Consider the following 115343-nt stretch of genomic DNA (forward strand, 5'->3'; position numbering starts at 1 on the left):
GGCCCGGTGGACACCACTGTCAGCATCGGCGTCGCGGGCGGTCCGGCCGGTACCGAGCTGGAGGTGCTGCTGGCCTCGGCCGACACCGCGCTCTACCAGGCCAAGCGCGGCGGCCGTAACCGTGTCGAGGCGGCGGAGGAACTGCCACTGTCGCTGGAGAACTGGCGCCGCCAGAGCGCCGCGCGAACCGGTCCATCGCAGGCGCGTCCGGCCACCGCCTGAACGGCGGCGTCTTGCGGTAATCCTCTGTTTACCGTTCGATCCCATATCATTCCGGTATGGAATCGATCCGCCGACGGAATCCGCAAGTCACCCTGATGTCGCTCGAAGCCGCTGCGGCCTCGGCACGCGGCGGTTTCGCCTGTCTGTTCTCGACCGCGGATGAATACGAGAAGGCGCTGATCACCGAACGCCGCGCGCAGGGCCGCTACGCGCACAGGCGCAGCTACTGGCCGCTCGCGCTGTTCGTCGGTTGTGCACTGATCGTCGCGGGCACGGTCCTGCTGTTCGCCCGATAGGCCTGCATTTCCAGGCCGGGCGGGGCGCCGTTTCGGCGCCTTTTTCTTTGTCGCTGTCTGCGGTAGACACGGCCATCAACAAAAGGGTGGAAACCGATGATCACCGAGATCGCGCAAATCGACGTCAAGCCGGGCAGCGAAAAGGACTTTGAGGCGGCCGTCGCCAAGGCCAAGGCCGCCTTCGGCCGCGCCAAGGGCTTTCACGGTTTCGAGCTGCACAAGTCGATGGAGAAGCCGCAGCGCTACCGGCTGATGGTAAAATGGGCGACGCTGGAGAACCACACCGTCGATTTCCGCGGCTCGGAGAATTTCACCGAATGGCGCGGCCTGGTCGGGCAGTATTTTGCCGCAGCCCCGGAGGTCGAGCACACCGAGACCGTGCTCACCACGTAAAGCGGGTCAGGCTGCCTCCGCCAGGGGCGGCGCCTCATACGTCTTGAAATGGTCGATCATGACCTTGGCGATCGCGACCAGCGGCAGCGCCAGCGCGAGGCCCCAGATGCCGAACACGACGCCGAGCAGGATCTGGAACGCGAACAGCGTAGCCGGCGGGATGTCCAGCGCCTGCCGCTGCAGGATCGGTGTCAGCACGTAGCTTTCCATGGCATGCACGCCCATGAAGAGGAGGAAGGCCGATAGTGCCGGAATCCAGCCCGAGGCGAGGCTTGCCAGCACCACGACGACGCCGGCGATGATGGCGCCGACGGTGGGGATGAAGGCGAGCAGGCCCGCCTGGATTCCCAGGATGAACGCGCCGGGGATGCCGATGACGGCAAGGCCGATCCAGGTCACGACACCGACCGCAATCATGACGACGATCTGGGCGATCAGCCAGCGCTCCAGCGTCTCAGCTATGCGGTCGATGATCAGAGCGACGCGCGTGCGGTGCCTCGCCGGCGCCAGGAACAGCAGGCCGTCATGATAGACGCTGGGCTGGGCGGCGAAGGCAAGGCCCAGGAACAGCACGATGAAGATGTTGCCCACGCCGTGAATGGTGCCGAGCAGCAGCTTGAGGGTCTGGCTCACGATCGCCCCGCCACTGGAAGCGAGCGCGCCGGCGCCGGGCAAGGGCCCACGCGAGGGCGCCGCCGGCGCGGGTGTCGCGTCCGACGATGGGGTGGCCGAGGCGTCCGAGGCGGTGCTGCCGAGATCGAAGAAGCTGGTGTCGATGCCGTGGTTCTCGAGGAACGACCTGACATTGGTGATCTGCGACTTGATGGTCTTGCTCAGCACCGAGGCCTGTTCGGCAATCGTGGCGCCGCCGAGATAGGCGATGCCTGCGAGGAGCAAAGCGAGCGCGACACAGACGATGGCAAGTCGGAACGTGTGAGGGAGGTTGACCCGGCGGCCGAGCGCATTGACCAGCGCGTTGAGGCCGAGGCCGAGCAGCATGCCGGTGAAGATCAGCAGCAGGGTGGCCGCAAAATACCAGGTGAAGGCGAGCAGGGCGGTGAACAGTACGACGCCGATGCCTCCGACGGAAATCGCCCAGGCCTGATCCCGAGCCAGGTCGCTGCGGGCACGCGGGCGGTCATCTCTGGGAATCGTCACATCAGATCCTTTTCGAGCGAGGCGGCGCCAGCGCACTCTTTCGCGAAATCCTGCCGGGGATCAAGCGGCGTGCGCCGGCTTGGCGCGCCTCGTCGTTGCTGCGGGCCTCTGGCCCTCTTCGCGAGCGATCGGAGTAGCCGTCGCCCGGCCTGCCCAGGGCTCGCCGGGCCGGCCATTTGCGCGAAAATAGCATTGCCGTCCCGCGATCCCTTCTGTTGAATTTGTTCCATCCGGAGGGCATGTTTGGAGAATCTTCTTACCAGGAGGCGCGGAACGACAGATGAGAAAGCCGGTCGTCGGCGTGATCGGGAATTCCTATCGCGTCGAAAATCGATTTCAGGTCCAGATGGTCGGCGAGCGAAACCTGCGCGCCGTGGCCGAAGTCTCCGGTGGCTTGCCGCTGATGTTCGCGGGCTCCCCTGACATCACCGATATCGTGGCGCTGCTCGATACCGTGGACGGCATCATCCTCACCGGCGCCCGCGCCAACGTGCACCCGACCCGATTCAACGTTGATCCGTGCGAGAAGCACGAGCCCTATGACATCCACCGCGACGAGGTCGCGCTAGCCCTTTCGGTCGCCTGTGTCGCCCGCGGCATCCCGCTGTTCGGCATCTGTCGCGGCCTGCAGGAGATGAACGTCGCCTTCGGCGGGTCGCTGCACCCCGAGATCCGCGAGCTCCCCGGCCGGATGAACCACCGCATGCCCCGGCTCGAGAACGGCGAGATCCATCCCGATCCCACCGTGGTGTTCGCCGACCGTCACGACGTCGATCTGACGCCCGGCGGCGCCTTCGCAAAAATTCTCGGTTGCGAGAGGATCAGGGTCAATTCGCTGCACGGCCAGGGCATCCTCGATCCCGGCAAGCGCGTGCTGATCGAGGGCGTCGCCGAGGACGGCACCATCGAGGCGATCCGCATTGCCGAGGCCCCGACCTTTGCGCTCGGCGTGCAATGGCATGCGGAGTACGACCCGCAGCACAACCCGATCAACCGCAAGCTATTCGAGGCCTTTGGCGAAGCGCTGGTGACGCGGCAGAAGGCGGCGGCGTAGCTCACGCTCCCGATCAATAGCGGGCGGTCACGGCCCCGGGCAGCGGATTGAAGTGATAGTTCACGCCCAACTTGAACAGATGCAGATCCTGCGTGATCCAGCTGTTGGCGGCGGCCCCTGCCGCGGGGAAGCCGGTTTGATTGAAACTGCCGCTCTGGCTCGTATGCTGGTTGATCATGCGGATGAAGTCGTACTCGCCCTTGAGCGACCAGTTGCCGGCAAGCGCGTATTCGAGTCCCGCGCCGATCACGCCGCCTGAGTGCACTATCTTCCCCTGAACCGCCATGCTCTGGCTGACGGCCCCGAAGGATGCCGCACCATTGAACGCGTGGCTCTCATTGGCGATGGCGACACCCGCCTTGCCATAGACGAGCAGGCGATCGCCGACGACGAAGCCGGCACGGCCGCTGGCGATGGCAAGCCAGTCGATCGAGGTGCTCAGATCATTCGTGGCCGCGGCGCCGAACAGCGGAAACGCAGAGGACCGGCTGCCCTGGATGCCGGTCCACATCCATTCACCTTCGACGCCGAAGACCAGCGCGCCGGACTGCACGTTGACGCCGCCATCAAAACCGGCGAGCCACCCGCTTGTATCGAAGCTGCCACTGCCCGGCAGAGGCGAGGGGTCCTGATGGCGCGACTCGCGACCAAGACCATAACCGGCCTGCACGCCGACAAAGCCGCCGGTCCAGTTCGTGCCGGATGCCGTCTTGACCGGCGGATATTTGGGATCGGCCGCGACCTCACCAAGTCGGTAATTCGCCCCCAGCTTGATCAGGTGGATGGAATCCTGCGCAATCGGGACATCTCCCGCGACCGGAGTCGTCACGCCGGCAGACGTGGTGCTGCCGCTCATGCCAACCTGCCGGGTGCCGAAATGCAGGTAATCGTATTCAGCCTTGACCGACCAGTTTCCTCCCAACGCGTATTCCGCTCCAAATCCGATCAGCGGCGCCCAGCGATACTCTCGTCCGCTGAGGCTGGTGGAAAATGCACCGAAGCCGAAATCGCCCGCGGCGTTGCTGGTGTGCGTTTCCCAGGCACCGGCAAGTCCGAACTTGGTGAAGGCGAACCAGCGATCGGCGGCGAGCCCCGCGCGACCGGCGACCGTGGTCAACGCGTCAATCCTCGAGGTGGTGGTGCTGGTCACGTCGCCGAAGAACGGGAAGCCGAGCCGCAGCCTCTGCGATCCGCGGATGTTCGCCCATGAGCCGTCCAGTTCAAGGCCAAAAACGAAATTTGCAATCTGCTTGTTGATGCCGATTTGAGCGCCGGCGAGCACGCCCTTCGCAGCATAATCGACGGTCGGTTCGCGGGGGTCGTTAATCCACCAATCGTTCATGCCGCCGCCATAGCCGACATGCACGCCGACATAGACGCCGCTCCAATCGACGATTGGAGGCGGAAGCGCAGCCGCTTTGACAGGAAGGTCTGCGGCGGATGCCGCCTGCGTCAATGCCAGACCAAGTGTAGCAGCCGAAATGATTTTTTCCGTGATTGCCATTGAGCCCTCTGCAACCGGCGCGCAATTTCGAGCAACATCAGGGAGCTATAGCGGGAGTGCGGCGCGTTCGGCTTGGGGCACGCGCTACACCGACTTGGACTGATCGACACAAGTCTGACGATTGCCATCCAGTGTGATCGCCTTGCCACATCGGCAGGCGCGTCGGTCCGGAGCCCGCGTCGCATCATGCAGCGCCAGCGCATCCGAATTGGAGGCTGCATGAAAGTCCTTTGAACGCTGCGCCATTTCCTGCGACAAAAGGACCGCCGGGCGATCTTGCTGTTAGATCTTGCTGTTACGGAGCGGTGCGTTGGATAGTGGCGACGAATTGATCGTATTGGAGCTGTCGAGCTCCGCCTTTGCCGAGCGCGACAGGATCGAAGCCTTTCATCAGATCTACGGCCGTGAAATTCTCAAGCTGGAGATCGAGCCGTTGCCCGACGCGGCGCTTCAGATCGACATGAAGCTGCGGGCGTTGCCTGGGATGTCCGTCGCGGCCGCGACCGTTTCTCCGATTTTCTGTCGCCACACCGAAGCGATGATCGACAACGACGATCCCGTGATTGTGTTCAACCTCGATGGTGCGGCCATCCACAATCAAAATGGCCACGAGACGCATCTCGGTCCGGGGGAGGCGGCCCTGACCACGAATGGATTGCCGGGAACCGCGACCAACTACACGACGAGGCGCGTGGTCACTTGGCGGATCAGCCGCGCGCTGATTGCGCCCCTGGTCAGCAACTTCGATGACGCCATCGGCAGACCGCTCGACAAACAGAATCCAGCGCTGTCGCTCTTTCTGGATTATCTCGGCATCGTCAATGAGAGACAGACGCTCGCGAACGCCGCAATGCGGCGGGCCGTCGTGAACCACATGCTCGATCTCGGCGCCCTGTTGCTGGGCGCCACGCCGGATGCCGCCGAGATGGCGCACACGCGCGGCCTTGCAGCCGCCAGAATGCGGAGCATCAAAGCCCACATCCGCGCGCAGTCCGGCAATCCCGGGCTGAGTCTGGACTCTGTGGCTGCCAAGCAGGGCATTTCGAAATCCTATGTCCGACGGCTGTTCGAGACCGAAGGTACGAGCTTTACCGAGTTTGTCCTCAACCAGCGGCTCGCCTCTGCCTACAAGTTGCTGACGGATGTCGGCCTCGCAGGCCGCTCGATCAGCGACATCGCGCACCGGTCCGGCTTCAACGACATCTCATATTTCAATCGGACCTTTCGTCGTGTCTACGGCGCGTCCCCGTCGGAGATCCGTGCCTGCAAGTAAGCTACGGACGGATCGGCCGCTTGCTCCACCAGGATTTCCAAACTGGAATTGCATCCCGATGATGGGCAACACGGTCGCTGCCGAAGACCAGCTCCGCCGCGCTTGCGACGGCAAGGCCGGCGACGATTGCGCCATCTGTCCAATGCGCAATCGAAATCTCGCACGGAATAAACCAATCAGTAGGAATTGCTCCGTCCCGATTTTCACGGCTCTGATTTGTTCTTTGAGAACGAATTGGAGTCAGATGCAGAACGAAGGCTGACGGGCGGGCGCAAGCTCTATGTTTGAGCGCGGTAGTCGCGCCTGACGCGGGGCGGATCCAACTGTGACCTGGTCCGCGGCTTCCTCTACTCAGCCGATCACATCGACATTCTGCGTGACGATTTGCATTGCGTTGCACAATCGTGACGTTGGCCTCCACGCGCAGCATTGAGGTTCCCGAGAGGACCACCATATGGTCTGCAAGGGAGCCCTTGCCGTGCAGACCATGAAGGCGGCCCTCGTTGCGGCGATCACCGCCGTGGCTTTGACCTGTTGCCTCCTTCCCAGCTCAGCGGAGGAGAGCAGCGGTGTTGCCCTGGTCGTTTCGATCGACGGGGCAATTGGCCCGGCGTCGGCCAGCTATGTGCGGCAGGCTTTGGCCAAGGCGGGCGAACGGCGTGCCGAGGTCGTGCTTCTGAGAATGAATACGCCCGGCGGTCTCAATTCCAGCATGCGCGAGATTATCGCGGATGTGCTCGCCTCGCCCGTCCCCGTCATCGGCTACGTCGCCCCGTCCGGCGCCCACGCGGCGAGTGCCGGGACCTATATCCTTTATGCGACCCACATCGCGGCGATGGCGCCCGGCACCAATATCGGCGCGGCGACGCCGGTCCAGATTGGCGGGCCACTGCCGGGCCTGCCGAGCGGTACGCCGGAGAAGGACGGCAAAGACAAGAAGGATGAGCCGAAGGACGCGATGACGGCGAAGGCCACGAACGACGCCGTCGCCTTCATCCGCAGCCTCGCCGAGCTGCGCAACCGCAATGCGGACTGGGCGGAGAAGGCGGTCCGTGAGGCTGCGACACTCTCTGCCAACGGCGCGCTCGAGGCACATGCCATCGATCTCGTCGCGCGCGATCAGGCCGAATTGCTGCGGCAGGTCGATGGCCGCGTGGCGGAGCTTGCAGGCGGCAAGACACAACGCCTCGCGACGAAAGATGCTGTCGTCGAAGCCATCGAGCCCGGACGGATATCCCGCTTCCTGGCGGTCATCACCGATCCCAACGTCGCTTTCATTCTCCTGATGGTTGGCATCTACGGTCTGATCTTCGAGTTCATGTCGCCCGGCGCCGTCGCTCCCGGAGTCATCGGCGCGATCTGCCTGCTGATCGGTCTCTATGCACTCAATTTGCTGCCGATCAACTATGCCGGTCTCGCCCTGATGCTGGTCGGACTGGTGCTTCTCACCATCGAAGCCTTCAATCCGACGGTGGTGATCGGTCTCGGGGGGATCATCGCCTTCGTGCTCGGCGCGCTGATGCTGTTCAGGGTCGAGGCGCCCGGCTATCGCTTGTCGTGGTGGGTGATCGGCATCACTGCAGCTGTGTTCGCCGGCGTTGCTCTGGTCGTGCTTGGTTCGCTTCGGCGTGTCCGCAAAGCTCCTGCACGGGTCGGTGCGCAGGCGATGCGAGGCTTGCCTGCCGAGATTCTCGACTGGAACGGGGACGAAGGTCATGTGTTCGCCCATGGTGAGCGCTGGCGCGCGCGCGGCGCCGAAACGTTCAAGCCTGGAGACATCGTCGAAATCGCCAACGTCATCGACCTGACGCTGCTGATACGGCGCACGCCCGCCCCAAGAGGCGAGGGAGGTACATCATGATGCTGGAATATTTGACCTATGCGGCGCTCGCGCTGCTGGTCGTCATATTTCTATCTCAGGCCATTCGAATCCTGCGCGAATACGAGCGCGGCGTCGTCTTCACGCTCGGCCGCTTCACCGGGGTGAAGGGGCCCGGCCTCATCATCCTCGTCCCGATCGTGCAGCAACTCGTCAAGGTCGATCTCAGGGTGATGGTGCAGGTCGTTCCGCCGCAGGACGTGATTTCGCGGGACAACGTGTCGGTCAAGGTCAACGCCGTATTGTACTTTCGAATCGTCGACCCCGAGCGCGCCATCATCAAGGTCGGCGATTACATGGCCGCGACCAGCCAGCTCGCCCAGACCACGTTGCGTTCGGTGCTCGGCAAGCACGAGCTCGACGAGATGCTTGCCGAACGCGACAGGCTGAATGCCGACATCCAGGAGATACTCGACAAACAGACTGACGTCTGGGGCATCAAGGTCACCGGCATCGAGATCAAGGACGTCGATATCAACGAAACCATGGTTCGCGCGATTGCCAAACAGGCAGAGGCGGAGCGCTTGCGGCGGGCCAAGGTGATCAATGCGATGGGCGAGGAGCAAGCCGCCGAAAAGCTCGTCGAAGCCGGGCGGATCCTCGCGCAGGAGCCTCAGGCCATGCAGCTGCGCTATTTCGCGGCTCTGCACGACATCGCCGGTGAACGGTCGTCGACCGTCGTGTTTCCGCTGCCGGCCGGCTTGCTCGACCATCTCATGCCGCGGCCCAACAACCCGTAGGGGTAACGCCGCGGACGACCCAGCTTCGTCCAAATGGTTGCTGGGCGTAACCCACCAACTTCGTCGCACATTTGCTGAAGCATGGTGGGTTACGCCAGTGGGGCCAACCCAGCCTGCAGGCCCAACGGCGCAAACGAAAAGGCGCCCCTTTCGGAAGCGCCTTTTGCATCTCTTGTCCGGTTCGGGCGATTTACCCCGAATAGTACATGTCGAACTCGACCGGATGCGGGGTCATCTCGAAGCGCTCGACTTCGGTCATCTTCAGCTCGATATAGGCGTCGATGAAGTCGTCGTCGAACACGCCGCCGGCCTTCAGGAAGGCGCGGTCCTTGTCGAGGTTCTCGAGCGCCTCGCGAAGCGAGCCGCACACCGTCGGGATCTGCTTCAGCTCTTCCTTCGGCAAGTCGTAGAGATCCTTGTCCATTGCCGGGCCCGGATCGATCTTGTTCTTGATGCCGTCGAGGCCGGCCATCAGCATCGCGGCGAAGCCGAGATAGGGGTTGGCGAGCGGATCGGGGAAGCGCACCTCGACACGCTTGGCCTTCGGCGAGGCGGTGTAGGGGATGCGGCAGGAGGCCGAGCGGTTGCGCGCCGAGTAGGCGAGCAGCACGGGCGCCTCATAGCCCGGGACCAGACGCTTGTAGGAGTTGGTCGAGGGGTTGGTGAAGGCGTTGATCGCCTTGGCGTGCTTGATGATGCCGCCGATATAGTGGAGGCAGGTCTCCGACAGGTCAGCGTATTTGTTGCCGGCGAACACCGGCTTGCCATCCTTCCAGATCGACTGGTGCACGTGCATGCCCGAGCCGTTGTCGCCGTAGACCGGCTTCGGCATGAAGGTCGCGGTCTTGCCGTAGATGTGCGCGACCTGGTGGATGCAATACTTGTAGATCTGGATGTGGTCGGCCATCAGCGTCAGCGTGTCGAACTTCATGCCGAGCTCGTGCTGGGCGGAAGCGACCTCGTGGTGATGCTTCTCGACCTTGACGCCCATCTTGGCCATGGCCCCGAGCATTTCCGAGCGCATGTCCTGCACGGAGTCCTGCGGCGGAACCGGGAAATAGCCGCCCTTGGTGCGGACGCGGTGGCCGAGATTGCCGCCTTCATATTCGGTGTCGGAGTTGGTCGGCAGCTCCGAGGAGTCGAGACGGAAACCGGTGTTGTAGGGGGTGGCGGAGAAGCGCACGTCATCAAACACGAAGAACTCGGCTTCCGGGCCGACGAACACGGTGTCGCCCACGCCCATCGACTTCACCATCGCCTCCGCCTTCTTGGCGATGCCGCGGGGATCGCGGTTGTAAGGCTCGCCGGTGGTCGGCTCGAGCACGTCGCAGGTGATGACCATGGTCGTCTCGGCGAAGAACGGATCGATCGTCGCGGTCACCGGATCGGGCATCAGGCACATGTCGGACTCGTTGATCGCCTTCCAGCCGGCGATCGAGGAGCCGTCGAACATCGTGCCTTCGGCGAAGATGTCTTCATCGATCATGCTGACGTCGAACGTGACGTGCTGCCACTTGCCGCGCGGATCGGTGAAGCGCAGGTCGACGTATTTGACGTCGTTGTCCTTGATCGATTTCAGGACGTCTTTGGCGGTCTTCATGCATACCCCTTATGGCTCTGCGGGTCGGTTTCCAGGTGAGCAAGATTATTCTCGCTTTTGGCGAGTTCGCGCGCGACCGCACAAACGAAATCAGGCCGCCGAAGCAGCCTTATTTCTTGTCGGAGTGACGCAAAATGCGGGATAGCACCCGGCTCAGATAGCGTCCAGCCCGGATTCGCCGGTTCGGATGCGGATCGCCTCTTCGATGTTGGAGACGAAAATCTTGCCGTCGCCGATGCGGCCGGTCTGCGCGGCACGGCGGATCGCATCGATGGCGCGCTCGACCAGATCGTCGCCGATCACGATCTCGATTTTGACCTTCGGCAGGAAGTCGACGATGTATTCTGCGCCGCGGTAAAGTTCGGCGTGACCCTTCTGCCGGCCAAAGCCCTTGGCTTCGGTGACGGTGATGCCCTGGAGGCCGACTTCCTGAAGCGCTTCCTTCACCTCGTCGAGCTTGAATGGCTTGATGATGGCTTCAATTTTCTTCACTGCGCGACTCCCGGCCTTTCGATCAAATAGCAACGTCTTCGTCAGGATGCGCATTTCTCAACGCACGATCTTGTCTTCTCTATGCCGGGATCCCTGACCAGTCCGGCAACAACGGCCGGTCACCCCCTGTAAGATGCCAGTGAGCACGACAAACCGAAGCGGCTTCCTCGAAAGCAGGGTCTATGCCAAGTTGCAAATGCCCTGGTTATTGGAGCGTTATCAGTCTTTTAACGAGCATCTCTGGATGAGGCGCCGACCTGCACAAAATACCGAAGACTACGAAATAGGCAAACGGTTCAATATATGTGCAAGTCGACGTCCCTGCCGTCGGATCGGCAAGGATGATGCCTGTTGAAGAGGCGTTTGTACTAGGAAGTGGCATGGAAGTTTTGACCAACGCCGAGATGCAGCGGGCCGACCAACTCGCCATTGCGGCCGGCACGCCCGGTTTCAAGCTGATGCTGAGCGCGGGCCAGGCGGTCGCCGAGGCCGCCCATGCGCTGGTGGAGGAGGGGCCGATCCTGATCGTCGCCGGTCCCGGCAACAATGGCGGCGACGGTTTCGTCGCAGCCGCCGAACTCGCCGCCCAGGGGCGCGAGGTCTCGGTGATCCTGATGTGCGAGCGCGACCAGCTCCAGGGCGATGCGGCCTCCGCCGCGCGGGGCTGGAAGCATCCGGTACTGCCGTTCAATCCACAGGCGATCGGAAGGCCGGCGCTGATCATTGATGCGCTGTTCGGCGCCGGCCTCAGCCGCAGCGTGGACGGCGAGGCGCGTGAAATGATCGAGGCGATCAACGGCAACGGTGCCCCGGTGCTCGCAGTCGACCTGCCGAGCGGCATCAACGGCACCAGCGCGGCCGTGATGGGCGTGGCGGTGAACGCCACCGAGACCATCACCTTCTTCCGCAAGAAGCCGGCGCATCTGCTGCTGCCCGGCCGCATGCATTGCGGCCGCGTGCGGCTCGCCGATATCGGCATCGGCGCCGAAGTACTGGACGAGATCCGGCCACAGATCTTCGAGAACGATCCGCAAGTCTGGGGTGCCGCCTTTCCGGTGCCGCGTATCGACGGCCACAAATACGCGCGCGGCCATGTGCTGGCGGTCTCCGGCGATGCCGCCGCGACGGGGGCGGCAAGGCTCGCCGCGCGCGGCGCCCTGCGCGCTGGCGCCGGCCTTGTGACTCTGGCGACCCCACGCGCTGCGCTCGCGATCAATGCCAGCGCGCTGACGGCGGTGATGGTCCGCCCCGTCGACACCGCGGTCGAGTTCGGCGAGCTGCTCGGTGACAAGCGCTACAACACCTGCATGATCGGCCCCGGCGCCGGCGTCGGCGAACGCACCTGCGACATGGTCCACACCGGATTGTCGGCGCAGCGGCATCTGGTGCTCGACGCCGATGCGCTGACGAGCTTTGCGGCGAAACCCGAGCGCCTGTTCGAGTGGATCAAGTCGTCGGGGGACAGTGCAGTGGTGCTGACCCCGCACGAAGGCGAGTTTCCGCGCCTGTTCTCCGATCTCAGCAACAAGCATCCCGGCCGTTCCAAGCTCGAGCGCGTCCGCACCGCCGCCGAGCGCTCCGGCGCGGTCGTGCTCCTGAAGGGCCCGGACACAACCGTCGCGGCCCCCGATGGCCGCGCCGCCATCGCCGCCAACGCGCCGCCCTGGCTCGCCACGGCCGGTGCCGGCGACGTGCTGTCCGGCATTATCGCAGGCCTGTTGGCCCAAGGCGTGCCGGCGTTCGAGGCCGCGAGCATCGGCGTCTGGATGCATGGCGAAGCGGCAAGCGAAGCCGGGCCGGGCCTGATCGCGGAGGACCTCACCGAGACGCTGCCGGCCGTGCACCGGCGGATCTATGATGCGCTGGGCATCGAATACTGACCGCTCACTCCACCCCATACCAGCGCACCAAGCGCGGCGCTGCCCAATCGGTCGCCACGGATTCGAGCAGCCAGCGCCCGGGTGAGGTCGCCGCGAAGGCGATGCGCTGGGTCTGGCCGGGCTCGATCGCGAGCGTGTCGAGCCAGTAGGGCTTCCAGCCGTCGTCGAGCTTGTCGAGCAGGCGGAAGGGGTGGCCGTGCAGGTGGAACACGGTGCTGGTCGGGGCAGGGTTCTTGAGGGCCAGCACGACGGTGCGACCGGTCTTGGCGCGGAAGGCGGGGGCAGAGGCGGTGGAGAAGTTCGCGGGCCGTGTCCAACCGGCGTCCGGCGCACCGAGCGCGACATCGAACCGCAGGGCGCCTCCCAGATCGAGCTTTTCGGGGAGGTCGTTCGAAGGGAGCGGTTGCGGCGGCAACAGCGGTGCGCGCTCCAGCGTCCCAGTGATGGCGAGGCTTCCGACCCGGCGCACCTCCTTGCCGTCATGGAGCAGGAATGGGGCCGATGTGACCGTATCCACGAACGCGTCGGCTCGCGCGCCCGGGGCCAGCACCACCGCGCCGTTGCGCGCGGGGAACGGCTCGGCTGGTTGTCCGTCCAGGGCCATCACGCGGACCTCGTGGCTCTCCAATTTGATTGCCAGAACAGTACGTTGGGAGCCGTTGATGAAGCGCAGCCGAAGCCGCTCGCCGGCCGAAGCTGAGAGATCGAATGAAGTTCGGCCATTGACGGTATAGAGCGGCGTCGTGTCCTTTGGGTCCTGGCCTGGCGGGACCGCGGTGCCATCCGGCCGGAGGCGCCATTCCTCGATCAGCAGGATTTCGTCGCGGTCCACGGCGACGCGGTTGGTCTCGGTCGCGATGATCGGGAGCGGGCGCGCCGGCTGCTTCAGGCTGCCCTCGAAGAGACGGAAGTCAGCCAGCAGGGTTCCCGCGCTTGGTATTGAAATGATTGATGTTTCGGTCGTGTCTGGCGCGGCGGGCGCACGCCCCCGCAGCGGGTCGGTCGCGGTCGCGCCATTGAGGCCGTACCAGACCGGCGCAAGTGGTACAGGCAGGTCGTTCCGAAACACCACCTCGCAGCGGTCGCCGCGCTTGAGACGAACGTCCCTGAGATGACTTACCGCGGCCAGCTCCCAGATCGGTGTAGCCGGCTGATCGGGTTTCAGAGCGAGCGTTGCCGGCCTCGCCTGAAGCGCGAGCTGGGTCGTCACGGATGGGCCCGCGCCGCCGCCGATCAGCCCGGCTGCCGAGGCTCCGAGGCCTGCCAAAACCTGGCGCCGATGTGGGGCAAAAATCCGCGTTGTCATGGCGTGATCCCGACCACGCGGCGCTGGATAAGTCCAGCCATCGTGCCTACTTGAAGCCTGCCTCCATCAGGCCATTTTTTTGCTGCGAACAGTCAGGCACATGCTATAAGCCCGGCCGCCCGCGGCATCGCGGCCGGTCTTGATGCAAATTCACGCGGGCGTGGCGGAACTGGTAGACGCGCTGGATTTAGGTTCCAGTGACGAAAGTTGTGGGGGTTCGAGTCCCTCCGCCCGCACCAAGCGCTTATCGCGTTTGCACGGATTACGAGACCTGCTTCCGCGCGGATGATCGTCCGCCTTGAAGCCGGTCCGATGAACCACCGGCGTGGAGGCGTTTGCCTCGCGCCGGATCGATTAATGACAGCGTCCCGACGCGCGACGTGCCGGGGCCGAACGAAAAGAAGATTGGACGCCATGCAGGTCACAGAAACCCTCTCGGAAGGTCTGAAGCACGAGTTCAAGATCAGCGTTCCCGCGTCTGATCTTGATGCCAAGGCCGGTGCCAAGCTCGTCGACCTCAAGGACAAGGTCCGCATCAACGGCTTTCGTCCGGGCAAGGTGCCGGTCTCGCACCTGAAGAAGGTTTACGGCCGCTCGGTCATGGCCGAGACCATCGATCAGACCATCCGCGACACCAACACACAGCTGTTCTCCGAGCGCGGCTTCCGTCTCGCGACCGAGCCGAAGATCACCATGCCGACGGAGCAGAAGGACGTCGAGGAGCTGCTGAGCGGCAAGACCGATCTGACCTACACGGTTGCGATCGAGGTGGTGCCGGCGATCGCGCTCGCCGACTTCAAGACCTTCCAGGTCGAGAAGCCCGTTGCCGATGTCTCCGACGCCGACATCGACGAGGCGATCAAGCGCATTGCCGATTCCAACCGCACCTATGCCGACAAGGGTGATGGCGCCAAGGCCGCCTCCGGCGATCGCGTCACCATCAACTTCAAGGGCAGCATCAACGGCGAAGTCTTCGAGGGTGGCACCGGCGAGGGCATCCAGGTCGTGATCGGCTCCAACACCTTCATCCCGGGCTTCGAGGAGCAGCTCATCGGCATCGGCGCCAATGAGACCCGCACGCTGAAGGTGACGTTCCCCAAGAACTACATGAACGACAAGCTGGCCGGCCAGCCCGCCGAGTTCGAGACCACTGCGACCCTGATCGAGGCGCCGCAGGACCTTGCGATCGACGACGAGTTCGCCAAGTCGCTCGGCCTGGAATCGCTGGACAAGCTCAAGGAAGCCGCGCGCGAGCGCCTGACCGCCGAGTTCGCCACCGCGACTCGCCAGCGCGTCAAGCGCGCGCTGCTCGACCGCCTCGACGAGGCGCATCGCTTCGAAGCGCCGCCCTCGCTCGTCGACGAGGAGTTCAATCTGATGTGGAATTCGGTCAAGGCCGAGATGGATTCGGCCGGCAAGACCTTTGCCGACGAGGACACCACCGAGGACAAGGCGAAGGAAGAGTACCGCAAGATCGCCGATCGCCGCGTGCGGCTTGGCCTCGTGCTCTCCGAGATCGGCGAGAAGAACAAGATCACCGTGACCGACGACGAAGTCGGCCGCGCCGTGATCGAGCGCGCGCGCTCGATGCCCGGCCGCGAGAAGGAGGTCTGGGACTATTACCGCAACAACGCCCAGGCGCTGGCCCAGCTTCGTGCGCCGATCTACGAGGACAAGGTCGTCGATTTCATCCTCGAGCTCGCCAACGTGACCGAGAAGAAGGTCTCGCGCGAGGACCTCTACAAGGACGACGATGCGGAAAAGACCGCAGCCTGAAGGCTCCACAGCGTTTTCGAGCGAAGTGGATACCGCTTCGCGCGAAGAAAACGCGTCGAAAATAGAAGCTAGAACCCCTTTCCGATTCCATCGGAAAGGAGCTCCGGGACAGTCCTCTGTTAAGGATGATCAGGAAAGAGGCCCAGCTAGCCAGATGGCCGGCTGGGCCTCATTCTACGAATCAGCTTCAACTGCCTCACGGATTAAGCCTTAATGCGCTCCGCACTTGTCAGGCGCGAATTGGGCTATATCTGTCGCTACGCGTTCTACCTCTACCAAGTTCCTGCATCACGGGACGTCCATCCGCCCCTCCGGCGCATCCAGCCAAACTGGCAGCCAGGCCCGGCGATGTCCGTCTCCGAAAACCCTAGGTGACTCATGCGCGATCCGGTTGAAACTTACATGAACCTCGTGCCCATGGTGGTCGAGCAGACCAACCGTGGCGAGCGCGCCTACGACATTTTCTCGCGCCTGTTGAAGGAGCGCATCATCTTCGTGACCGGCCCGGTCGAGGACGGCATGTCGACGCTGATCGTCGCGCAGCTCCTGTTCCTCGAGGCGGAAAATCCGAAGAAGGAAATCTCGATGTACATCAACTCGCCGGGCGGCGTGGTGACATCGGGCCTTGCGATCTACGACACCATGCAGTTCATCCGCCCGCCGGTCTCGACGCTGTGCACGGGGCAGGCGGCCTCGATGGGCTCGCTGCTGCTCGCCGCCGGCGAGAAGGACATGCGCTTCTCGCTGCCGAACGCGCGCATCATGGTGCACCAGCCCTCCGGCGGCTTCCAGGGACAGGCCACCGACATCATGCTGCATGCTCAGGAAATCCTGAACCTGAAGAAGCGGCTCAACGAGATCTACGTGAAGCACACCGGCCAGACCTACAAGTCGATCGAGGATGCGCTGGAACGCGACAAATTCCTCACCGCGAATGACGCCAAGGAGTTCGGTCTCGTCGACAAGGTCATCGACAAGCGCGCCGAGGAGCCCGCGCCGGCGAAAGCCCCGTAGCATTACTGGGGCGTCACGGCGATCCCGGGGGTCGGCGGGTGCGCGTCGCAAAACGCGGTTTTGCGCGCTGCGACAAGCGGGAAGTTCCGCTTTCGTGCTTGTTTTTCGTGGCAATCCCGCAACGCCGGGGTGATTTTCGATCACTTTGGCCCGTGCCAAGTCCGGAAATCACGGTATTGTCACGGGTAGCCGGCGACCCCCGATTAGCGAATTCTTGATAGTCGGGTGACAGCATGGTTGGCTACGATTGATCGGCTATGATCGCGGGGAATCGAGTGACCGTGATTCGCACTGGATGTAATGCGTAGGGTCTTTTTTGGTACGGAATTTGCTCTACTTAAGCTTCATACCGGCCGTCGTGTCGGAATGGAGCGATCGAGCGGAACGGGATCGAACCGCGGACGGAGACATGAATGAGTAAGGTCGGCACGAGCGACTCCAAGAACACGCTATATTGCTCGTTCTGCGGCAAGAGCCAGCACGAAGTCCGCAAACTGATCGCGGGTCCCACGGTCTTCATCTGCGACGAGTGCGTCGAGCTCTGCATGGACATCATCCGCGAGGAGAACAAGTCCTCGCTGGTCAAGTCGCGCGACGGCATTCCGACGCCGAAAGAAATCTGCAAGGTGCTGGACGATTACGTGATCGGCCAGAGCCATGCGAAGAAGGTCCTCTCGGTCGCGGTGCACAACCACTACAAGCGCCTCAACCACCAGACCAAGCACAACGACGTCGAGCTCGCGAAGTCGAACATTCTGCTGATCGGTCCGACCGGCTCGGGCAAGACGCTGCTCGCGCAGACGCTCGCCCGCATCCTGGACGTGCCGTTCACGATGGCAGATGCGACGACGCTGACCGAAGCCGGCTATGTCGGCGAGGACGTCGAGAACATTATCCTGAAGCTGCTCCAGGCCGCCGACTACAATGTCGAGCGCGCCCAGCGCGGCATCGTCTACATCGACGAAATCGACAAGATCAGCCGCAAGTCCGACAACCCCTCGATCACGCGTGACGTGTCGGGTGAGGGCGTGCAGCAGGCGCTGCTGAAGATCATGGAAGGTACCGTGGCTTCGGTTCCGCCGCAGGGCGGCCGCAAGCATCCGCAGCAGGAGTTCCTGCAGGTGGATACCACCAACATCCTGTTCATCTGCGGCGGCGCTTTCGCCGGCCTCGAGAAGATCATCTCGGCACGCGGACGGTCGACCTCGATCGGCTTCGGCGCCCAGGTGCTTGCGCCGGAGGATCGCCGTACCGGTGAAATCTTCCGTCACGTCGAGCCTGAGGACCTCCTGAAGTACGGCCTCATCCCCGAGTTCGTCGGCCGTCTGCCCGTCGTGGCGACGCTCGAGGATCTCGATGAGACCTCGCTGAAGAAGATCCTCACCGAGCCGAAGAACGCGCTGGTGAAACAGTACCAGCGGCTGTTCGAGATGGAGAACATCGAGCTGACCTTCGCCGACGAGGCGCTTGGCGCGGTCGCCCGCAAGGCGATCGAGCGCAAGACCGGCGCGCGGGGCCTGCGTTCGATCCTCGAGGCGATCCTGCTCGAGACCATGTTCGACCTGCCGGGTCTGGAAGGTGTGGAAGAAGTCGTGATTTCCCGAGAAGTGGTGGAAGGAACGGCGCGTCCGCTCTACATCTACGCCGATCGATCCGATCGCGCCGTCGAGAACGCCAGCGCCTGATCTGGCGGCGCTGGAACGCTCCAATTGTCTCGCCGAGGTGGGCTGCGGAACTGGTATTTCCGCAGTCGGTGGTGCGTCGCTTAGTGCGTGCGTAAGCGCCTGATGGCGCGCGTTTTTCAGTGACTTGACACCCCCCGGGTCGATAGCCACCTAATGTTGGCGGCGAGCGAAAATTCTCTTCAAGATTCGCCTCAGTTCCGATCCGACAAGCCGGTCCAACTCGCAAAAGGACCGACCGGTCTTGCGGATCACCTCGGCACCTTGTGGTGGTTGCGCATGATCAGCGGGCTGCGTGCAAGGGGGCAAAGCAAAAGGAAAAGGCCATGACTAATCCCAAACCCCGGCCAACCATCGTCCATGGCGAAGCGCACGCCTATCCGGTGCTGCCGCTGCGCGACATCGTCGTCTTCCCGCACATGATCGTTCCGCTTTTCGTCGGCCGCGAGAAGTCGATCCGCGCGCTCGAAGAGGTGATGAAGAACGACGCGCTGATCATGCTCGCGACGCAGAAGAACGCGTCCGACGATGATCCGGCGCCCGATGCCATTTACGAGACCGGGACGCTCGCCAGCGTGCTCCAGCTCTTGAAGCTTCCCGACGGCACCGTGAAGGTGCTGGTCGAGGGCCTCGAGCGTGCGCGCGTGTCCAAATACACCGATCGCGCCGATTATTACGAGGCGACTGCCGTTGCGCTCGCCGATACCGATGCGAAGTCGGTCGAGGCGGAGGCGCTGGCGCGCTCGGTCGTCTCCGATTTCGAGAGCTATGTGAAGCTCAACAAGAAGATCTCGGCCGAGGTCGTCGGCGTCGTGCAGGCGATCACCGATTTCGCCAAGCTCGCCGACACGGTTGCCTCGCATCTCGCCGTGAAGATCGCGGATCGCCAGGGCATCCTGGAGACGCTGTCCGTCACCACGCGCCTGGAGAAGGTGCTGGGCCTGATGGAGAGCGAGATCTCGGTGCTGCAGGTCGAGAAGCGCATCCGCTCGCGCGTCAAGCGCCAGATGGAGAAGACCCAGCGCGAGTACTATCTCAACGAGCAGATGAAGGCGATCCAGAAGGAACTCGGCGACGACGATGGTCGCGACGAGCTCGCCGACCTCGAAGAGAAGATCTCCAAGACCAAGCTCTCCAAGGAAGCGCGCGAGAAGGCGCAGCATGAATTGAAGAAGCTGCGCCAGATGTCGCCGATGTCAGCGGAAGCGACCGTCGTGCGCAACTATCTGGATTGGCTCTTGTCGATCCCGTGGAACAAGAAGTCCAAGGTGAAGAAGGACCTGGAGCAGGCGCAAGCCATCCTGGACTCCGATCACTACGGGCTCGAGAAGGTCAAGGAACGCATCGTCGAGTATCTCGCGGTGCAGTCGCGCGCCAACAAGCTGACCGGGCCGATCCTGTGCCTCGTCGGACCTCCCGGCGTCGGCAAGACCTCGCTCGGCAAGTCGATCGCGAAGGCGACGGGGCGCGAATTCGTGCGCGTCTCGCTCGGCGGCGTGCGCGATGAAGCCGAGATCCGCGGTCACCGCCGCACCTATATCGGCTCGATGCCCGGCAAGATCATCCAGTCGATGCGCAAGGCGAAGTCGTCCAATCCACTGTTTCTGCTGGACGAGATCGACAAGATGGGCGCCGATTTCCGCGGCGATCCGTCGTCGGCTCTGCTCGAGGTCCTCGATCCCGAGCAGAACGGAACGTTCAACGACCACTATCTCGAGGTCGACTACGATCTGTCCAACGTGATGTTCATCACGACCGCGAATACGCTCAATATTCCGGGCCCGCTGATGGACCGCATGGAGATCATCCGGATCGCGGGCTACACCGAGAACGAGAAGGTCGAGATCGCGCGCAAGCATCTGATCCCCAACGCGGTGTCCAAGCACGGCCTGGACTCCAAGGAGTTCTCGATCGACGACGACGCGCTGCTGCTTCTGATCCGCCGCTACACCCGCGAAGCGGGCGTGCGCAACCTGGAGCGTGAGCTCTCGACACTCGCCCGCAAGGCGGTGAAGGAGCTGATGATCTCCAAGAAGAAGGCGGTCAAGGTCACCGAGAAGACTCTGGAAGAGCTGCTCGGCGTGCCGAAGTACCGCTTCGGCGAGATCGAGAGCGAGCCGCAGGTCGGCATCGTCACCGGCCTTGCCTGGACCGATGTCGGCGGCGAGTTGCTGACGATCGAAGGCGTCATGATGCCCGGCAAGGGCAAGATGACGGTCACCGGAAACTTGCGCGACGTCATGAAGGAATCGATCTCGGCGGCGGCGTCCTATGTCCGCTCGCGCGCGATCAACTATGGCGTCGAGCCGCCGCTGTTCGACCGGCGCGACATCCACGTGCACGTGCCGGAAGGCGCGACGCCGAAGGACGGTCCGTCCGCGGGCGTGGCGATGGCCACCGCGATCATCTCGGTCATGACCGGCATCCCGGTCCGCCACGATGTCGCGATGACCGGCGAGATCACGCTGCGCGGTCGCGTGCTGCCGATCGGCGGCCTCAAGGAGAAGCTGCTGGCCGCGGCCCGCGGCGGCATCAAGACGGTGCTGATCCCCGAGGACAACGCCAAGGATCTCACGGAGATTTCCGATGCGATCAAGGGCGGCATGGAGATCATCCCGGTCTCCCGCCTCGACGACGTCGTCGCGAAAGCGCTGGTGAAGAAGCCGGTGCCGATCGTCTGGGAAGAGGACACCAAAGTGACGGTGAAGCCGGACGGCGACGAAGCCGCCGGCGGTCTGACCGCTCACTAAGGCTCATTGATAGATGATAAAACGGCGCCTCCGGGCGCCGTTTTTGTTTGTGGCGAGGAGAGGAGGCAATGCAGGTCGACGGGCAATGCCATTGCGGCAAGATCACCTACGAGGCCGAGATCGACCCAGAGGCGGTCTCGGTGTGCCACTGCACCGATTGCCAGACGCTGACGGGTTCGCCGTTCCGGGTGACCGCGATCTGCGCCAAGTCCGATGTCCGCCTGACCGCCGGCGCGCCAAAGCTCTACGGCAAGCGCGGCGACAACGGCCGGATGCGCTTCCAGCACTTCTGTGCCGACTGCGGTTCCCCGCTGTTCACCAGCGGCGAGGGCGACCAGGCCGACGATTGGGGCATCCGCTGGGGCAGCATCCGCCAGCGCGACCAATTACGGCCCTCCAGGCAGATATGGTGCCAGTCGGCGGCGGTGTGGATCGACGCCGTGCCGCTGTTGCCGGGGCGGCCGCAGGATTGAGGTCCAGGAAATGAAGTTCCGCGCTTGCCCGTCCAGGGCCTGTGAGGCTAAAGAGGCGGCCGGGGGCGGTTAGCTCAGCTGGTTAGAGCATCTCGTTTACACCGAGAGGGTCCGCGGTTCGAATCCGTGACCGCCCACCAGTCTTCGCTTTGCGGGGCCAAGCAGGCTGCCATGCCGGGCGACCAATTGGAGCATGGCATCAGCGCAAAGCCTCCATTCGTTGCGGCTGGCTAGTTCGTTCGAAAGGCTGCAAACCTCGGTCGGACGTGCCAACGGCCCCGTGGAGCGGTCACGTGCCCCACAGTGGCGCGTCGTCATTCCCGATGGAAATGTCAGGCCGTCTTGGTAAATAGTGTCAGGACACCTTCGGCAATGTTGATCGCAACGACCTGCGACGAAGTCAGCCCCTTCGCCTTCAGCGCGGACGCCGCCTGGGGCGTTGCATCAATCGTTTTCCGGAGCGACTGAATATCGTCATCGCTTGTCTGTGCGACGATTTCATCGACCTTCGAGCGCACGGCTGGTTGCAGGTCCTTGATGTCGATGACCTGGATCTGACGGATGACGGTGCTCTGAGCGGGCGATGATTCTGTTCCCGGTTGCGACGATGTTCCTTGCGCCTGCACGAAGGTCGGCGTCCCGAAGGAGAGGGTTGCGATGATGAGGGGGCCCATGATGCTGCGCATGGTCATGCCTTTCCAAGGTGAGCAACCTGAAAATGCTATCCACGAAATCTGGTTGTCGTCTGCTTCTGATGGGGCCATTCGGTGAAAGCTATGCGACCAAAATGCGAGCACTTCCTGCCGGAAAGCGCGGCCAATTCTCGACAGCAGCGACTGTGTGGTCCTTGCAGAAAATTGCGCTACGATCCGGGCGGGGATCCGACCAGGTGACCCCCCGCAATTGCGGGACGGGCGGATCGACAATGCTAGGGATCAAAGACCTGATGGAACAGCCGAGCGGACACGAGCAGAACGCCGACCAGATCGCCTATTGGAACGGCCCGAGCGGGCAGCGCTGGGCCGATCGCCACGCGGTGCAGGAGAAGCTGCTCGGGCCGATTGCCGATGTGCTGATCGACCGCGCCAAGCCGAAGCCGGGCGAGCGTGTCATCGACGTCGGCTGCGGCTCCGGTGCGACGACGGTGGCATTCGCGAAGGTAGTGGCGCCTGACGGCTTCGCGCTCGGCCTCGACGTGTCCGAGCCGATGCTGTCGCAGGCGCGGGCTCTTGCGCCAAAGGGCCTGCCGCTCGAGTTCGTGCTGGCGGATGCGACGGTGCATCCGTTCGAGCCGGCGAGCTTCGATCTGCTGGCGTCGCGCTTCGGCGTAATGTTCTTTGCCGACCCTATTGCGTCCTTCATCAATTTGCGTCGCGCGCTGAGGCCGACAGGGCGGCTTGCTTTCGTCTGCTGGCGCGAGCCGAAGGAAAATCCCTGGATGATGGCGCCGCTGATGGCGGTCTACAAGCATGTGCCGAAGATGCCGCCGGTCGGGCCGGAGGAGCCGGGCCCGTTCGCCTTTGCGTCAGAGGAGCGCGTGACGCGCATCCTGAAGGGTGCAGGCTTCGCGGATGTGGCAATGGAGCCGCATGATCTCGCGATGGACATTGCGATCGGCGGCGGTCTCGATGCCGCCGTCGACGGCTCGCTGCAGATCGGTCCGGCCAGCCGCGCGCTGCAGGGCCATCCGGCCGAGACCTATGAAGCGGCCAAAGCCTCGATCCGCGAAACGCTCGCGCCATTCCTGAAGGGGCAAAGCGTGGTGCTGCAGGGCGCGATCTGGATCGTGACGGCGAGGGCTGCGTAGGCCCGTTTTCTCCACACCCGTCGTTGCGAGGAGCCCGCGACAAGATTGCGAAGCAATTTGCGCTGGCGACGAAGCAATCCTGGATCTTCCCGCGGCGGCAGCCTGGATTGCTTTCGCTGCGCTCGCAATGACGACGTGGATGGTTCCTCACACCACATCATCCGGCGCGAGCGCGCAGCCATTGTCGGGATGCGTCTCGACCTGAAGCGTGGTGTGGCCGATGCGGAAGGATGACTTGAGGAGTTGCGCCGTCTGCATCAGGAATGCGTCGTCCGTGCCGGCGGGCATGACGAGGTGGCAGGTCAGCGCCGTCTCGGTGGTCGAGATCGGCCAGACGTGGAGATCGTGAATCCCTGAGACGCCCGGCCGCGCCAGCAGGAACGCCCTGATTGCCGCCACGTCGATGGCTCTTGGCGCCGCCGCCATGGACATGTCGATCGAGCCGCGCAAGAGGCTCGTCGTGCTCCAGAGGATGGTGGCGCAGATCACGAGGCTGGTGACGGGATCGAGCCAAAGCCAACCCGTCCAGACGATCAGTGCCGCCGAGACGACCACGCCGAGCGAGACCCCGGCGTCTGCGGCCATGTGCAGGTACGCGCCTTCGATGTTGATGTCGTCCTTGCGCCCGCGCGCGAAGAGCATGGCGCTAAAACCGTTGATGAGGATGCCGATGCCGGCGACCACCATCACCGTCACGCCGGCAACCGGCTCCGGCTGGCGCAGGCGCAGGATCGCCTCCCAGCCGATCGCGCCGGTTGCGACCAGCAGGAACACCGCATTGGCAAGTGCCGCGAGGATGGTGGAGGCGCGCAGGCCATAAGTGAAGCGGCCGCTCGGAGCGCGGCGTGCTGCAATCGAGGCGCCCCAGGCCACCACCAGGCCGAGCACGTCGGAAAGGTTATGGCCGGCGTCGGCCAGCAGGGCGGTGGAGTTGCCGAGATAGCCGTAGGTCGCTTCGGCCACGACCAGTGCTGTGTTGAGCGAGATGCCGATCGCGAACGCCTTGCCGAAATTGGCGGGGGCATGAACATGGCCGTGGCTGTGACCACGATCATGGCCATGCCCGGCATGGTCATGATGGTGATGCCCGTGATGATCGTGGCCGGCCACCTCTAGCGCTCCGCGGATGCAGTCAAATCAGGCGCCATTGTAGGCGCTTCGGGCGTCACGTCACGACGGAAGAGGACGTAGAGCGCCGGCAGCACCAAGAGCGTGAGCACCGTGGAGGAGATGATGCCGCCGATCACGACGGTCGCAAGCGGCCGCTGCACCTCGGCGCCGGCGCCGGTGGCGAGCGCCATCGGCACGAAACCGAGCGAGGCGACGAGGGCCGTCATCAGCACCGGGCGCAGCCGCGTCAGCGCGCCCTCGCGTACGGCAGCCACGACGGATCGCCCCTCGCTGCGCAGCCGCTCGATGAAGGCGATGATGACGAGCCCGTTGAGCACGGCAACGCCCGATAGCGCGATGAAGCCGACGCCGGCGCTGATGGACAGGGGAATGTCGCGCAGCAGCAGCGCCGCGACACCACCGGTCAGCGCCAGCGGCACGCCGGAGAACACCAGCGCCGCATCCGCCGCCGATCCCATGCCCATGAACAGCAGCAGGAACACCAGAAGCAGCGCCACCGGCACCACGATCGTCAGCCGTTTGGTGGCGGACACCAGCTGCTCGAACTGTCCGCCCCAGCCGATGAAGTAACCCGGCGGCAGCTTGACCTTCTCGGCGACGGCGGCTTGCGCCTCGGCAACGAAAGAGCGCAGATCGCGCCCGCGGACATTGGCCATGACCACGACGCGGCGCTTGCCGTTCTCGCGGCTGATCTGGTTGGGGCCCGGCGCGATCTCGATTGCCGCAACGGAGGAGAGCGGCACATAGCGTGGCGTCGTCCCGGATGCCCCCGGCCAGGCGGTTTTCGTGACGGCCGCGATATCCTCGCCCGGCGGCAGCGGGATCGGCAGCGACTTGATCGTATCGGGATCGGCCCGCAGGCTTTCCGGCAGCCGCACCACGATGTCGAAGCGCCGATCGCCCTCGAACAGCTTGCCGACCGGCTTGCCGCCGATCGCGATCTCGACGAGGTTTTGCACCTCGCTGAGGCTGAGGCCGTAGCGCGACAGCGCCTGGCGGTCGAGCTTGACGGTGAGGATCGGCAGGCCCGCGATCTGCTCGGTCTTGATGTCGGCGGCGCCCTCGATGCCGCGAACCACGCCGTTGACCTGCTGGGCGATGCCGGCGAGCACGTCGAGATCGTCGCCGAAGATCTTGACGCCGACGTCGCTGCGGATGCCGGCGATGAGCTCGTTGAAGCGCATCTGGATCGGCTGGGTCATGCCATAGGCACTACCGGGCAAGGTGTTGGCGGCGCGTTCGAGCTCGGCCACCACCTCGTCCTTCGGCTTGGCCGGGTCGGGCCATTCCTCGCGCGGCTTCAGCGTGACATAGGTGTCGGCGACATTCGGCGGCATCGGGTCGTTGGCGATCTCGGCGGTGCCGATCTTGGAGAAGATGGTCGCGACCTCCGGCACCTGCTTGATCGCCTTTTCCAGGCGGAGCTGCATGTCGACGCTCTGGGTCAGGCTGGTGCCGGGAATCCGGATGGTCTCGATGGTGATGTCGCCTTCATCGAGGTTCGGAATGAACTCGCCGCCCATGCGCGTTGCGGCGAAGATGCTGCCGGCGACGATCAGCAGGGCGCCGAGCGCGACACTGCCGCGATAACGGATCGCGCGGTCGAGCAGGGGCAGATAGAGCCGCTTGGCGGCCCGCATGAAGACGTTCTCCGTCTCCGCGACCTTGCCGGTGACGACAATCGCAACCGCGGCGGGGACGAACGTGACCGACAGCAGCGCCGCGCCCGCAAGCGCCATCAGCACGGTCAGCGCCATCGGCGTGAACATCTTGCCCTCGGTCCCGGACAGGGTGAGGACCGGAAGATAGACCACGGCGATGATGAGCGTGCCGAACAGGCTCGGCTTGATCACCTCGCCGCTTCCCATGCGGATGGTCTGGAGGCGTTCGTCCAGCGTCAGCAGCCGGCCGCGGCGGTGCTGCTCGGCGGCAAGCAGCCGCAGGCAGTTCTCGACGATGATGACCGCGCCGTCGACGATGATGCCGAAATCGATCGCGCCCAGACTCATCAGATTGGCGCTGACCTTGCTCTCGACCATGCCCGTGATCGTGAACAGCATGGAGAGGGGGATGACGCAGGCCGTGATCAGCGCGGCGCGGATGTTGCCGAGGATCAGGAACAGCACCGCGATCACCAGCGCCGCACCCTCGACGAGGTTCTTCTCGACGGTCTGGATGGTGGCTTCCACCAGATGCGTGCGGTCGTAGACGGCGCGCGCGATCACGCCGTCGGGGAGCGATTTGGCGATCTCCGCGAGCCTGGCCTTCACGCGCTGGGCCACGGTGCGGCTGTTCTCGCCGATCAGCAGCATGGCGGTGCCGAGCACCGTCTCGCCGCCGTTCGCCGTCGCAGCACCGGTGCGCAGGTCCTTGCCTTCGCTGACCTCGGCGACATCGCGGATGCGCACCGGCACGCCGCCGCGCGAGCCGATCACGATGCCCCTGATGTCCTCGATATTGGCGACCTGGCCGGGAGCGCGGACGAGATATTGCTCGCCGTTGCGCTCGATATAGCCGGCGCCGACATTGGCATTGTTGGCGGCCAGCGCCGTCATGATGTCGCGGAAGCCGAGCTTGTAGGCCATCAGCTGACCCGGAATCGGCAGCACATGGAATTGCCGCTCATAGCCGCCGATCGAGTTGACCTCGATCACGCCGGGAATGGTGCGCAGCTGCGGCTTGATGATCCAGTCCTGGATGGTGCGCAGCTCCGTCGGCGTGAACTCGGCACCCGCCGGCGACTTTGCGCCGGCCTTTGCCTCGACCGAGTAGACGTAGATCTCACCGAGCCCGGTCGAGATCGGTCCCATCGCGACCTCCGTGCCTGCAGGCAATTGGTCCTTCGCCTGCTGGATGCGTTCGTTCACGAGCTGGCGCGCGAAATAGATGTCGGTGCCGTCCTGGAACACGACGGTGACCTGGCTCAGGCCGTAGCGCGAGATCGAGCGGGTGTAGTCGAGCCTGGGCAAGCCGCCCATTGCAGTCTCGAGCGGAAAGGTGATGCGCTGCTCGGCCTCGAGCGGCGACAGCCCCGGCGCGTGCGTGTTGATCTGGACCTGGACGTTGGTCACGTCAGGCACGGCATCGATCGGCAGGCGCGTGAAATTCCAGGCGCCAAGGGCACCGGCGGCGAGGGCGAGCAGGACCACGAGCCAGCGCTGGCGGACCGAGAAGGCGAGGAGGGCGTCAATCATGATCGGCGTCTCCCTTGCCCATCTCCGCCTTGACCACAAAACTGTTCTCGGCGACGTAGCGCTCGCCGGCCGAAAGGCCCGCGCGGATCTCCACGAATTTCGGATCGGAGTCGCCAAGCTCCACCGGGCGCGCCTCGATCTTGTCGCCATCCTCGCGGACGAACACGATTGTCTTGTTCTCCAGCGTCTGGATCGCGCTTCGGCGCACGGCAACCGCGACATTGCGCGCGGCGAGGATCAGCCGCGCCGTGACGAACAGGCCGGGACGAAGCCGGCCGTCGGGGTTGGCCAGCACCACCCGCGCCAGCGCGGTCTGGGTCTCGCTCGAACCGATCGGCGCCATGTAGGAGATGGTGCCCTTGATCTCGCCGCGGCCGTCGTCGGGATCGATCAGCACCTCGTCGTTGATGCGGACGCGCCTGAGGTCCTGCCGGTAGATCGACAGATCGACCCAGATGGTCGAGAGATCGGCGACCACGAAGGCCGGTTTCTGCTCGGAGGCGTATTCGCCGAGCGAGATCTGCCGCTCGATGATGGTGCCGGCGATCGGCGCCTTGAGCTCGTAGACGGTGAGGCTCTGGTTGCTCTCGATCGCGGCGAGCAGATCGTCCTTGCCGACCTTCTCGCCGATGCGCTTCAGGATGGATTTGACGACGCCCGGAAAGCGCGGCGTCACCTGCACCACCGTTTCCTGATTGGCACGCAGGATGCCATTGAAGGACAGCGTGTCGGTCAGTGTGGCGCTTGCGGCCTCCGCCAGGCTCACGCCGGCGGCTGCCAGCTTGACGTCGGAGATGCGGATGCGGTCGGCGCCGTGCTCGTCCTGCTCGACATGGTTGTTCGGCTTCTTCTGTTCGGAATGCTCGGTATGCTCGGTGTGTGCGAGCTTGGCCGGGGCGAGCCGGGAATAGCCGTAGGCGCCGAGCGCTGCGGCAACGATGGCGATGAGAATGGTGGAGGAGGTCCTCATCGTGCGCTCTCCCGCGCCAGCGTGAAGGGGTTGCCGACGAGGCCTTCGATGGTCGCGACCCCGGCATGGAAATTCTGCAGCGCCTCCTGCTCGCGCAGCCGCGCCTGGGTGACGCTCGCCTGGGCATCGAGCACCTCGAGCAGAGTGAAGCGGCCCTGTCCGTAGCCCTGCGAGATCGCCTCGGACGCTTCGACGGCCTTCGGGATCGCGACCTCGCGCAGCACCGCGAGCTCGCGCAGTGAGCCCTGCAGCGAGTCGTAGGCGCGCCCGGCGATCACGACCAGCGCGTTGCGGTTGGTCTCGCGCTCGGCGCGCGTCTTGGCGAGGCTCTCCTGCGCCGAAAGGATATTGCCCTGGTTCTGGTCGAAGACGGGGATCGGCACCGAGAGAGTGAGGCGCACGGCATCGTCATTGGTCTCGTTGAAATGGCGCCAGCCGGCGGCGATCCGCACGTCTGGATAGGGCTTGAGCCGCGCCAGCAGCAGCTCGGCATTGCGCTGCGCGTAAACGGCGGTCCAGCGCACCAGTTGCGGATTGGCATCGATGGCGGCGACCACCGACTGGAAGGTCGGCGGCTTGCCCGTGGTGTCGAGCCGGCCGGAGACTTCGCCGAATTTCGCGGCGGGATCGCCCATCAGCACCGCGAGCTCGCGCCGGGCACTCGCCAGCGTCGCCTTGAAGCGCTCGCGGTCGGCCTTCACCAGCGCCGAGGCGACCTCGGCGCGGCCGGTCTCGGCCGGTGAGGAGGCGCCGGCCTCGACGCGGCGGCGGAGCAGCGGCGTCAGGCGGTCGATCGCCGCGATCTGCTCGTCGAGGATCTGGATGCGCCGCTGTGCGCCGAGCACGCTGAGGAAGGCGATCGCGGTCTCCGACAGCACCTCCAGCCTGACGGCCTTGCGCTGGATCGCCGCGACCTCGACCCCAGCCGCCCCGGCTGCAATCCGCGCGTCGCGCTTGCCGAACAGCTCGAAGGCCTGGCTGATCTGCAGCGTGGTCTCCGCCGATCGCGTCCCGCGATATTTGCCGGAGCCGAATGAATCGTCCTGTTCGTAGGACAGTTCCGGATTGAGCAGCGCGCCCGCCTGGATGCGCTGGCCCGTGGCGATGCCGACGTCGCGCTCCGCCGCCGTCAGCCGCGGGCTCGCCGCCAGCGCGCGCGACAACGCGCTGCGCATCGTCAAAGTCTGGGCGTGAGACGGAGCTAGCGCCACTTCGGCAATCAGACACGCCGCCGCGCACGCGAGGCGCGCAGCCATTCCCCTGCGAAACATGAAACCGACCTGTGAAGGATGAACCTAACGGGCGCGGGCCGCCCGACCAATCCGTTCAGGCAGTATGTTTGGGAGGCGGGGAGTCGGTATCCAGGACAATTCCGGCGAGCCTGGGTGCACGTTGCGGGCTCGCTGCGGACACGAGCATGACCGATGCGGTCAATGGCGCCGGCTGCGTCACCGTCAGCGAGAAGCAGCCATGGCAGTGATGGCTGCCGATGACCTTAGGGTGGTCGCCGTGGCCCGGGGGGCCATCAAGGACCGTAGCGATCTCCGAGCCGCCGCCGGGCGTGGTCACGTCGATGTCGTGCGAGCCGTGCAGCGTGCTCGCGAGCAGGTAGACCACCGCGATCAGCACGGACAGCAGCCCGCGCCAGTTGCGCGAGCGGCACGATCCCGAGGGCTGGCGGTTTGCGAGCACGACGTTACTCTGGTTGCGGTCTGTGCTCGGCCTAGCATGGGCGCGGGAACAGTGTCGACCCGCAACATTGTTACGTCCTTGGAACAATTGCCGCACCGGTGGATACGTCGCCAGCGCCTATCACTGGCGGATAATGACGCGCCGATGCGGGGCCATGGCTGCGACCGTGGGGGCCGGCTCCGGAGCGTCGCTGCCGTCGTCAGCCTCCATGGTGATGACGGCGTGACAGCTCGCTTCCATCGCCTGTTCCAGCCATTTGATGGCTTCGTCAATCCATTGGTCGTGGTGCTCGGGATCGGCGAGGGCCTTCTCCCGAAATGCATTCGCCTGATGCAGGCATGCCGTTCTGCGATCCACGCGCCTCTCCTGACCTGGAGGTTCCGCCCCGTCGCATCATCAATGATCCCGGCCCTTGCGTCGTTAACATGGGACAGGGACAGCCAAAGCTGGCCGCAACGCGGAAAGGCCCCAGCCGGACGAACCGGCTGAGGCCTCATGTGCTCACATTCTCTATCCTTGGGACTTGAGCGGATAACCCGCATCTTCCACGTTCGTTCCAGGCGATCCGTCCAATTTGGAACGTTCCTCATACCTCGCGATTAGCGAGCAGGAGAGACTGAGGAGGACGGACAATGGACGGACTGATTTATCTGATCGGCTTGATCGTCGTCATCATGGCGATCCTGTCGTTCTTCGGCTTGCGCTGAGAGCACCGCAATGACGGTTGAAACTCTCATGCGGGAAGAGGTCATGGAAGGCGGCATGGCGGGCGAGGCTCCTCGAACCATACAGTGGAGTTCCGTGTTCGCAGGCGCGCTTGCGGCGGGCGCAATGTCGTTCATCCTGGTGAGCTTTGGTGTTGCCATCGGCCTTGGCGTCAGTTCGGCTTCGCCGACATGGCGCGATGCCTCGGCAGCGCTGGCGCTGCTCTCGGGGCTGTATCTGATCATCCAGGCCATCATCAGCTTCGGCTTCGGCGGTTATATCGCCGGCCGGACAACGCGACCGGCGCCGGCGCCGGCCAAGATCGAGGACGATGACGAGCGGCGCGACGGCTTGCATGGCCTGACGTCCTGGGCTCTCGCTGTGCTCCTGGGCGCAGCTCTGCTGGCTCTTCTTGGCGCTGCTGCGATCGATCGTTCGCCGATGCGCAGCTCGGCGAGCAACACGTCCGCGGCCGAGCCGCTGTTGAGCTATGAGCTCGACAAGCTGTTCCGCGCGCCGCGCCGCCCGCCGAACACCGATCTGAGGGAAGGACGCGCGGAAGCGGGACGGATCCTGATGACGTCGTCCAGCCACAGCGGTGTCAGCACGGACGACCGGACCTACCTCGTGCAACAGGTCGCGGCTGTGACGGGCCTTGCGGCACCTGACGCCGAACGGCGGGTCGACACCCTGATCGCAGAGTCAAAGACGGCCATCAACCGTGCCAGGCGCAACTCGATCATCGTGGCGTTCTCGGTCGCAGCCGCGACCCTGGTCGGCGCCGCGGTGGCATGGGCTGCCGCCGTCGCCGGTGGACGGCATCGGGATGGAGAGCCGTTGCCGAACTGGATGGCGAGCGCCAACCGCTTCCATCGCAATCCACGCGCGATGCCGGTGCCGTAGGATCGCTCGCACAAGATCGTGTCGGCCGCTCTCGTTCGTGGAGGCGACCGACTTCCCCGGCTAATCACAGGGTGGGTGGTGGCGCTTGCGTTCGCCGCGCCAGAGCAAAGACCGGCACCGCCAATAGCTGCATCGCAATCGAAAACGCGATCAGCGCCGTCATCGAGCGGTCGTACAGCAGGCCGGTGACGATGCTTCCGGCCAGCCACCCAACCCCATAACCTGCATAGTACAGGCCGAACGCCAGGTTGCGCTTTCCCTCGGGAAGCACCTCGGCGACGAGCGCCTTGAGCAGGGTGTCCTGCGTCGCGTAGCCGACGCCCCACAACAGCATGCCGACGAGCACCAGCTGAAAGTCGCCGAGGAACACGAGCGGTGAGAACGGGGCGGAGAGGCACACCGCGCCGATCACCACGGGGAGACCGAGGTGATCGTAGAGCCTGCCCAGGGCGAGACTTGCGAGCACGCCGAACGCCGTCGAGGCCGCCAGCAAGACCGGAATCCACTGCTCGGATGCGATCTTCGATTTTGACAGATGGTACGAGATCAGCTCGAAGCTCATGAGCCCGGCGGCAAACAAGGCGCCCGCCAGCATGTACAGCCAGTACGGACGAGCGAAGCTTCGCGCCGGCGCCGTTTGGCCTTGCTCGAGCCGCGACGGCAATGGGAAATTCACGCGTGCGACGGCCAGCGCGAGGAGCGCGGACACGGCGGATATCAGCAGAAGCGCATAACCGGTCCGATAATCTCCTTTCAGGAGCAGGACCAGGGCGATCAGAAGCGGGCCAAGGGTGGCCCCGATCTCGTCCAGCGCGGTGTTGACGGCGTAGACCCATCCCTTGCCGAGCTCGCCCGTCGTGTAGGAGAGCATCGCCTCGACCGTCGGCTTGCGCAACGCGCGTCCGATTCTCTCAGCTAGAATGAATGCGGCTGCCGTCTGCCAATTCCAGGCAAGCGCCATGGCTGGGACGGCAAACAGGTTGATGACGTAACCAGCGAAAGTGATGAGCCAATAGCGACCGGTGCGGTCTGCGAGATAACCAGCACCGAGCCGCAGCGAATAGCCGAGAAACTCACCCGCGCCGGCTGTGATGCTGACGGCCGCCGCGCTGGCGCCGAGCGAAGCCATGAAGGGACCATTGATGCTCGCGCCGCCCTCGTAAGTGACGTCGCCGAACAGATTGACCACGCCCATTGTCAGCACGAAAGTGAAAGCGGGCGAGGCGTGCGCGGAAACTTTTTTCATAGCCCTGATCCTGCCGGGCTGGGGAGCCGCCGCTTACTGCGGCGTGAACTGCGCGAGGTCACGGATGCCCATCGTCTGCTCGAGTTCTGCGACGCGCGTGCTCCTCCGGTGAGGTCGGGGACCCCGCCTGGTCGGGCCATGGCGTCACAGCGGCGCTCTATCGGGGCATTCCGAGGCGGACGGGCGGTAACGGCCGGCGCATCGGCCGGTTCCTAGGCTCGGCCGCACCGGCGCGTTGTCGGGATGGGCGCAGCGGGAAGCCACCGTTCGCTCGGCCGCGCGCGGTGGCCGGGCCTGGTCGGTATGAGACCTAGGCCCGTTCCTCCCAGATCATGGCCAGATGCACGATCGTCTGCACGGCCTTTTCCATGTCCTGCCGGCTCACCCATTCGAGCCGCGAATGAAACGCGTGCTCGCCGGCGAAGATGTTGGGGCAGGGCAGGCCCATGAAGGACAGGCGCGAGCCGTCGGTGCCGCCGCGGATCGCGGTGCGCATCGGACGCAGACCGGCACGGCGGATGGCTTCGATGGCGTATTCGAGAACGTGCGGGTGACGATCGATCACCTGCTTCATGTTGCGATACTGCTCGCGCACCTCGAACTTGTAGGTCGAGCGCGGATAGTCCTTCATCACGTCCTTGACGATGGTCTCGAGCAGGACCTCCTTCTCCTTCAGCCCTTCCTCGGTGAAGTCGCGGACGATGAAGGAGAGGGTCGCCTGCTCCAGCGCGCCCTCGATGCCGATCGGATGTAGAAAGCCCTGCTTGCCCGAGGTCGTCTCCGGCGAGCAGCCTTCCTTCGGCAGGCGCTCGATGATGGCGGCGGCGATCTTGATTGCGTGCTCCATCTTGCCCTTGGCGTAGCCGGGATGGGCGCTGACGCCATTGATGGTGATGGTGGCGCCGTCGGCCGAGAACGTCTCGTCCTCGACGCAGCCGGCGCTCTCGCCGTCCATGGTGTAACCGAAATCGGCGCCCAGCTTCTTCAGGTCGACATTGTCGACGCCGCGGCCGATCTCCTCGTCCGGCGTGAACAGGATCTTGATGGTGCCGTGCTTCACGTCGGGGTTGGTGAGGAAGAAATGCGCGGCATCCATGATCTCGGCGACGCCGGCCTTGTTGTCGGCCCCCAATAGCGTGGTGCCGTCGGTGGTGATGATGTCGTTGCCGATCTGGCTCTTCAGCGCGGGGTGCTCGGCGAAGCGGATCACCTGGCTGGTGTCGCCCGGCAGCACGATATCGCCGCCGCGATAGTTCTTCACGACCTGCGGCTTGACGTCCTTGCCGGTGACATCGGGCGAGGTGTCCATGTGCGAGCAGAAGCAGATCACCGGCACCTTCTTTTCGGTGTTGGCCGGGATGGTGCCGTAGACATAGCCGAAATCGTCGAGATGCGCGTCCTCGACGCCCATCGCCTTCAGTTCGGCGGCGAGCACGCGGCCAAGATCCTTCTGCTTCTCGGTCGAGGGCGAACTGGGGGATTCCGGATCGGACTGGGTATCGATGGTGACGTAGCGCAGGAAGCGCTCGGTCACGGTATGCGAAAAGGAGAGGGAGGACATTTCTGGTCAAACCGCCGGGTCTTGGGGAGCAGGTCTTGGGAAGCAGGCGGTATATCAGAAAAGCGGATCATGATGCGGCGAGAACGAGATCCGGTCAGGCCTAATGAATCGTACGTGCTAGATCGCCTCTTTCAGTTCCTTTACCGGGCGGAACGCGACCTTCCTGCTGGCCTTGATGTGAATCGCCTCGCCGGTGCCAGGATTGCGGCCGGTGCGGGCGGCGCGCTTGCGGACCTGGAGGATGCCAAGGCCCACGATACGGACACGGTCGCCCTTCTTGAGGTGCTTGGCGATCAGGTCGACCATGTCGGTCAGAACGGCCTCGGCGTGCTTTTTTGACAGGTCCTGGCGCTCCGCAATATCGGCGGCGAGGTGCTTGAGCGTGATCGTGGCGGGAGCGGCTGCCTTCTTCGCCGAATCCTTCTTCGCGGAATCCTTCTTAGCCATGAATGGCCTCCTCGGGTTATCCACCGACGGGGGAACCCCTGGAAGAGCCGAGAATGCGGGGATCCCTCTAAGTCCTTTCAGGCGTAGACGATTCGGGCGCGGGCTGACTATGCCGAGAGTTCCCGGTGGACCCACCGGCCGGGCAGATTACGTGGACTACGTGCAATGCCCACTTGAGTGCCTAGAAGTTGTGCCGTTCCATACCCGCCGAACGGATCTTCGGCGGGGAGGGATTGTTGTCTGAGGAATTTCAGCGGTTTGTCATTTTGAACCGAAGCGGGTCGCGATGCCGATGAGGGCGACGAGGATCGGATCAAGCGCGGAAAGAGGCCGCCGACACCGACGGCCTTTTGGGCGACTAGTGAGGAGAAACGATTGCGGCCACACTGAACGCCACCACGCAGGCAACGGCAAGTGACCAGAGCGCTATTGCGATCTCTCTAGGCATAGAGACGCAACACCACTTGATATCGGGGGTTCCTATACGGCGCGGCGGTACTTAAGCGCGCCTCTTACTGAGGCCAATACCGTCTTTCTGATAATTCGGCTACTCGTTTGAAGCTTGCAGCGCAGCTTCTAATTCCGCGACGATGTCGTGCAGGAGCCCGAGCGCGAGCGGATCGGTGACGTCGCGCTCCATCATGCGGTAGCGCATGATCTGATCTTCAAGCTCTTGCTGTTCCTCGCCGTCGTCGTCCATCGCGAAGTCTCCGCAATCAAGCATGACGCCGAACGAGGGCGATGGTTGCGGGGGATCTTGAAATATTTGAGCCGAAACTAAGGCATCCGGCACCCGCTATCCTGAGCGGGATGGGCGTTCCATTCAGAACATTCCGATCAGGATGAAAAGGCCGATCTCGACCACGAACGTCACGGCCATGATTGCGACCGTGAGGAACACATCGCCCACCGGGAGAGGGGTCATGGCGCGCCTCGCATGTTGCGAAGCCCCGAAGCCCAATAACCAACCTCCTGATCTCGGGAATGTTTCAGTTTCAAGCGGTCGGGATCGCCTACCGCAATTCGAGTTGCGTGATCGCCTGCGCTGAAATCTGTGCAGGGTCTTTGAGCCCTGTTTGGGCGATCTTTATGATTGTTTTCGCCACCAGTTCCGTGAGGGGATCGTCGCGATCTTTAACACATAGAGCACGCAAGGTTTGCTCGTAAGCCTTTGTAATACAAGCAATCTCTCTCGGTGCCATACCGTGGGTTTGCAAATGTAGGTAGATCCCCATGTCTCGCCCTTCAGCACGCCTACGAGGGACAATACCATGGAACCGTAGCTTCACCGAAAAAAATTGGAACCTATTAACGTATTTAAATTTATTTAATTCGTGCTAGTTTAATATTGGATCGCCCTAAAATAGAGGATTGGCCGCTATGCCCGCTGAAGACGACGACCGGCGTGAGTTTCTGAAGACTTGCGGAAAGTTCGCGGCGGTGACTCCGCCAACCATAACTATGCTGCTTTCGACCTCCCTCACGTCAAACGCTATTGCGCATTCCGGAGGTGGAGGCGTCCGGCACGAGCACCACGAACACCATCACCATCACCATCACGACCGCGATTAGGCGGGCAAGGACGATCAGAGACGATCGAGGCCGCCCGTGGAGGCGGCCTTAGTTCCTTGTAAGAGGCTTTCGCGGTTCTTCCGCCATCGCATCGATTTCACCAGGGGCAAGCTCCCCAGTGCGGTCCTTTAGATCGGCCGCCCGCTGGATCAATCCCGACGCAACCTGCGGGTCCTTTGTTGTTTTTGCCATTCGCAGCAGCGTTGCTGCGGCCTCTCGGGCGAAGGAGGTGTAACGCGGCACGTTTTCATCCCATCGAAGGCCCCGTGGGATGAGTCAGAAACCCGGACTGCGTTCCGCAGCTTTGTACAAAAATGTACACAGGCAACAAAATGCCTCAGCTCCGGGGCTGACACCGAGCTGAGGCCTTGTGTCGGCATCACGTTTTCGAGGCGTGATCCGCAAGACCAACTTTGCTCCCGCTCCTCGGTTCCCAGTGCTTGCAAAGCAGGTCCCAATAATTACGGCCGAGTTCTCGCGCAGCTGCCTTCGCGATCTCGTGCGGTTCATGAGTGCCGACGCTGTCGCGAACGAGCGCCCGATTTGGCTGTTCAGCGTCCGCGCGAGCTGGCTTTCTCCGGGGCAGTCCAGCCGAGAGGCTTGCCTTCGGTTGCCATCAGCCGACGCCGCGCAGGGGCAGCGCGAGCTGCACGTCAAGGCGCCGTCTCGCGTTGGCTTTGATGAAGTCCTGCAGCGCTGGCCTGATCTCGGCGTCCGTGTTGGCGACGCGCTCGGCTAGCGCGTCGGCGACGTCGGGGGTCGCATCCCGTGACCAGCCCTCGACGGCATTGAAGCAGACGATCCTGACCGGGTAGGCGTATTGGCCGGAGATGATGTCCTGCAGCACGGTCTCGAGATCCGTGTCGCCCTCGTCGGTCTCGCGCCAGGCGCTGCCGGCGCATGCGCCGAAATCCTCGAGCACCAGGTAGATGTCGCGGTCGAGACGATCCGCCGGCACAATCGACGGCGAGGAACGCATACGCATACTCCGAAACTGTCGCTTCGGCGGAGAGTCGGCCCCGGCTTCGGGGCGTGGTGTGGGGGTAGGCCGGGGCCGCTCCACCAGCTCAAGCGGCGAGCCGGCGAGACTCTTAATCTGATCCCGTGACCTTCGTTCCCCGCGATCGGTCCTGCTCGGCGCGGTATCGGAACATCCGAAGCAGATTTGCTTTAGCTTGCTTCCTGAGTTCGCTGACGAGCATCACCATGCTTCGCATCGGTTCTTCATCGCCTCATCCCCCGGGAGCAGGGTAGGGGAATCGCATATGGTGCTGGCAGGGTGTTGCCAAGCGGTTGGAACTGGATTCTTTGGGTGTCTCTCGATTCCAGAGGGAGACCTGAATGCGCAAGCTCAAGCGCCTGTTTCGACCGCTCAAGGACCCGCGCGCCAGCAACACCCGACATGATCTTGTGGAGATCCTCGTCATCGCCTTGGCGGCGACGCTGGCTGGCGCCAAGACCTGCACCGAGTTCGAGTTCTTTGGCCAAGGCCGCGAGGAGCTGTTGCGGCGCTTCCTGGAGCTCAGGCACGGCATTCCGAGCCACGATACGTTCAGCAACGTCTTCCGTGCGCTGGATCCGAAGGGGCTGGAAGCGGTTTTGCGCAAATTCAGCAAGAGCTTCGGCATCAAGGGGTGGTCAGCATCGACGGCAAGGCGCTGCGCGGGGCCTACACGCGGGGCCGGCAGGCCACGCCGCTGCATATGGTCAATGTCTGGGCCGCAGGCACTCGCATGGCGCTGGCCCAGAGAAAGGCTCCCAACCGCAACGAGGTTGCCGGGGCTCTCGAAGTCCTCGCCCTGCTCGATCTGGACGGGGCTCTTGTCACCGCCGATGCCTTGCATTGCCGGCCTGACACCGCGCAGGCCATCCGCGACCGGAAGGGGCACTACGTGTTGGCCATCAAGAGCAACCGTGGCCGGCTCTTCAAGGCCGCCAAGACGCTGGTCGACACAGTCCGAAAGCCCGCGCGAGCGAGTCAACGAAGAGCCACCGCCCACGGCCGCGTCGAACACCGACAGGCCATCGTCGCGCCGGCTCCTCAGTTGGCGAAACAATACGACTTCCCCGCTATCGCCGCAGTCGGTCGCATCGACAGTTGGCGCGCCAACTCTGGCAAGGCTGTCAAACACACGGTCCGATACTTCCTCGCCTCGCGCTTGCTGTCGGCCAAAAAGCTGCTCGAGGTCGTGCGTGCCCACTGGAGCATCGAGAACAACCTGCACTGGGTCCTCGACGTCCTGTTCGACGAGGATGCCTGCCGCAGCCGCAAGGATCACGCCGCCGAAAATCTCGCCCTCATCCGCAAGCTGGCCATCAATACCCTGCAGGCAACGCCCGGTCCTGCCCGCATCAGCCACAAAATGCTCCAAGCCAGATGGAATAATGACTTCCTTCTCTCCGCCCTCGCCCATATGCGATAGCCCTAGGGAGCAGGGGGAGACCAATTCCGTACCTGCCCGCACTGCAACGGCCGATTGAGCCGGGTGGAACGTCTCCTTAATACCCGCAATGACAAGCCTGTGCGCATCTACAAGTGCGCCGATTGCCAGAAGCTCACTTGGGACGATTAGACCGGTGGCGTCAGCCCGTGCCCATGCGTGGCGGCTGAAAATCCGGCCGGACTTCGGCGCCGCGGTGACCGCATTTGCTGCACGTGAATTGCGGCTTTCGCCGAGGCTGATCTTGGGGCCCGGTGTCACGGCCCTCTTGTCGCACGTGTACGCAGCGAGAACAAAGGGGCCGCGGACTATTGGGCATCAGCGGCTTGGGCCGTGTGTGATTTTCGGCGCGCGAGCGCTCCGCGGCGGATTCGCACCGGTACGAACGAAGCCGGACCAAAAGTGTCAGGGCGCCGGCCATCCTGACACTCGAGTGTCGAAAGGTCCGTATCGGCCAAATCTAAGTGATTGATCTTCCGCCATTGAATGGCGCGAGAGACGGGGCTCGAACCCGCGACCTCCGGCGTGACAGGCCGGCGCTCTAACCAACTGAGCTACTCCCGCGTGGTTCGCTGGACGCGCGCGGAACGAGGGGGGACTTAAAGGGGGGACATGGTGAAGTCAAGGACGTTGCGCTTCCCCAGAGCGTCCCGGCTAAGCATTGCTCTGGAAAACGAAAAAGGCCGCCCCGGGGGCGGCCATTGGCCGGCTCGGAAGAGGCCGTATCAGCGAATCTCCGACGTCCCTGCGCTCGTTACCACCACCGGCTTGCCGGCCTTGATCACATGGCTCGACTGGGCGGTCTGGCTGTAATCGGCATGGGTGCGGGCTGCGATCCCGAAGCCGGCCACGACGATGCCAGCCACCAGCGCCACCACCACGATCTTCAGGTGGGTCGCACGATCAGCGGAGTGAATAGAGTGGTTCATCTGAGCCTCCCGACGGGCTTTACCGCCGTCTATGGCTCTTCTTCTAAGGACCATCTGTTTCCGGATGGTTTCGCGGGTTCCGCAAAATGGTTTCATTAAAGCATGATCCGGAAAAGTGCGAAGCGGTTTTCCGGAAAGATCATGCGTAAACAACAAGCTAAAGCGCGATGACGATTCATCCAAATCTCATCGCGCTTTAATACGCCCGCTTGGTTTCGCCGGGGTTGGCCGGAAGGGGCGTCAGGCGGGCGCCCGGCCGATGCCATCCCGGATCGCGCGGGCGGCCGAGATGAACAGCAGGGCGCCGAGCGTGGTCGTGACTGCGGCCGGGAGCGGGGAGTAGCGCACGGCGCGCCATAACGCCTTTAGAATGACGTTGACCCTGCCCACCCACCACGGGCGAGGCCGAGGTGGTCGCGCGGCCCACAATTTCGAGTGGTCCTCGCCGCGGCTTAGTTGCGCCCGCAGCGGCCCGGGCTTGGCACGCCCCGGCTTTCTTGGCAGAGGTGGAATCATGGGCCAGACCGAGAGCAGGGGCGGGTCGACGTCATCGAAAACGGACGAGAGCGAGCCGGCGGCGCCGATCACCGCGATGCTGTCGTCGCGGCTGATGGTGCTTGCCAATTTGCTCAAACGCGGCGCCATCCTGCGCTACAAGCGGCTGACTGGATTGAACTCGGTCGAGTTCGGTCTCGTCGCCTCGCTCGGACGGCGGCCGCCGATGAGTGTGGCGCGGCTCGCCGAAGCCGTCGGCCAGGACAAGGGACAGATCAGCCGTGCACTCGCAAATCTGCTGTCGCGCAAGCTGATCGCAAAAGCGGCCAATCCGAAGGACAGCCGCGAGGTGCTGATCTCGCTCACCGTGACGGGTCTCGCTGCGCATGATGCGATCGTCGATGGCGCGCAGGAGCGCAACCGCCGTCTGCTGGAGCATCTGAGCGAAGCCGAACTGCATGCACTGCTGCGGCAGGTCGATCAGCTCACGGCGATCGCCGCCGAGATGCTCGAGGCCGAGAAGAATTTGCGCTGATCTCGCTGCGGCACGCGGAACTATTGAAGCACTTCTAAGAGACTTTCTAAGAAGCTTTCAATTAGGGAAATCGCGCGCCCTCACATAAGTCGCCGCAAGCGCATGCCGTTCCGGGACAGGCGGCATGATGCATCGAACATGCAGCTTTGGGGTGGCGCGTTGAACAGTCTTGGAATGCTGCGGTCGGCCGTGTTGGCGACGGCATCCGCTTGGATCTTGATGCCGCAGGCATCGCTCGCACAGTCTTCGGCGCCGAGCGGCGCGCAGAATCTGCCGTCGGTGACCGTCACCGCGCCGGAAACCCGGAGACGTGCTGCTGCGACCCCACAGCGCCGTGCGACGCGATCGTCGGTGCAGACCGCCGACAGGAGCAAGCCCCAGCCGCAGCGCAATCTCGGCTTCGTCGAGACACCGCTTGGCCCGGTGAACGGTTTTGTCGCGGGTCGCAGCTCGTCCGGCACCAAGACCAACACGCCGATCATCGAGACACCGCAATCGGTCTCGGTGATCGGCGCCGAGCAGATCCGTGGCCAGAAGCCGAACAAGCTCGACGAGGTGCTGCGCTACACCGCTGGCGTTCGGGCAGGGACCTTCGGTGCGGACACCCGCAACGATTGGTGGTTGATCCGCGGCTTCAAGTCCGACGACGTCGGACTGTTCCTCGACGGTATGCAGTTGTTCTACACCTCCTATGCGAGCTGGCGTCTGCCGCCATCCAACATGGAGCGCGTCGAGGTGCTGCGCGGTCCTTCCGCCGTGCTCTATGGTGGTTCGAGCCCGAGCGGCATCGTCAACGTCATCAGCAAGATGCCGCCGGCCGAACCGATCCGCTACATCGAGACCGGCGTCAACAATTTCGGCAACGCCTATGTCGGCTTCGACGTCGGCGGGCCGATCGCAACCCAGCCCCAAGATGGCAAGCTGTTCTACCGCGTCGTCGGCGAGGTCAGGAACGGTGGCACGCAGGTCGCCTTCACGCCGGACAACAACTACTTCATCGCACCGTCATTCACCTGGAAGCCCGATGCCGACACAACCTTCACGGTTCTCGCATCGGCGTCGAAGACGGACACCCGCGGCATCAACTTCCTCCCGTACCAGGGCACGGTGACCGATGCGCCGTTCGGCAAGATTCCGACCAGCTTCTTCGTCGGCGATCCCAGTGTCGACAAGTTCACGCGCGAGCAGGAGATGCTCGGCTATCGGTTCGAGCGCAATCTCACTGACGACCTCACCTTTCGGCAGAACGCGCGGTTTGCGCATATCGACCTGACTTATCGCGGCTACATCGGCAACGGTTGGGAGAACATCAATACGGCCGTGATGGGCCGCTACAATTGGTACGCAAAGGACACCGCGAACCAGGCCAATCTCGACAACCAGCTGGAGTATCGCTTCAACACGGGACCGGTGCGGCACACGATGCTGTTCGGAGTGGATCTCAGGGGCTATCAGATCGACGACTACCAGAACTTCAATTTCGGCACCGTCCCTTCGATCAACGTCTTCAATCCCGTCTACGGTCTCGACATTCCGCTCACGGGCGCGCCGTTCCGCAACTTCCTCATCACGCAGAAGCAGGCGGGCACTTATCTCCAGGATCAGATGAAGCTCGGCAACTTCACACTGGTGGTGAGTGGTCGCAACGACTGGGTGGAGACGACGCAGGCGGGCCGCGACACCGGAGCCACGGTCGCAAGCCACGACGACAGCAAGTTCAGCGGGCGAGCCGGGCTGATCTACAATTTCGAGAACGGCATCGCGCCCTACGTCTCCTATGCGACGAGCTACAACCCGGTCATCGGTCTCAACGCCAGCAACCAGCTGTTCCTGCCGGAGACCGGACAACAGGCCGAGATCGGCGTGAAGGTCGCGCCGAGGGGGTTCGACGGTTACTTCACGGCTTCGGTGTTCGACCTGAAGCGTCAGAACGTGGCGACGACCGCGGGCACGCCGATCTTGCTGAACCAGACCGGCGAGGTGACCTCTCGCGGCATCGAGCTCGAAGCGGTGGCCAATGCCACGAAGGAACTCAAGCTGATCGGCGCCTTCACCGCCTATCACCTCTTCAACAGCAGGGATCTCGATCCGTCGCTGGTCGGCAAGACGCCGACCAACACGCCTCAGCTTCTGGTCTCGGCGTGGGCCGACTACACCTTCAAGATAGGTCCGCTCGAAGGATTCGGTTTTGGCGGCGGCGTCCGTTACGTCGGCTCCTCCTGGGCCGACCCCGCCAACACGCTCGAGGTTCCCGCGGTGGTGCTTGGCGATCTCGCCCTTCATTACGAATGGCAGAACTGGCGCACGGCCATCAACGTGATCAACGTGACCGACAAGATCTACGTCGCGAGCTGTTCGTTCCCGACGTCCTGCTTCTATGGCGACCGTCGGCGCGTCACCGCGAGCGTCTCCTACAAATGGTGAGGACAGGCGAGGGCGGGGCCGTGGCGGCAGGCTGTGGGACTTGGACCGACGGGTCGTGAACGTCCTTCGGCTCCGCCTGGAGACAGCTGATCTGGCGTCACGATGAGCTCACGGGCCATGCCCCCCGGCCCGGAGCTCATCCGAGCGCGGCGCGAGCGACCAGCAAGTCGCCGCTGCCGCGCTCGTGGTCAGGTCCGGAGCTGACCGCCGACGCATTCGCCAGACGAGCCCCGGCCCTTTCGTGGCGCATGGCTCTCTGATCGTCCGCAGCTGTGGATAGGTGTCCTATGTTGCATCTGTCCCGATCGCGGCAGCGCCCTCAATGGCTCCTTGGCTGCACCGCTCGGGGGGACCCCCTGGAAAAAGGACCCTCGGCAAAATATGTCAAGGCGGCGGCCGGCTGTTGCCTGGGCTGCACGTGTCGTCAGAAAAAGTGTACATTTGGTCGGTCAAAGCGCGGGCGATAGCTGCCTTGACCCCTGCGCCGCAATCTCGGAACTGCGGGCCAGCGAAACCGTCACCGCTCTTGCTGGGGCCGGCGATCTGCTCCATACCAGCCGCGGGGTGATTCCGGGATTTTCGCCGCGCTGGGAGCGGCAAAGGGCCTGAAACGAGCGTGTCTTGCGCCCATTGGTGCACTGCGCTAAGGCTCAGAATAATTCCAAATCGGACGAATCCGTGGCTCTCCCGAGGCTGCGGGAAAAAGGGCTCGTCAATGAGCGGCATTCTTCAGAACTATCTTCCACTCGTGGTCTTTATAGGCGTTGCGGGCCTCATCGGTCTCGTGCTGCTGATCGCGCCCTTCATCGTGGCGTTCCAGCAGCCGGACCCGGAAAAGCTCTCGGCCTATGAGTGCGGTTTCAACGCCTTCGACGACGCCCGCATGAAGTTCGACGTCCGCTTCTATCTGGTCGCCATCCTCTTCATCATCTTCGACCTCGAGGTGGCGTTCCTGTTTCCCTGGGCTGTGGCGTTCGGCAAGCTTGGCGCGACCGGCTTCTGGTCCATGGTGGTGTTCCTCGCCGTGCTGACGGTCGGGTTCGCCTACGAATGGAAAAAGGGAGCACTGGAATGGGATTGAACCCCGCATCGTCCACCGGTCCGGTCATCGCGCCGGCCCCGAAGGGCATCCTGGATCCGTCGACCGGAAAGCCGGTCGGGGCCAATGATCCATTCTTCCTCGAGGTCAGTTCCGAGCTGTCCGACAAGGGCTTCTTCGTGGCCGCGACCGACGATCTCATCACATGGGCGCGCACCGGCTCCCTGATGTGGATGACCTTCGGTCTCGCGTGCTGCGCCGTCGAGATGATGCAGGTGTCGATGCCGCGCTACGATGTCGAGCGCTTCGGCTTCGCCCCGCGTGCCTCGCCGCGCCAGTCCGACGTGATGATCGTCGCGGGAACCCTGACCAACAAGATGGCGCCTGCGCTGCGCAAGGTCTACGACCAGATGCCGGAGCCGCGCTACGTCATCTCGATGGGCTCCTGCGCCAATGGCGGCGGCTACTACCACTATTCCTACTCGGTCGTGCGCGGCTGCGACCGCATCGTGCCGATCGACATCTACGTGCCGGGCTGCCCGCCCACGGCGGAAGCGCTGCTCTATGGCGTGCTGCTGCTGCAGAAGAAGATCCGGCGCACCGGCACCATCGAACGCTAAGGTTTTACGTCATGGACGACGCCAAGCTCGACGCCCTGGGGCAGACGATCGTTAGCGCGCTTCCGGGCGCCGCGACCGGTCACTCGGTGGCCTTCAACCAGCTGACCGTGGATGTCGAGGCCAGCAAGATCGTCGAGGTGGTCAAGTACCTCCGCGATGACCCGAACTGCCGTTTCGTCAACATCACCGACATCACGGCGGTGGACTACCCGGATCGCGAGAAGCGCTTCGACGTGATCTACCACTTCCTGTCGCCGACGTTGAACGCGCGGATCCGGCTCAAGGCTCAGGCCGACGAGACCACGCAGGTGCCGTCGCTGATCGACGTCTTCCCCGGCGCCGACTGGTTCGAGCGCGAGGCCTACGATCTCTACGGCGTGTTCTTCGTCGGCCATCCCGACATGCGCCGCATCCTCACGGACTACGGCTTCGAGGGCCATCCGCTGCGCAAGGATTTCCCGCTCACCGGCTTCGTCGAGGTCCGCTACGACGACCAGGAGAAGCGGGTGGTCTACGAGCCCGTCCGGCTCAACCAGGAATTCCGCAAGTTCGATTTCCTCTCGCCGTGGGAGGGGGCGGACTATCCGCTGCCGGGGGATGAAAAAGCGGGGCCGAAGAGCTGATCATGAACGAGCAACCGCAGAATCTCCGCAACTTCACCATCAACTTCGGGCCGCAGCATCCGGCGGCGCACGGCGTGCTGCGCCTGGTGCTGGAACTCGACGGTGAGGTGGTCGAGCGCGTCGATCCGCATATCGGCCTGCTTCATCGCGGCACCGAGAAGCTGATCGAGCAAAAGACGTACTTGCAGGCGATCCCTTATTTCGACCGGCTCGACTACGTCGCGCCGATGAACCAGGAGCACGCCTTCTGCCTCGCCGCCGAAAAGCTGCTGGGCATCGAGGTGCCGCGCCGCGGCCAGCTGATCCGCGTGCTCTATTGCGAGATCGGCCGCATCCTGTCGCATCTGCTCAACGTCACTACACAGGCGATGGACGTCGGCGCGCTGACCCCGCCGCTGTGGGGCTTCGAAGAGCGCGAGAAGCTGATGGTGTTCTACGAGCGCGCCTCGGGCAGCCGCATGCACGCTGCTTATTTCCGTATCGGCGGCGTGCATCAGGACCTGCCGCAGAAGCTGGTCGACGACATCGAGGCCTGGTGCGATCCGTTCCTGAAGGTCGTGGACGACCTCGACCGGCTGCTCACCGCCAACCGCATCTTCAAGCAGCGCAACGTCGACATCGGCGTGGTGCCGCTCAAGGAGGCCTGGGAGTGGGGATTCTCGGGCGTCATGGTGCGCGGCTCGGGCGCGGCCTGGGATCTGCGCAAGTCGCAGCCCTATGAGTGCTACGCCGAGATGGATTTCGACATCCCGATCGGCAAGAACGGCGACTGCTACGACCGCTATCTGATCCGCATGGAAGAGATGCGCCAGGCCGTGCGCATCATGAAGCAGTGCATCCAGAAACTGAACGCGCCGGACGGCAAGGGCCCCGTCGTCGTCGCCGATAACAAGGTCGCCCCGCCGCGCCGTGGCGAGATGAAGCGCTCGATGGAAGCCTTGATCCACCACTTCAAGCTCTACACCGAAGGCGTCCACGTGCCGGCCGGCGAGGTCTATGCCGCGGTCGAGGCGCCCAAGGGCGAGTTCGGCGTCTATCTCGTCGCCGACGGCACCAACAAGCCCTACAAGTGCAAGATCCGCGCGCCGGGCTTCGCCCATCTCCAGGCGATGGATCACATCTGCCGCGGCCATCTGCTTGCCGACGTCTCGGCGATCCTCGGCTCGCTCGACATCGTGTTCGGAGAGGTCGATCGGTGATGGCGCAGGCGCCAATCCAGTTTGACCGTGCCTCGGGGGCCCTTGAAGGGGCCAACCTGTGGGAGCGGACGGCTGCCTTGGCGCTGGTGACGGGATCGAAGATCTCCTCGCACTTCTCGCACATGGGCTACATCGCCTGCGCGAATCTGCTGCGCAAGACGCTGCCGGAGCGCAACATCGCGATCAGGCTCAACCCCGACGCGGTGTTCGAATTCCCCTATGGGGACGGCTACTGGAGCAAGCTGCTCAACCGCTCGTACAATTATGAGGACGAGCTCGAGCTGCTGTTCGCCGACTCCATCGACGTCGACTACACGCTGCTCGATTGCGGCGCCAATTACGGCTATTGGTCGGTGCTGGTGTCGAGCAAGCCGTTCGGTGCGCACAAGGCGATCGCGATCGAGCCGTCGGGCCAGAACTATCCGAAGCTCGCCAACAACGCCCGCGTCAACGGTGGCCGCTTCGAGACCATGAAATGCGCGATCGGCGCGGCCCGCGGCACCGCGCGGCTCTCCGGCACCAAGCACGAGGCCTTCAGCATCGCCGGCGATCCGTCGGTGGGCGGTGAGGAAGTGCCGGTCATTGCGCTCGACGATCTGATCGGCGACGGCAAGGTCGCGGCCACCGGCAAGTACCTGATCAAGCTGGACGTCGAAGGCGTCGAGATCGAGGCGATCAAGGGCGGCGTCCGGCTGCTGCAGGCCGACAGCGTCATCATGTGCGAGGAGCACGGCAGCGACCGCTCTCACGCCGTGTCGCGCTTCATCCTCGAACAGACCCCGCTGAAGCTGATCGTGTTCGATCCGCGCAGCAACCGGATGGAGACCGTGACCGAGCTGTCGATCCTCGACCGCATCAAGGTCTCGACCCACGTCGGCTACAACGTTTTCGGCACCGCAAGCGCATTCTGGCAGGACAGGATCGAGGCCATGAATGCGAAGACCGCGCGCCGCATGCAGTGAGAGATTGAAGCTATGTCCGTTCGCCGATTAGCACCGAAGGAAGTCCAGCCCGCGAGCTTTGCGTTCACGGAGGAGAACCTCGCATTCGCCAGGCAGCAGATCGCGAAGTATCCGCCCGGACGCCAGGCTTCCGCCGTCATCGCCATCCTCTGGCGCGCGCAGGAACAAAATAACGGCTGGGTCTCGGAAGCCGCGATCCGCGTCATCGCCGACATGCTCGACATGCCCTATATTCGCGTGCTGGAGGTCGCGACCTTCTACACGATGTTCCAGCTCGCTCCCGTGGGCAAGAAAGCCCATGTCCAGGTCTGCGGCACCACGCCCTGCCGCCTGCGCGGCGCCGAGGACCTGATCCACGTCTGCGAGCACCGCATCCATCACGAGCCCTTCCATCTCTCCAAGGACGGCAATTTCAGCTGGGAAGAGGTGGAGTGCCTGGGCGCTTGCGTGAACGCGCCGATGGTGCTGATCGGCAAGGACACCTATGAGGACCTGACCAAGGAAAGCTTCGGCAAGGTGCTCGACGGCTTTGCTTCGGGCAATCCGCCCAAGCCCGGTCCCCAGAACGGCCGCCAGTTCTCGGCGCCGATAACCGGACCGACCACGCTGAAGGAGGTCACCTGATGCGTGATCTTTCGTCGCCTTCAGTGCAGGGGAGCGGTGCCGTGAAAAGATGGGGCTTCATCGCGATGCATGCCGCGGTGGCGGCCACGTTCATTTTCCTGCTGCAGCGTCTCAGCCTGAACGCGTCGCTGGAATCCAGTCTGCTCTGGGCGCTGACCTTCGCCGTCTGCGCCGCCGGACTTGCCTACAAGCAGTCCAATCGTTGATCGGAAAGCACTGATATGCTCGAGGACAAGGACCGCATCTTCAAGAACCTCTACGGCCTCCACGATTGGGGGCTCGAGGGTGCGCGGCGCCGCGGCGCCTGGGATGGCACCAAGAATATCATCGACAAGGGCCGCGACTGGATCATCAACGAGATGAAGGCGTCGGGTCTGCGCGGTCGTGGCGGCGCTGGCTTCCCGACCGGTCTGAAATGGTCCTTCATGCCGAAGGAATCGACCGACGGAAGACCGAGCTATCTGGTCGTCAACGCCGACGAGTCCGAGCCCGGCACCTGCAAGGATCGCGAGATCATGCGGCATGATCCGCATCTGCTGGTCGAGGGCTGCCTGATCGCGAGCTTCGCGATGAACGCGCATGCCTGCTACATCTACGTCCGCGGCGAGTTCATCCGCGAGCGTGAGCGCCTCCAGGCCGCGATCGACCAGGCCTACGAGGCCAAGCTGATCGGCAAGGACAACGTCAACGGCTGGCCGTTCGATCTCTATGTCGCCCACGGCGCCGGCGCCTACATCTGCGGCGAAGAGACCGCGCTGCTCGAAAGCCTCGAGGGCAAGAAGGGCCAGCCGCGGCTGAAGCCGCCGTTCCCGGCAAACGTCGGTCTGTTCGGCTGCCCGACCACCGTCAACAACGTCGAGTCGATCGCGGTCGCGCCCGACATCCTGCGTCGCGGCGCGGCCTGGTTCGCCGGCATCGGCCGTCCGAACAATGTCGGCACGAAACTGTTCTGCATCTCCGGCCATGTCGAGCGGCCCTGCAACGTCGAAGAAGCCATGGGCATTCCGTTCCGTGAGCTGATTGATAAGCATTGCGGCGGCATCCGCGGCGGCTGGGACAATCTCAAGGCGGTGATCCCCGGCGGCTCGTCCGTGCGCATGGTGCCGGCCGAGCAGATCATCGACACGCCGATGGATTTTGACAGCTTGAGCAAGCTGCGCTCGGGTCTCGGCACTGCGGCCGTGATCGTGATGGACAAGTCGACTGATCTGATCCGCGCCATCGCCCGCATTTCGTACTTCTACAAGCATGAGAGCTGCGGCCAATGCACCCCGTGCCGCGAAGGCACCGGCTGGATGTGGCGCGTGTTGACCCGCATGGCCGAAGGCCGCGCCCATAAGCGCGAGATCGACATGCTGCTTGAAGTGACGAAACAGGTCGAAGGCCACACCATCTGCGCGCTCGGCGATGCTGCGGCCTGGCCGATCCAGGGCCTGATCGCGCACTTCCGTCACGAGATCGAGGCGCGCATCGACCAGTATTCGCATAAGGCCGATGTCGACGATATCGGCGTCCGCGATCCCGTGAACATGGTCGCGGCGGAGTAAGAAGAATGACCAAGCTCATCATCGACGGCAAAGAGATCGACGTCCCGCCGGAGTACACGCTGCTTCAGGCGTGCGAGGCGGCGGGCGCCGAGATTCCGCGCTTCTGCTATCACGAGCGGCTGTCGATCGCCGGCAATTGCCGGATGTGCCTCGTCGAAGTGAAAGGCGGCCCGAAGCCGGTCGCGAGCTGCGCCTGGGGTGTGCGCGATTGCCGTCCGGGTCCCAAGGGCGAGCCGCCGGAGATCTCCACGCGTTCGCCGATGGTGAAGAAGGCGCGCGAAGGCGTGATGGAATTCCTGCTGATCAACCATCCGCTGGACTGCCCGATCTGCGACCAGGGCGGCGAGTGCGACCTGCAGGACCAGGCGATGGGCTATGGTGTCGACACCAGCCGCTTCGCCGAGAACAAGCGCGCCGTCGAGGACAAGTACCTCGGCGCGCTGGTCAAGACCTCGATGAACCGCTGCATCCAGTGCACGCGCTGCGTCCGCTTCTCGGCGGAAGTCGCCGGCGCGCCCGAGATGGGCGCCACCGGCCGCGGCGAGGACATGGAGATCACGACCTATCTCGAGCACGCGCTGACCTCGGAATTGCAGGGCAATCTCGTCGACATCTGTCCGGTCGGCGCGCTGACCTCGAAGCCCTATGCGTTCGCGGCGCGTCCCTGGGAGCTCGGCAAGACCCAGTCGATCGACGTCATGGACGGGCTCGGATCGGCGATCCGCGTCGATACCCGCGGCCGTGAGGTGATGCGCATCCTGCCGCGCATCAACGAGGCCGTGAACGAGGAATGGATCTCCGACAAGACCCGTCACATCGTCGACGGCCTGCGCACCCAGCGCCTCGACCGGCCCTATATCCGCGAAGCCGGCATGCTGCGTGCAGCGAGCTGGCCCGAGGCCTTCGCCGCCATCGCCGCCAAGGCGGCGCGCAGTGACGGCAAGCGGATCGGCGCGATCGCCGGCGATCTCGCTGGCGTCGAGGAGATGTTCGCGCTGAAGGATCTGCTCGCCAAGTACGGCTCGAGCAATCTGGCGGTGCAGGGCGGCGACGCCTTCGATCCCGCGCTCGGCCGCGGCTCCTACATCTTCAACCCGACGCTTGCGGGCGTCGAGCAGGCCGATGCGCTGCTCATCATCGGCGCCAATCCGCGCAAGGAGGCGGCCGTGTTCAACGCCCGCATCCGCAAGCGCTGGCGTGCCGGCGGCTTCAAGGTCGGCGTGATCGGCGCCAAGGCCGACCTGACCTATGATTATGACCATCTCGGTGCGGGCACCGAGACGCTCGGCGAGCTCGCGGCCGGCAAGCACTCCTTCGTGGACGTGCTGAAGAACGCCAAGCATCCGATCATCCTGGTCGGCGCAGGCGCGGCCGCCCGTCACGATGGCGCGGCCATTCTTGCCGCGAGCGCCAAGCTCGCGATCGACGTCGGGGCGGTGAAGGACGGCTGGAACGGCTTTGGCGTGCTGCACGAAACTGCCTCGCGCGTCGGTGCGCTCGATATCGGCTTCTCCGCCGCGGCGGGTGGGCTGAACGCCGCGCAGATGACGACTTTCGGCACGCTGGACTTGCTGTTCCTGCTCGGGGCCGACGAGATCAAGGCGCCTGACGGCACCTTCGTCGTCTATATCGGCACTCACGGCGACCGCGGCGCGCATCGCGCCGACGTGATCCTGCCGGCAGCGGCCTACACCGAGAAGTCAGCGATCTACGTCAACACCGAAGGCCGGGTGCAGATGACCGGCCGCGCCGCATTCCCGCCGGGCGAAGCCCGCGAGGACTGGGCGATCATCCGCGCGCTGTCGGAGGCGCTCGGCAAGAAGCTCGGCTACGACTCGCTTTCGGCGCTGCGCCAGGCGATCTTCAAGGCCGTGCCGCATCTGATCCGTCTCGGCCAGATCGAGGCCGGCTCCGCCGACCAGATCAAGAAGCTTGCAGGGAAGGGCGGCTCGCCGGAAAAGGCGCCGTTCAAGCCCCTGGTCGAGGACTTCTACCTGACCAACCCAATCGCGCGTGCGTCCGCCGTGATGGCGGAATGCTCGCGCCTCGCCTCCGGGCAAATGCTGACCGCAGCGGAGTGAGCGTGATCTGATGGAATTCTTCGAAAGCGCATTCTGGACCGGCTTCCTCTGGCCGCTGATCATCATGGTCGCGCAGAGCGTATTGGTGCTCGTCGTCCTCTTGGTCGCGATCGCCTACATCCTGCTCGCCGACCGCAAGATCTGGGCGGCGGTGCAGATCCGCCGCGGCCCGAACGTGGTCGGCCCCTGGGGCCTGCTGCAGTCCTTCGCCGACCTCCTGAAGTTCGTGCTCAAGGAGCCGATCATTCCGGCGGGCGCCAACAAGGGCGTGTTCCTGCTGGCACCGCTGGTGTCGTGCGTGCTCGCGCTCGCGGCCTGGGCGGTGATTCCGACCAATCTCGGCTGGGTGATCTCCGACATCAATGTCGGCATCCTCTTCATCTTCGCGATCTCGTCGCTGTCGATCTACGGCATCATCATGGCCGGCTGGTCGTCGAATTCGAAATACCCGTTCCTGGCCGCGCTGCGCTCAGCGGCGCAGATGGTGTCGTATGAAGTCTCGATCGGCTTCGTCATCATCACGGTGCTGCTCTGCGCCGGCACGCTGAACCTCACGGCCGTGGTCGAGGCCCAGCATGCGCGCGGTCTTGCCAGCCTGATCGGGCTGCCGCAGCTCACCATCCTGAACTGGTACGTCTGGCCGCTGTTCCCGATGTTCGTGGTGTTCTACGTCTCGGCACTGGCGGAAACCAACCGTCCGCCGTTCGATCTCGTGGAAGCCGAATCCGAGCTCGTCGCCGGCTTCATGGTCGAATACGGCTCGACGCCGTACCTCTTGTTCATGCTCGGCGAGTATGTCGCGATCGTCACGATGTGCGCGTTGGCGACGATCCTGTTCCTCGGAGGCTGGCTGCCGCCGGTCGATCTGCCGCCCTTCAACTGGGTGCCGGGGATCATCTGGTTCTCGCTGAAGCTGTTCTTCATGTTCTTCCTGTTCGCGATGGCGAAGGCGATCGTGCCGCGCTACCGCTACGACCAACTGATGCGCCTCGGCTGGAAGGTGTTCCTGCCGCTGTCGCTGGTGATGGTGGTCGTGGTGGCCGGCGTGCTGCATTTCGCCGGCATCGCGCCGAAGTGAGGGCCGTCATGGGTATCAACGTCAACGCCACTGCACGCTCGCTTCTGCTGTCGGAATTCGTCTCGGCGTTCTTCCTCGCCATGCGCTACTTCTTCCAGCCGAAGCCGACCATCAACTATCCGTTCGAGAAGAACCCGATCTCGCCGCGGTTCCGCGGCGAGCACGCGCTGCGCCGCTATCCGAACGGCGAAGAGCGCTGCATCGCCTGCAAGCTGTGCGAGGCGATCTGCCCGGCGCAGGCCATCACCATCGAGGCCGGCCCGCGCCGCAACGACGGTACCCGCCGCACCGTGCGCTACGACATCGACATGGTGAAGTGCATCTATTGCGGCCTCTGCCAGGAGGCCTGTCCGGTCGACGCCATCGTCGAAGGCCCGAACTTCGAGTTCGCGACCGAGACCCGCGAGGAGCTCTATTATGACAAGGCCAAGCTGCTCGCCAACGGCGACCGCTGGGAACGCGAGATCGCGAAAGCGATCGAGCTCGACGCGCCGTACCGGTGAGGTGAGGGCATGATCCTTCCCGCGCTGTTCTTCTATCTCTTCGCCGGCGTCTGCGTCGCTTCGGCCGTGATGGTGATTGTCTCGCGCAATCCCGTGCACTCCGTGCTGTACCTGATCCTGGCCTTCGTCAACGCCTCCGGCCTGTTCGTGCTGATGGGTGCCGAGTTCCTCGGCATGATGCTGATCGTCGTCTATGTCGGCGCGGTCGCGGTGCTGTTCCTGTTCGTGATCATGATGCTCGACGTCGACTTCCTCGAGCTGCGCGAGGGCTTCATCGAGTATCTGCCGGTCGGCCTCGTGATCGGCGGCATCTTCCTGTTCGAGCTGCTGCTCACGGTCGGCTTCTGGGTCATCAACCCCGGCGTCTCCAAGACGATCACGGCGGCGATCCCCACGAATGTCTCGAACACCGAGGCGCTCGGTCTCGTGCTCTATACGAAGTACATCCACTACTTCCAGCTCGCCGGCATGGTGCTGCTCGTTGCGATGATCGGTGCGATCGTGCTGACGCTTCGGCATAAGGCGAAGGTCAAGCGGCAGGACATCAACGTTCAGAACGCGCGCACGCCCGACATGGCGATGGCGATGCGCAAGGTAGCGTCGGGGCAGGGGCTCTCGGACGCCGATGCTGCGGAGTGGGTGAAATGACGATCGGGCTCGGACACTATCTGGCGGTCGGCGCGATCCTGTTCACGCTCGGGATCCTCGGCATCTTCCTGAACCGCAAGAACATCATCGTCATCCTGATGTCGATCGAGCTGATCCTGCTCTCGGTCAACATCAATTTCGTGGCGTTCTCGACCTTCCTCGGCGACATCGTCGGCCAGGTCTTCGCGCTGCTGGTGTTGACCGTTGCGGCCGCCGAAGCCGCGATCGGTCTCGCCATCCTGGTGGTCTATTTCCGCAACCGCGGCTCGATCGCGGTTGAGGACGTCAATCTGATGAAGGGCTGAGCTCTCAAATGGTTCAGGCAATCGTTTTCCTGCCTCTCCTGGGCGCCATTCTGGCCGGCCTGATCGCGCTTGTGGGCGCGCATGGGCGCAATCCCTCAGGCGACACCGTCGAGCATCACGACGAGGCGCACGGTAATGGTGCGAATAACGGCCACGTCTCCGCTGCCTCCATCAAGGAGGAGGGGAGCGTCGTTCACGAGACCCACGACGAGCCGGGCCATCACGACCACGAGCCGCCGGCGGCCGGCTCGCGCGGTGCCGAGCTGATCACCACGGCGCTCCTGTTCGTCTCGGCCGCACTGTCCTGGATGACCCTGGTCGATGTCGGCTTCATGCATCATGACGCCCGCATCCAGATTCTGCCCTGGATCTTCTCGGGCGACCTCCAGGTCTGGTGGGCCCTGCGGGTCGACACGCTGACCGCCGTGATGCTGGTGGTGGTGACGACCGTGTCTTCGCTCGTGCACCTCTATTCCATCGGTTACATGGATGAGGACCCGAACCGGCCGCGCTTCTTCGGCTATCTCTCGCTGTTCACCTTCGCCATGCTGATGCTGGTGACGGCTGACAATCTCGTGCAGCTGTTCTTCGGCTGGGAAGGCGTGGGTCTCGCCAGCTATCTGCTGATCGGATTCTGGTACCAGAGGCCCTCGGCGAACGCCGCCGCCATCAAGGCCTTCGTGGTCAACCGCGTCGGCGATTTCGGCTTCGCGCTCGGCATATTCGCGATTTTCATGCTGGCCGGCTCGACCGATTTCGAGACCATCTTCCATGCCGCGCCCAGCCTCACCGGCAAGACCATCAACTTCCTCGGCTGGCACGCCGACGCGCTGACCCTGACCTGTCTCCTCCTGTTCATGGGTGCGATGGGCAAGTCGGCGCAGTTCCTGCTGCACACCTGGCTGCCGGACGCGATGGAAGGCCCGACCCCGGTCTCGGCGCTGATCCACGCGGCGACGATGGTCACCGCCGGCGTGTTCATGGTTGCGCGGCTGTCGCCGCTGTTCGAGCTCGCCCCGAATGCGCAGGCCGTCGTGATGTTCTTCGGCGCCACCACGGCGTTCTTCGCGGCCACGATCGGCCTGGTCCAGAACGACATCAAGCGCATCGTCGCCTACTCGACCTGTTCGCAGCTCGGCTACATGTTCGTCGCGATGGGGGCAGGGGCCTATTCGGTCGGCATGTTCCACCTGTTCACGCACGCCTTCTTCAAGGCGCTGCTGTTCCTAGGCTCCGGCTCGGTGATCTACGCGATGCACCACGAGCAGGACATCCGCAACATGGGCGGCCTCTGGAAGAAGATCCCCTACACCTATGCGGTGATGGTGGTCGGCACCTTGGCGCTGACCGGTTTCCCGCTCACCGCCGGTTATTTCTCCAAGGACGCGATCATCGAGTCCGCCTACGCCTCGCACAATCCGTTCGCGGTGTATGGGTTCCTGATGACGGTCGTCGCCGCCGGCCTGACCTCGTTCTACTCCTGGCGCCTGATCTTCAAGACGTTCCACGGCGAGCCGCACGACGAGCATCACTACGAGGCCGCGCATGAGGCTCCGATCTGGATGCTGATCCCGATCGGCGCGCTCGCGGTCGGCTCGTTCGTGGCAGGGCTTCCGTTCAAGGAGCTGTTCGCCGGTCACGGCATCGAGGAGTTCTTCCGCGAGTCCGTGAAGATGAACCCGCACATCATCGAGGAGATGCACCACATCCCCGAGACCATCGCCTTCCTGCCGACGGTGATGATGGTGCTGGGCTTCCTCGTCTCGTACCTGTTCTACATCCGCCGGCCCTACCTGCCGGTCGAGCTCGCGAAGACGCAGCCGATGCTGTACCAGTTCCTGCTCAACAAATGGTACTTCGACGAGCTCTACGACTTCATCTTCGTCCGTCCGGCGAAGTGGATCGGCTATCAGCTCTGGAAGAAGGGCGACGGCTTCATCATCGACGGCTTCGGACCCGACGGCGTCTCCGCTCGCGTGCTCGACGTCACCCGCAACGTCGTGAAGATCCAGACCGGCTATCTCTATCACTACGCATTCGCCATGCTGATCGGCGCGGCCGGCCTGATCACCTGGTTCATGTTCGGCTTTGGAGGCCAGTAAATGACAACCTGGCCCATTCTTTCGGTCACCACGTTCCTGCCGCTGGTCGGCGCGCTGATCGTCTATCTGAGCCGCGGCGATGACGAGGCGGCCCGGCGCAATTCGCGCTGGATCGCGCTCTGGACCACGCTGATCACCTTCGCGGTGTCGGTGATCCTGGTCATGCGCTTCGATCCCGCAAATCCGGACTTCCAGTTCGTCGAGAAGGCGAACTGGCTCGCCACCGGCATCACCTACCATATGGGCGTCGACGGCATCTCGCTGCCGCTCGTGATCCTCACCACCGCGGTGATGCCGTTCTGCATCATCGCGAGCTGGAAGGCGATCACGAGCCGCGTCCGCGAATACATGATGGCGTTCCTGATCCTGGAGACGCTGATGGTCGGCACCTTCTCGGCGCTCGACCTCGTGCTGTTCTACCTGTTCTTCGAGGGCGGCCTGATCCCGATGTTCCTGATCATCGGCGTCTGGGGCGGTCCGCGCCGGGTCTATGCGTCGTTCAAGTTCTTCCTCTACACGCTGCTCGGCTCGGTCCTGATGCTGCTTGCCATCATGGCGCTGTACTGGAACGGCGGCACCACCGACATCCCGACCCTGATGCACACCGCCGTGCCGCGGTCCCTGCAGACCTGGGCTTGGCTCGCCTTCTTCGCCTCGTTTGCGGTGAAGATGCCGATGTGGCCGGTGCACACCTGGCTGCCCGACGCCCACGTCGAGGCGCCGACCGCGGGCTCGGTGGTCCTCGCCGCGATCCTGTTGAAGATGGGCGGCTACGGCTTCCTGCGCTTCTCGCTGCCGATGTTCCCGCTGGCCTCGCACGACTTCGCGCCGCTGATCTTCACGCTCTCGGTCATCGCCATCATCTACACCTCGCTGGTGGCCTTGATGCAGGAGGACATGAAGAAGCTGATCGCGTACTCGTCAGTCGCGCATATGGGCTTCGTCACCATGGGCATCTTCGCCGGCACCATGCAGGGCGTCGCCGGCGGCGTGTTCCAGATGATCTCGCACGGCATCGTTTCCGGCGCGCTGTTCCTCTGCGTCGGCGTCGTCTACGACCGCCTGCACACCCGCCAGATCGCGGCCTATGGCGGCCTCGTCAACCGGATGCCGCTCTACGCGATGACCTTCATGGTCTTCACCATGGCCAATGTCGGTCTGCCCGGCACGAGCGGCTTCGTCGGCGAGTTCATGACGCTGCTCGGCACCTTCAAGGTCTCGCTGCCGACCGCGTTCTTCGCCACATCAGGCGTGATCCTTTCGGCGGCGTACGCGCTGTGGCTCTACCGCAAGATCGTGTTCGGAGCGCTGGTCAAGCCGTCGCTGATGAGCATGAAGGATCTCACCTTGCGGGAGTGCCTGACGCTGTTTCCGATGATCGCGCTGACGATCCTGTTCGGCGTCTGGCCGAAGCCGGTGCTCGACATGTCGGCCGCCTCGGTCCAGCAACTCGTCAACAATTACAACACCGCCGTGACGGCCGTGAAGGCCGCCGCACTGCTCCAGTGATCGGGCAGGTCAGGATATCGCCATGAGCTTTTCGACTGCAGGTTATCAACTGGCGCCCGCGCTGCCCGAGCTCGTGCTCGCGGTCGGCGCCATGGCGCTTCTGATGCTCGGGGCCTATCGCGGGCAGGGGACGACCAGGACGGTCACCTCGCTGGCAGTGGTGCTGCTGATCGTGGTCGGCGCGCTCGTCTACATGCAGCCTGCGGGCAAGCAGGTGACCTTCGGCGGCAGCTTCATCGTCGACGACTTCGCCCGCTTCATGAAGATCCTGGCCGTGATCGGCTCGGCCGTGACGCTGATCCTGTCGACCGAGTTCCTGTCCGACCCGTCGCGCCGCATCTTCGAGTATTCGATCCTGGTGCTGCTCTCGACGCTCGGCATGATGGTGCTGATCTCGGCCGGCGATCTGATCTCGCTCTATCTCGGCCTCGAATTGATGTCGCTGGCGCTCTACGTCGTGGCCGCCTCGAACCGCGACAACGCCAAGTCGACCGAAGCCGGCCTGAAGTACTTCGTGCTGGGCGCGCTGTCCTCGGGCATGCTGCTCTACGGCGCCTCGCTGGTCTATGGTTTCACCGGTACCGTCAGCTTCACCGGCATCGCCGCGGCCGCGACGGTCTCGAATATCGGCCTGATCTTCGGCCTCGTTTTCCTGCTCGTCGGCCTCTGCTTCAAGGTCTCGGCCGTGCCGTTCCACATGTGGACGCCTGATGTCTACGAGGGCGCGCCGACGCCGGTCACCGCCTTCTTCGCTTCGGCGCCGAAGGTGGCCGCGCTCGCCGTCTTCACCCACGTCACGCTGACCGCATTCCCCGGCATCGTCTCGCAGTGGCAGCAGATCCTGGTGTTCGTGTCGATCGCGTCGATGGCGCTCGGCTCCTTCGCCGCGATCGGCCAGAGCAACATCAAGCGCCTGATGGCCTATTCCTCGATCGGCCATATGGGCTTCGCCCTGGTCGGCCTGGCCTCGGGCACGGTCGAGGGCGCGCAGGGCGTCCTGATGTACATCGTGATCTATGTCGCGATGACGCTCGGCTCGTTCTCGATCATCCTCGCCATGAAGCGTAACGGCCAGGCCGTCGAGCAGATCAGCGATTTCGCTGGCCTCTCGCGCACCAACCCGCTGCTCGCCTTCATGTTCGCGATGCTGCTGTTCTCGCTCGCCGGCATTCCGCCGCTCGCCGGCTTCTTCGCCAAATGGTACGTTTTCGTCGCCGCCATCAAGGCGAACCTGTTCACGCTCGCTGTGATCGGCGTGCTGACCAGCGTGGTCGGCGCCTACTACTATCTCGCCATCGTCAAGACGATGTACTTCGACGAGCCGGCCGGCCAGGTCGACCCGGTGCGCATCGAGGTGAAGACGGTGCTGGCGGTCGCGGGCGTGTTCAACATCCTGTTTGCGCTGTTCGCAGGTCCCGTGGTGAGCGTCGCCTCCGCCGCGGCAAAGTCGCTGTTCTAGGATGGCGTTCGCGCTCGGTCCTCGCGCACAGGCCGCGGGCTACAAGCTCGCGGCGTTCGAACGGACCGGCTCGACCAACACCGACGCCATCGAGCACGCGCGGGCCGGCGAACGCGGTCCGATGTGGTTCGTCACCTCGGAGCAGACCGCCGGCCGTGGCCGCCGCCAGCGCGCCTGGATCGCCCCGAAGGGCAATCTCGCCGCCAGCGTCCTCGAAGTCCTGGACATCGCGCCAGCGGTTGCCGCCACCATCGGGTTTGCCGCAGGGCTGGCAGAGGAGGCCGCCCTCGAGAAGGTCAGCCTCGAAGCCGCGCTGCGGCTTGGTCCTGACCGTCCCCGCTACGCCCTGAAATGGCCGAATGACGTGCTCGCCAATGGCAAGAAGCTCGTCGGCATCGGCCTCGAGGCGGAGGCCATCGGCGACCGCCTGGCCGTCGTCGTCGGCATCGGCACCAACGTCGTCGCTGCGCCCGAAGGGACGCCGACGCCCGCAGTGTCGCTGGCTACGCTCGGCGTCCAAATCAGCGCGGAGGAGCTGTTTACGGCCTTGTCGGACGCCTGGGTCGAGTTCCGTGGCATCTGGGACAATGGCCGCGGTTTCGCCGATATCCGTAAACTGTGGCTGGACCGCGCGGCCGGCCTCGGCGAGAAGGTCGCGATCCACACGGGAGCGATGACGCTGGAAGGCATATTTGACACGATCGACGACACCGGCTGCCTGATCGTCCGCACCGCCGAGGGCCGCCTTGTGCCGGTGGCCGCGGGCGAGGTGTTCTTCGGCCCCGTCGCCTCCGTGGGAGCTGCGTGATGGCAAGGCCCGACGAACTGGTGTTTGCGCCGCTCGGCGGCGTCGGCGAGATCGGCATGAACCTGTCGATCTACGGCCTCGGCAACCGCCACCAGCGCGCCTGGCTCGCGGTCGATCTCGGCGTCTCCTTCGGCGACGAGGAGCATCTGCCCGGCATCGACCTGATCATGCCCGACATCAGCTTCCTGGAGAAGGAGCGCAAGAACCTGATGGGCCTGGTGCTGACCCACGCCCATGAGGATCATTTCGGCGCCATCATCGACCTCTGGCCCAAGCTGAAATGCCCGATCTACGCGACGAAATTCAGCGCCGCGCTGTTCGAGGCCAAATGCGCCGCCGAGCGCAATGCGCCCGAGATCCCGGTCACGGTGGTGCCATCGGGCGGCCGCGTCGATGTCGGCCCGTTCAACGTCGAGTTCATCCCGGTCGCGCACTCGATTCCGGAAGCCCACGCGCTTGCGATCCACACCGAAGCCGGCATCGTGCTGCACACCGGCGACTGGAAGATCGACCCGACTCCGACGCTGGGGCCCCCGACCGACGAGAAGCGGCTGCGCGAATTGGGTGAGCAGGGCGTGCTCGCCTTGATCGGCGATTCCACCAACGCGGTGCGCGACGGCCGCTCGCCCTCGGAAGCCGAGGTCGCCAAAACCATCATCGACCTCGTGAAGGCGGCCAAGGGCCGCGTCGCGGTCACGACCTTCGCCTCCAACGTCGCCCGCGTCAAAGCCGTCGCCGATGCCGCGAGGGCCGCCGACCGCGAGGTCGTGGTGGTCGGCCGCGCCATGGAGCGCGTGGTGCAGGTCGCGCGTGAGACCGGCTATCTCGAAGGCGTGCAGAACTTCCGCTCGCCCGAGGTCTACGGTCACCTGCCCCAGGACAAGGTGCTGGCGCTGTGCACCGGCAGCCAGGGCGAGCCGCGCGCGGCGCTGGCGCGCATCGCCAATGACGATCATCCTGAAATCACCCTGAACCGCGGCGACAGCGTCATCTTCTCATCGCGCACCATTCCCGGCAACGAGAAGGCCGTCGGCTCGATCATCAACAATCTGGTGCTCCAGGGCATCGAAATCATCACCGACCGCGACGCCCTGGTCCACGTCTCCGGCCACCCGCGCCGCGACGAGCTGCGCGACCTGATCTCCTGGGTGAAACCGCAGCTCCTCATCCCCGTCCACGGCGAGGCGCTGCATCTGCACGAGCACGCAAAGCTCGCCCGCGCCGCCGGCGTGCCGCGCGTGCTGGTCTGCCGCAATGGCGATCTCGTCAAGCTCGGCCCCGGCGATCCCGGCATCGTCGGCGAGGTGCCGTCGGGCCGCCTCTACAAGGACGGCACGATCCTGGAGGACTCCAAGTCCCGTGCCGTGATCGAGCGCCGCCGCATGGCGTTCTCCGGCTGCGCCTTCGTCGCCATCGCCATGACCGCGCAGGGCGAGCTCGCCGACGAGCCCGAGGTCGATCTCGTCGGCATCCCCGAGAAGAACCGGGCCGGCGAACTCTTCGACGACCTTGTCTTCGAAGCCGTAATGTCCACGATCGAGGGGCTGCCGAAGGCGCGCCGCCGCGATCCGGACGCGCTGGCCGAGCCGGTGCGACGCGCGGTCCGGGCTGTGATCAACGAACATTGGGGCAAAAAGCCCCCCTGTCTGGTCCACGTACTGACAGTCTAACGGGAGAGAACCATGCTGGGTCGCCTCAACCACGTCGCGATCGCGACCAAGGACGCCGTCAAGGCCGCCAAGATCTACGGTGCGGCATTCGGCGCCCAGATCTCCGAGGCCGTGCCGCTGCCCGAGCATGGCGTCACCACCGTGTTCGCGACCCTTCCCAACACCAAGATCGAGTTCATCGAGCCGCTCGGTGAATCCTCGCCGATCGCAAAGTTCATCGAGCGCAATCCCGACGGCGGCATCCACCATGTCTGCTACGAGGTCGTCGACATCATCGCCTCGCGCGACACGCTGGTGAGGGAGGGCGCAAGGGTGCTCGGGGACGGCGTGCCGAAGATCGGTGCCCACGGCAAGCCGGTGCTGTTCCTGCACCCGAAGGATTTCTCCGGCGCCCTGGTCGAGATCGAGCAGGCATAAGGCCGCGCCATGGCCATCCAGATCTCGACCGCGCTTGCGATCTACTTCGTCATCTGGTGGATCGCGCTGTTCCTGACGCTGCCGTTCGGCGTGCGCAGCCAGCACGAGGACGGCGTCGGCGCCCCCGGCACCGATCCCGGCGCGCCGATCCTGACGCGGATGGGCCGCAAGCTGATCTGGACCACGATCATCTCGGCGGTGATCTACGGCCTCGGCGTAGCGGCCTATCATGCCGGCTATCTCTCGATCGAGCGCCTGTCGAAATTGATGGGAATGCCGTTTTAGAGCGTAACAGACGAAGGATATCGACCAAGCTCGTCATTGCGAGCGAAGCGAAGCAATCCAGTATCCCTCCGCGGAAAGACTCTGGATTGCTTCGCTTCGCTCGCAATGACGCCGGAGATAGTTTGCATATTGAAACACAATTGAGGGGGTAACGAATGACTTTTCAGAGGATCGTCGTCGCGCTTCTGGTGCTGATCGTCGCCGGTCTTGGTGCCATCGGCTATGTCGAATGGAAGATGGCGGTGCAGGTGCGCACCCTGAAGGCGTTCGTCGAGGGCTATGTCTTCAACGAGGCCGTGCTGGCCTGCGAGCAGGCCAAGAGCTCGACCCCGTTCAAATGGAACGGGGGCAAGAGCACCTCGGTGATCGGCCTGAACTCGGTCAAAACAGACAAATACACCGTCAGCGCCAGCTACACGCTGGTGGCGGACCTCGTTTATTGTGATTACGATCCGATCAAAAGAAAGGCCGAGATCGGCTCGAGCTTCCTGGAGCGGGAGTAACGATCCGGCCTACACAAATGGGGTGGGATCGTCATGACCGGGGACCGGGCAGGAGACTATCGGATTCTGCATGAGGCGGCCTTGCGGGATTATCTCGCGGCCCTTCCGGACCTGAAGGTGCGGCTTGGCGGCGATCCCGTATCCTGGGCGATCACCGAGGTCGGCGACGGCAATCTCAACCTCGTCTTCATCGTCAAGGGCGCCCGTGGCGGCATCGCCGTGAAGCAGGCGCTGCCTTACGTTCGCCTCGTCGGCGAGAGTTGGCCGCTGCCGCTGTCGCGGGCCCATTACGAATATCTCGCTCTGTCACGGCAGGCCGAGCTCGCACCCGGCCTGGTGCCGGCCCTGCTGCATCACAACGAAAAGCTGGCGCTGACGGTGATGGAGCTGCTCGAGCCCCACATCATCATGCGCAAGGGCCTGGTCGCGGGAACCAAATATCCGCGCTTCGCGGACGACATCACCACCTTCATGGCGCGCACCTTGTTCTTCACCTCCGACCTCGCGCTCTCCGCGGCGGAGAAGAAGCAGGGCATAGCCGCCTTCGCCGGCAACCACGCACTCTGCAAGATCACGGAGGATCTGATCTTCACCGATCCCTACCGCATCGCCGAACAGAACCGTTGGACGGTGCCATATCTCGACGGCGTCGCCGCCGATCTGCGCGACGACATGGACCTGCACATCGCGATCTCCCGGCTGAAGTTGAAATTCATGGCGAGCCCCGAGGCGCTGATCCATGGCGACCTCCACACGGGCTCGATCATGGTCACGGACAGCCAGACGCGGGTGATCGACCCTGAATTCGCATTCTACGGTCCGATGGGGTTCGACGCGGGCGCCGTGCTTGCCAACCTCTTGATGGCCTATTTCGCCTCCGCCGGCCACGAGGGCGCGCCGGGCGACCGGGCCGCATTCGAGGCCTGGGTGTTGGAGACGGTCGAAAACGTGTGGACCGGGTTCGCCGGCAAATTCCTCGATCTCTGGCGCGGCAGCGCGGCCGGTGACGCCTATCCGGTGTCACTCTTCGGCGGCGAGAAGGGCACGGCGCGCCTGGAGGCCGAGCGGCAGGCCTACATGCAGCGCCTGTTCGCCGATACGGTCGGCTTCGCCGCTGCCAAGATCATCCGCCGCATCTTCGGCCTCGCCCACAACATCGATTTCGAGCTGATCGAGGACTTGCGCATGCGGGCGACCACCGAGGCACGCGCCGTGCGGCTGGCGCGCACGATGATGGTGGAGACGGGGGCATTTCGGACGGTCACCGACGTGACGGGCGCCGCGCGGAAACTGCGGAACTGGATGCCGGAGCTGTCCGGCTGAGAGAGCCGCATGGTGAGGAGCCGGAGCCGCCCCACGCTCCGTCATTGCTGTCGATGTTTTGCGAGCGCAGCGAAGCATCCAGAATCTTTCCGCGGAGCCAGACTGGATTTGCTTCGCTGCGCTCGCAATGACGAGGTGAGAGATCGTCGCGGGAACGTCAATAAAGCCGGCGCCCAGTCCCTCCGTCGTTCGCGTTGATCACGAAAAATGTTCACCGATCCCGGCCGTTCAATGACGCACCGCGTCAAATCGGCTTGGGGCATGCAACCAGTCCCCCGAAGGGTCTCGGTCGAAGGACTGCCTCGGAAACCGGCATCGGTTGCCATCAAATCGAAGCTTGCTTTCGACGGGCGACGAATGATCAAATCTCTTGTCGGAATACGCCTGCGCTGTTGGGGGACACATGATGTTCAGGATGATTGCGGTCGTCGCGGGGATGGGGCTGGCGCTCGCTGCTACGGCGGAGGCCGAGACGCCGCGCAAGGGCGGAACCATCCGGATGACCGCGCCCTATGGCTCGAGCTTCATAAGTCTCGACATTCACACCACGCAACGCGCCCAGGACGAGATCTACGCCAAGGCGCTGCACCGCTCGCTCTACATCTGGGATTCCGCGCAAGGAAAGCCGGTCCTGGAACTCGCCAAGGAGGATGTGGTCTCGGGCGGAGGTCTCGTGCACACCTTCAAGCTGCGCGACGATGCCTACTTCCACAATGGCCGAAAGATGACCGCCGACGACGTCATCTGGTCCTATAACCGCATCATGGACGGCAGCAAGGCCTATCCCGGCGCTCGCTTTGTCCGCGTGATCGAGGGCGCGGCCGCGGTGGAGAAGGGCCAGGCCAAGGAAATCTCCGGCCTGAAGAAGATCGACGACTTCACCATCGAGATGAAGCTGACCGACAAGGTCGATCCCGGCTTTTATTTCTTCACCGCGCTGACCTCGATCTATCCGGCCGACGAAGGCGCCAAGGAGAGCTTCATCCAGAAGCCGATCGGTCTCGGGCCTTTCAAATTCGTCGAGCACGTGCCGGGATCGCGCATCGTCCTGGAGCGCTGGGACCGCTTCTACAAGCCCGGCAAGCCCTATGCCGACAAGGTCATCGTGTCGATCATGGCCGAGGCCGCCGCGCGCGATGTCGCCTTCCGCAACAAGGAGATCGACACCTCGGTGCTGGGACCGGCGCAGTACGTCGCCTACCAGTCCGACGCCAACCTCAAGGGTACCATCGTCGATGTCGCGGAGGTCTTCACGCGCTACATGGGGATGAACACCGCCTTCAAACCGTTTGCCGACAAACGCGTCCGGCAGGCGATCAACTACGCGATCGATACCGACTTGATCATCAACAAGCTGGTCAAAGGCAAGGCCTACCGCGCCACCAGCTGGCTGCCGCTGACCTCGCCGGCCTACGACAAGTCCATGAAGCCGTATCCCTATGATCCCGCCAAGGCCAAGCAACTGCTCACCGAGGCCGGCTACGCATCCGGCTTCGAGTTCGAATGGACCACCAGCCAGAACGAAAGCTGGGGCCTGCCGATCGTCTCGGCCGTCATTCCAATGCTGGACAAGGTCGGCATCAAGGCCAAGGTCAAGCAGGTCGAGACCGCGGTGCTGGCGGAGGTGGTTCGCACCGGCGACTACCAGGCCTTCATCTATTCCCAGCAGAGCGGCCCGGATCCGCTGGCCGCACTCAAATGCTTCCACTCGTCGACGCCGCAACCGGCCTGCAACTACATGAACTTCAAGAATGCCGAATTCGACAAGATCCTCGACGAGGCCGGGCAGGCCGATGACGCTGCGAAGCGCACCCAGCTGCTGCAAAAGGCCAATGCACTGCTCTACGACGAGGCGCCGGTCTGGTTCTTCAACTACAACAAGGCGGTCATGGCCGTGCAGCCATGGCTCCACGGAATTCAGCAGAACCCGACGGAGCTGACCCACCAGAACGTGGAGGAGCTCTGGGTCGACGAGACCTCGCCCGCGAAGTGACACGCGCGCTCCCCCCATCGTGACAGACAATGGAGGGAGCGAGGAAAAGTGCCGATGCTCTCGTTCCTGATCCGTCGCCTGCTGCAGACCATTCCGACCGTGCTCGCCGTCGTGCTGCTGGTGTTCGTGCTGTTCAGTGTCGTTCCAGGCAGCATCGCCTCGACCATGAGCGACGACAGCGACCCGCAGGTCGAGCTGCGCATGAAGAAGCAGCTCGGCCTCGACCAGCCCGTCTACATGCGCTTCGGCGCCTATGTCGCGAGGCTCGCGACCGGTGATTTGGGGGCGTCGTTCCGGACCCGCGAGCCGGTGACGACCATGATCGCCAAGCGGGCATGGCCGACGCTGCAGCTGATCTTCGCCTCCATGGCATTTGCGGTTCTGCTCGGCGTCCCGCTCGGCTTCGTCGCGGCGTTGCGGCCGGGCAGCCTCGTCGACACCGTCTCGATGGTCCTGGCGGTATCGGGCCTGTCTTTGGCCAAGTTCTGGCTCGGACTGCTCTTGATGTACCTGTTCGCGTTGAGGCTCGGCTGGCTGCCGAGTTTCGGCTATGGCGATGGCGGCCTCAAATATCTGATCCTGCCGGCCGTGACGCTCGGCGTCTCGCCGATGGCGCTGCTGGCGCGGACAACGCGCGCCGCGGTCCTCGAGATCATGACCGCGGACTTCGTCCGCACGGCGCGCTCGAAGGGCATGAGCGAAACCAGGGTCGTGAAATGGCACGTGATGCGCAATGCGCTCGTCCTCATTCTCACGACCATGGGCCTGCAGTTCGGCGCGCTGATGGGGCAGGCGGTCGTGGTCGAGAAGCTGTTCTCCTGGCCGGGGATCGGCTCGCTGCTCGTGGACAGCGTCCTGCAGCGCGACATTCCCGCCGTCCAGGGTTCCATTCTCGTGGTGGTGCTGTTCTTTCTCGCGATCAATCTCTTGATCGATGTGCTCTACGGCGTGATCGATCCCAGGATCAGATACGCATGAAGCTCCGCGCCAATCTCGTCATCGGGGGCGCGTTATTCGCGCTTGCGATCCTGGTGGGCTTGCTCGCGCCCTGGCTGGCGCATACGGACCCCGTCATGGATGCCAACCTCTTGAATGCGGAGGAGCCTCCGAGCTGGACCTGGTGGTTCGGGACCGACGGACAGGGCCGCGACATCTATTCCCGCGTCGTCTACGGCGCCCGCATCTCGCTGACGGTCGGCATCGTCTCGCAGCTCATCAACAGCGTCATCGGCGTGGGGCTTGGTCTGAGCGCCGGCTATTTTGGCGGCTGGTGGGACGATGTCGTCAACGCCCTGACCAATCTCATGCTCGCGATCCCCTCGTTGATCTTTGCGCTCGCCATCATGGCGGTGCTCGGTCCCGGCCTGACCAGCCTCTTGATCGCGCTCGGGCTGACCAACTGGTCCTTCACCTGCCGGCTCGCACGCGCATCGGCGCTGTCGCTGCGGAACCAGGGCTACGTTCAGGCCGCAACCGTGCTCGGTTATGGCGATCTGCGCATCATGATCACGCAGCTCTTGCCGAACATGTTAGGGCCGATCGTCGTGATCGGCACGCTCGGCATGGGCAGCGCCGTTCTCTCCGAAGCCGCATTGTCGTTCCTGGGGCTCGGCGTCCGTCCGCCCTTTCCGAGCTGGGGCAGCATGTTGTCCGAGGCCCGCGACCAGATCACGACGGCGCCGTGGCTCTCGGTTTTTCCCGGCCTTGCCATCTTCCTGACCGTGCTCGGCCTCAACCTGCTCGGCGATGGCCTGCGCGACATCCTCGATCCCCAATCGCGGAGCCGGCGAACATGACAGGGGCGCCGCTGATCGAGGTCGAGGATCTCCGCATCGATCTCGATGATGGATCGAGGCGCGTTGCGGCGGCCGAAGGCATTTCGTTCCGGATCGATCGGGGCGAGACATTCGGCCTTGTCGGCGAATCCGGCTGCGGCAAGAGCATCACGGCGCTCGCCTTGATCGGCCTGCTGCGGTCGCCGCTGTCGATCGGCGGTGGCGCCATCCGGTTCGAGGGGCGGGAGATCCAGAACCTCTCAGCCGCCAGGCAGCGGCAGCTGCGCGGCAACCGCATCGCCATGATCTTTCAGGAGCCCATGACGGCGCTGAACCCGGTCTCGCCGGTCGGACGGCAGATCGCCGAGATGTTCGTGCTGCACAAGGGCAAGAGCTGGCGGGAAGCCAACCAGCTGGCGGTCGAGTCGCTCGCGAGCGTGCGCGTCCCCGCGCCGGAGCGGCGCGTGAAGGATTACCCGCATCAGCTTTCGGGCGGCATGCGCCAGCGCGTGATGATCGCCATCGCACTCGCCTGCGGTCCGGACCTCCTGATCGCCGACGAACCGACCACCGCGCTCGACGTTACCGTGCAGGCCGAGATCATCGAGCTGATGCGAAACCTATGCGCCGAGCGCGGAACGGCGATCCTGATGATCAGCCACGATCTCGGCCTCGTCGCCAATGTCTGCCGCCGCGTCGCCGTGATGTATGCCGGCCGCATCGTCGAGGAGCGCAGCTCGGCGGATATCTTCCGCGCGCCCTCCCATCCCTACACGCAGGGCCTCGTCGACTCCCTGCCGCGGCTGGGCAGCCGCGCCGCGCTCGGCCGCAGCAGGCTCAAGGAGATCGCGGGCGTCGTCCCGGCGATCACGAATTTCCCGGATGGCTGCCGGTTCAATCCCCGTTGTGCGCAGGCGACCGATATTTGTCGGACAGCCGCGCCCAAGACGGATTTGCTGGAGGCAGGCGGCTTGGTCAGGTGTCATCACCATGCATGAGCCGCAGAACATGCTGGGCGAAGCCAGGCGGGACGACGATCTCATTCTCACCATCGAGGATCTCGCGGTTCATTTCCCGCTGGGAGGTGGCCTGCTGGGCCGCGGCCGGCGGCTGCTGCGTGCGGTTGACGGTGTCGATCTCGAATTGAAGCGCGGCGAATGCCTCGGCCTCGTCGGCGAGTCCGGATCCGGCAAGTCGACGGTCGCGCTCTCGATCCTCGGTCTGCTGACGCCGACGCGCGGTCGCATCGTGTTGGACGGGCAGGTCGTGACCAACAGGCAATCCGGCGATCGAAAGGCGCTGGCCCGCATCGTGCAGATGGTGTTTCAGGATCCCTACGCCTCGCTCAATCCGCGCCAGACCGTTCGTCGCACGCTCGAAGATCCCCTGCGCGTGCACGGCGTGACCGCGAAAAGCGAGATCGAGGACCGCGTCGCGACGATGCTGAAACATGTCGGCCTGCGTCCCGAGCAGGCCGATCGCTATCCGCACGAATTCTCCGGCGGCCAGCGCCAGCGCATCGGCATCGCGCGCGCGCTGATCCTCAATCCGAAGATCGTCATCTGCGACGAGCCGGTCTCGGCGCTCGACGTCTCGATCCGAGCCCAGATCATCAATCTGCTCTTGGAATTGAAGGACACGCTCGGCCTGTCCTACATCATGATCAGCCATGATCTCGGCGTCGTCGAGCACATGAGCGACCGCGTCGCCGTGATGTATCTCGGCCGCATCGTCGAGAACGGCCACTGGCGCGAGATCTTCGAACGTCCCGCGCACCCCTACACGCAAGCCCTGATCGCCGCGATCCCCGATCCCTTGCGCCATGCGCCGCTGGTGACGACAGGCGGCGACTTGCCCAACCCGCTCAATCCACCGAACGGCTGCGCCTTCAGCCCCCGCTGCCGGTATGCGGAGGCGGTGTGCCGGAATGAGCCGGGGCCGTCGCTGGAGACGCGGGCGGATGGGCACGCGGTGCGGTGCTGGCGAAGCGAGGAGATTGCGGGGGAGCCGATGTCAAGTGAGCGGAAGTCGCAAATTTAATCCTCGAACCGGCCGCCCCGTGCCCGGCTCTCCGCGGCTTCGTTCCTACGCTCTTTGGTGATCCATTCCTGAAGGTCAGCCTTGGCCTTGTCGAGAGCATTGGCAAGTTCTGGTGTGTGGTCGCCCGGAAGCTGTTCAAGCAGTTTCAAGCGTTCTTCCAGCTTCGTCGCGAGCGACCCGCTCCAGCTCCACGGACGTAAGCGCCGCACGATCTCATTCAATACGGCATGAGGATCGGGGGCCTTGTTCAGCAACTTCGATGCCAAGGGAAGCCACTCATGCGGTTCGTTGTTCGCAGGACGCTTGAACAGGCCTACCGATGCCGCCATGAGAGGATAGCGAACGGCGGGATCAGCATCGCACCACGCTAGAAGTACATCATCCGGCACGACGCCCAGCGGGTTTTTGTGAAAGCGCTGGAAATCGACAAAGACCTGCACGGCTTTTTGCCGCGCCTTGGCGTCGCCCGAGAAGGCCTCGTCGAGCACGATCTCCGGATGAACGCGAAGCAGGCCCGTTACAAGATCATCCTGCGTGTACGCGTGAATATCGTAGCGGCCCACCGCGATCATCAATTTTCGGATGATGCGCCGGACGATTGGGATGCCCTCTTCCCCCGCCAGAGATACCTTTGCGATGCTTCCCAACTCGCGATCTTCCCGATCCGACCGAGCATCCTTTGCATGGAATTCAAAAGCATCGAGGAGAACGCGCCCCGCCTCGGCAACCTCGGGCACCGGGTCCTTCTTGTCGATTCCATTTGAAACTAGGCGCATTGACAGGACTTCCAACGCGACCGTCAGGCCGCCGGGCTTGCTCGCGATCGCAAGGAGAACGTCTCGGAACTGCGGTCCCGGAATCTCATCGCTCGCGCGGCCATAGCCCAGCGCGAAATATTGTGTGATGTCGGCTTTGCCGAGTTCGAGGGCTCGGTGCAGGCGCTGGACGCCTTTCTCATCCACAATGATCCGCGCTTGAAGGTGCGGAAAATACACCCCAACCGATGGGTGTTCGACGGCCTCGTCCAACATTTTGTCGGCCAACAAGGCATTCCGCTTTTGCAGACCCGTCAAGAATCCGCCCATCAGCCCTGTGTCGGGCTTATCCGTTACCGAGAATTCGGTCATGAAGGCCTGCCAAATCTCGTAGGGCTTCTCTGTGGTGCTTCCGAGGCCGGCGCCGAACAGAGGGACGCGAGAACCGCCACGCACGAGGCCCGGCAGCAGCGTTTTGAATGCCTCGTCGTCGTTCGCAACATCCTTTCCGAGACTCTCGACTGTCTGATTCATGCGCACCATCGCGTCCTCGTAGTCGTCGTTTTCGACCTCGTCGAGATCATCCAGATCGATGTTGCGCCCTGATCCCAGGACCACGCCCTTCACCTTGTCGACGAGATCCTTGGGACGAAGAAATTCCTCTAATGCCAATAGCCGCTCGCGTATTTCGGCAGGCATGTGTTCGCCATCAAAAATTCGCGTTTGACGCACGGCTACCCAACCTTCGCGCCAGAATCCTTTGCTTGCGATTTGCCTCATTAGCGCTTCCAAAGCATCCACTTGGCCAGCGTTGGACCAGAGGCCCCGGAATTCATGAGCGATGGCAGTGCGTACACCGGGCGCAACAGGGGCGTCGGATAGGGCAAGGGGCGAGATCAGGTGCAGCACTGCGTCGAACCAATCCTGCACATCCTGGCCTGTTGGCGGATAGTAGCCGTAGTCACGCGAACGCGCGCCGAATTCAAAGCCATGGGCCGAGGAGAAATGGTCGGTCTTCAGGACGGCGTCGAGGGATTTCAACCCCAGCGCTCTACACCCGGGCTCGTCCGACTTTAGCAAACCTTCCAGAATCTTGAGCCGCATGATGATTGGCGCATGCGTGCCGGACAGAACAATGTAGAACAGCGACGGCACGATACCCACGGCGCCACTGTCGTCATCGCCTTTTGCCGCCAGGGCGATCTTGATCAGCAAAGCGATCGCCCGCTTGAAGTGTTCCGGCTCATAGGCAAGCGAGCGAAGCAGCCGCACGACATGCGTGGTCTTGGCCAGCGTAGGCTCGTCGGCGTCTTTCAAGGCCTGCTCGATGGCTGCGAGGGTCTCATCCGGCATGACAGGCGCGACATTTGCCAACATCGTTCGTTCGTCTTCGCCGAGATTGGGGGTGTCCGCGAGCATCCCTCCCGGGGCGAGCCAGGCCTGAACGATAGAACGGGCCTCCTTGCTGCCGTCGAGATATCCAAGCCTTCGCGAGAACGAGCGCCTAAGGCGCAGAGGCGCATCGGTCACCAGCGTCTTCACAATCGTCGCCGCGGGAATGTTCTGCAAGGCGAGCGCAGCAAGGCGATTGGCAATTGCGTGCGGCAGTACCGCGCACCATTCCGCGCGTTCCTGCAACAGATCGCGTCGTTTCAGCTCGGCGACTGCGGCGTAAACCTCCGATACGGGCTTGCCGATGAGCCCTGCAAGAATGGGCAGCTCGGCACCTTCGCCTTCTGTTTTGACACCTTCGAAGGAGTAGACCAGCGAGCACGCCTGGGCGATCAAGAGCAAATCGGGGTCGTGTTCATGCCGCTGCTGAAAGAGCCGCTTGAACAGATCCGCATCGCTGAGCTTACTGATGGAATCATTTTTCCCAACTGTGGCGGCCAATGCGAGTGCCACGCGCGCGTTGCCGCCCGAAAACTGCGCTATGGTTCCTGCGTCGATTTGTGAGACCTGAGGATAGCGCCGTGCGACCAGCTTCTCGATAAGGGGAAGAGAGGACGTATCCAGTGCGAAGACATCCGTGCCCTCGGGTTGATCATCACGGATATCGTACTCGACCGTGATCACGCTGATGGTCGAGTTCGCCTCGCGCGCCACCTTCGCCAACTCACCATGAAGCTCGAAGGGGCAATTGTCGATCACGAGGATACCACGCCTGCGCGCCGCAATCAGATCGGAGGCAAGACCGATGGGTGCAGGGTTAGGGTCTTCGGCTACATTCGTGTAGTAGGCCAGTGAAGGATAAAGCCCTCCATTGCCGACCTTGTCGTCGAACAGCGCTTCACAAAGCCGGGTTTTGCCCACACCCGAAAGGCCAACGAGCCGGACCACCTGTCTCGGCTGACGCAGAATGTTACGAATACGGTTGATGCCGTCGACCGCGCTCAGTCCTTCGCCCTCCTTTTCATCGCCGGTCTTGATACGGGCTTCGGCATCGAACAGATATGAATCATCGGTTCCGCATGTGCGCTGCGAAACTGCGCAAGCTCGAGGCGGCGCAGGTCGTAGCTGCCATGGGCCCCCAATTGCAGCAGTACCGCGCCTGTCGGCTTCAATTGCGAGGTCGCCTCGGCGATGTGGCGAAAGCCTTCGGAGATTCCGGGCAGATAGGTGCGGAGATCGGTTTGCGCGTGCTGCAGCCCGCCGGCCTGCACGAGCTCGTCGAGGGGAAGGTCGACGTGCTGATCACCCGCGGGGTGAGCCACCATCCGGGCTATCGCTGCGAACGGATCAATGAAGGATCGGGTCCGGGTGATTGGCTGGTTGCGTGGCGCGCGGCGGCCTCGAAGGCGCGGAGCGCGTTGAGCGGGGGAAGGGCGTAGGTCATCGCAACGGCACTTTGACACCGATAGGCCGCGGGCTTGCAATAGATTTCCTTGCGCTGAACCGCAGCAATGATGCTTTGCACAAGGGTGATGCCGCCGGATAGCCTTGACCCGCAAATCCGGAGAAACGCCATGTCGCCACTCACATCGTCAGCCACAATCCCGCAACGGTTCACCCGCCCGCCGGCGGCTACAGCATGGGCCTCGAGCTGAAGCAGCATCGCCGCCTGCTGTTCATCAGCGGCCAGGTGCCTGAAAAGTCCGACGGCACCGTGCCCGACGGCTTCGAGGCGCAATGCGAGCAGGCCTGGCGCAACGTCAGGGAGGTGCTCGCCGCGGCAGGTCTCGGCGTCGAGCACCTGGTCAAGGTCACGACGTTCCTGACGGAACGCAGTCAGCTCGTGATCAACCGCGCCATTCGCCGCGCCATGCTCGGGGAGCACCAGCCGGCACTGACCGTCGTTGTCGTCGAGACCGTCGACAGCAAATGGCTGCTGGAGATCGAAGCGATCGCCGCGGAATGAGGCGGCGCCGTCGATGTTGCAAATGAGCCAATCATATCAGGTGTCCAATGGCCGAGATCCATCCGTTCTACCAGACGCACCGCCAAGCCATGGAAGCCGCCATGCGCGAGCGACTAGACCTTGCCGACGCGATGCTCCGCGAGCGCGCGCAACTCTCAGATATCGACGCAATCAGGCAGGAGGTGATGGACGAATTCGAGATCGTCCTCACCCAGATTCCTTACGTCGGTGGCGCGGCAAGCCGCATGAGTGATTTCTTCATGCGCCTGACCGGCTTCATGGCCATCAGCCGGGTGCTGCGTCGCCACGACGTGCCGGTGCCCGTGATCGGCGAGATCGAGCGGGAAACCTACAAGGCGCAGCTGCTGACGACATCCGAAGCCGAGCGTCTCGCCGCGGGGCGTCAGTTCATGTCACGGGAGAACCAGGCTTTGATGCGCGAGCAGGCGGCAAGAAGCGTTACAAGAGCTCACCAAGCGGAGTTTCCGGACGATTTCGTCTACGATTTCGTTGAGCCGCGTCCCCAGGACAGCTTCGAGTTCGGCATCGATTACAAGGCCTGCGGCTTCTGCAAGCTCGCGGCACGTCATGGCGACAAGGAGATCCTGCCGACCATCTGCGGCCTCGACTTCGTCGCCTACGCCACGCGAGGCATCCGCCTGGAACGGACCCAGACGCTGGCGGGCGGCGCCAGCCACTGCAATTTCCGGTTTTCGCGGTTGTCGCCGGATGCCGAGGCTGGGAGTTAGACCGCACCCGCTGACCCGCGATAGAGCGGAATGGCTTTAGGTCGAGCCGATTGCCACGGGCTCGGTGCAACCTCTCTCGCTTGCGGGAGAGGTCGGCGCAAAGCGCTGGGTGAGGGCTTTCTCCTCTTGGGGATTGTCCCATTTGCGCGATCGAGCCTCATTTCATCGCGCCTTAGGTAGATCCCAGATCGCCGTTCTGCTCGCAACGACGGGGGATGCACCGGCCTTTCGAAGCCGGCTGCCGATGATGACATCATGCCCCTGTTTTGCCCGACGAGTCAAATCGACTTCGCCAAATCGGAAGTTAACGATGCTGCCGGCAAGTCATTGATTTCGCTGGCCCCGGCTACTGTGCATGGGGTTGTTTTCGCAGTTTTTGTTTTTGCGGCCGTCTACTCCGCCGCTTTTTCCCTCAAGCGCTGCGCGTAGACATTGATGACCAGCGCGGCCAAAAGGATCAGGCCGCGGATCAGGATTTTCAGGAAGCTGTCGATGTTGACGTGGTCGAGGCCGTTGTTGAGGACGCCGAGCACGAACAGGCCGACGATGGTGTTGCCGATGCCGCCGCGGCCGCCGAACAGGCTGGTGCCGCCGACGACGACGGCGGCGATGGAGTCGAGCAGGTAGGTGTCGAACTCGTTCTGCTGGGCACTGCCGAAATGGGCAACGCCGAGCATGCCGCCGATACCGGAGCACACCGCCGAGATCACCATCACCGCACCGAGGATGAGCTTGACGTTGAGGCCGGAATACTCGGCCGCCTCGCGGTTGCCGCCGACCATGTAGACGTAGCGGCCGAAGCGCGTGTAGGTCAGCACCAGATGGCCGCCGAGCAGCATGATGGCGGCGACGATGACGATCCAGGGGATGCCGCCGATCGAGCCCGAACCGAGCGTCGTGATCAGGCTCGGCACCTTGTAGGCGATCTGGCCGCGCACCAAGAGCGCGGAGATGCCGGCGGCGATCTGCATCATCGCCAGCGTCATGATGAAGGAGGGGATGCCGATCACGGTCAGCCCCAGCGCATTGACGAGGCCGAGCAGGCCGCAGAGCAGGATCGACAGGATGACCGCGACCGCGCCGGGCAGCGGGATGTTGGCGATGTTGACGTAGGATTCCTGCAGCGTGAAGTAGGCGACCGCAATGCCGGTGACGTTGGCGATGCTGGCGATCGACAGGTCGATTTCGGCGCAGAGGATCACGAAGGTGAGGCCGACGGCGATGATGCCCGTGACCGACACCTGCGTCAGGATATTGCCGAGATTGTCGAGCGTCGCGAAGGAGGGGCTGGCGAAGGCGAAGAAGGCGGAGAGGAAGATCAGCGTCAGGAACGGCGCGATGTTGCGCATCTGCGAGCGAAGGAAGGGCGCAAGGCCCCGCGCCCGACGAGCTCCCGCAAAAGCCGTCTCACTGCTCGCCATTGTGCGTCTCCGTCACGCCGCCTCCAGCAGGCGGTCCTTGCTGACCGGCTCGTTCCTGAATTCCCGCACCAAGGCGCCGCGCTTGAGCACGAGGATGCGGTCGGCCAGCGACAGCACCGTTTCCGGCTCGGTCGACAGCACGATGATCGCGAGCCCCCTGGCGCGGAGGTCGCGAACGATGTTGATGACGTCGTTCTTGGCGCCGACATCCATGCCGCGGGTCGGCTCGCACAGCACCAGGAGCTTTGGTGGGTAGGTGAGCCATTTCGCCAGCGCGACCTTCTGCTGGTTGCCGCCCGAGAGCATGCCGAGATCGAGGCCGACCACGGGCGGCCGGATCTGCAGCTGATCGACCTGGCGCTTGGCGATGTCGCGCTCCTGCGCCGGCTTGAGCAGCACGGACGAGATGCGGTCGAGAATGCTGATCGAGATGTTCTTGTAGACCGGCTCCTGGTGAAACAGCATGTCGCGCCGGCTCTCCGGCACCAGCGCCACGCCGGCGCGCCGCGCCGCCGCCGTGCTGGCGAAGGTCGTTGGCGCGCCCTCGACGGCGAGCGTGCCGCTGTCCGGCCTCAGCTTGCCGAACAGGATGCGCGACAGCTCCTGCTGGCCGCACCCCATGAAGCCGTAGATGCCGAGCACCTCGCCGGCGCGAGCCTCGAACGAGACGTCCCGAAGGCTGCGGGACAGCGATAGCTGGTCGACCCTAAGAACGACCTTGCTGTCGCTCGGCTGCGGCAGCATCAGATCGTCAGTGTAGCTATGCTCGAGCACCTCGCCGCCGCGGCCGATCATGGCCTCGATCAGCGCGCCCTTGCTGGTCGCAGCGCTCGCGGTCTCCGCCACCTTCCGCCCGTTGCGGAACACGGTCACCGTGTCGGACACGCGCAGGATGTCCTCGATGAAATGCGAGATGAAGACGATTGCAGTGCCTTCCTCGCGCAGCCGCCGGAGCGTTGCGAAGAGCCGCTCGACCTCGGGCGGGGAGAGGGCAGAGGTCGGCTCGTCCAGGATGACGATGCGGGCGCCGGAGAACAGCACGCGGGCGATCTCGATCAGTTGCTGCAGTCCGATCGGGAGATCGCCGAGCCGCGCCATCGGGTCGACGTCGATGCCGAAGCGGGCGAGCTGCTCGCCCGCCTCGCGCGCCATCCGCCGCCACTGCACGAGGCCGAGCGCGTTGGTCGGCTGGTTGCCGAGGAAGACGTTCTCCGCGACCGTGAGGTCGGGCGCAACGCTGAGCTCCTGATGCACCATGGCGATGCCGGCGGCGTGCGCATCCCGCGCCGAGCGGAAATGCATCTCCTGGCCGTCGACCAGGAAGCGGCCGGAGAACTCGGTGTGCACGCCGGCGATGATCTTCATCAGCGTGCTTTTTCCGGCGCCGTTCTCGCCGACGAGACCGTGGATCTCGCCGGGATAAAGCGCGAAGTCGACACCACGAAGCGCTTCGACGCCGCCGAAGCTCTTCGTGATGCCCTGGAGTTCCAGGATAGGCTGTTGTCCCGCAGTCATGAAAGTTCAGATCTGGAGACTCAGATCAGGAAGTGATCCTGCATCCACTGCATCCCGGCGGCGTTGGCCTTGGTCACGACCGGGCCGTCGGTGACGACGTTCTTCGGGATTCCCTGTCCGCTCTTCTCGCCGCCGACCACGGCCGATACGCCTGCAATGATGGCGCCGCCATGGATGCGGCAGGAGGGATTGCGGACGGTCGCGAACATGCGGCCTTCGCTCACCGCCTGGATCGCCGGCGGCATGGCGTCGACGCCGCCGATCAGGATGTTGGTGCGACCGCGCGCCTTCATGATGTTGGCCGCCGCAAGCGCCATGTCGTCATTGTGGAAGAACGCCGCGTCGATCTGCGGATATTTCGTCAGGTACGTTTCCCACAGACGCGCCGTCTTGGAGACGTCCCAGTCGGCCGGCTGCGTGTCGAGCACCTCGATGTTCGGAAATTGCTTCACGACGGAGTTGAAGCCCTTGGCTCTTCCTTGCGCGCCGGTATGTCCGAGCGCGCCCTGGGTCATGATGATCTTGCCCTTGCCGCCCATCGCGTTGCACAGCGCCTGCGTTACCGAGGCGCCCATGAACTCGTTGTCGGGAGCGAGGAAGGAGTGGACGTTGATCTGATCGAGCGGCGCGATCAGCGTGTCCATGTCGATCACGGGCGTGCCGGCGTCGATCATCTTCTGAACCGGCTGGGTCAGGGTGCCGATGCCGAAGGCCTGGATCGCGACGAAGTCCCATTTCTGCGAGGCCATGTTGTCGATCGCGGCGCGCTGCTTGACCGCATCGAGCTGGCCGTCGAACCAGGTCACTTCGACGTTGAACAGCTTGCCCCAGAATTCCGCCGCCTGCTTTCCTTGCGCGCACCAGGTGGCCTGGAGGCCCGCGTTGGAGAAGGCCGCCTTCAGCGGTTTTTCGCTGCGTCCGACTTCGGCCGCAAGTGCGGGGTTTATGCCCAGGCTGCCGAAGAGGGCAGCCCCGGCGCCGGCGGTCGCGGCCGCCTGTAGAAGATCGCGCCTCGTCGTCGAGAAATCTTTCGTCCCGGACATCGCTCGCTCCCATATATTTTGTCGTCGGCGCGTCATTGCTTGCGCGACCGATGTCCGAAAGTCTCTCACAAGAGTTGTTGGCACTCAATCTGCAATCAACCGCGAGACAGGCGTCGCATCAGCCGGGAGTGTCCGCTGCGCGTCACCGCGAGGTCGAGCATCGCCCGCGCGTCGATCCCTGCGCGAGCGCAATGCCCCGCGCGCAATGCTCGACTACGATGACTGGTCGCTGTGGTCGGAAGGAGCGTTCATCTGCCACGCACGCAAAAAAAAGAGCGGGGCCCTGGCCCCGCTCAAAAATTGTGTCGACCCTATTATCCCCGATTCTAAGATTTGCTCTTGATTGACGGGGCGACGCTGCGTTTTGCGCGCCAGGGGCTCCTCCCGAGACTTGGACCACCAGGCCTCGACCTCACGGTCAGCGCCTGAGCAAGAGGATGCTAGATCAACTTTTCTCACTTGTCATCATTTTCAGCAACGAATGTTCAAAATTCGAGCAGCTGACGAAATGATCGAGCTTTTAGCCATATAACCATATGACAAATATAAGAAATTTGTGGACAGGCGGGGCAGGTCTCCCTGCCTCAAATGCCGGACCGACGGCGGTGGCACACGCCGACCACAGCTTTCGAGAAAGCTGCGCTGGGTCAAGAAGGCGGCGGAACTGACCTCGACTCGGCCCCGGCCGCAGTGTTTAGTTGCCGGTCGAGCGAACGGTTTCGGCGGATGCGCGCACGGCTACAAAAATACTTGCCCTTGGTCCTGCTCGCCCTGGTGATGCAGGTGCTGGCGCCGATTGCCGCCTGTTGGGCGACGGGCGAGGCCGTGTCCGATCCGTTGTCCGCAGCCGTCATCTGCCACAGTGTAGGCGAGCAGGGCGGTCTGAATGATCAGTCGGGCACGCCGACCGCGCATGCCGGCGCTTGTGCGCTGTGCTGCCTGGCGCATGCCGGCGCCTCGCTGGATTCGCCGCCGCAGGTTGCGCTCGCCATTCCCGCCCGCGACGCTGGCCGGGTGGTGTGGCGTCCCGCTGAGGTCCCCGCCGTCGCCCTTCATGAGGGCTCGAGCGGCCAGGCCCGCGCACCGCCTCGAATTTCCTGACGTACTGACGAACTTTGCCCCGGTGCGCTTGTTGGCGCGCGACGGGCATCTTGCAACAGACCGGCTGGTGCGCCGGTATCAGGAATTGGCTCATGCCTTGTTTTCGTTCTCTGCAGAGCGCGCGTGCGCGCGCGATTCTACTTGCCTCCGCATCCATTCTGGCGTTTCCACAGGCTGTGCGGGCGCAGCTGAATCGGCCGGAACTTCCCCCGGTGACGGTTGAAGCGCCTTCTGAAAAGCGCGTGTCAGTGCCGCGTCCAAAACGCGATGCAGTGCGGCCTGAGCGTGTTGCGCGGGACCTGCGCACGACTCCGACTCCGCAGCCGACCGCGAGCGCTCAGGGGACGGGCATTCCAGGCGCCCTGACCGTGCTGACCGCGCAACAAGCGCTCGCGGAAATCAACCAGACGCCGGGCAGTGTGGCGCTCGTATCGGCCGACGCCTACCGCAATTCGACCCCCTCGAACACAATCAAGGACATTCTGGACTACGTGCCCGGCGTGTTCGCCCAGCCCAAATGGGGCGACGACACGCGTCTTTCGATTCGCGGCTCGGGCCTGTCGCGCAATTTCCATCTGCGCGGCGTGCAGCTCTACATGGACGGCATTCCGATCAACACTGCGGACGGCTATGGCGATTTCCAGGAGATTGATCCGACGGCCTACAAATACGTCGAAGTCTACAAAGGCGGGAACGCGCTCCAGTTCGGCGCGAACTCGCTCGGAGGTGCCATCAATTTCGTGACGCCGACGGGCCGCGACGCGTTGCCGAATGGCGTGTCGCTCGATGTCGGAGGGTTTGGCTTCAAGCGCCTTCAGGCGAACACAGGAGGCGTGAACGGGCCTTGGGATGGTTTCGTGACCGCTTCGACGCAGTCCGCGGACGGGTTTCGCGATCACAGCTTCGGGTCGAGCAACCGCTTGAGCGGCAATGTCGGCTATCAGTTCTCCCCGGACGTTGAGACGCGGTTTTACCTCAACGCCAATGAGGTGCGGCAACGGATTCCTGGTACTGTGACTAGGACGTCTGCCCTGACCAATCCGGAGGCTGCCGCGCCGGCAAACGTTGCAATGGATCAGCAGCGCAACATCGAGACCGTCAGGCTGGCGAACAAGACGGCGGTGCGGTTCGATGACACCAAAGTTGAATTTGGCGCTTTCGGGGTCGACCGCCATCTGATGCATCCGATTTTCCAGTGGCTGGACTACCGTTACAAGGACTACGGCGGCTTTGTGAAGGTCACAGACGAGCGCACGATCGGAGGCTTCCGCAACAGACTGGTCGCTGGTGTCAACGTATTGAACGGCAGCATCGACAACCAGCAATTCGCCAACATCGCCGGGCAAAAGGGCGCACTGCTGTCGTCGTCGATCGATCGCTCGGAAAATGCCTCCGTCTATATCGAGGACAGCTTCTACTTCCTTCCGAACGTCGCGGTCGTCGGCGGCACGCAGTTTCTGTACGCAACCCGCAATCGGCAGGATCGCTTCCTGAGCGATGGAGATCAATCAGGGGCAACGCGCTTCAATCTATGGTCACCCAAGGGCGGGCTGCTGTGGCAAATCGATCCAGGCTGGCAGGCCTTCGCCAATGTGTCGCGGAGCGCCGAGGTGCCGAGCTTCGGTGAGAGCGCGAACGGTCCCGGCATTCCGACGATTCCGTTCACCAGCATCCGTCCCCAGATCGCGACCACCTACGAAATCGGAACGCGCATGAGGCGGCCGGACTATGCGTGGGAGCTCGCCGCCTATCGCGCCAACATTCGCGACGAGCTCCTATGCCTCTACAGCGCCTTCGGCAATTGCAATGTGACCAACGCAGACCGCTCCATTCATCAGGGCGTCGAGGCGGGGGCGGGGGCCGCAATCTTCCGCGAGATCTTCGTGAGCGGATCTGCGCCGGACAAGATCTGGCTCAACGTCGCCTATACGTTCAATGACTTCCGTTTCGACAACGATCCGACCTTTGGAAACAACAAATTGCCGGGAGCCCCGGCGCACTATTTGCGCGCGGAGCTGCTCTACAAGCACCCGACCGGTCTCTACTTCGGTCCCAATGTCGAATGGGTACCCCAGGCGTATTTCGTCGACAGCATGAACACGCTGACGACGGAGCCCTACGCGCTGCTCGGCGTGAAGGCAGGGTTCGATAATGGCGGCCCGCTGTCCGGCTACATCGAGGGGCGCAATCTCACCAACAAGACCTACATTGCCAGCGCGAGCATCATTGATCGAGCGACGGCAACGTCGCCCTTGTTTGAGCCGGGTACTGGGAGGGCAGTGTACGTCGGAATGAGGTATCGATGGTGAGGCTTGCACGTCACTTGCCGCCGAATCTGCCCTGCGGGAGGCGATCACGAGAGTCCGAACGACTATGAACAAGGGAATCACCATGAAGAAAACGAAGCTTGCTCTTCTCACAATTTCGCTGCTGCTCACTGGTTGTGCCGTTGCATCGGCCGACGACGTCAAGGCCGGCGATCTCGTCATTTCGCAGGCCTGGAGCCGGGCAACGCCGGGCGGCGCCAAGGTTGCGGGCGGCTATCTGATCATCGAGAACAAGGGAACGGCGCCCGACAGGCTGGTCAGCGTTTCCGCGGACATCGCCGGCAAGGCCGAGGTCCACGAGATGGCGATGGACAATGGTGTGATGAAGATGCGGCCGCTCGACAGAGGGCTCGTCATCGACGCCGGCAAGACCGTGAAGCTTGCTCCCGGCGGCAGTCACTTGATGCTCCAGGAGCTGAAAGGCCCGCTCAAGCAGGGCGACAAAGTGCCGGTGACGCTTCAGTTCGAAAAGGCCGGCAAGGTCGCGGTGTCCCTCGACGTGCAGGGCGTCGGCGCTCAGGCCCCCGGCGACGGCGGACATTCCGGTCACATGGAAATGAAGAAGATGCCTGATCATTCCGGAATGAAGATGTGATGCAGAGGATCAAGTCTCCCATGACCACTCGCCGGAATTTTACGGGCCTTGCGCTCGCGATGGTTGCGTTGCTCTCGGTAGCCGCCACGCCGCTTGCAGCGGCGACCGACGACGACAGCTTCTTCACACATCTCCACACCGAGAAGGCGATGGCCAATGTCACGGTATCGCCGGGCCGAGCTGGCCCGGTCGAGATCGTCATCCAGCTCGAAACCACGGACGAGACGCCGCTCTCGGCCGAAGCCGTGTCGGTGACGCTGGTGCATACGCAGACAGGCAGGAAGCTCGCACCCGTGCAGGCGTCTCGCGATAGCGAGGACGGCTGGCACGCGAAGGTCGCGCAATTGACGCCCGGACGCTGGATGCTGGGCCTCGGGATATCGATCTCGAAGGCCGATCATGTCAACGTTGAATCGCCGATCCTGATCAAGTGATCTTCTCGAAGAGGCCGAACATGTCGAAGAGATCCTGTCTGATCCTCGCTGCCACGCTCGCCGCATCGCCGGCGGCGGCGCACGTCACGCTCGAGACGAAGCAGGCGGCCGTCGGCTCGTACTACAAGGCCGTATTCGCCGTGCCGCATGGCTGCGCGGGCTCGCCCACCGTGAAGCTCCGCGTGCAGATCCCGGAAGGGGTGATCGCGGTGAAGCCGATGCCGAAGGCTGGCTGGACTGTCGATGTGCTCGAGGGCAAATATGCCAGCGAGTACGATTTTCACGGCAGCAAGCTCTCCTCCGGCGTCAAGGAGGTGACATGGTCCGGCGGGAAGCTGCCGGACAGGTACTATGACGAGTTCGTCATGCAGACGATGCTGACCGACGTGCTCAAGCCGAACACGATCCTGTATTTCCCCGTCGTGCAGGAATGCGAATCCGGCATTAGCCGCTGGATCGAAATCCCAGCGGAGGGCGCAGCGCATTCGCATGAGAGCAAGTCGCCGGCCCCGGGTGTGAAGCTCATGCCAAAACCCTGATGCGCCTGCTCGCCGCGCTCACGACGCTGCTCCTCGTTGCCGGTTTTGCGACCGGCGCATCGGCCCATGCGGCGCTGATCTCGGTGACGCCCGCAAGCGGCAGCATTCTTGCGAGCGCACCAAAGGCCCTGGAGCTGCGTTTCAACGAAACGGTTACGCCAGGTGCAATCCGGCTGATCGACGGCGCGGGCAGGGCGCGGGACGATGCGCGCGTCAGCGCATCGGGTGAGGCGATCTCGATCGCGATGCCGCCGGACCTGCCGCAGGGCACGGCGGTGGTCAGCTATCGCGTCATTTCGCAGGACGGTCATCCGGTCGCGGGCTCCGTGATCTTCTCGATCGGTACGCCGACGGCGACGCAGCCGCCCGCGAGCGCGGATGCCGGCCTGAAGGTTCTGATCTGGCTGACGCGGATCGGCCTCTATCTCGGGCTTTTCGTCGGCGTCGGCGGCGCGCTCTTTGTGCAATGGATGGCGCGGTCGCTCACGGGCATGGTCGCGCCGGGCGTCGCGCTCGCCATTGGTGTGCCGAGCGCCGTCATTTCACTCGGTGCGCTGGGCCTCGATCTGCTCGGATTGCCGCTCCCGGCGGTTGCGACGACTGCTCCCTGGAAGGTCGCGTTCGCGACCAGCGCGGGTCCGGCCATGCTGGTGGCGATCGCCGCGATGCTGTTTGCATTGATGGCCCTGCGCAACGCCGGTTATGCGCGCTCACTTGCGATCCTCGCATTCATCGGCGTCGGCTTGTCGCTCGCGATGACCGGACACGCCGCAACCGCGCCGCCGGAAATGTTGATGCGTCCGGCGATCTTCCTCCACGGCGTCGGCGTCGCGTTCTGGATCGGCGCGCTGGCGCCGCTCGCAGCGCTCGTGTCGATGTCGCCGGACAAGGCCTTGCCGATCGTGAACCGCTTCTCCCGGATCGCCGTGCCGATGGTCGGCCTCCTCGCATTGAGCGGCCTTGCGCTCGCGATCGTCCAGCTCGAAAAGCCCGCGGCGCTGATCGAGACCTGGTACGGTCTCGTTCTTCTCGCCAAGCTCGCACTGGTGCTCCTGCTGGTCACACTCGCAGCGCTCAACCGCTTCTGTTTCACCCCGGCGCTGGAGAGAGGGCGCGCAGCCGCCCTCAAGCGCTCGATCGTGTTCGAAGGCGCGATCGCTGTTGCCATCTTCGCCCTCGTCGCCGGCTGGCGCTTCACGCCGCCGCCTCGGACCCTTGTTCCCGAGACGCCCTTGGCGATCCACATCCATACCGACAAGGCGATGTTCCAGGTGCTGGTCTCGCCCGGCAAGGCGGGGATCGACGATTTCGTGCTCCAGCTCATGACCGGCGGGGGCACGCTGCTGGAGGCCAAGGAGGTGACACTCACTCTGAGCCTGCCCGAGCGCGGCATCGAGCCGATGGAGCAGGGTGCCTCGCTCGGGCCGGACCACTACTGGCATGTCCGCAAGGTAGAGCTTCCTTTCGCCGGACGCTGGCGCGTGCGGATCGATGCGCTTGTGACTGATTTCGAGAAGATCACGCTGGAGGACGAGCTCGAGCTGGCGCCGCCCTAAGCTTGCCGAGTTTGCGGCGCATGCTGAACTTCGAGCTGAACCTGAAGTCGACGGAAAAATGACAAGGAATTTCGCCGCGTTAGCGGCTTTTCCTCATTCCCGGTCTTGTGTTTTTGCTCCCAATCCGGTTTCACTGCAGCCGATCACTGATTCCCAGAGTATTACCATGCGGTTGTCGCGTTTCTTTCTGCCCATTCTGAAGGAAAATCCGAAAGAGGCGGAGATCGTCTCGCATCGCCTGATGCTGCGCGCCGGCATGATCCGGCAGGAGGCCGCCGGCATCTATGCCTGGCTGCCGCTCGGCTTCCGCGTGCTCAAGAAGATCGAGCAGATCGTGCGCGAGGAGCAGGACCGGTCCGGCGCGATCGAGGTTTTGATGCCGACACTCCAGCTCGCCGACCTCTGGCGCGAGAGCGGTCGCTATGATGCCTATGGACCGGAGATGCTGCGCATTGCCGACCGGCACAAGCGCGAGCTGCTGTACGGGCCGACCAATGAGGAAATGATCACCGAGATCTTCCGCGCCTATGTGAAGTCCTACAAGAACCTGCCGCTGAATCTCTATCATATCCAATGGAAATTCCGCGACGAGCAGCGCCCGCGCTTCGGCGTGATGCGCGGCCGCGAGTTCCTGATGAAGGACGCCTATTCCTTCGACCTCAACGAGGCCGCGGCACGCGTCGCCTACAACAAGATGTTCGTCGCCTATTTGCGCACCTTCGCGCGGATGGGACTGAAGGCGATTCCGATGCGCGCCGAGACCGGACCGATCGGGGGGGATCTCAGCCACGAGTTCATTGTGCTGGCAGAGACAGGTGAATCCGGCGTCTTCATCAATCGCGACGTGCTGGACCTGCCGGTGCCGGGCGAAGACGTCGATTATGACCGCGATCTGACGCCGATCATCAAGCAGTGGACCTCGCTCTATGCGGCGACTGAGGACGTCCACGACGCCGCGCGCTTCGAGCGGGAAGTGCCGGTGGATAAACGGGTCAACACCCGCGGCATCGAGGTCGGTCAGATCTTCTATTTCGGCACGAAATACTCCGAGCCGATGAAGGCGCTGGTGGCGGGCCCGGACGGCGTCGACGTGCCGATCCACGGCGGCTCCTATGGTGTCGGCGTCTCGCGCCTGGTCGGTGCCATCATCGAGGCCTGCCACGACGATGCCGGCATCAAATGGCCGGAGGCGGTGGCACCGTTCCGCGCGTCGATCCTCAACCTCAAGCAGGGCGATGCGGCCGTCGATGCGGCCTGCGAGAAGCTTTATGCCGAGCTCACGGCCAAGGGCGTCGACGTGCTCTACGACGACACCGACCAGCGCGCGGGCGCCAAGTTCGCCGCCGCGGACCTGATCGGAATCCCCTGGCAGATCATGATCGGGCCGAAGGGCCTCGCCGACGGCAAGGTCGAGATCAAGCGGCGCAGCGATGGTGCCCGCGAGACCATGTCGCCGGCGGACGCGGTCGCCCGGCTGGTCGGCTGAATATTGTTCATCGCCCGATATCGCGGCCGCCAATCCGGCCACAATTGACCCCGAATCATGGGATTATCGAGCGATGGATGAGACCATGACCGAGACCGTGCAAACCGCGCCTTTTGCGCCATTCGAGTGGATGCTGTCGGCGCGCTATCTGCGGGCGCGCCGCAAGGAGGGATTCATCTCGGTCATCGCCGGGTTCTCCTTTCTCGGCATCATGCTGGGCGTCGCGACGCTGATCATCGTCATGGCCGTGATGAACGGCTTCCGCAAAGAGCTGCTGGACAAGATCCTGGGGCTCAACGGCCACATCCTCGTTCAGCCGCTGGAATCGCCGCTGACCGACTGGAAGGACGTCGCCGAGCGCATCAGTCAGGTCGAGGGCATCCGCCTCGCGGCCCCCGTCGTGGATGGTCAGGCGCTGGCGTCATCGCCATGGAACGCCTCGGGCGTTCTGGTGCGAGGCATCCGGTCCGACGATCTCAACAACCTCACCTCGATCGCCAAGAACATCAAGCAGGGCTCGCTCGAAGGCTTCGACGACGGGCAGGGCGTCGCGATCGGCCGCCGCCTCGCCGACCAGCTATCGCTGCATGCCGGCGACAGCATCACGCTGGTGGCGCCGAAGGGCGCGGTGACGCCGATGGGCACGACGCCGCGGATCAAGCCGTACAAGATCGTCGCCGTGTTCGAGATCGGCATGTCCGAATACGATCTCGGCTTCGTGTTCATGCCGCTGGCCGAGGCGCAGGCCTATTTCAACCGCAGCAACGACGTGACCTCCATCGAGGTGTTCACCACCAATCCCGACAAGATCGACGCCTTCCGCAAAGCGGTGACGGAGGCTGCGGGCCGGCCGGTGTTCCTGGTCGATTGGCGGCAGCGCAACTCGACCTTCTTCAATGCGCTCCAGGTCGAGCGCAACGTCATGTTCCTGATCCTGACCATGATCGTGCTGGTCGCGGCGCTGAACATCGTGTCGGGCCTGATCATGCTGGTGAAGGACAAGGGCAGCGATATCGCGATCCTGCGCACGATGGGCGCCTCGCAAGGATCGATCATGCGGATCTTCCTGATCACGGGCGCTTCGATCGGCGTGGTCGGCACGCTGGTCGGCTTCTGCGTTGGCCTCGTGATCTGTCTCAACATCGAATCGATCAGGCAATTCCTGTCCTGGCTGACCAGCACCGAGCTGTTCTCGCCGGAACTCTACTTCCTGTCGAAATTGCCCGCAGAGATCGACATCGGCGAGACTACGGCGGTTGTCGTCATGGCGCTGACGCTGTCGTTCCTGGCGACGCTCTATCCGTCGTGGCGCGCCGCGCGGCTCGATCCCGTCGAAGCGCTCCGGTATGAGTGAGGGGCTGATGGAGCAGCAGCAGGGGGCCGAGGATGTACCGGTCATTTATCTCCATGAGATCAAGCGGCAGTACTTGCAGGGTGAGGTGCCGCTAACGATCCTCGACGGTGCCAAGCTGGCGCTGTGGGCCGGCCAGTCGGTCGCGCTGGTGGCGCCCTCGGGCTCCGGCAAGTCGACGCTGCTGCACATCGCGGGGCTGTTGGAAGCGCCCGACTCCGGCGAGGTCTATGTCTCGGGCGCGCCGACCTCGCAGCTGCCCGACATCGAGCGCACGCAGCTCCGCCGCACCGATATCGGCTTCGTCTACCAGTCGCACCGGCTGTTGCCGGAGTTCTCGGCGCTCGAGAATGTGATGCTGCCGCAGATGATCCGCGGCCTGAAGAAGTCCGAGAGCGTCAAGCGCGCCAAGGAGATCCTGGGCTATCTCGGCCTTGGCGATCGCATCACCCATCGCCCGGCCGAGCTGTCCGGCGGCGAGCAGCAGCGTGTCGCGATCGCACGTGCGGTCGCCAACGCGCCACGCGTGTTGTTTGCGGACGAGCCGACCGGCAATCTCGACCCAGGTACGGCCGAGCACGTGTTCCAGGCCCTGATGCAGCTGGTCAAGGCGACCCAGGTGTCGATGCTGATCGCGACCCACAACATGGAGCTCGCCGGCCGCATGGACCGGCGCGTCTCGCTGTCGCACGGCAAAGTGGTCGAGCTCGATTAAGCAAGTCAGCCGCAGGCTCGGTTCACCTCTCCCCAGCGGGGAGAGGTCGATTTGCGTCAGCCAATCGGATGAGGGGGACTGCCCAACGAAAGACCGTAAACCCTCACCCGGCGCGCGGGACGAACGCGCCGACCTCTCCCAAGGGAGCGGTGAGTTCCCGACGCCGCGCTGCTCGAGTCGAACTCAAAACTGCGAAAACAACCCCATGCACAGTAGCCAAGTGCTTGACGGGACTGACGAAAAAACGGCGACGGCGCTCTGCCGCCGCCTCAGGGCTCAAGGCCTGATCACGGTCAATTTGAACGGTCCGCCATTCGCCGCGGCATGCGCTACCGCCTCGTTGGCATGCTCGAGGTCGAAGGCGGTGGTCTCGTACTCGTCGAGCCGCAGCAGCCCGGCGCGCACCAGCGCGATCAGGCGGCTCGCCGCATCCGGCGGATACATCCAGACGCCGTGGATGCTGATGCAGTTGCGCATGATCCAGGGGTAGGGCAGCTCGAGGCCGGCGCCGCCCGCCATGCCGACGCCGCCCATCAGCACGACGCGGCCATATGCGCGCACCGTCATGACCGCGGCCCGCACGACGGTCGGGCTCACCGAGGGCGGCATGATGTCGAACACGCAGTCGATCGGGCCTGATGCAGCGCGCTTCATGCGCTCGCGGTCGTCGTCCTCATTGCCGGTGAGCCTGACCGGCTTCACGCGGCTGCCGAAGCGGCGGACCAGGTCGGCGAGGATCTTTTCGTTGCGGCCAGGCGTGACCACGCAGGCGGCGCCCATCGCGAGCGCGACCGAGACGGCCGCGCTGCCGAAATTGCCGGTGGCGCCGTTCACCAGCACGGTCTCGCCAGGACGAAGGTTCGCAGCGAGGAAGCCGCCATAGGGCACCAGCAGCGTGCCCAGTGCGCACCAACGCGTCGCCTCCTCAGGCGTGATCGCGCCGAGCCGTTTGACGTTCTCGGTCGGCAGGCGCATCTGCTCGGCGAAGGAGCCGTGGCGAAAGTGCTTTTGCAGAGACATGCCGCCGGGCCCGGCGGCCGTCAGCCCTTGCAGGGCGATATCGGGCGCAACGGCGTCATCGCGCGAGCGCACCGTCGGATCACAGAACACCCAGTCGCCGGTCGCCAGCTTGGTCGCGTCCGGGCCGATCGCGCGCACCCGGCCAATGCCGCCGGGGCCCGGGATGACCGGCAAGTCGAGTGCGTAATTGCGCTCCCCGCTGAAGACCTCGTTCATGTAGGAGAGCACGCGCGTGGCGACGACATCGACGATGACCTCGCCGGTGCCGAGCACCGGTTCGGGGACATCTTCGATCACCAATGGCGAGCCGAAGGATTTGAGCACGGCAGCTTTCATGATGTTCACCTCAAAGTCGGGTGAAGCCGATATGCACCGCCTTGGAGAGGCCAGGAAGGCCTGGTATTATCCTAGTATTCCCAGGGCCCTCCATTGCGGGAGCGACATCGATGGCCGACCCACGCCGCGTCGAATTCGGCGATTTCCTCAGGTCCCGCCGCGAAAAGCTGTCGCCGAAGACCGTGGGCCTTCCGGCGGGGCGCCGCCGGCGCACTACAGGCCTGCGGCGCGAGGAGGTCGCGCAGCTCGCCGGCATTGGGGTCGACTGGTACATCCGCCTCGAACAGGGCCGTACCGTCAGCCCGTCGGTCACCACCATCGATGCGCTGGCCCGCGCGCTGCGGCTCAGCAAGACCGAGCATGCGCACCTCAAGGATCTCGCGCGCGACGGCGACAGGCGTCCGTTCACCCGCGAGGTGGTGCCGCCGCCCATTCTGCGCCTGGTCGAGAGCCTGCCGCATCCGGCCTACATCACCGGACGGCGCTGGGACGTGCTGGCCTGGAATGAAGCCGCAGAAGAGATCTTTGCATTCGGCCGGCTGCCGGAGGACGATCGCAACACGCTGCTGTTGATGATGACCAACAAGCAGACGCGAAAATCCTACGGCGCGGGCTGGGCCGATGTCGCAAGGCGCATGGTCGCGATGTTTCGCGCCACCCACGATGTCTGGGCCGGCGATCCCGCCTTTGCGGAATTGCTGACGCGCTTGCGCGAAGGTAGTCCCGAATTCGTCAAATGGTGGGGCGCCCACGAGGTGCACGGCACCTTGTCGGGCCGCAAGACCATCACCCATCCGACCAAGGGCGTGCTGCATTTCGAGCACACGAGTTTTCAGGCCAACGACGACGCCGCGCTGAGGCTCGTGATCTATACGCCGGTGTGATCGCGCGCGGGAACTCGCGTCAGCATTTGAACGCGGAGCCGTACCGCCCGCGGCGAAAGGGGCTCTTGCCAATTTAAGACCATTCGGTCTATATATCTACATATGCGCAGCCAGTCTCCCGTGCAGATTCCCCGTGGCCGTCCCCGAACGTTCGACACCGAAGCTGCTGTCGAACGCGCGATGAATGTGTTCTGGTCGCGCGGCTATCACGCCACGGCGCTCCCGGACCTTCTTCGAGCGACCAAGCTCTCGCGCGGCAGCCTTTACGCCGCCTTCGGCGACAAGCATTCGCTCTTTCTGCGTGCACTTGATCGTTACATTGCCGATGCCATCGATCGCATGGACGTCGAATTTGCCCCTGAGAGAGAGCCGGTCGACGGCTTGCGGGCCTATTTCGCCGGTTACGTCGAGCGCAACAGCGGGGCCAATGGCCGGCGCGGATGCCTGCTGGTCGCCACAGCCATGGAACTGGCCGGCCGTGATGCCGAGGTCGACCGTCGCATCGGGAGCTTTTTCAGAGCCATGGAGGCTCGCTTGGTCGATGCCCTGTCCCGTGCGAAGGCAGCGGGCAGATTGGCCGATGGCGTCGAGCCTGCGAGTGCCGCCCGCATTATCGTCTGTTTCGTCGAGGGCATGCGGGTGGTCGGTAAAACGGCTCCGGCACGGATGATTTCGCAAGCCACCGTCGACGCTTTGCTCGATCGCTTTATCAGGTAGGCAGACCATGGACGTTTCCGCTGCTCGCAGGCCTATATCTGGACCGAGTAGTCTTGAAAAGAACGGCGCCATGTCGGCCATCCAGATCGTCTGCGCCGTGGCCGTTCCGTTGCTCTGGGGCTATCAGTTCGTGGTCATCAAGGTCGGCGTGACGGAGTTTCCGCCGCTCTTCTTCCTCGCGCTGCGCTTTCTGGCCATCGCGCTGCTGCTTGTTCCATTCGTTGGGCAGCCTGCGCGACAACAGTTCGGTCCCGTCGCAGCCATTTCGCTTTTCCTGGGCGGACTGAATTTCGGTCTCTTCTATGTTGGCCTTGGGCTCGGCTCGGGAAGCCTGTCGGCCGTCGCATACCAACTCGCCCCGCCTTTCACCGTCCTGTTGGCCTGGCCGCTGCTGTCGGAAAAGCCGTCGCTCGCCACATCCGCCGGCGTCGTGATCGCATTCGCCGGTGTGGCGGTGCTGGCCGCGGGACCCGGCTTGTCCGCAAATACCCTTCCGCTGCTGCTTGTGGTCGGAGCCGCGTTCGCGTTTGCGGTGTCCAATGTCTTGATCAAACGCTATGGCCCTTTTGAACCGCTGATGTTGATGGGGTGGTCGTCGCTGCTTGCGGTGCCTCAGGTTCTGGTGATGTCGTTGCTCCTTGAACATGGACAGCTCACGAGCCTCGTCGCCGCGGATGACCGTGGTTGGCTGGCGCTGGCCTACACGATCTTCATCGGAGGGATTGTCGGGTTCGGCCTCTGGTTCTGGCTGATTGCCCGTTGCTCCATAGGCCGCGTCGCGCCATTCGGACTTCTGCTTCCGGTGTTCGCCTTGACATCGAGCGTGTTGTTTCTCGGCGAACATATGACGCCGAAGTTGCTTGTCGGGGGGCTGCTCGCGATATCAGGCGTCGCCATGACGCAGCTGCGACCGGCCACGCGTTCGTGAGCAGGGCAGGGGAGACGGACCTCGCTCGCCGGAGCGCTTTGCGAAACGATGGAGTTTCGGAGTAGGTTCGTCAGTCACATCATCCGTTATCTGTAGCTCGCCTGCGACCATCGGGTGCAGCGCGTAGAGTCGTAGTGGCCGGCGCGTCTGATTTCGAGCGGCAAGCGGAAACGTTGCGGTGGTTTGGATCGCAACGCTTGATCAGGAGTGGACATCTCGGGAGTACTGAGAGGCCGATCAAGGACCTGACCGCAACCACTGCGAAAAAGCCCGGATGGTCCGTGCGCGCGGATGGCTTGGCTTACTGACCACATGGAAGCTGTAGCCAGGCAAGCTCAACTTGAAGGCCTTCACGAGCGTCCCAGCTGCGAGGTCGTGTGCCACGAGCACGTCACTGAAAATCCCGACTCCCTGTCCGGCGATCACCGCCTCGATGGCGTGCAGTTCCTCCCGGAAGCTCAAATGCTGCATGTCCTTGAATTGGGGCACTTCTCGCCACCTGCGCTGAGCCGCGGCGAGCCATCTCTGCCACGTGGGCGGCTCGCGATCGGCGGGCGACCAATAGGAGTGGATCAGAACGTGGTTAGCAAGATCGATCGGTCTCTTCAGGCGCTCCGTTGCAAGCAAGCTGGGACTGCAAACCGGCCAGAACGTATCGCTGAAGAGGTCATCGACGATTCCGTCTGTCGGCCGTGCCCGGCTGGTCGCATAGCGAATGGCGACATCGCCATCTCCGGCCTGCAGATCGAGCACTGAATCCGTGCCGATGACTTCCAGCGGCACGTCGGGATGCAGCTTCCGCCACAGGGGCAGGCGGGGCACGAGCCAGCGGCTGGCGAAAGCGTTGGTCGTCGTCACCCGGAGAGGCTGCTGGTCTCGTTCCTGCTTGACGGCCGCAATGGCCGCGGCAAACCCCTCGAGGCCGCCGCGAATGGCGGGGAAGAGCCGCGCCCCGGCCTCGGTCAACGAAAGAGGCCGTGGTCTGCGCCGGAACAGAGCCCGACCGCAATACTGCTCGAGCAACCCGATCTGGTGGCTGATCGCCGTCGGCGTCACACCGAGTTCTGCCGCCGCCTTCTTGAAGCTCAGATGCCGTGCGGCAGCTTCAAAGGCGCGGAGCTCGATCAGCGGCGGCAGCTTGTGCATGCCACCAGTCTAGGTGAAATCAATTCATCGTCACCTGAATTCTTCGGATTTGCGCCGAGACAGCCCACGATTGAGGATACGGCGGTCAAGCTGAGGAGACCGTGTCATGTCACCCATCGCATCCGTCGCCAGCGCTGCCGCCGATCTCAACGCCTCCTTCGGAGGACAGCTCCTCGAGCCAGGGGACGAGGGCTACGAGGAGGCGCGAAAGGTCCACAACGGGCTGGTCGACAAGCGCCCAGCATTGATTGCCAGGTGCCGCAGCGTCGCCGATGTCGTGGATGCCGTGGCACTTTCAACCAAGCTTGGTCTTCAAGTCGCGGTTCGCGGGGGCGGTCATAATGTGGCAGGGCGCGCAACCATCGACGGCGGGATCATGATCGACCTCTCGCCCATGAAGGGCATCCGGGTCGACGCCGTCGGCAAGACCGTATGGGCGCAGGGCGGGGTCACCTGGGGCGAGCTCAATCGCGAAACGCAACTCCGCGGCCTTGCGGTCACCGGCGGCGTGGTCTCGACCACCGGCATCGCCGGCTTGACCCTCGGCGGAGGACTGGGCTGGTTGATGGGCAAGTACGGCCTGGCACTGGACAATCTGCGCGCCGTCGAGCTCGTCACCGCCGACGGCAAGGTTTTGCGGGCCAGCAAGCAAGAGGAGCCCGATCTGTTCTGGGCCGTCCGCGGCGGCGGCGGAAACTTCGGGATCGCCACCAGTCTCGAATATGATCTCCATAGGGTCGGGCCGATCATCACGGGCGGTCCGATCATCCACCCCATCGCGCGCTCCCGTGACGTGCTGGAATTCTTCCGGGCCAGTACGCGCTCGCTCACGGACGAGCATATGCTGTTCGCATCCCTGACCCATGCGCCCGACGGATCGGGCACGGAGGTTGCCGCCCTGGTCACCAGCCATTGCGGTTCGGTGGCGGATGCCGAAGCAGCGATGCGACCGCTGAAGCAGTTCGGGGCACCAATCCTGGATGCAGTCGGGCCGATGCCCTATTGCGAGCTCAACCGCATGCTCGACGCCAATTATCCGAAAGGCGCTTTCAACTATTGGAAATCAAACTTCCTCAGCGAGCTGAGCGACGATGCGATTTCGACCATGATCGAATGTTTCGCGCGCTGCCCGACTCCCATGGGGCAGTTCCTGCTCGAACACATCCACGGCGCGGCGGTTCGCATCGCTGCGGGGGATACCGCATTTCCGCATCGGCAGGAGGGCTACAACTTCCTGATCCTCGCGCAGTGGACGCAGCCCGGCGAGACAAGCCGCTGCATCTCCTGGGCGCGCGAGACCTACGAAAGCATGCGGCCCTTCTTTGCCTCCGGCCGCTATGTCAATTATCTCGATGATGACGAGACGGGCGATCCTGTCGCTGCCGCCTATGGACCGAACTACCGGCGTCTGCAGCGGATCAAGGCGAAGTACGATCCGACGAACTTCTTCCGCATGAACCAGAACATCCGGCCGCTGGCCTGATTGGCGGCTGAGGATCTCGTAGTTCTCATCCCGTTCAGGATGTCCGTACAAGGCGCTACGCTCCGGCCCCGGTCTTGACGTTGGCCGGGCCGCGCTGATCCAGGGAAGGACTCCAGAAATGGCCATCGTGTGCCGACCCGCTCGCATGGACGACTTGGTGAGAGCCGACGAGATCGTGGTCGCCAGCATCAATGAACTGACTGAGCGGCGGGGCTTTGGAAAGATGGCATCCTCTCGTCCGCCGAGTTTTCAGGCCTTCTCGCTCGCCGATGATGCGGAAGGTTTATGGGTCGCCGATGACGACGGACAAATTGTCGGCTTCGCGTGGAGTTGGGTTTGCGGCGGGCTTTGGTTTCTGGCGCAGCTGTTCGTGGCCCCTGATCGCCAGGGCGCCGGCATTGGCGATCAACTCATCGGTCGGACGTTCGCGCACGCAGAGATGCGCGGAGCATCCATCAAGGCGCTAATCACCTTCACGTTCAATAACGTGTCTCAAGGCCTCTACATCCGGCACGGACTGTTCCCGCGCTTTCCGATCTACATGGTCAGTGTGCCTCGTGACCGCCTGGCGCAGCGGTTGGCCGAGCCGCGGCTCCGTCTTGAATCTCTCGCCGCCAAGACGACCGGGTTCGATGAGCTGGCGTCCATTGACGCCAGTGCTCTCGGCATTTCCAGAGAGAAGCATCATCGATATCTCCTGAACGACAGCACGACGAGCGGGTTCACCATTCACGCCGGTCGTGAATGCGTGGGGTATGTCTATATCTCGGATGGACACATTGGCCCGCTTGCAGTCCGCCGGCCAGATCTCGTCGGCCCCGCATTTGCGGCTGCGCTGTCGTTCGCAGCGCGGAGCGATGTGTCAACCATTTCGGCCTTCGTGCCGGGCGCGAGCGAGCCGGCTCTCAAGGCGGCGATTGACAACGGGATGCGTTTGACCTTCCCGATGCTGCTGATGTCCAATCGACAGTTCGGAGATTGGGGCAGCTACCTCCCGCGCAATCCCGGTTTCATGTAGCTCAATCCAGGTGCATTGAACACGCTCCATGGGCGCCGAGTGGGCGCAGGATGATGACGATCCGTGGACGCTCGACAGCCGCCCGGCGACGCCGACCGTCCAATACGAGCACACCGTGATCGCCACGCGAAACGGACCTTTGATCGTCACGCCGGCCGGTAAGGCCACCGAGGTCGGCCTGCTCATGCCAGACGATCGACGATCTCAAGGAGCCGATCGCAGGACGCCTCGATCCTCTTGAGCGGAGACGTTGCGACCCCGAGCAACAGTCCCGGGCGCGCTGATCCCTTCGACGCATACCAGAGAGATAGCGGCGTGGGCGCCAGCCCAAGCGGTGCGGCTTCCCTGGCGATGGCCAGATCGGGCGCTCCCTCCGGCAACCGCAGGACCGCCGCCAATCCGGCAATCGCAACATTTGCAGTGCGCGGGCGGAGGTATTTCAGCAATGCATCGCCTTGCGCTGCGTAGACCCGCTTCGTGCGCCGAAGATGCCGGAGATAATGGCCATCACTGATGAAATCGGCCATCGCGAGCTGCACCGCGGGTCCAGGCGCCGGCGCGAGGCACGCCGCAACTTCGGCAAATCGCGACGCCAGGGCGGCCGGTGCAACGACAAAGCCCAGACGGAGGGCAGGCGTCACGGTCTTGCTGAAAGAGCCGATGTGAATGACGCGGCCGGCGCGGTCGAGCGATGCCAGCGCCGGCGTCGCCCGGCCCCTGAGCTGCAGCTCGCTCAGATAGTCATCCTCGATCACCCACGCCTTGCTTTGCGCAGCCCAGTCGAGCAGGCGGGAGCGCCGCGCGAGCGACAATGTCGATCCGAACGGCGCCTGCTGTCCTGGTGTCACGAGGACCAGCGCCGCATCGGGAGCATGCTTCAGGCCGTAATCGACGTCGATACCGTCGGCGTCAACCGGGATCGGCGCGATCGACAATCGCGCAAGCCCGAGACCGCGCCGGGTGAAGGGAAAGCCCGGCTCCTCCAACCAGGCCTTCTTCTGCTCGAGCCCGAGGACGCGGAGCGCCAGGCCGAGCCCGCCGCTGAAACCGCCGGTAATGATGATCTGGGAGGGCGCGCATTCGATGCCGCGCGCCAACGCAAGATTGGCCGCGATCTCGCGCCGCAACGCCAGTTCGCCGCGTGGGTCAGGGTAGATCGCCGGCGCGCTCACCTCGGCGCGCACCGCCTGCGCGCGCATCCGCGCCAGCAGCGTCGCAGGAAGGGCCTCCTGCGCAGGCACGCCCATCTGGAAGATCGCCGGCCCGGCCGTGAGCTCCTGATACATCTCCATGAACGAGCCGGGGGCCGGGGCCTTGTCCCGCCGCACCGGCAAGGACGGCCGGTCCGCGACATGCGTTCCAGTGGCGCGGGCCGCGACGATCAGTTGGGCGGATGAGAGCTTTTCGTACGCGACGCGTACGGTGCCGCGCGCGACGCCGAGCTGGGCGGCCAGATCCTGCCAGGAGGGCAGGCGCGCGCCCGCGGCGAGCACGCCGCTCTCGATGGCGGTCCTGATCCCCCTGTGGATCTGCTCGGCCAGCGGCGTCTTCGCAGATCGATCGAGCTTCAGACGCAGTGGCTTGGTCATGCCTGCATGGTACACGATTTTTGTGCGTTCTTGGTGCTTTTTTATGGACCATGGCAGGGGCACCTAAAGGGGGCAACGGGGAGCGTTCATCCCTTCCGATCATCAAGGAGCAAGCAGATGAGTGAACGTCTCAACTACAACCACATCGCACCATCAGGCGCGAAGGCACTGGGCGGCGTCTACGGCTACGTCATGCAGAGTGGCCTTCCCGCGACGCTGGTCGCCCTGGTCTATCTCCGCGTGTCGCAGATCAACAACTGCGCCTATTGCCTCGACATGCACACGCGCGACTTGCTGAAGAGCGGCGTGAAGATCGAAAAGCTCGCGCTGGTCCAGGCATGGGCCGAGGCCGGCAATCTCTTCGACGCGCGCGAGCGCGCCGCCCTTGCGTGGGCCGAGACTGTTACCCGTGTCGCCGAGACCAACGTTCCGGATGTAGCCTATCAAGCCGCCCGCAAGGTCTTCAGCGAGCGCGAGCTGGTCGATCTCACGATCGCGATCAGCCTGATGAATGCGTACAATCGCATGTCGATCAGCTTCCGAAAGTCGCCACAGGCTGCGCTCGAGCATGCAGCCTGACCGCGAAGGGCATCAGCCGAAACAGAAAGCAGGAGCCTGAAGATGACGAGCGTGATTTCCGGCGTCAAGATTCCCGACAGCCAATTGGCGCGCGAGGCCGCCGAGCTGGTGCGCAGTTACGAGGACGAGATGTTGTTCAACCATTCGGTTCGCGTCTACGTGTTCGGCGCGATCAAGGGACTGCGTCAGAAGCTGAAGTTCGATTCCGAGCTGCTCTATGTCGCGGCGGTGTTTCACGATCTCGGCCTGGTCGATCACTACCACACCGAGACCAAGCGGTTTGAGGTCGACGGTGCCGACGCCGCGCGCGACTTTCTGCGGGCGCGCGGCATTGCCGAGCCGCAGGCCGACCTGGTGTGGGAAGCAATCGCGCTGCACACCACGCCCGGCATTCCGCAATATATGAAACCGGAGATCGCGCTCACAAACGCAGGCGTCCTGGTGGATGTCGTGGGCGTTGGATTTGACGAGTACACGCCGGAGCAGCGCGACGAGGTAATATCCGCGTTTCCGCGCGGCGATTTCAAGAACGAGTTCTTGAAGGTGCAGACCTGCTCGGCGCTGAAGAAGCCGCAGACGACGTTCGGCACCGTCAATTTCGATTACATCGAGGATCACGATCCGAGCTTCCGCAAACCGAACGCATGCACGCGCATCCGCAACACGCCCTGGCAAAGCTGAGGAGACGCAGCCGCTACGCCACAGGATGCCTGGCTGCAGCCGAACTGTTCCGATCATCCGGTGTCAACGGCCGTGCGCTCGCGGCGAGAGGGCGTTGGTTTCTTCTTTGAGAAGTACGGGTTCACGACGCAACTCGCTGAGCGCCCAACGGCGAGATATCGGCACTGCGCAAGTGAGCCGTAGCGGCAGTCGAAATAGCCGACGGGGCCGTAGATCTGCATGCAGACCGGATAGCTCGGATCATAGGTCTGCGCGTGCGCAGACCCGCTTGCCGGGAGCATGCCGGTGAGGGCGAGCATCAGTACGGCGCGTCGCATCTCAGCGCGGCAGGAAATAGCCCGGCGTCTGCGCGCGCGGGCGATTTTGATACGCGTATGGGTCGTCGCTTTGTCCGACGAAATACGGATTGGCGATGCAGGTCAGCGCGCGACCGGACGCGCTCGCCTGACACTGCGGGTAGGTGTCGAACCTGCAATTGCTCAGTCCCGGCCATTCATCACCAGTGAGGCAGAACGGATGGTTCTTGCCGAATGCGCGTGCGGGCGTGCTTGCAATTGATGCGAGTGCAAATGTGATCAATGCGAGCGAAAGTGTGGCGACAATGGGGTGAGGAACTCGACTGCGCATTTCGATTCTCCAATCACGCGAACGTGCGCGCGACGTCGTTACGCACGCATGCGGTGTATGTCGTGTAGTCGACATTGGAACTCGTGAAAACCCTGGTTTCAAAGGGTTTCCGTGCACGTGACGGTAAACATTCGTTAATGAGCAAGGTCCTTTCGATCGAACTGTTGCGTAGCGGTTACAGCAATTCCGTCGATCGCTGTTATGACGACGGTCACGGCCCGGGGGCCTTTGAAGAAACTGGAACGGGAATCAAATGAAGAAGAGTTTGTTGCTTGCTGCTGTCAGCCTCGTCGCGCTCAGCGCGGCCGCGCCGGCACTGGCTGCTGACCTCGCGGCGCGGCCGTACACCAAAGCTCCGCCGGCGGCGATCGCTGCTGTTTACGACTGGAGCGGCTTCTACATCGGCATCAACGGTGGTGGCGGTTCGTCGCACGTGACCTGGGACTTCGTGGGCGTCGGTCGTGAAGGTTCGCACGATGCGACCGGCGGCACGGTTGGTGGCCAGATCGGCTATCGCTGGCAGTCGGGCCAGTGGGTGTTCGGCGTGGAAGGCCAGGGCAACTGGGCCGACTTCTCCGGCGATAATCTCAGCGCGCTGTTCGCCACCCGCAACCGCACGAAGATGGATGCGTTCGGCCTCATCACCGGCCAGGTCGGTTATGCCTGGAACAACGTCCTCATCTATGTGAAGGGCGGTGCGGCCGTGGTCAGCGACAAGTACGAGATCTTTAACCTCGGCGGCGGATTGCTCGCGTCGACCAGCAACACCCGCTGGGGCGGCACGGTCGGTGCCGGTCTCGAGTACGGCTTTGCGCCGAACTGGTCGGTTGGCGTCGAGTACAACCACATCTTCCTGTCCGACAAGGACGTCACCTTCGCCGGTTTCGCCGGCACCGAGCGCATCCGTCAGGACGTCGACATGGGCCTCGTCCGCCTGAACTACAAGTTCGGCGGCCCGATGGTGGCTCGCTACTAAGACAGAACGCTCCACGCGAGCGGCTGACGAAAGCCCCGGCTTCGGCCGGGGCTTTTTGTTATTTGCATTCAACGAGTTAACCATCCAGCCTGGGGACGTCCCGGATCACTTGACTCCTTAGAACAAACTGAGAACAATGTTCTTCATACGTTCCAACAAGGGAGCAGGCCATGTTCAGGGTTTTCGTCGAAGAAGCCGCCGCACTGGCGTCCATCACGCTGTTCGTCGGGATGATCGCGATCTGGGCGCAGGTGATTCCGCAGCTCTGATTCGCTGAGCTTCCGGCATGTTGGGGAAAAGCCGGATGACGGGGCGAAGCGGTCGCTCCTGCGTGGACTCTCGCGGCGCGACACCCCACCATTGTGAAGCGAGTCGGCCGGACGGGTGGATGATGCCCTAGGGCGCCGGCGACCGCTCTATCCCATCTGCAAGAGGCCGTCACGCGACCATGCCGAGCGCCGGATTTGTTCACCTTCACGTTCACTCGGCCTATTCGCTGCTCAAGGGCTCGATCAAGATCGCCAAACTTGCCGAGCTTGCGAAGAAAGACCATCAGCCCGCGCTGGCGCTGACCGATACCGACAATCTGTTCGGTGCGCTGGAGTTCTCCGACAAGATGGCGGGCTCCGGCATTCAGCCGATCGTCGGCTGCGAGCTGGCGATCGATTTCGGCGATCAGGATCCCAATGCGCGCAATGCGATCGGGCCGTCGCGCGTGGTGTTGCTGGCGGCGCAGGAGCGCGGCTATCGCAGCCTGATGCGGCTGAACTCGCGCGCGTTCCTGGAATCACCGGACAGCCATGCTCCGTTCATCAAATTCGACTGGCTCGAGGGCGAAACCGAGGGGCTGATCGCACTGACGGGCGGACCGGACGGGCCGATCTCGTTGGCGCTCGCCGGTGGTCTTGGCGAGCTCGCCGCGGCGCGCTGCGAGCGTCTGGCCGGCCTGTTCGGCGACCGCCTCTACATCGAGTTGCAGCGCCACAACACCGAAAAGGAGCGGCGCGTCGAAGGCGGCTTGATCGACATCGCCTACGCCAAGGGGCTGCCGCTGGTTGCGACCAACGAGCCGTATTTCGCGGCGACCGACGATTACGAAGCGCATGATGCGCTGCTGTGCATCGCCGGCGGGCGGCTGATCGCCGAGACCGAGCGCGAGCAGCTCACGCCGGATCACCGCTTCAAGACGCGCGCCGAGATGGCGGTGCTGTTCGCCGACATTCCGGAGGCACTCAGCTCGACGGTGGAGATCGCCGAGCGCTGCTCGTTCCGCCCCCTGACGCGCAAGCCGATATTGCCGTTCTTCACGGTCGGCGCCGCGTCGAGCTCGGATGCGGCCGCGGTGGAGGCGGCCGAATTGAAGCGCCAGGCGGAGGAGGGGCTCGCCAAGCGCCTGCGGGTCCACGGCCTGTCGCAGGGCACGACGGAAGAGACCTATGCCAAGCGGCTCGCCTTCGAGCTCGACGTCATCACCCGCATGAAATACGCGGGCTACTTCCTGATCGTGTCCGACTTCATCAAATGGGCGAAGTCGCAGGGCATTCCGGTCGGGCCGGGCCGCGGCTCCGGCGCCGGTTCGCTGGTCGCCTGGGCGCTGACCATCACCGACCTCGATCCGATCAAGTTCGGCCTGCTGTTCGAGCGCTTCCTCAATCCCGAGCGCGTCTCGATGCCGGACTTCGACATCGACTTCTGCCAGGACCGCCGCGGCGAGGTGATCAAATACGTCCAGGAGCGCTACGGCCGCGACCAGGTCGCGCAGATCATCACCTTCGGTACGCTGCAGGCGCGCGGCGTGCTGCGCGACGTCGGCCGCGTGCTGCAGATGCCCTACGGCCAGGTCGACAAGCTGACCAAGCTGGTGCCGCAGAATCCGGCCGCGCCGGTGACGCTGGCTGCGGCGATCGAGAGCGAGCCGAAGCTCCAGGCGTTCCGCGACGAAGACCCGATTGTGGCGCGCGCCTTCGACATCGCCCAGCGCCTGGAAGGCCTGACGCGCCACGCCTCGACGCATGCCGCCGGCATCGTGATTGGCGATCGCCCCTTGAGCGAGCTCGTGCCGCTCTACCGCGATCCCAAATCCGATATGCCGGTGACCCAGTTCAACATGAAATGGGTCGAGCCGGCGGGCCTGGTGAAGTTCGACTTCCTCGGCCTCAAGACGCTGACCGTGCTCGACGTCGCCTGCAAGCTGCTCAAGCCGCGCGGCATCCACGTCGATCTCGCCACGCTGCCGATCGACGATGCCGAGAGCTACCAGATGCTGGCGCGCGGCGACGTGGTCGGCGTGTTCCAGGTTGAAAGTCAGGGCATGCGGCGGGCGCTGATCGACATGCGCCCCGACCGTTTCGAGGACATCATCGCGCTGGTCGCGCTGTATCGCCCGGGTCCGATGGCGAACATCCCGACCTATTGCGCGCGCAAGCACGGCGACGAGGAGCCGGAATATCTGCACCCCCTGCTGGAGCCCATCCTGAAGGAGACCTTCGGCGTCATCATCTACCAGGAACAGGTGATGCAGATCGCGCAGGTGATGTCGGGCTATTCGCTCGGCGACGCCGATCTGCTTCGCCGTGCCATGGGCAAGAAGATCCGCGCCGAGATGGACAAGCAGCGCGACATCTTCGTCGCGGGCGCGGTGAAGAACGGCGTGCCGAAGGGGCAGGCCGAGACCATCTTCGAGCTGTTGGCGAAGTTCGCCGACTACGGCTTCAACAAGAGCCACGCGGCGGCTTACGCGCTGGTGTCCTATCACACCGCCTATATGAAGGCGCATTATCCGGTGGAGTTCATCGCAGCGTCGATGACGCTCGATCTCAACAACACCGACAAGCTCTCCGAATTCCGCTCCGAGGCGCAGCGCCTCGGCATCAAGGTCGAGCCGCCGAACATCAACCGCTCGGGCGCGACCTTCGAGGTCGGCGAGAACACGATCTACTACGCGCTCGCCGCGCTCAAGGGCGTCGGCATTCAGGCGATCGATCAGATCATCGCGGAGCGCACCAGAGGCGGCCTGTTCACCTCGCTCGCCGATTTCGCCGCGCGGGTCTCGCCGCGCGCGATCAACAAGCGCATCATCGAAAGTCTCGCCGCCGCCGGCGCCTTCGACGCGCTGGAGCCGAACCGGGCGCGCGTCTTCGCCGGTGCGGATGCGATCCTCGCCGCGTGCCAGCGGGCGCATGAAGCTGCGACCATCGGCCAGAACGACATGTTCGGCATGTCGGCGGACGCGCCGACCATCATGCTGCCGCAGGTCGAGCCGTGGTTGCCGGCCGAAAAACTCCGCCGCGAATACGACGCCGTCGGCTTCTTCCTGTCGGGACACCCGCTCGACGATTATGCCACCGTGCTGAAGCGGCTGCGGGTGCAGAGCTGGGCCGAGTTCTCGCGAGCGGTGAAGACGGGGGCCACCGCCGGCAAGGTCGCCGCCACCGTGGTCTCGCGCATGGAGCGGCGCACCAAGACCGGCAACAAGATGGGCATCATGGGCCTGTCCGATCCGACCGGCCATTTCGAGGCCGTGCTGTTCTCGGAAGGGCTCGCGCAATATCGCGACGTGCTGGAGCCGGGCGCGGCCGTGCTGCTGCAGCTCGGTGCCGAGCTTCAGGGCGAGGACGTCCGCGCCCGCGTGCTGCATGCCGAGCCGCTCGACGCCGCCGCCGCCAAGACGCAGAAGGGTCTGCGCATCTTCCTGCGCGACACCAAGCCGCTGGACTCCATCGCCAAGCGTCTCGCCGGCCCCGACATGGCCGCTTCGAACGGCGCCGCGCCGAAGGTCGGCAGTCCCGGCATCGCACCGCGCTCGAATGGCGACGGCGAGGTCTCGCTGGTGATGATGCTCGACCTCGAGACCGAGGTGGAGATGAAGCTGCCCGGCCGCTTCAAGGTTTCGCCGCAGATCGCCGGCGCGATCAAGGCGGTGGCGGGCGTGGTGGACGTGCAGCAGCTCTGACGTTGTCAGCTCCGCCGCAAACCAACGCTTAACTATCAAGCCCCCGTGTGGTATCGAAGCCTGTCCGGCGCAGCTATGAGTTGTGTGCCGGACAATCGCGTTCGGCGGGTCGTCAGGGAGGACAACAGCCATGTGCGATAAATGCTCCCAAAATCTACAGCAATCGCTCGCTCCTTCGCGGCGCTCCATGATGCTCCTTGCTGCTTCGGCGCTCGGAGCGGCGGCGTTCGGCGGGGCCGCTTTGGCCAAGGAGGCAAAGGCGCCGCCGAAGCCGCAGAACGTGCTGTCGCCCGATGCGGCGCTGAAGCGGCTGATGGAAGGCAATGCGCGCTACGTGTCGGGCGTGTCGCGCCGCCACGACTTCAGCCACGAGCGCGAGGCGTTGGTCGGCGGTCAGAATCCTTACGCAGCGGTTTTGAGCTGCGCCGATTCACGCATCGCGCCCGAATATGCCTTCGATAGTGGACGCGGAGACCTGTTCGTGTGCCGCGTCGCCGGAAATTTTGCCGGCGATGAGACCGTTGCCAGCATGGAGTACGCCGTCGCCGTGCTCGGCACGCCCCTGATCCTGGTGCTCGGCCATGACAGTTGCGGTGCCGTCGATGCGACCATCAAGGCGTTGAAGGACGACAAGCCGCTGCCGGGGCACATCCCCACGCTCGCCGCCGCGATTGCGCCGGCGGTGAAGACCGCGGCCCAGCAAAGCGGGAACGCGCTCGACAACGCCATTCGTCAGAACGTCATCGACAACGTCGCCAAGCTGAGATCGGCTGCTCCGATCCTCAACGCAGCGGCCGAGCAGGGTAAGCTCAAGGTGGTCGGCGGTATCTATCGGCTGAGCACGGGGACCGTCGAGTTGCTTGCCCAGGGCTGAGCCCATAGGCGTTAAGTTTGTTCTTGAGTGTTGGAATCACACGTGATTCCAAGGCGGGATGGCAGACGAATCGCTTCTGAACGAGGACTGGACGAGAGTGGTTACGCAGCTCGGCGGGGCTGCGCAGCTTGAAATAAGTGCGCGCCAGACGAAGGCTTTCGTGCGGCGGCGCCAAATTCCAGATGCGGTGTCGTTACTTCGGCTGATGCTGGCCTATTGTCTGGGTGAAAGAGGGTTGAGATCGACAGCCGCGTGGGCCGCTTCTGTTGGCCTTGCCGACCTCAGCAGCGTGGCGTTGTTCTATCGCCTGCGTCAATGTGGCGATTGGTTTGCAGTGCTGGTGGAGGGCTTGCTCGCTGCGGCAGCCCCGAAAGCGAGCCGAGGCCGCCTGATCCGCATTATCGATGCGACGACAGTGCCTCAGGCAGGACCGGCTGCGCGCAGGAACAGTGAGCTTTGGCGCGTTCATAGTGCATTCGATCTGCCATATGAGCGCTTTGGTCACTTCGAGCTGACAGATCAGCAAGAAGGCGAAACGTTTGACCGGATACCGGTGGTCAAGAACGAGATCCGCATTGCTGACCGCGCTTATCTACAACCTGACCGCATCGCCGCTGTGCGCGACGCCGGGGCAGACGTTTTGATCCGAGCGGGCTGGAAGAACGCACGTTGGCTTAATGCCAAAGGCCTTCCGTTCGATCTGATGGCCCAATTGCGTGCGGCGAAGGCGCACGGACTGATCGATCGGAGGATTTGGATCAAACGCAAGGACGGTGCGCCTCTGGCTATGCGTCTGGTCGCAGTCAAGAAGCCCGCCGGTGCAGTCGCGGCTTCGCGCCGTAAAGCCCGGCGCGACGCACAAGACGAAAACCGCGTCATCTCCAAAGAAACTCTGGAAGCCGCGGATTGGGTCATTCTGGTCACGTCGCTCGCGCGGGACGAGTTCTCCACCAAGGATGTACTCGCGCTCTATCGACTGCGATGGCGCATCGAACTTGGCTTCAAGCGACTGAAGAGTCTGATTGGTCTCAAGACGCCACCTGGAACCGATCCGCGCTCCGCCAAGCCCTACTTGCTGGCACACCTCTTGATCATCCTGCTGCTCGAGCCGCTTGCCCGCGACTTCGAGGACTCTCCCCGCTGGACGCAGGCCGCCTGACGGCACCTGGCGCTTGGCGTGTTTTGCAACAACTCGTTGCATCCTTGCTACAAGCGATCATTCCACAACCAACCATCCGTTGCTTTCGCCGCAGAAAGCGAGCGCTTGGGCGGCACCTGCGCGAGCCTCCTCGAAAACGTCCGTATCAATCGATGCTCGCGCTACCTTAACGCCTATGGGGCTGAGCCTGGGCCGCCCTTTCGAGCTGACATGAGGCTGACCTGGAGCTGACGCCCGCGGCGGCGCGGCCACGCCAGCGCCTCAATCCGAGCTTTTCGTTCAACCGCCGTTCAGCCGGCTGCGCGCCTCATGCGTGGTGGCACCTCAACAACAAAAGCGGGCAAGCAAGCCATGCGTGGGACACTCAGAGCCTTCATCTGCCTTCTGCTGCCGATCGTGGCTCTTGCCGCCGCCGCGCCGGATCAGGCGCGCGCGCAGCAGCCGGAAAAGCGCATTGCACTCGTGGTCGGCAACGGCGCCTATGCCAAGTCGCCACTGGCGACGACGGCCAATGATGCCGGCCTGATCGCGCAGACGCTGCAGGCGGCCGGCTTCGATGTGGTCGGCGCGCGCGATCTCGACGGCGACACGCTGCGCAAGAGCATGCGCGATTTCATTCAGAAGGCCCAGGCTTCGGGACCGGGCACCGTCGCGATGATCTATCTCGCCGGCTACGGCGTGCAGCTGGCCGGCGAGAACTATTTCATCCCGGTCGATTCCAACATCACCCGCGACACCGACATACCGACCGAGGCCATGCGCATCAGTGACTATGCGCGCCAGCTCGCGTCCATTCCGCTCAAGGCCAATATCGTGGTGCTCGACGCGGCCCGCGCGCAGCCCTTTATCGAAGGCGGTCAGCCGATCGCGAGCGGTCTGGCGCTGGTCGAGCCCGAGGCGAACATGCTGATCGCCTTCAACGCCGCGCCCGGCACGGTGGCGCCGGAGGAGAAGGGGCCGTACGGAATCTATGCACAGTCGCTCGCCGAGATGATCCGCACCGGCGGCCTGCCGCTGCCCGAGGTGTTCGACCGCGTTCGCCTGCGCGTCAACGAGGCCTCCAAGGGCGCGCAGGTGCCCTGGAATGAGCAGAAAATATCGGCGCAATTCTCTTTCTTCGAGCGCGGACCCGATGCGCCGCCGCCGGAGGCTGCGCCCGACCAGGTCGCCGCAATCCGGAGCAAGCCGATCCGCGATCTCGGCGTGCAGGATGCCTATGCCGCCGCGCTCGAGCGCGACACCCTGGCGGCCTATGAGGAGTTTCTCGTGGCCTATCCCGGCGATCCGCTCGCCAAGCGCGTGATGGCGATCGTCGCCGCACGCCGCGAAGCCATCACATGGCGACGGACCTATCGGACCGACACGCCGGAGGCCTATTGGTCGTATATGCGCCGCTATCCGCGCGGCCCGCATGCGGCCGATGCGCGCCGACGCCTGGCGATCCTCACCGCGCCGGCCGAGCCGCCGCCGACCTTTGCGATGATCGACTACGACGTGCCGCCACCGCCTCCGGAGGAGGTGGTCTATGTCGATCGTCCGGTGCTGTATTTCAGCGATCCCGTGTTCGACTTCGTGCCGCCGCCGCCGCCGCCGGTCTATTTCTGTCCGCCGCCGCCGCCCGATTTCGTCGTGCTGCCGCCGCCGCTGCCCGTGGTCGGCCTGTTCGTGCTGCCGCAGCCGGTGTTCGTGCCGATCCCGGCGTTCTATAGTCCGCCGGTCTATGTCGCGCCGCCGCCGAACAACATCATCTTCAATAACATCCACAACACCACGGTCATCAACACCGTGATCAACCAGCCGCCCGCGCCGCCTGCGGGCGCCGCGGCCGGGCCGACGAGCCTGGCACCGGCCGTCGCCGGCCGTGCCACGCCGGCAGGTCCCGCTGTCCCGCAGGCCGTCGTGCAGCGCGCCGCCTTGATCCAGCAGGGAAAGGCGCCACTGCCGCCGAGCGCAACGATCCAGCCGACCGCGAGGCCCGTGACACCTCCCGGGACACCGGCGAATGTCGCGCCCACTGCGGCGCCATCGCCCGCGCCACAGACCAAGTTGCCTCAGGCCAACACGCTGCCGGTTCCCGGCGCGCGTGGTGGTCCGCCAGCACCTCCGGCCGGGGCAGGACCTCTGCCCGGCGGCAGGCCCATGCCGCCGACGGCAACCGCACCCGGCACGACGCTGCCGACGCATCCGGGGGCGCCAACGGCCGCGGCGCCCGCCACGACGCTACCGGGGCATCCTGGTGCGCCAACGGCGGCCGCTCCCGCGACCGCTGCGCCCGGCCAGCCGCCGAAGCCGCCAGTGGCACAGACCCCGCCCGGGACCGGTCCTGCCGAGCGCGCCAAGTCCGCGACGCGCGAGCCGGCCGGCTTGCCGCCGGCGACCAACCCGTCCTCGGCCGCCGCCGGTCGGCCGGGCGCGCCGTCGCCTTCGGCCGCGCGCGAGCAGATCAGGTCGCCGAATCAGCCACCGCCTGCTCCGGCGCAGGCCGCCCGGCCTGCTGCACCGCCGCGGCCGCAGGCCGTGGCACGACCAACGCCTCCGCCGCCGGCAGCGCGCTGCGCGCGGCGCCGCCGCCTCCGCCGCGTGTCGCATCGCCTCCGCCGACGCGGAACGCTCCGCCGGTGGCGGTCGCACGGCCTGCGCCCCCGCCGGTGGCCCGCCCGGCGCCTCCACCAATGGCGCGGCCCGCGCCTCCGCCACCGGCAGCCCGGCCGGCGCCTCCGCCGCCGCCCCGGATGGCTGTGGCACCGCCGCCGCCGCGTCCGGCAGCCCCACCGCCGCGGCCAGCGGCCCCGCCGCCGGCGGCAAAGAAGTGCCCGCCGAACCAGCCGAAATGCTAGGATACGGCGCGCGGTTGACGGACCAGGCGTTCGGCGGGCGAGACCCGCCCCCGAAAGGCCCTTATTTCCTTGCTTCTGGCCGAAATGGCGCTATATAGCGCGCCATCTCACACGGAAACATGGCTCACAAGGCCGTCCGGTGGCAGCCGGGGCGAGAACGCTCCGTTTTGCTCACACGTTTCCGGAGGAACCAACCGGAGAATTAGAACGATGGCGCTACCCGACTTCACCATGCGTCAGCTGCTCGAAGCTGGCGTGCACTTCGGCCACCAGGCCCACCGCTGGAATCCGAAAATGGCTCCGTTCATTTTCGGCACCCGCAACAACATCCACATCGTCGACCTCGCTCAGACCGTGCCGATGCTGCACCAGGCTCTCCAGGCCGTCAGCGACACGGTGGCCAAGGGCGGCCGCATCCTGTTCGTCGGCACCAAGCGCCAGGCGCAGGACGGTGTTGCGGACGCGGCCAAGCGCTGCGCGCAGTATTTCGTCAATTCGCGCTGGCTCGGCGGCACGCTGACCAACTGGAAGACGATCTCGGCCTCGATCAAGCGCCTGCGTCACCTCGACGACGTGCTCTCGAGCGGAGAAGCCAATTCCTACACGAAGAAGGAGCGCCTGACGCTGCAGCGCGAGCGCGACAAGCTCGACCGCTCGCTCGGCGGCATCAAGGACATGGGCGGTCTGCCCGACCTGATCTTCGTGATCGACACCAACAAGGAAGACATCGCGATCCAGGAAGCCCAGCGGCTCAACATCCCGGTCGCCGCGATCGTCGACACCAATTCGGACCCCAAGGGCATCACCTATGTGGTCCCCGGCAATGACGACGCCGGCCGCGCCATTTCGCTGTACTGCGATCTCGTTGCGCGTGCGGCGATCGACGGCATCTCGCGCGCCCAGGGTGATTCGGGCATCGACGTCGGCGCTTCGGCTGAGCCGGTCGCCGAAGAGCTTCCGGCGCCCTCGTCGAGCGGCTTCCAGGGCCTTGCGGGTCCGCGTGGCACCGCCGACGACCTCAAGAAGCTCCCGGGCGTGTCGGGTGCGATCGAGAAGAAGTTCAACGATCTCGGCATCTTCCACTACTGGCAGCTCGCCGAGCTCGACCACGACACCGCGCTCACGATCGGCGAAGAAGTCGGTCTGCCGAGCCGTGCGGATGCCTGGGTGGCCAAGGCCAAGGCGCTGACCGCGGAAGCGGAATAGTCAAAAAGAGCGATGGGTTGGCCGGATAGGATCCGGCCACCATTTCAGTTGACGCGAATCCCTGAGATGGACCGCGGCGGGGCGCTTCGATGCCGCGCTGCGGCAAACCGCCAGGCACAAAGGATTTTCAACGATGGCAACGATCACAGCTGCGATGGTCAAGGACCTGCGCGAGTCGACCGGCGCAGGCATGATGGACTGCAAAGCCGCGCTCACGGAGACCAACGGCGACATGGAAGCGGCGCAGGACTGGCTGCGCAAGAAAGGTCTGTCCAAGGCCGCCAAGAAGTCCGGCCGCGTCGCGGCCGAGGGCCTGATCGGCGCACTCACCAAGGGCACCAAGGGCGTCGTGGTCGAGGTCAACTCCGAGACCGACTTCGTCGCGCGCAACGGCCAGTTCCAGGGCCTGGTCAAGATGATCGCCCAGGTCGCGTTCGACGTCGGTGCCGATGTCGAGAAGATCAAGGCCGCCAAGGTCGGCGACGTCACGATCGAAACCGCGATCAATGATGCGATCGCCACCATCGGCGAGAACATGACGCTGCGCCGCGCCGCCCAGCTCGAGGTGAGCCAGGGCGTGGTTTCTCACTACGTCCACGGGGCCGTCGTCGAAGGCGCCGGCAAGATGGGCGTGATCGTGGCGCTGGAATCGCCGGGCAAGGCCGAGGAGCTCGCCGCGCTCGGCCGTCAGATCGCGATGCATGTCGCGGCGGCCAACCCGCTGGCGCTCGATCCGTCGGGCCTCGATCCGGCCGTGGTCAAGCGCGAGAAGGACGTGCTCGCCGACAAATACCGTCAGCAGGGCAAGCCCGAGAACGTGATCGAGAAGATCGTCGAGTCCGGCCTCAAGACCTACTACAAGGAAGTCTGCCTGCTCGAGCAGGCCTTCATCCACGACACCGGCAAGTCGGTGGCGCAGGCGGTGAAGGAGGCTGAAGGCAAAGTCGGCGGGCCTGTGAAGATCGCCGGCTTTGTGCGCTATGCTCTCGGCGAGGGAATCGAGAAGCAGGAAAGCGACTTCGCGGCCGAGGTCGCCGCTGCCAGCGGCAAGAAGTAAGCGCCGGAACACCTCCTTCCGGCGTGCCGCCGGAAGCGGCGCCCGGAGAAGGAAAGTGCTCATGACTGATCCGGTCTATCGTCGCGTCGTGATCAAGCTGTCCGGCGAATATCTCGCGGGGCAGCAAGGCTTTGGCATCGATCAGCCGACAGTCGACCGGGTTGCGGACGATCTGATCGCGGCCCGTAATCTCGGGACCGAGGTTGCGGTCGTGATCGGCGGCGGCAACATGGTCCGTGGCGTCGAGGTCTCCTCCCGCGGGGTGTCGCGCACGACCGGCGACACCATGGGCATGCTCGCCACCATCATGAACTGCCTCGCGCTGGAAGCGGCGATCGAGCGCAAGGGCACGCCGGCACGGACGCTGTCGGCCTTCGTCATGCCCGAGATTTCCGAGCTGTTCACCCGCACTGCGGCACACAAATACCTCGCCGAAGGCCGGATCGTGCTGCTTGGCGGCGGGACGGGCAATCCGTTCTTCACCACCGACACGACCGCGGTGCTGCGGGCCGCCGAGATCGGCGCACAGGCGGTTCTGAAGGCGACCAATGTCGACGGGGTCTACTCGGCCGACCCGAAGAAGGATCCGGCCGCGACGCGGTTCGACCGCCTGACGCATTCGCAGGCGATCGCGGGTGGTTACAAGGTGATGGATGCGACCGCCTTCGCGCTTGCCCGCGAGACATCGCTGCCTATCATCGTATTCTCGATCGCGGAGCCGGGCTCGATCGGCGCGATTCTGCGTGGCGTCGGCCACGGAACCATCGTCGCCGGCTGACGGCTCGTCTGGCGCCCCCCGAGGGAAGGGCGCGGAGCGGTCGCCGGGATTTTGAAGGAGAAACGTGATGGCCACGGGTAATTTCGACCTCAACGAAGTGAAGCGCCGCATGCAAGGCGCCGTCCAGTCCCTCAAGCACGAGCTCGGCGGCCTGCGCACCGGCCGCGCCTCCGCCTCGATGCTCGATCCGGTGCAGGTCGAGGCTTATGGCAGTCACATGCCACTCAATCAGCTCGCCACGGTCAGTGTGCCGGAGCCCCGGCTGATCTCGGTGCAGGTCTGGGACAAGTCGATGGTCAAGGCAGTGGAGAAGGCGATCGTCGATTCCAATCTCGGCCTGTCGCCGGCGACCGAGGGGCAGGTGCTGCGCCTGCGCATTCCCGAGCTCAACGAGGAGCGGCGCAAGGAGCTGGTGAAGGTCGCGCACAAATATGCCGAAGCCGCCAAGGTCGCCGCGCGCCATGTCCGCCGCGACGGTCTCGACGTGCTCAAGAAGCTCGAGAAGAATCACGAGATGTCGGAGGACGATCAGAAGCGTCACGCCGACGAGGTGCAGAAGGCGACCGACGGCACCATTTCCGAGATCGACCAGTTGCTGGCCGCCAAGGAAAAAGAAATCCTCACCGTTTAAGGCATCGCCTTCATGTCCAACGCCGCCGCGCCCGCAACGGAAGGACCCGATAGGTCCGAAGCGCCTGCGCATGTCGCCATCATCATGGATGGCAACGGGCGCTGGGCGGCCGCGCGCGGCTTGCCCCGTGCGGAAGGGCATCGCCGCGGTGTGGACGCGCTGCGCCGCGTGGTGCGCGCCTCGCACGAACTCGGCATTCGCTATCTCACCATCTTCTCGTTCTCTTCGGAGAACTGGTCGCGCCCGGCGAGCGAGATAGGCGATCTGTTCGGTCTGCTGCGGCGCTTCATCCGCAACGATCTGGCGAGCCTGCATCGCGACGGCGTCAAGGTTCGCATCATCGGCGAGCGCGAGGGGCTCGAAAGCGATATCTGCGCGCTGCTCAACGAGGCCGAGGAGCTGACGCGCGACAACACGCGCCTGACGCTCGTCGTCGCCTTCAACTACGGCTCGCGGCAGGAGATCGCGAAAGCGGCGCAGAAGCTCGCCCGCGAGGTCGCGGAAGGCAGACGGGATCCTGCCACGATCGACGCCGAGACACTGGGGGCGCATCTCGACGCGCCCGACATTCCCGACCCCGATCTCATCATCCGCACCAGCGGCGAGCAGCGCCTGTCCAATTTCCTGATGTGGCAGGCCGCCTATAGCGAGCTCGTGTTCGTGCCGATCCACTGGCCCGACTTCGACAAGGCGGCACTCGAGAGCGCGATCGCCGAATTTGCCAGGCGCGAGCGCCGTTTCGGCGGCTTGGTCGCAAAGACCGCCTCGTGAGCGAACCCGACGCCGCACCGGCGGGCTCTCAGCCCGCCCCGAGCAATCTCGTGCTGCGAGTCCTCGCAGCACTGGTGCTGGCGCCGCTTGCCGTTGCGCTCGCCTACGCCGGCGGCTGGCTTTGGGCGCTGCTCGTCACCCTGGTGTCGATCGGGCTGTTCGCGGAATGGCTGACGGTGGTGGGCGCGAGCTCGGTTGCGCTGACGGGGGCGGGGACCATCGTCATCGCCACCATGGGATTCTGCGTGACCTTCGGTGCGCTGAAGACCGCCATCATCACGGGCTGCATCGGCGGTGCGATCGTGATGCTGATTGCGCGAGGCAAGTTCGTCTGGGCGGCGACTGGATTTGCCTATGCATCGGCGGCGCTGCTGGCCTCGATCCTGGTGCGGAAGGATCTCGTCAACGGCTTCTCCGCACTGATGTTCGTGCTGCTCGTGGTGTGGGCGACCGATATTGGCGGCTATTTCGCCGGCCGCAGCATCGGCGGGC

The 115343-nt window shown here is 64.1% G+C and carries 101 protein-coding genes, 3 tRNA genes and 4 pseudogenes (2 of these 108 only partly in view); 77 read left to right on the plus strand and 31 right to left on the minus strand.

All coding sequences use genetic code 11. The annotated features are described in order from the left end of the window. From P6U27_RS16290 to P6U27_RS16300, 3 genes are all read left to right on the plus strand, one after another. A protein-coding gene (locus P6U27_RS16290; protein WP_122402970.1) for a diguanylate cyclase crosses the window boundary here: on the plus strand, positions 1-222 show its final stretch. Its footprint begins 999 nt before the window's first position; the window shows 222 of its 1221 coding nt (coding positions 1000-1221); its start codon lies off the left edge, out of view; it ends in the stop codon at positions 220-222. Between the two features lie 56 nt (positions 223-278). Continuing rightward, on the plus strand, positions 279-518 hold the full coding sequence (locus P6U27_RS16295; RefSeq protein ID WP_122402971.1) for a hypothetical protein: 240 nt from the start codon (positions 279-281) through the stop codon (positions 516-518). A gap of 96 nt (positions 519-614) precedes the next feature. After that, positions 615-911, plus strand: a complete 297-nt coding sequence (locus tag P6U27_RS16300; protein WP_122402972.1) for an antibiotic biosynthesis monooxygenase — start codon at positions 615-617, stop codon at positions 909-911. 6 nt (positions 912-917) lie between these two features. Here P6U27_RS16300 and P6U27_RS16305 read toward each other — a convergent pair whose 3' ends face one another. After that, positions 918-2069, minus strand: a complete 1152-nt coding sequence (locus P6U27_RS16305; protein WP_122402973.1) for an AI-2E family transporter — start codon at positions 2067-2069, stop codon at positions 918-920. 280 nt (positions 2070-2349) lie between these two features. On the opposite strand from P6U27_RS16305, the gene P6U27_RS16310 reads away from it, so the two are divergent. Continuing rightward, positions 2350-3123 carry a gamma-glutamyl-gamma-aminobutyrate hydrolase family protein gene (locus P6U27_RS16310; protein WP_122402975.1) on the plus strand — a complete coding sequence of 258 codons (774 nt, stop codon included), beginning with the start codon at positions 2350-2352 and terminating at the stop codon, positions 3121-3123. 13 nt (positions 3124-3136) lie between these two features. On the opposite strand, the gene P6U27_RS16315 is transcribed toward P6U27_RS16310, so the two are convergent. Further along, positions 3137-4627: an outer membrane protein gene (locus P6U27_RS16315; RefSeq protein WP_407194306.1), complete on the minus strand. Its 1491-nt coding sequence runs from the start codon at positions 4625-4627 to the stop codon at positions 3137-3139. A 310-nt stretch (positions 4628-4937) separates the two neighbouring features. Here P6U27_RS16315 and P6U27_RS16320 point away from each other — a divergent pair, with 310 nt between their 5' ends. The 3 genes from P6U27_RS16320 (at position 4938) to P6U27_RS16330 (ending at position 8519) form a co-directional block, all read left to right on the plus strand. After that, positions 4938-5900 carry an AraC family transcriptional regulator gene (locus P6U27_RS16320; protein WP_129144927.1) on the plus strand — a complete coding sequence of 321 codons (963 nt, stop codon included), beginning with the start codon at positions 4938-4940 and terminating at the stop codon, positions 5898-5900. Between the two features lie 478 nt (positions 5901-6378). Then, positions 6379-7761 (plus strand): NfeD family protein, encoded by a 1383-nt coding sequence (locus P6U27_RS16325; RefSeq protein ID WP_407194451.1) that lies wholly within the window; start codon positions 6379-6381, stop codon positions 7759-7761. Beyond that, complete coding sequence (locus P6U27_RS16330; protein ID WP_122402978.1) at positions 7758-8519, plus strand: slipin family protein; 762 nt, start codon at positions 7758-7760, stop codon at positions 8517-8519. The genes P6U27_RS16325 and P6U27_RS16330 overlap by 4 nt, the downstream gene beginning before the upstream one ends. 190 nt (positions 8520-8709) lie before the next feature. Here P6U27_RS16330 and glnA read toward each other — a convergent pair whose 3' ends face one another. Together glnA and P6U27_RS16340 are read right to left on the minus strand one after the other, a co-directional pair. Then, the gene (gene glnA, locus P6U27_RS16335) at positions 8710-10119 is read right to left on the minus strand and encodes a type I glutamate--ammonia ligase (RefSeq protein ID WP_122402979.1); all 1410 of its coding nucleotides are present in this window, start codon (positions 10117-10119) and stop codon (positions 8710-8712) included. A 153-nt stretch (positions 10120-10272) separates the two neighbouring features. Further along, entirely contained in the window at positions 10273-10611 is a 339-nt protein-coding gene (locus P6U27_RS16340) for a P-II family nitrogen regulator (protein ID WP_007603495.1), read from the minus strand. 380 nt (positions 10612-10991) lie between these two features. Here P6U27_RS16340 and P6U27_RS16345 point away from each other — a divergent pair, with 380 nt between their 5' ends. Continuing rightward, on the plus strand, positions 10992-12491 hold the full coding sequence (locus P6U27_RS16345) for an NAD(P)H-hydrate dehydratase (protein ID WP_162500251.1): 1500 nt from the start codon (positions 10992-10994) through the stop codon (positions 12489-12491). A gap of 4 nt (positions 12492-12495) precedes the next feature. On the opposite strand, the gene P6U27_RS16350 is transcribed toward P6U27_RS16345, so the two are convergent. Next, on the minus strand, positions 12496-13797 hold the full coding sequence (locus P6U27_RS16350) for a multicopper oxidase family protein (RefSeq protein WP_122402980.1): 1302 nt from the start codon (positions 13795-13797) through the stop codon (positions 12496-12498). A gap of 154 nt (positions 13798-13951) precedes the next feature. On the opposite strand from P6U27_RS16350, the gene P6U27_RS16355 reads away from it, so the two are divergent. From P6U27_RS16355 to P6U27_RS16385, 7 genes are all read left to right on the plus strand, one after another. Next, positions 13952-14036, plus strand: a tRNA-Leu gene (locus tag P6U27_RS16355). Between the two features lie 175 nt (positions 14037-14211). Further along, a complete protein-coding gene (tig, locus tag P6U27_RS16360) occupies positions 14212-15573 on the plus strand; it encodes a trigger factor (protein ID WP_407194307.1) in 1362 nt (453 codons plus the stop codon). A 378-nt stretch (positions 15574-15951) separates the two neighbouring features. Further along, positions 15952-16587: an ATP-dependent Clp protease proteolytic subunit gene (locus P6U27_RS16365; RefSeq protein WP_027559514.1), complete on the plus strand. Its 636-nt coding sequence runs from the start codon at positions 15952-15954 to the stop codon at positions 16585-16587. A 413-nt stretch (positions 16588-17000) separates the two neighbouring features. Then, positions 17001-18272, plus strand: a complete 1272-nt coding sequence (gene clpX, locus P6U27_RS16370; RefSeq protein ID WP_008547851.1) for an ATP-dependent Clp protease ATP-binding subunit ClpX — start codon at positions 17001-17003, stop codon at positions 18270-18272. Positions 18273-18595: 323 nt separating this feature from the next. After that, positions 18596-21019 carry an endopeptidase La gene (lon, locus tag P6U27_RS16375; protein WP_122402982.1) on the plus strand — a complete coding sequence of 808 codons (2424 nt, stop codon included), beginning with the start codon at positions 18596-18598 and terminating at the stop codon, positions 21017-21019. Between the two features lie 68 nt (positions 21020-21087). After that, positions 21088-21492 carry a GFA family protein gene (locus P6U27_RS16380; protein ID WP_122402983.1) on the plus strand — a complete coding sequence of 135 codons (405 nt, stop codon included), beginning with the start codon at positions 21088-21090 and terminating at the stop codon, positions 21490-21492. Positions 21493-21555: 63 nt separating this feature from the next. Then, positions 21556-21632, plus strand: a tRNA-Val gene (locus tag P6U27_RS16385). 192 nt (positions 21633-21824) lie between these two features. Here P6U27_RS16385 and P6U27_RS16390 read toward each other — a convergent pair. Beyond that, positions 21825-22184: a hypothetical protein gene (locus tag P6U27_RS16390; RefSeq protein ID WP_122402984.1), complete on the minus strand. Its 360-nt coding sequence runs from the start codon at positions 22182-22184 to the stop codon at positions 21825-21827. Positions 22185-22438: 254 nt separating this feature from the next. Here P6U27_RS16390 and P6U27_RS16395 point away from each other — a divergent pair, with 254 nt between their 5' ends. Beyond that, positions 22439-23299, plus strand: coding sequence for a class I SAM-dependent methyltransferase (locus tag P6U27_RS16395; RefSeq protein ID WP_162500588.1), 861 nt, complete (start codon positions 22439-22441; stop codon positions 23297-23299). 147 nt (positions 23300-23446) lie between these two features. Here the strand turns inward: P6U27_RS16395 and P6U27_RS16400 are convergent, their stop codons facing one another. From P6U27_RS16400 to P6U27_RS16425, 6 genes are all read right to left on the minus strand, one after another. Beyond that, positions 23447-24409: a cation diffusion facilitator family transporter gene (locus tag P6U27_RS16400; protein WP_162500252.1), complete on the minus strand. Its 963-nt coding sequence runs from the start codon at positions 24407-24409 to the stop codon at positions 23447-23449. A 2-nt stretch (positions 24410-24411) separates the two neighbouring features. Then, positions 24412-27624 (minus strand): efflux RND transporter permease subunit, encoded by a 3213-nt coding sequence (locus P6U27_RS16405; protein ID WP_122402985.1) that lies wholly within the window; start codon positions 27622-27624, stop codon positions 24412-24414. Next, positions 27617-28594, minus strand: a complete 978-nt coding sequence (gene ihpB, locus P6U27_RS16410) for a divalent metal ion exporter adaptor subunit IhpB (protein ID WP_122402986.1) — start codon at positions 28592-28594, stop codon at positions 27617-27619. The genes P6U27_RS16405 and ihpB overlap by 8 nt, the downstream gene beginning before the upstream one ends. Beyond that, a complete protein-coding gene (ihpA, locus tag P6U27_RS16415) occupies positions 28591-29865 on the minus strand; it encodes a divalent metal ion exporter subunit IhpA (protein ID WP_209295756.1) in 1275 nt (424 codons plus the stop codon). The genes ihpB and ihpA overlap by 4 nt, the downstream gene beginning before the upstream one ends. 55 nt (positions 29866-29920) lie before the next feature. Further along, positions 29921-30286, minus strand: coding sequence for a hypothetical protein (locus P6U27_RS16420; RefSeq protein ID WP_122402988.1), 366 nt, complete (start codon positions 30284-30286; stop codon positions 29921-29923). 120 nt (positions 30287-30406) lie between these two features. Beyond that, complete coding sequence (locus P6U27_RS16425) at positions 30407-30643, minus strand: hypothetical protein (protein ID WP_122402989.1); 237 nt, start codon at positions 30641-30643, stop codon at positions 30407-30409. A 360-nt stretch (positions 30644-31003) separates the two neighbouring features. Here P6U27_RS16425 and P6U27_RS16430 point away from each other — a divergent pair, with 360 nt between their 5' ends. Beyond that, the gene (locus tag P6U27_RS16430) at positions 31004-31894 is read left to right on the plus strand and encodes a hypothetical protein (RefSeq protein WP_122402990.1); all 891 of its coding nucleotides are present in this window, start codon (positions 31004-31006) and stop codon (positions 31892-31894) included. A 64-nt stretch (positions 31895-31958) separates the two neighbouring features. Here the strand turns inward: P6U27_RS16430 and P6U27_RS16435 are convergent, their stop codons facing one another. The 6 genes from P6U27_RS16435 to P6U27_RS16460 form a co-directional block, all read right to left on the minus strand. Next, a complete protein-coding gene (locus tag P6U27_RS16435) occupies positions 31959-33083 on the minus strand; it encodes an MFS transporter (protein WP_407194308.1) in 1125 nt (374 codons plus the stop codon). A 367-nt stretch (positions 33084-33450) separates the two neighbouring features. Then, complete coding sequence (gene pepT / locus P6U27_RS16440; RefSeq protein WP_122402991.1) at positions 33451-34701, minus strand: peptidase T; 1251 nt, start codon at positions 34699-34701, stop codon at positions 33451-33453. 117 nt (positions 34702-34818) lie between these two features. Then, the gene (locus P6U27_RS16445) at positions 34819-35148 is read right to left on the minus strand and encodes an HU family DNA-binding protein (RefSeq protein WP_122402992.1); all 330 of its coding nucleotides are present in this window, start codon (positions 35146-35148) and stop codon (positions 34819-34821) included. A 547-nt stretch (positions 35149-35695) separates the two neighbouring features. Beyond that, a complete protein-coding gene (locus P6U27_RS16450) occupies positions 35696-35848 on the minus strand; it encodes a hypothetical protein (protein ID WP_164937087.1) in 153 nt (50 codons plus the stop codon). A 313-nt stretch (positions 35849-36161) separates the two neighbouring features. After that, a complete protein-coding gene (locus P6U27_RS16455) occupies positions 36162-36383 on the minus strand; it encodes a hypothetical protein (RefSeq protein WP_122402993.1) in 222 nt (73 codons plus the stop codon). 953 nt (positions 36384-37336) lie between these two features. Next, positions 37337-37699 (minus strand): hypothetical protein, encoded by a 363-nt coding sequence (locus P6U27_RS16460; RefSeq protein ID WP_122402996.1) that lies wholly within the window; start codon positions 37697-37699, stop codon positions 37337-37339. Positions 37700-38061: 362 nt separating this feature from the next. Between P6U27_RS16460 and P6U27_RS16465 the strand changes: the two are divergent. Continuing rightward, positions 38062-39143, plus strand: a pseudogene (locus tag P6U27_RS16465) (ISAs1 family transposase). A 505-nt stretch (positions 39144-39648) separates the two neighbouring features. Here P6U27_RS16465 and P6U27_RS16470 read toward each other — a convergent pair. Both P6U27_RS16470 and P6U27_RS16475 read right to left on the minus strand, forming a co-directional pair. Beyond that, a tRNA-Asp gene (locus tag P6U27_RS16470) sits at positions 39649-39725 on the minus strand. A 161-nt stretch (positions 39726-39886) separates the two neighbouring features. Further along, on the minus strand, positions 39887-40090 hold the full coding sequence (locus P6U27_RS16475) for a hypothetical protein (RefSeq protein WP_122406638.1): 204 nt from the start codon (positions 40088-40090) through the stop codon (positions 39887-39889). 514 nt (positions 40091-40604) lie between these two features. On the opposite strand from P6U27_RS16475, the gene P6U27_RS16480 reads away from it, so the two are divergent. The 29 genes from P6U27_RS16480 to P6U27_RS16620 all read left to right on the plus strand — a co-directional run bounded on the left by P6U27_RS16480 (position 40605) and on the right by P6U27_RS16620 (position 70657). Next, positions 40605-41120 (plus strand): MarR family winged helix-turn-helix transcriptional regulator, encoded by a 516-nt coding sequence (locus tag P6U27_RS16480; protein ID WP_122402998.1) that lies wholly within the window; start codon positions 40605-40607, stop codon positions 41118-41120. 174 nt (positions 41121-41294) lie between these two features. After that, on the plus strand, positions 41295-43544 hold the full coding sequence (locus tag P6U27_RS16485) for a TonB-dependent siderophore receptor (protein ID WP_407194309.1): 2250 nt from the start codon (positions 41295-41297) through the stop codon (positions 43542-43544). A 715-nt stretch (positions 43545-44259) separates the two neighbouring features. Beyond that, positions 44260-44625 (plus strand): NADH-quinone oxidoreductase subunit A, encoded by a 366-nt coding sequence (locus P6U27_RS16490; RefSeq protein ID WP_008136158.1) that lies wholly within the window; start codon positions 44260-44262, stop codon positions 44623-44625. After that, a complete protein-coding gene (locus P6U27_RS16495; RefSeq protein ID WP_162500255.1) occupies positions 44616-45203 on the plus strand; it encodes an NADH-quinone oxidoreductase subunit B family protein in 588 nt (195 codons plus the stop codon). The genes P6U27_RS16490 and P6U27_RS16495 overlap by 10 nt, the downstream gene beginning before the upstream one ends. Positions 45204-45214: 11 nt before the next feature. Continuing rightward, positions 45215-45826 carry an NADH-quinone oxidoreductase subunit C gene (locus tag P6U27_RS16500; protein ID WP_027575316.1) on the plus strand — a complete coding sequence of 204 codons (612 nt, stop codon included), beginning with the start codon at positions 45215-45217 and terminating at the stop codon, positions 45824-45826. 2 nt (positions 45827-45828) lie between these two features. Continuing rightward, entirely contained in the window at positions 45829-47025 is a 1197-nt protein-coding gene (locus P6U27_RS16505) for an NADH-quinone oxidoreductase subunit D (protein ID WP_122403000.1), read from the plus strand. Continuing rightward, the gene (locus P6U27_RS16510; protein WP_162500256.1) at positions 47025-47987 is read left to right on the plus strand and encodes an FkbM family methyltransferase; all 963 of its coding nucleotides are present in this window, start codon (positions 47025-47027) and stop codon (positions 47985-47987) included. The genes P6U27_RS16505 and P6U27_RS16510 overlap by 1 nt, the downstream gene beginning before the upstream one ends. 12 nt (positions 47988-47999) lie before the next feature. Continuing rightward, positions 48000-48611: an NADH-quinone oxidoreductase subunit NuoE gene (gene nuoE / locus P6U27_RS16515; RefSeq protein WP_122403002.1), complete on the plus strand. Its 612-nt coding sequence runs from the start codon at positions 48000-48002 to the stop codon at positions 48609-48611. Continuing rightward, the gene (locus P6U27_RS16520) at positions 48611-48817 is read left to right on the plus strand and encodes a hypothetical protein (RefSeq protein ID WP_122403003.1); all 207 of its coding nucleotides are present in this window, start codon (positions 48611-48613) and stop codon (positions 48815-48817) included. The genes nuoE and P6U27_RS16520 overlap by 1 nt, the downstream gene beginning before the upstream one ends. A 15-nt stretch (positions 48818-48832) precedes the next feature. Further along, positions 48833-50158, plus strand: a complete 1326-nt coding sequence (nuoF, locus tag P6U27_RS16525) for an NADH-quinone oxidoreductase subunit NuoF (RefSeq protein ID WP_122403004.1) — start codon at positions 48833-48835, stop codon at positions 50156-50158. A 5-nt stretch (positions 50159-50163) separates the two neighbouring features. Then, complete coding sequence (gene nuoG / locus P6U27_RS16530) at positions 50164-52239, plus strand: NADH-quinone oxidoreductase subunit NuoG (protein WP_122403005.1); 2076 nt, start codon at positions 50164-50166, stop codon at positions 52237-52239. A gap of 10 nt (positions 52240-52249) precedes the next feature. Continuing rightward, positions 52250-53317 (plus strand): NADH-quinone oxidoreductase subunit NuoH, encoded by a 1068-nt coding sequence (gene nuoH / locus P6U27_RS16535; protein ID WP_122403006.1) that lies wholly within the window; start codon positions 52250-52252, stop codon positions 53315-53317. Between the two features lie 8 nt (positions 53318-53325). Beyond that, entirely contained in the window at positions 53326-53820 is a 495-nt protein-coding gene (nuoI, locus tag P6U27_RS16540; protein WP_210342510.1) for an NADH-quinone oxidoreductase subunit NuoI, read from the plus strand. Positions 53821-53829: 9 nt separating this feature from the next. Then, positions 53830-54468 (plus strand): NADH-quinone oxidoreductase subunit J, encoded by a 639-nt coding sequence (locus tag P6U27_RS16545; protein ID WP_027575307.1) that lies wholly within the window; start codon positions 53830-53832, stop codon positions 54466-54468. Beyond that, positions 54465-54773 (plus strand): NADH-quinone oxidoreductase subunit NuoK, encoded by a 309-nt coding sequence (gene nuoK, locus P6U27_RS16550; RefSeq protein WP_027523804.1) that lies wholly within the window; start codon positions 54465-54467, stop codon positions 54771-54773. Before P6U27_RS16545 ends, nuoK begins: the two co-directional genes overlap by 4 nt. An 8-nt stretch (positions 54774-54781) precedes the next feature. Then, positions 54782-56875: an NADH-quinone oxidoreductase subunit L gene (nuoL, locus tag P6U27_RS16555; protein ID WP_122403007.1), complete on the plus strand. Its 2094-nt coding sequence runs from the start codon at positions 54782-54784 to the stop codon at positions 56873-56875. Further along, on the plus strand, positions 56876-58384 hold the full coding sequence (locus P6U27_RS16560; RefSeq protein WP_129144922.1) for an NADH-quinone oxidoreductase subunit M: 1509 nt from the start codon (positions 56876-56878) through the stop codon (positions 58382-58384). It abuts the gene before it with no gap. Between the two features lie 22 nt (positions 58385-58406). Beyond that, on the plus strand, positions 58407-59843 hold the full coding sequence (gene nuoN / locus P6U27_RS16565; RefSeq protein WP_407194310.1) for an NADH-quinone oxidoreductase subunit NuoN: 1437 nt from the start codon (positions 58407-58409) through the stop codon (positions 59841-59843). A gap of 1 nt (position 59844) precedes the next feature. Continuing rightward, a complete protein-coding gene (locus P6U27_RS16570) occupies positions 59845-60651 on the plus strand; it encodes a biotin--[acetyl-CoA-carboxylase] ligase (protein WP_122403010.1) in 807 nt (268 codons plus the stop codon). Continuing rightward, complete coding sequence (locus P6U27_RS16575; RefSeq protein ID WP_122403011.1) at positions 60651-62321, plus strand: ribonuclease J; 1671 nt, start codon at positions 60651-60653, stop codon at positions 62319-62321. Before P6U27_RS16570 ends, P6U27_RS16575 begins: the two co-directional genes overlap by 1 nt. A gap of 12 nt (positions 62322-62333) precedes the next feature. Next, positions 62334-62738, plus strand: coding sequence for a methylmalonyl-CoA epimerase (gene mce / locus P6U27_RS16580; protein WP_122403012.1), 405 nt, complete (start codon positions 62334-62336; stop codon positions 62736-62738). A gap of 9 nt (positions 62739-62747) precedes the next feature. Then, a complete protein-coding gene (locus tag P6U27_RS16585) occupies positions 62748-63023 on the plus strand; it encodes a DUF1467 family protein (RefSeq protein WP_100232724.1) in 276 nt (91 codons plus the stop codon). A 155-nt stretch (positions 63024-63178) separates the two neighbouring features. Next, positions 63179-63526, plus strand: coding sequence for a hypothetical protein (locus tag P6U27_RS16590; protein WP_122403013.1), 348 nt, complete (start codon positions 63179-63181; stop codon positions 63524-63526). A 33-nt stretch (positions 63527-63559) separates the two neighbouring features. Then, positions 63560-64849 (plus strand): S-methyl-5-thioribose kinase, encoded by a 1290-nt coding sequence (gene mtnK, locus P6U27_RS16595; RefSeq protein ID WP_122403014.1) that lies wholly within the window; start codon positions 63560-63562, stop codon positions 64847-64849. Between the two features lie 403 nt (positions 64850-65252). Next, a complete protein-coding gene (locus tag P6U27_RS16600) occupies positions 65253-66842 on the plus strand; it encodes an ABC transporter substrate-binding protein (protein WP_407194311.1) in 1590 nt (529 codons plus the stop codon). Positions 66843-66896: 54 nt separating this feature from the next. Further along, positions 66897-67820, plus strand: a complete 924-nt coding sequence (locus P6U27_RS16605; RefSeq protein WP_122403016.1) for an ABC transporter permease — start codon at positions 66897-66899, stop codon at positions 67818-67820. Further along, positions 67817-68638, plus strand: coding sequence for an ABC transporter permease (locus P6U27_RS16610; RefSeq protein ID WP_122403017.1), 822 nt, complete (start codon positions 67817-67819; stop codon positions 68636-68638). Before P6U27_RS16605 ends, P6U27_RS16610 begins: the two co-directional genes overlap by 4 nt. Beyond that, the gene (locus tag P6U27_RS16615; RefSeq protein WP_122403018.1) at positions 68635-69615 is read left to right on the plus strand and encodes an ABC transporter ATP-binding protein; all 981 of its coding nucleotides are present in this window, start codon (positions 68635-68637) and stop codon (positions 69613-69615) included. Before P6U27_RS16610 ends, P6U27_RS16615 begins: the two co-directional genes overlap by 4 nt. Further along, positions 69608-70657: an ABC transporter ATP-binding protein gene (locus tag P6U27_RS16620; protein ID WP_122403019.1), complete on the plus strand. Its 1050-nt coding sequence runs from the start codon at positions 69608-69610 to the stop codon at positions 70655-70657. The genes P6U27_RS16615 and P6U27_RS16620 overlap by 8 nt, the downstream gene beginning before the upstream one ends. Here the strand turns inward: P6U27_RS16620 and P6U27_RS16625 are convergent. From P6U27_RS16625 to P6U27_RS16635, 3 genes and pseudogenes are all read right to left on the minus strand, one after another. Beyond that, positions 70654-73752: a hypothetical protein gene (locus tag P6U27_RS16625; protein ID WP_407194312.1), complete on the minus strand. Its 3099-nt coding sequence runs from the start codon at positions 73750-73752 to the stop codon at positions 70654-70656. The genes P6U27_RS16620 and P6U27_RS16625 overlap by 4 nt on opposite strands. A 125-nt stretch (positions 73753-73877) precedes the next feature. After that, a pseudogene (locus P6U27_RS16630) lies at positions 73878-74033 on the minus strand (LysR family transcriptional regulator); the annotation flags it as partial. Positions 74034-74134: 101 nt separating this feature from the next. After that, the gene (locus tag P6U27_RS16635) at positions 74135-74467 is read right to left on the minus strand and encodes a hypothetical protein (protein ID WP_174221539.1); all 333 of its coding nucleotides are present in this window, start codon (positions 74465-74467) and stop codon (positions 74135-74137) included. On the opposite strand from P6U27_RS16635, the gene P6U27_RS16640 reads away from it, so the two are divergent. Beyond that, positions 74444-74770, plus strand: coding sequence for a RidA family protein (locus P6U27_RS16640; protein WP_162500257.1), 327 nt, complete (start codon positions 74444-74446; stop codon positions 74768-74770). The genes P6U27_RS16635 and P6U27_RS16640 overlap by 24 nt on opposite strands. A gap of 47 nt (positions 74771-74817) precedes the next feature. After that, positions 74818-75519, plus strand: coding sequence for an L-2-amino-thiazoline-4-carboxylic acid hydrolase (locus P6U27_RS16645; protein WP_122403021.1), 702 nt, complete (start codon positions 74818-74820; stop codon positions 75517-75519). A gap of 392 nt (positions 75520-75911) precedes the next feature. On the opposite strand, the gene P6U27_RS16650 is transcribed toward P6U27_RS16645, so the two are convergent. The 3 genes from P6U27_RS16650 to P6U27_RS16660 are packed head-to-tail and all read right to left on the minus strand — an operon-like array spanning position 75912 to position 79498. Beyond that, entirely contained in the window at positions 75912-76940 is a 1029-nt protein-coding gene (locus P6U27_RS16650; RefSeq protein ID WP_122403022.1) for an ABC transporter permease, read from the minus strand. Between the two features lie 12 nt (positions 76941-76952). Beyond that, positions 76953-78455 (minus strand): sugar ABC transporter ATP-binding protein, encoded by a 1503-nt coding sequence (locus P6U27_RS16655; RefSeq protein WP_122403023.1) that lies wholly within the window; start codon positions 78453-78455, stop codon positions 76953-76955. Between the two features lie 20 nt (positions 78456-78475). After that, positions 78476-79498 (minus strand): sugar ABC transporter substrate-binding protein, encoded by a 1023-nt coding sequence (locus P6U27_RS16660; protein WP_162500258.1) that lies wholly within the window; start codon positions 79496-79498, stop codon positions 78476-78478. Between the two features lie 726 nt (positions 79499-80224). Here P6U27_RS16660 and P6U27_RS16665 point away from each other — a divergent pair. From P6U27_RS16665 to P6U27_RS16705, 9 genes are all read left to right on the plus strand, one after another. Beyond that, positions 80225-80599, plus strand: coding sequence for a DUF2946 domain-containing protein (locus P6U27_RS16665; RefSeq protein WP_122403025.1), 375 nt, complete (start codon positions 80225-80227; stop codon positions 80597-80599). A gap of 92 nt (positions 80600-80691) precedes the next feature. After that, positions 80692-82908: a TonB-dependent receptor domain-containing protein gene (locus P6U27_RS16670; RefSeq protein WP_209295765.1), complete on the plus strand. Its 2217-nt coding sequence runs from the start codon at positions 80692-80694 to the stop codon at positions 82906-82908. Between the two features lie 82 nt (positions 82909-82990). Then, positions 82991-83521, plus strand: a complete 531-nt coding sequence (locus P6U27_RS16675) for a copper chaperone PCu(A)C (protein WP_122406640.1) — start codon at positions 82991-82993, stop codon at positions 83519-83521. Between the two features lie 20 nt (positions 83522-83541). Then, entirely contained in the window at positions 83542-83955 is a 414-nt protein-coding gene (locus P6U27_RS16680) for a hypothetical protein (protein WP_244607988.1), read from the plus strand. A gap of 20 nt (positions 83956-83975) precedes the next feature. Then, positions 83976-84494, plus strand: a complete 519-nt coding sequence (locus P6U27_RS16685; protein WP_122406641.1) for a YcnI family protein — start codon at positions 83976-83978, stop codon at positions 84492-84494. Further along, positions 84494-86050, plus strand: a complete 1557-nt coding sequence (locus P6U27_RS16690) for a copper resistance CopC/CopD family protein (protein ID WP_122403028.1) — start codon at positions 84494-84496, stop codon at positions 86048-86050. The genes P6U27_RS16685 and P6U27_RS16690 overlap by 1 nt, the downstream gene beginning before the upstream one ends. Before the next feature lie 166 nt (positions 86051-86216). Next, on the plus strand, positions 86217-87536 hold the full coding sequence (gene proS, locus P6U27_RS16695) for a proline--tRNA ligase (protein WP_122403029.1): 1320 nt from the start codon (positions 86217-86219) through the stop codon (positions 87534-87536). Between the two features lie 73 nt (positions 87537-87609). Next, entirely contained in the window at positions 87610-88890 is a 1281-nt protein-coding gene (locus tag P6U27_RS16700) for a lipoprotein-releasing ABC transporter permease subunit (protein ID WP_122403030.1), read from the plus strand. A gap of 7 nt (positions 88891-88897) precedes the next feature. After that, a complete protein-coding gene (locus tag P6U27_RS16705; protein WP_122403031.1) occupies positions 88898-89602 on the plus strand; it encodes an ABC transporter ATP-binding protein in 705 nt (234 codons plus the stop codon). 276 nt (positions 89603-89878) lie between these two features. Here the strand turns inward: P6U27_RS16705 and P6U27_RS16710 are convergent, their stop codons facing one another. Then, complete coding sequence (locus tag P6U27_RS16710) at positions 89879-90958, minus strand: zinc-binding alcohol dehydrogenase family protein (RefSeq protein ID WP_162500259.1); 1080 nt, start codon at positions 90956-90958, stop codon at positions 89879-89881. 110 nt (positions 90959-91068) lie between these two features. Between P6U27_RS16710 and P6U27_RS16715 the strand changes: the two genes are divergently transcribed. The 3 genes from P6U27_RS16715 to P6U27_RS16725 all read left to right on the plus strand — a co-directional run bounded on the left by P6U27_RS16715 (position 91069) and on the right by P6U27_RS16725 (position 93487). Further along, on the plus strand, positions 91069-91842 hold the full coding sequence (locus tag P6U27_RS16715; RefSeq protein ID WP_122403033.1) for a helix-turn-helix transcriptional regulator: 774 nt from the start codon (positions 91069-91071) through the stop codon (positions 91840-91842). A gap of 180 nt (positions 91843-92022) precedes the next feature. Then, entirely contained in the window at positions 92023-92559 is a 537-nt protein-coding gene (locus tag P6U27_RS16720; RefSeq protein ID WP_244607989.1) for a TetR/AcrR family transcriptional regulator, read from the plus strand. Positions 92560-92629: 70 nt separating this feature from the next. Beyond that, complete coding sequence (locus P6U27_RS16725) at positions 92630-93487, plus strand: DMT family transporter (protein ID WP_122403034.1); 858 nt, start codon at positions 92630-92632, stop codon at positions 93485-93487. Positions 93488-93724: 237 nt separating this feature from the next. Here the strand turns inward: P6U27_RS16725 and P6U27_RS16730 are convergent, their stop codons facing one another. Continuing rightward, positions 93725-94633, minus strand: coding sequence for a LysR substrate-binding domain-containing protein (locus P6U27_RS16730; RefSeq protein ID WP_122403035.1), 909 nt, complete (start codon positions 94631-94633; stop codon positions 93725-93727). A gap of 106 nt (positions 94634-94739) precedes the next feature. Between P6U27_RS16730 and P6U27_RS16735 the strand changes: the two genes are divergently transcribed. The 3 genes and pseudogenes from P6U27_RS16735 to P6U27_RS16745 all read left to right on the plus strand — a co-directional run. After that, positions 94740-96116 (plus strand): FAD-binding oxidoreductase, encoded by a 1377-nt coding sequence (locus P6U27_RS16735; protein ID WP_122403036.1) that lies wholly within the window; start codon positions 94740-94742, stop codon positions 96114-96116. 118 nt (positions 96117-96234) lie between these two features. Next, positions 96235-97134, plus strand: coding sequence for a GNAT family N-acetyltransferase (locus P6U27_RS16740; RefSeq protein ID WP_164937153.1), 900 nt, complete (start codon positions 96235-96237; stop codon positions 97132-97134). A gap of 25 nt (positions 97135-97159) precedes the next feature. Beyond that, positions 97160-97294, plus strand: a pseudogene (locus tag P6U27_RS16745) (type I methionyl aminopeptidase); the annotation flags it as partial. A gap of 22 nt (positions 97295-97316) precedes the next feature. Here P6U27_RS16745 and P6U27_RS16750 read toward each other — a convergent pair. Next, positions 97317-98723 (minus strand): PLP-dependent aminotransferase family protein, encoded by a 1407-nt coding sequence (locus P6U27_RS16750; RefSeq protein WP_164937154.1) that lies wholly within the window; start codon positions 98721-98723, stop codon positions 97317-97319. A gap of 117 nt (positions 98724-98840) precedes the next feature. Between P6U27_RS16750 and P6U27_RS16755 the strand changes: the two genes are divergently transcribed. Both P6U27_RS16755 and P6U27_RS16760 read left to right on the plus strand, forming a co-directional pair. Next, positions 98841-99302, plus strand: a complete 462-nt coding sequence (locus P6U27_RS16755; protein ID WP_122403037.1) for a carboxymuconolactone decarboxylase family protein — start codon at positions 98841-98843, stop codon at positions 99300-99302. 42 nt (positions 99303-99344) lie between these two features. After that, positions 99345-99983, plus strand: coding sequence for an HD domain-containing protein (locus tag P6U27_RS16760; protein WP_122403038.1), 639 nt, complete (start codon positions 99345-99347; stop codon positions 99981-99983). Between the two features lie 53 nt (positions 99984-100036). Here the strand turns inward: P6U27_RS16760 and P6U27_RS16765 are convergent, their stop codons facing one another. Together P6U27_RS16765 and P6U27_RS16770 are read right to left on the minus strand one after the other, a co-directional pair. Continuing rightward, positions 100037-100300 carry a DUF3551 domain-containing protein gene (locus P6U27_RS16765; RefSeq protein WP_129145478.1) on the minus strand — a complete coding sequence of 88 codons (264 nt, stop codon included), beginning with the start codon at positions 100298-100300 and terminating at the stop codon, positions 100037-100039. Between the two features lies 1 nt (position 100301). Further along, positions 100302-100610, minus strand: coding sequence for a DUF3551 domain-containing protein (locus P6U27_RS16770; RefSeq protein WP_122403040.1), 309 nt, complete (start codon positions 100608-100610; stop codon positions 100302-100304). Between the two features lie 253 nt (positions 100611-100863). On the opposite strand from P6U27_RS16770, the gene P6U27_RS16775 reads away from it, so the two are divergent. The 11 genes and pseudogenes from P6U27_RS16775 to P6U27_RS16825 all read left to right on the plus strand — a co-directional run. Then, a complete protein-coding gene (locus P6U27_RS16775; RefSeq protein ID WP_122403041.1) occupies positions 100864-101586 on the plus strand; it encodes an outer membrane protein in 723 nt (240 codons plus the stop codon). A 448-nt stretch (positions 101587-102034) separates the two neighbouring features. Continuing rightward, positions 102035-105538, plus strand: coding sequence for a DNA polymerase III subunit alpha (gene dnaE / locus P6U27_RS16780; protein ID WP_122403042.1), 3504 nt, complete (start codon positions 102035-102037; stop codon positions 105536-105538). A gap of 130 nt (positions 105539-105668) precedes the next feature. Next, positions 105669-106412: a carbonic anhydrase gene (locus P6U27_RS16785; protein WP_122403043.1), complete on the plus strand. Its 744-nt coding sequence runs from the start codon at positions 105669-105671 to the stop codon at positions 106410-106412. A 58-nt stretch (positions 106413-106470) separates the two neighbouring features. After that, positions 106471-107571, plus strand: coding sequence for an IS4 family transposase (locus P6U27_RS16790; protein ID WP_407194313.1), 1101 nt, complete (start codon positions 106471-106473; stop codon positions 107569-107571). A gap of 351 nt (positions 107572-107922) precedes the next feature. Then, positions 107923-110408 (plus strand): annotated as a pseudogene (locus P6U27_RS16795) (caspase family protein). A gap of 210 nt (positions 110409-110618) precedes the next feature. Then, positions 110619-111614, plus strand: a complete 996-nt coding sequence (locus P6U27_RS16800; protein ID WP_122403045.1) for a 30S ribosomal protein S2 — start codon at positions 110619-110621, stop codon at positions 111612-111614. 133 nt (positions 111615-111747) lie between these two features. Further along, complete coding sequence (tsf, locus tag P6U27_RS16805) at positions 111748-112671, plus strand: translation elongation factor Ts (protein ID WP_122403046.1); 924 nt, start codon at positions 111748-111750, stop codon at positions 112669-112671. Between the two features lie 61 nt (positions 112672-112732). Then, positions 112733-113449 carry a UMP kinase gene (pyrH, locus tag P6U27_RS16810; protein WP_122403047.1) on the plus strand — a complete coding sequence of 239 codons (717 nt, stop codon included), beginning with the start codon at positions 112733-112735 and terminating at the stop codon, positions 113447-113449. A gap of 67 nt (positions 113450-113516) precedes the next feature. After that, positions 113517-114080: a ribosome recycling factor gene (frr, locus tag P6U27_RS16815; protein WP_122403048.1), complete on the plus strand. Its 564-nt coding sequence runs from the start codon at positions 113517-113519 to the stop codon at positions 114078-114080. A 12-nt stretch (positions 114081-114092) separates the two neighbouring features. Further along, positions 114093-114851 carry an isoprenyl transferase gene (locus P6U27_RS16820; RefSeq protein WP_036010029.1) on the plus strand — a complete coding sequence of 253 codons (759 nt, stop codon included), beginning with the start codon at positions 114093-114095 and terminating at the stop codon, positions 114849-114851. Continuing rightward, a protein-coding gene (locus P6U27_RS16825) for a phosphatidate cytidylyltransferase (RefSeq protein WP_122403049.1) crosses the window boundary here: on the plus strand, positions 114848-115343 show its 5' portion. 347 nt of this gene lie beyond the right edge of the window; 496 of the gene's 843 nt are visible here — the first part of the coding sequence; it begins with the start codon at positions 114848-114850; the stop codon falls past the right edge of the window. The genes P6U27_RS16820 and P6U27_RS16825 overlap by 4 nt, the downstream gene beginning before the upstream one ends.

The organism is Bradyrhizobium sp. STM 3566 (assembly GCF_045571445.1).
Lineage (GTDB): Bacteria > Pseudomonadota > Alphaproteobacteria > Rhizobiales > Xanthobacteraceae > Bradyrhizobium > Bradyrhizobium vignae.

Bases quoted from the DNA above. Each gene is read 5' to 3' on its own strand.
- P6U27_RS16310 (WP_122402975.1), top strand. From the start codon at position 2,350: ATGAGAAAGCCGGTCGTCGGCGTGATCGGGAATTCCTATCGCGTCGAA.
- P6U27_RS16405 (WP_122402985.1), bottom strand. From the start codon at position 27,624: ATGATTGACGCCCTCCTCGCCTTCTCGGTCCGCCAGCGCTGGCTCGTG.
- P6U27_RS16500 (WP_027575316.1), top strand. From the start codon at position 45,215: ATGGACGACGCCAAGCTCGACGCCCTGGGGCAGACGATCGTTAGCGCG.
- P6U27_RS16495 (WP_162500255.1), top strand. From the start codon at position 44,616: ATGGGATTGAACCCCGCATCGTCCACCGGTCCGGTCATCGCGCCGGCC.
- P6U27_RS16295 (WP_122402971.1), top strand. From the start codon at position 279: ATGGAATCGATCCGCCGACGGAATCCGCAAGTCACCCTGATGTCGCTC.
- P6U27_RS16635 (WP_174221539.1), bottom strand. From the start codon at position 74,467: ATGCTGCTTCAGCTCGAGGCCCATGCTGTAGCCGCCGGCGGGCGGGTG.
- P6U27_RS16800 (WP_122403045.1), top strand. From the start codon at position 110,619: ATGGCGCTACCCGACTTCACCATGCGTCAGCTGCTCGAAGCTGGCGTG.
- lon (WP_122402982.1), top strand. From the start codon at position 18,596: ATGACTAATCCCAAACCCCGGCCAACCATCGTCCATGGCGAAGCGCAC.
- P6U27_RS16365 (WP_027559514.1), top strand. From the start codon at position 15,952: ATGCGCGATCCGGTTGAAACTTACATGAACCTCGTGCCCATGGTGGTC.
- P6U27_RS16785 (WP_122403043.1), top strand. From the start codon at position 105,669: ATGTGCGATAAATGCTCCCAAAATCTACAGCAATCGCTCGCTCCTTCG.
- P6U27_RS16560 (WP_129144922.1), top strand. From the start codon at position 56,876: ATGACAACCTGGCCCATTCTTTCGGTCACCACGTTCCTGCCGCTGGTC.
- P6U27_RS16445 (WP_122402992.1), bottom strand. From the start codon at position 35,148: ATGGCTAAGAAGGATTCCGCGAAGAAGGATTCGGCGAAGAAGGCAGCC.
- P6U27_RS16680 (WP_244607988.1), top strand. From the start codon at position 83,542: ATGACCACTCGCCGGAATTTTACGGGCCTTGCGCTCGCGATGGTTGCG.
- P6U27_RS16570 (WP_122403010.1), top strand. From the start codon at position 59,845: ATGGCGTTCGCGCTCGGTCCTCGCGCACAGGCCGCGGGCTACAAGCTC.
- tig (WP_407194307.1), top strand. From the start codon at position 14,212: ATGCAGGTCACAGAAACCCTCTCGGAAGGTCTGAAGCACGAGTTCAAG.
- P6U27_RS16710 (WP_162500259.1), bottom strand. From the start codon at position 90,958: ATGAAAGCTGCCGTGCTCAAATCCTTCGGCTCGCCATTGGTGATCGAA.
- P6U27_RS16600 (WP_407194311.1), top strand. From the start codon at position 65,253: ATGATGTTCAGGATGATTGCGGTCGTCGCGGGGATGGGGCTGGCGCTC.
- P6U27_RS16545 (WP_027575307.1), top strand. From the start codon at position 53,830: ATGATCCTTCCCGCGCTGTTCTTCTATCTCTTCGCCGGCGTCTGCGTC.
- P6U27_RS16665 (WP_122403025.1), top strand. From the start codon at position 80,225: ATGCGCGCACGGCTACAAAAATACTTGCCCTTGGTCCTGCTCGCCCTG.
- P6U27_RS16755 (WP_122403037.1), top strand. From the start codon at position 98,841: ATGAGTGAACGTCTCAACTACAACCACATCGCACCATCAGGCGCGAAG.
- P6U27_RS16345 (WP_162500251.1), top strand. From the start codon at position 10,992: ATGGAAGTTTTGACCAACGCCGAGATGCAGCGGGCCGACCAACTCGCC.
- P6U27_RS16715 (WP_122403033.1), top strand. From the start codon at position 91,069: ATGGCCGACCCACGCCGCGTCGAATTCGGCGATTTCCTCAGGTCCCGC.
- P6U27_RS16770 (WP_122403040.1), bottom strand. From the start codon at position 100,610: ATGCGCAGTCGAGTTCCTCACCCCATTGTCGCCACACTTTCGCTCGCA.
- P6U27_RS16330 (WP_122402978.1), top strand. From the start codon at position 7,758: ATGATGCTGGAATATTTGACCTATGCGGCGCTCGCGCTGCTGGTCGTC.
- P6U27_RS16645 (WP_122403021.1), top strand. From the start codon at position 74,818: ATGGCCGAGATCCATCCGTTCTACCAGACGCACCGCCAAGCCATGGAA.
- P6U27_RS16685 (WP_122406641.1), top strand. From the start codon at position 83,976: ATGTCGAAGAGATCCTGTCTGATCCTCGCTGCCACGCTCGCCGCATCG.
- tsf (WP_122403046.1), top strand. From the start codon at position 111,748: ATGGCAACGATCACAGCTGCGATGGTCAAGGACCTGCGCGAGTCGACC.
- P6U27_RS16380 (WP_122402983.1), top strand. From the start codon at position 21,088: ATGCAGGTCGACGGGCAATGCCATTGCGGCAAGATCACCTACGAGGCC.
- P6U27_RS16505 (WP_122403000.1), top strand. From the start codon at position 45,829: ATGAACGAGCAACCGCAGAATCTCCGCAACTTCACCATCAACTTCGGG.
- dnaE (WP_122403042.1), top strand. From the start codon at position 102,035: ATGCCGAGCGCCGGATTTGTTCACCTTCACGTTCACTCGGCCTATTCG.
- P6U27_RS16775 (WP_122403041.1), top strand. From the start codon at position 100,864: ATGAAGAAGAGTTTGTTGCTTGCTGCTGTCAGCCTCGTCGCGCTCAGC.
- mce (WP_122403012.1), top strand. From the start codon at position 62,334: ATGCTGGGTCGCCTCAACCACGTCGCGATCGCGACCAAGGACGCCGTC.
- P6U27_RS16760 (WP_122403038.1), top strand. From the start codon at position 99,345: ATGACGAGCGTGATTTCCGGCGTCAAGATTCCCGACAGCCAATTGGCG.
- glnA (WP_122402979.1), bottom strand. From the start codon at position 10,119: ATGAAGACCGCCAAAGACGTCCTGAAATCGATCAAGGACAACGACGTC.
- P6U27_RS16455 (WP_122402993.1), bottom strand. From the start codon at position 36,383: ATGGGGATCTACCTACATTTGCAAACCCACGGTATGGCACCGAGAGAG.
- P6U27_RS16490 (WP_008136158.1), top strand. From the start codon at position 44,260: ATGAGCGGCATTCTTCAGAACTATCTTCCACTCGTGGTCTTTATAGGC.
- P6U27_RS16615 (WP_122403018.1), top strand. From the start codon at position 68,635: ATGACAGGGGCGCCGCTGATCGAGGTCGAGGATCTCCGCATCGATCTC.
- P6U27_RS16640 (WP_162500257.1), top strand. From the start codon at position 74,444: ATGGGCCTCGAGCTGAAGCAGCATCGCCGCCTGCTGTTCATCAGCGGC.
- ihpB (WP_122402986.1), bottom strand. From the start codon at position 28,594: ATGAGGACCTCCTCCACCATTCTCATCGCCATCGTTGCCGCAGCGCTC.
- P6U27_RS16510 (WP_162500256.1), top strand. From the start codon at position 47,025: ATGGCGCAGGCGCCAATCCAGTTTGACCGTGCCTCGGGGGCCCTTGAA.
- nuoG (WP_122403005.1), top strand. From the start codon at position 50,164: ATGACCAAGCTCATCATCGACGGCAAAGAGATCGACGTCCCGCCGGAG.
- nuoH (WP_122403006.1), top strand. From the start codon at position 52,250: ATGGAATTCTTCGAAAGCGCATTCTGGACCGGCTTCCTCTGGCCGCTG.
- P6U27_RS16705 (WP_122403031.1), top strand. From the start codon at position 88,898: ATGGAGCAGCAGCAGGGGGCCGAGGATGTACCGGTCATTTATCTCCAT.
- P6U27_RS16485 (WP_407194309.1), top strand. From the start codon at position 41,295: ATGCTGCGGTCGGCCGTGTTGGCGACGGCATCCGCTTGGATCTTGATG.
- pyrH (WP_122403047.1), top strand. From the start codon at position 112,733: ATGACTGATCCGGTCTATCGTCGCGTCGTGATCAAGCTGTCCGGCGAA.
- P6U27_RS16395 (WP_162500588.1), top strand. From the start codon at position 22,439: ATGGAACAGCCGAGCGGACACGAGCAGAACGCCGACCAGATCGCCTAT.
- P6U27_RS16790 (WP_407194313.1), top strand. From the start codon at position 106,471: ATGGCAGACGAATCGCTTCTGAACGAGGACTGGACGAGAGTGGTTACG.
- P6U27_RS16610 (WP_122403017.1), top strand. From the start codon at position 67,817: ATGAAGCTCCGCGCCAATCTCGTCATCGGGGGCGCGTTATTCGCGCTT.
- nuoN (WP_407194310.1), top strand. From the start codon at position 58,407: ATGAGCTTTTCGACTGCAGGTTATCAACTGGCGCCCGCGCTGCCCGAG.
- P6U27_RS16605 (WP_122403016.1), top strand. From the start codon at position 66,897: ATGCTCTCGTTCCTGATCCGTCGCCTGCTGCAGACCATTCCGACCGTG.
- P6U27_RS16585 (WP_100232724.1), top strand. From the start codon at position 62,748: ATGGCCATCCAGATCTCGACCGCGCTTGCGATCTACTTCGTCATCTGG.
- P6U27_RS16670 (WP_209295765.1), top strand. From the start codon at position 80,692: ATGCCTTGTTTTCGTTCTCTGCAGAGCGCGCGTGCGCGCGCGATTCTA.
- P6U27_RS16720 (WP_244607989.1), top strand. From the start codon at position 92,023: ATGAATGTGTTCTGGTCGCGCGGCTATCACGCCACGGCGCTCCCGGAC.
- P6U27_RS16730 (WP_122403035.1), bottom strand. From the start codon at position 94,633: ATGCACAAGCTGCCGCCGCTGATCGAGCTCCGCGCCTTTGAAGCTGCC.
- P6U27_RS16460 (WP_122402996.1), bottom strand. From the start codon at position 37,699: ATGCGTTCCTCGCCGTCGATTGTGCCGGCGGATCGTCTCGACCGCGAC.
- proS (WP_122403029.1), top strand. From the start codon at position 86,217: ATGCGGTTGTCGCGTTTCTTTCTGCCCATTCTGAAGGAAAATCCGAAA.
- P6U27_RS16350 (WP_122402980.1), bottom strand. From the start codon at position 13,797: ATGACAACGCGGATTTTTGCCCCACATCGGCGCCAGGTTTTGGCAGGC.
- P6U27_RS16390 (WP_122402984.1), bottom strand. From the start codon at position 22,184: ATGACCATGCGCAGCATCATGGGCCCCCTCATCATCGCAACCCTCTCC.
- nuoI (WP_210342510.1), top strand. From the start codon at position 53,326: ATGGGTATCAACGTCAACGCCACTGCACGCTCGCTTCTGCTGTCGGAA.
- P6U27_RS16690 (WP_122403028.1), top strand. From the start codon at position 84,494: ATGCGCCTGCTCGCCGCGCTCACGACGCTGCTCCTCGTTGCCGGTTTT.
- P6U27_RS16740 (WP_164937153.1), top strand. From the start codon at position 96,235: ATGGCCATCGTGTGCCGACCCGCTCGCATGGACGACTTGGTGAGAGCC.
- P6U27_RS16475 (WP_122406638.1), bottom strand. From the start codon at position 40,090: ATGAACCACTCTATTCACTCCGCTGATCGTGCGACCCACCTGAAGATC.
- P6U27_RS16750 (WP_164937154.1), bottom strand. From the start codon at position 98,723: ATGACCAAGCCACTGCGTCTGAAGCTCGATCGATCTGCGAAGACGCCG.
- ihpA (WP_209295756.1), bottom strand. From the start codon at position 29,865: ATGTTTCGCAGGGGAATGGCTGCGCGCCTCGCGTGCGCGGCGGCGTGT.
- P6U27_RS16450 (WP_164937087.1), bottom strand. From the start codon at position 35,848: ATGGACGACGACGGCGAGGAACAGCAAGAGCTTGAAGATCAGATCATG.
- P6U27_RS16315 (WP_407194306.1), bottom strand. From the start codon at position 4,627: ATGGCAATCACGGAAAAAATCATTTCGGCTGCTACACTTGGTCTGGCA.
- P6U27_RS16650 (WP_122403022.1), bottom strand. From the start codon at position 76,940: ATGGCGAGCAGTGAGACGGCTTTTGCGGGAGCTCGTCGGGCGCGGGGC.
- P6U27_RS16675 (WP_122406640.1), top strand. From the start codon at position 82,991: ATGAAGAAAACGAAGCTTGCTCTTCTCACAATTTCGCTGCTGCTCACT.
- frr (WP_122403048.1), top strand. From the start codon at position 113,517: ATGGCCACGGGTAATTTCGACCTCAACGAAGTGAAGCGCCGCATGCAA.
- P6U27_RS16300 (WP_122402972.1), top strand. From the start codon at position 615: ATGATCACCGAGATCGCGCAAATCGACGTCAAGCCGGGCAGCGAAAAG.
- P6U27_RS16430 (WP_122402990.1), top strand. From the start codon at position 31,004: ATGACGGTTGAAACTCTCATGCGGGAAGAGGTCATGGAAGGCGGCATG.
- P6U27_RS16620 (WP_122403019.1), top strand. From the start codon at position 69,608: ATGCATGAGCCGCAGAACATGCTGGGCGAAGCCAGGCGGGACGACGAT.
- nuoK (WP_027523804.1), top strand. From the start codon at position 54,465: ATGACGATCGGGCTCGGACACTATCTGGCGGTCGGCGCGATCCTGTTC.
- nuoF (WP_122403004.1), top strand. From the start codon at position 48,833: ATGCTCGAGGACAAGGACCGCATCTTCAAGAACCTCTACGGCCTCCAC.
- clpX (WP_008547851.1), top strand. From the start codon at position 17,001: ATGAGTAAGGTCGGCACGAGCGACTCCAAGAACACGCTATATTGCTCG.
- P6U27_RS16765 (WP_129145478.1), bottom strand. From the start codon at position 100,300: ATGCGACGCGCCGTACTGATGCTCGCCCTCACCGGCATGCTCCCGGCA.
- P6U27_RS16590 (WP_122403013.1), top strand. From the start codon at position 63,179: ATGACTTTTCAGAGGATCGTCGTCGCGCTTCTGGTGCTGATCGTCGCC.
- P6U27_RS16660 (WP_162500258.1), bottom strand. From the start codon at position 79,498: ATGTCCGGGACGAAAGATTTCTCGACGACGAGGCGCGATCTTCTACAG.
- P6U27_RS16820 (WP_036010029.1), top strand. From the start codon at position 114,093: ATGTCCAACGCCGCCGCGCCCGCAACGGAAGGACCCGATAGGTCCGAA.
- nuoL (WP_122403007.1), top strand. From the start codon at position 54,782: ATGGTTCAGGCAATCGTTTTCCTGCCTCTCCTGGGCGCCATTCTGGCC.
- pepT (WP_122402991.1), bottom strand. From the start codon at position 34,701: ATGTCCTCCCTCTCCTTTTCGCATACCGTGACCGAGCGCTTCCTGCGC.
- P6U27_RS16725 (WP_122403034.1), top strand. From the start codon at position 92,630: ATGTCGGCCATCCAGATCGTCTGCGCCGTGGCCGTTCCGTTGCTCTGG.
- P6U27_RS16480 (WP_122402998.1), top strand. From the start codon at position 40,605: ATGGGCCAGACCGAGAGCAGGGGCGGGTCGACGTCATCGAAAACGGAC.
- P6U27_RS16700 (WP_122403030.1), top strand. From the start codon at position 87,610: ATGGATGAGACCATGACCGAGACCGTGCAAACCGCGCCTTTTGCGCCA.
- P6U27_RS16735 (WP_122403036.1), top strand. From the start codon at position 94,740: ATGTCACCCATCGCATCCGTCGCCAGCGCTGCCGCCGATCTCAACGCC.
- P6U27_RS16575 (WP_122403011.1), top strand. From the start codon at position 60,651: ATGGCAAGGCCCGACGAACTGGTGTTTGCGCCGCTCGGCGGCGTCGGC.
- nuoE (WP_122403002.1), top strand. From the start codon at position 48,000: ATGTCCGTTCGCCGATTAGCACCGAAGGAAGTCCAGCCCGCGAGCTTT.
- P6U27_RS16655 (WP_122403023.1), bottom strand. From the start codon at position 78,455: ATGACTGCGGGACAACAGCCTATCCTGGAACTCCAGGGCATCACGAAG.
- P6U27_RS16520 (WP_122403003.1), top strand. From the start codon at position 48,611: ATGCGTGATCTTTCGTCGCCTTCAGTGCAGGGGAGCGGTGCCGTGAAA.
- mtnK (WP_122403014.1), top strand. From the start codon at position 63,560: ATGACCGGGGACCGGGCAGGAGACTATCGGATTCTGCATGAGGCGGCC.